The 115,343-nt window shown below is 51.2% G+C and carries 109 protein-coding genes (1 of these 109 only partly in view); 39 read left to right on the top strand and 70 right to left on the bottom strand.

What is annotated here, in order from left to right:
• Positions 1-123: 123 nt before the first annotated feature.
• The 8 genes from patD to HVZ52_RS10910 form a co-directional block, all read right to left on the bottom strand.
• On the bottom strand, positions 124-1,551 hold the full coding sequence (gene patD, locus HVZ52_RS10945; protein ID WP_181599229.1) for an aminobutyraldehyde dehydrogenase: 1,428 nt from the start codon (positions 1,549-1,551) through the stop codon (positions 124-126).
• A 21-nt stretch (positions 1,552-1,572) separates the two neighbouring features.
• Positions 1,573-2,379, bottom strand: a complete 807-nt coding sequence (locus HVZ52_RS10940) for an ABC transporter permease (protein WP_003020204.1) — start codon at positions 2,377-2,379, stop codon at positions 1,573-1,575.
• On the bottom strand, positions 2,369-3,313 hold the full coding sequence (locus tag HVZ52_RS10935; protein WP_016153152.1) for an ABC transporter permease: 945 nt from the start codon (positions 3,311-3,313) through the stop codon (positions 2,369-2,371). The genes HVZ52_RS10940 and HVZ52_RS10935 overlap by 11 nt, the downstream gene beginning before the upstream one ends.
• Positions 3,314-4,330, bottom strand: coding sequence for an ABC transporter ATP-binding protein (locus HVZ52_RS10930; RefSeq protein WP_053389782.1), 1,017 nt, complete (start codon positions 4,328-4,330; stop codon positions 3,314-3,316).
• Between the two features lie 16 nt (positions 4,331-4,346).
• On the bottom strand, positions 4,347-5,492 hold the full coding sequence (gene ydcS, locus HVZ52_RS10925; protein WP_016153154.1) for a putative ABC transporter substrate-binding protein YdcS: 1,146 nt from the start codon (positions 5,490-5,492) through the stop codon (positions 4,347-4,349).
• A 329-nt stretch (positions 5,493-5,821) separates the two neighbouring features.
• Entirely contained in the window at positions 5,822-7,231 is a 1,410-nt protein-coding gene (locus HVZ52_RS10920; RefSeq protein WP_181599228.1) for a PLP-dependent aminotransferase family protein, read from the bottom strand.
• Positions 7,232-7,323: 92 nt separating this feature from the next.
• Entirely contained in the window at positions 7,324-7,740 is a 417-nt protein-coding gene (locus HVZ52_RS10915) for a type II toxin-antitoxin system HicB family antitoxin (RefSeq protein WP_131382557.1), read from the bottom strand.
• Between the two features lie 31 nt (positions 7,741-7,771).
• Positions 7,772-7,960: a type II toxin-antitoxin system HicA family toxin gene (locus HVZ52_RS10910; protein WP_049259794.1), complete on the bottom strand. Its 189-nt coding sequence runs from the start codon at positions 7,958-7,960 to the stop codon at positions 7,772-7,774.
• Positions 7,961-8,223: 263 nt separating this feature from the next.
• Between HVZ52_RS10910 and HVZ52_RS10905 the strand changes: the two genes are divergently transcribed.
• From HVZ52_RS10905 to HVZ52_RS10890, 4 genes are all read left to right on the top strand, one after another.
• Positions 8,224-9,627, top strand: a complete 1,404-nt coding sequence (locus tag HVZ52_RS10905; protein WP_016153156.1) for a cytochrome ubiquinol oxidase subunit I — start codon at positions 8,224-8,226, stop codon at positions 9,625-9,627.
• Positions 9,627-10,637: a cytochrome d ubiquinol oxidase subunit II gene (gene cydB / locus HVZ52_RS10900; RefSeq protein WP_016153157.1), complete on the top strand. Its 1,011-nt coding sequence runs from the start codon at positions 9,627-9,629 to the stop codon at positions 10,635-10,637. Before HVZ52_RS10905 ends, cydB begins: the two co-directional genes overlap by 1 nt.
• Positions 10,637-10,762, top strand: coding sequence for a DUF2474 domain-containing protein (locus HVZ52_RS10895; protein WP_003020230.1), 126 nt, complete (start codon positions 10,637-10,639; stop codon positions 10,760-10,762). The genes cydB and HVZ52_RS10895 overlap by 1 nt, the downstream gene beginning before the upstream one ends.
• 189 nt (positions 10,763-10,951) lie before the next feature.
• On the top strand, positions 10,952-11,182 hold the full coding sequence (locus HVZ52_RS10890; protein WP_016153158.1) for a DUF2554 family protein: 231 nt from the start codon (positions 10,952-10,954) through the stop codon (positions 11,180-11,182).
• A 3-nt stretch (positions 11,183-11,185) separates the two neighbouring features.
• Here HVZ52_RS10890 and HVZ52_RS10885 read toward each other — a convergent pair whose 3' ends face one another.
• Together HVZ52_RS10885 and HVZ52_RS10880 are read right to left on the bottom strand one after the other, a co-directional pair.
• The gene (locus HVZ52_RS10885; RefSeq protein WP_046275600.1) at positions 11,186-13,147 is read right to left on the bottom strand and encodes a U32 family peptidase; all 1,962 of its coding nucleotides are present in this window, start codon (positions 13,145-13,147) and stop codon (positions 11,186-11,188) included.
• Between the two features lie 79 nt (positions 13,148-13,226).
• Positions 13,227-13,763 carry an XRE family transcriptional regulator gene (locus tag HVZ52_RS10880; protein WP_094761312.1) on the bottom strand — a complete coding sequence of 179 codons (537 nt, stop codon included), beginning with the start codon at positions 13,761-13,763 and terminating at the stop codon, positions 13,227-13,229.
• Positions 13,764-13,868: 105 nt separating this feature from the next.
• Here HVZ52_RS10880 and HVZ52_RS10875 point away from each other — a divergent pair, with 105 nt between their 5' ends.
• On the top strand, positions 13,869-15,035 hold the full coding sequence (locus HVZ52_RS10875) for a benzoate/H(+) symporter BenE family transporter (protein ID WP_181599227.1): 1,167 nt from the start codon (positions 13,869-13,871) through the stop codon (positions 15,033-15,035).
• Here the strand turns inward: HVZ52_RS10875 and HVZ52_RS10870 are convergent.
• On the bottom strand, positions 15,018-15,887 hold the full coding sequence (locus HVZ52_RS10870; protein WP_046275602.1) for a helix-turn-helix domain-containing protein: 870 nt from the start codon (positions 15,885-15,887) through the stop codon (positions 15,018-15,020). The genes HVZ52_RS10875 and HVZ52_RS10870 overlap by 18 nt on opposite strands.
• Before the next feature lie 184 nt (positions 15,888-16,071).
• Here HVZ52_RS10870 and HVZ52_RS10865 point away from each other — a divergent pair, with 184 nt between their 5' ends.
• On the top strand, positions 16,072-16,980 hold the full coding sequence (locus tag HVZ52_RS10865; protein WP_016153163.1) for a DMT family transporter: 909 nt from the start codon (positions 16,072-16,074) through the stop codon (positions 16,978-16,980).
• A 35-nt stretch (positions 16,981-17,015) separates the two neighbouring features.
• Here the strand turns inward: HVZ52_RS10865 and HVZ52_RS10860 are convergent, their stop codons facing one another.
• The 3 genes from HVZ52_RS10860 to tehA all read right to left on the bottom strand — a co-directional run bounded on the left by HVZ52_RS10860 (position 17,016) and on the right by tehA (position 19,443).
• Entirely contained in the window at positions 17,016-17,690 is a 675-nt protein-coding gene (locus HVZ52_RS10860) for a DUF3313 domain-containing protein (RefSeq protein WP_047417362.1), read from the bottom strand.
• 155 nt (positions 17,691-17,845) lie between these two features.
• Positions 17,846-18,442, bottom strand: a complete 597-nt coding sequence (tehB, locus tag HVZ52_RS10855) for a tellurite resistance methyltransferase TehB (RefSeq protein WP_016156592.1) — start codon at positions 18,440-18,442, stop codon at positions 17,846-17,848.
• Positions 18,442-19,443 carry a dicarboxylate transporter/tellurite-resistance protein TehA gene (tehA, locus tag HVZ52_RS10850; protein ID WP_016156593.1) on the bottom strand — a complete coding sequence of 334 codons (1,002 nt, stop codon included), beginning with the start codon at positions 19,441-19,443 and terminating at the stop codon, positions 18,442-18,444. The genes tehB and tehA overlap by 1 nt, the downstream gene beginning before the upstream one ends.
• 113 nt (positions 19,444-19,556) lie before the next feature.
• On the opposite strand from tehA, the gene ydcK reads away from it, so the two are divergent.
• A complete protein-coding gene (gene ydcK, locus HVZ52_RS10845; protein ID WP_181599226.1) occupies positions 19,557-20,537 on the top strand; it encodes a YdcK family protein in 981 nt (326 codons plus the stop codon).
• Here the strand turns inward: ydcK and rimL are convergent.
• The 5 genes from rimL to HVZ52_RS10820 form a co-directional block, all read right to left on the bottom strand.
• Entirely contained in the window at positions 20,529-21,074 is a 546-nt protein-coding gene (rimL, locus tag HVZ52_RS10840; protein ID WP_137351974.1) for a 50S ribosomal protein L7/L12-serine acetyltransferase, read from the bottom strand. The two genes, ydcK and rimL, sit on opposite strands and share 9 nt — an antisense overlap.
• Before the next feature lie 103 nt (positions 21,075-21,177).
• A complete protein-coding gene (locus HVZ52_RS10835) occupies positions 21,178-21,402 on the bottom strand; it encodes a YdcH family protein (RefSeq protein ID WP_003833168.1) in 225 nt (74 codons plus the stop codon).
• Positions 21,403-21,569: 167 nt separating this feature from the next.
• Positions 21,570-23,225 (bottom strand): glucan biosynthesis protein, encoded by a 1,656-nt coding sequence (locus HVZ52_RS10830; RefSeq protein ID WP_049282406.1) that lies wholly within the window; start codon positions 23,223-23,225, stop codon positions 21,570-21,572.
• A gap of 193 nt (positions 23,226-23,418) precedes the next feature.
• Complete coding sequence (locus HVZ52_RS10825; protein ID WP_016156596.1) at positions 23,419-24,762, bottom strand: VOC family protein; 1,344 nt, start codon at positions 24,760-24,762, stop codon at positions 23,419-23,421.
• A 120-nt stretch (positions 24,763-24,882) separates the two neighbouring features.
• Positions 24,883-25,785, bottom strand: a complete 903-nt coding sequence (locus HVZ52_RS10820; RefSeq protein WP_181599225.1) for a manganese-dependent inorganic pyrophosphatase — start codon at positions 25,783-25,785, stop codon at positions 24,883-24,885.
• 230 nt (positions 25,786-26,015) lie between these two features.
• Here HVZ52_RS10820 and pcaQ point away from each other — a divergent pair, with 230 nt between their 5' ends.
• Positions 26,016-26,939: a pca operon transcription factor PcaQ gene (gene pcaQ, locus HVZ52_RS10815; protein WP_003020288.1), complete on the top strand. Its 924-nt coding sequence runs from the start codon at positions 26,016-26,018 to the stop codon at positions 26,937-26,939.
• 45 nt (positions 26,940-26,984) lie between these two features.
• Here pcaQ and HVZ52_RS10810 read toward each other — a convergent pair whose 3' ends face one another.
• From HVZ52_RS10810 to hrpA, 10 genes are all read right to left on the bottom strand, one after another.
• Complete coding sequence (locus HVZ52_RS10810) at positions 26,985-28,673, bottom strand: methyl-accepting chemotaxis protein (RefSeq protein ID WP_181599224.1); 1,689 nt, start codon at positions 28,671-28,673, stop codon at positions 26,985-26,987.
• Positions 28,674-28,842: 169 nt separating this feature from the next.
• Positions 28,843-29,961 (bottom strand): S-(hydroxymethyl)glutathione dehydrogenase/class III alcohol dehydrogenase, encoded by a 1,119-nt coding sequence (locus tag HVZ52_RS10805; protein WP_016153173.1) that lies wholly within the window; start codon positions 29,959-29,961, stop codon positions 28,843-28,845.
• A 32-nt stretch (positions 29,962-29,993) separates the two neighbouring features.
• Positions 29,994-30,269: a metal/formaldehyde-sensitive transcriptional repressor gene (locus HVZ52_RS10800; protein ID WP_003833178.1), complete on the bottom strand. Its 276-nt coding sequence runs from the start codon at positions 30,267-30,269 to the stop codon at positions 29,994-29,996.
• 340 nt (positions 30,270-30,609) lie between these two features.
• Positions 30,610-31,911 (bottom strand): AppA family phytase/histidine-type acid phosphatase, encoded by a 1,302-nt coding sequence (locus HVZ52_RS10795; protein WP_181599223.1) that lies wholly within the window; start codon positions 31,909-31,911, stop codon positions 30,610-30,612.
• A gap of 278 nt (positions 31,912-32,189) precedes the next feature.
• Positions 32,190-33,458, bottom strand: a complete 1,269-nt coding sequence (locus HVZ52_RS10790) for a Y-family DNA polymerase (RefSeq protein WP_049042983.1) — start codon at positions 33,456-33,458, stop codon at positions 32,190-32,192.
• 2 nt (positions 33,459-33,460) lie between these two features.
• Positions 33,461-33,880 carry a translesion error-prone DNA polymerase V autoproteolytic subunit gene (locus tag HVZ52_RS10785; RefSeq protein WP_016153176.1) on the bottom strand — a complete coding sequence of 140 codons (420 nt, stop codon included), beginning with the start codon at positions 33,878-33,880 and terminating at the stop codon, positions 33,461-33,463.
• A 171-nt stretch (positions 33,881-34,051) separates the two neighbouring features.
• Positions 34,052-34,582 carry a cytochrome b561 gene (gene cybB, locus HVZ52_RS10780; protein WP_019076843.1) on the bottom strand — a complete coding sequence of 177 codons (531 nt, stop codon included), beginning with the start codon at positions 34,580-34,582 and terminating at the stop codon, positions 34,052-34,054.
• 149 nt (positions 34,583-34,731) lie between these two features.
• Positions 34,732-36,171, bottom strand: coding sequence for an aldehyde dehydrogenase (gene aldA / locus HVZ52_RS10775; RefSeq protein ID WP_016153178.1), 1,440 nt, complete (start codon positions 36,169-36,171; stop codon positions 34,732-34,734).
• Positions 36,172-36,370: 199 nt separating this feature from the next.
• Positions 36,371-37,162, bottom strand: a complete 792-nt coding sequence (locus HVZ52_RS10770) for a YdcF family protein (RefSeq protein WP_137380222.1) — start codon at positions 37,160-37,162, stop codon at positions 36,371-36,373.
• 85 nt (positions 37,163-37,247) lie between these two features.
• Positions 37,248-41,150: an ATP-dependent RNA helicase HrpA gene (gene hrpA, locus HVZ52_RS10765; RefSeq protein ID WP_047498566.1), complete on the bottom strand. Its 3,903-nt coding sequence runs from the start codon at positions 41,148-41,150 to the stop codon at positions 37,248-37,250.
• A gap of 201 nt (positions 41,151-41,351) precedes the next feature.
• On the opposite strand from hrpA, the gene azoR reads away from it, so the two are divergent.
• Complete coding sequence (gene azoR / locus HVZ52_RS10760; RefSeq protein WP_006684422.1) at positions 41,352-41,957, top strand: FMN-dependent NADH-azoreductase; 606 nt, start codon at positions 41,352-41,354, stop codon at positions 41,955-41,957.
• A gap of 43 nt (positions 41,958-42,000) precedes the next feature.
• On the opposite strand, the gene HVZ52_RS10755 is transcribed toward azoR, so the two are convergent.
• The 4 genes from HVZ52_RS10755 to HVZ52_RS10740 all read right to left on the bottom strand — a co-directional run bounded on the left by HVZ52_RS10755 (position 42,001) and on the right by HVZ52_RS10740 (position 45,472).
• Complete coding sequence (locus HVZ52_RS10755; RefSeq protein ID WP_181599222.1) at positions 42,001-42,186, bottom strand: hypothetical protein; 186 nt, start codon at positions 42,184-42,186, stop codon at positions 42,001-42,003.
• A 127-nt stretch (positions 42,187-42,313) separates the two neighbouring features.
• On the bottom strand, positions 42,314-42,637 hold the full coding sequence (locus tag HVZ52_RS10750) for a YdbL family protein (protein ID WP_049041608.1): 324 nt from the start codon (positions 42,635-42,637) through the stop codon (positions 42,314-42,316).
• A gap of 7 nt (positions 42,638-42,644) precedes the next feature.
• Entirely contained in the window at positions 42,645-42,836 is a 192-nt protein-coding gene (locus HVZ52_RS10745; protein WP_016156612.1) for a YnbE family lipoprotein, read from the bottom strand.
• Positions 42,833-45,472 (bottom strand): YdbH family protein, encoded by a 2,640-nt coding sequence (locus HVZ52_RS10740; protein WP_181599221.1) that lies wholly within the window; start codon positions 45,470-45,472, stop codon positions 42,833-42,835. Before HVZ52_RS10740 ends, HVZ52_RS10745 begins: the two co-directional genes overlap by 4 nt.
• 690 nt (positions 45,473-46,162) lie before the next feature.
• On the opposite strand from HVZ52_RS10740, the gene HVZ52_RS10735 reads away from it, so the two are divergent.
• Both HVZ52_RS10735 and hslJ read left to right on the top strand, forming a co-directional pair.
• The gene (locus HVZ52_RS10735) at positions 46,163-47,152 is read left to right on the top strand and encodes a 2-hydroxyacid dehydrogenase (RefSeq protein WP_003833196.1); all 990 of its coding nucleotides are present in this window, start codon (positions 46,163-46,165) and stop codon (positions 47,150-47,152) included.
• Between the two features lie 112 nt (positions 47,153-47,264).
• On the top strand, positions 47,265-47,684 hold the full coding sequence (gene hslJ / locus HVZ52_RS10730; protein ID WP_016153186.1) for a heat shock protein HslJ: 420 nt from the start codon (positions 47,265-47,267) through the stop codon (positions 47,682-47,684).
• A gap of 13 nt (positions 47,685-47,697) precedes the next feature.
• Here the strand turns inward: hslJ and HVZ52_RS10725 are convergent, their stop codons facing one another.
• A complete protein-coding gene (locus HVZ52_RS10725) occupies positions 47,698-47,964 on the bottom strand; it encodes a DUF333 domain-containing protein (protein WP_003020360.1) in 267 nt (88 codons plus the stop codon).
• A 274-nt stretch (positions 47,965-48,238) separates the two neighbouring features.
• Here HVZ52_RS10725 and nifJ point away from each other — a divergent pair, with 274 nt between their 5' ends.
• The 5 genes from nifJ to ttcA all read left to right on the top strand — a co-directional run bounded on the left by nifJ (position 48,239) and on the right by ttcA (position 55,273).
• Positions 48,239-51,763, top strand: coding sequence for a pyruvate:ferredoxin (flavodoxin) oxidoreductase (gene nifJ / locus HVZ52_RS10720; RefSeq protein WP_181599220.1), 3,525 nt, complete (start codon positions 48,239-48,241; stop codon positions 51,761-51,763).
• Between the two features lie 367 nt (positions 51,764-52,130).
• Positions 52,131-53,264: a porin OmpC gene (gene ompC / locus HVZ52_RS10715; protein ID WP_181599219.1), complete on the top strand. Its 1,134-nt coding sequence runs from the start codon at positions 52,131-52,133 to the stop codon at positions 53,262-53,264.
• 145 nt (positions 53,265-53,409) lie between these two features.
• The gene (locus tag HVZ52_RS10710) at positions 53,410-53,622 is read left to right on the top strand and encodes a KTSC domain-containing protein (RefSeq protein WP_043016208.1); all 213 of its coding nucleotides are present in this window, start codon (positions 53,410-53,412) and stop codon (positions 53,620-53,622) included.
• Positions 53,623-53,703: 81 nt separating this feature from the next.
• Entirely contained in the window at positions 53,704-54,138 is a 435-nt protein-coding gene (uspF, locus tag HVZ52_RS10705; protein ID WP_016153190.1) for a universal stress protein UspF, read from the top strand.
• A gap of 199 nt (positions 54,139-54,337) precedes the next feature.
• Positions 54,338-55,273 carry a tRNA 2-thiocytidine(32) synthetase TtcA gene (gene ttcA, locus HVZ52_RS10700; RefSeq protein ID WP_016156617.1) on the top strand — a complete coding sequence of 312 codons (936 nt, stop codon included), beginning with the start codon at positions 54,338-54,340 and terminating at the stop codon, positions 55,271-55,273.
• Between the two features lie 49 nt (positions 55,274-55,322).
• On the opposite strand, the gene dbpA is transcribed toward ttcA, so the two are convergent.
• The 4 genes from dbpA to HVZ52_RS10680 form a co-directional block, all read right to left on the bottom strand.
• Positions 55,323-56,696 carry an ATP-dependent RNA helicase DbpA gene (gene dbpA / locus HVZ52_RS10695; protein ID WP_181599218.1) on the bottom strand — a complete coding sequence of 458 codons (1,374 nt, stop codon included), beginning with the start codon at positions 56,694-56,696 and terminating at the stop codon, positions 55,323-55,325.
• Positions 56,697-56,724: 28 nt separating this feature from the next.
• Positions 56,725-56,892 (bottom strand): hypothetical protein, encoded by a 168-nt coding sequence (locus HVZ52_RS10690; protein WP_016153197.1) that lies wholly within the window; start codon positions 56,890-56,892, stop codon positions 56,725-56,727.
• A 275-nt stretch (positions 56,893-57,167) separates the two neighbouring features.
• Positions 57,168-58,151 carry a zinc transporter ZntB gene (gene zntB, locus HVZ52_RS10685; RefSeq protein ID WP_016153198.1) on the bottom strand — a complete coding sequence of 328 codons (984 nt, stop codon included), beginning with the start codon at positions 58,149-58,151 and terminating at the stop codon, positions 57,168-57,170.
• A gap of 156 nt (positions 58,152-58,307) precedes the next feature.
• Positions 58,308-59,417 carry a methyl-accepting chemotaxis protein gene (locus tag HVZ52_RS10680; protein ID WP_046274554.1) on the bottom strand — a complete coding sequence of 370 codons (1,110 nt, stop codon included), beginning with the start codon at positions 59,415-59,417 and terminating at the stop codon, positions 58,308-58,310.
• Positions 59,418-59,827: 410 nt separating this feature from the next.
• On the opposite strand from HVZ52_RS10680, the gene HVZ52_RS10675 reads away from it, so the two are divergent.
• Positions 59,828-61,942 (top strand): EAL domain-containing protein, encoded by a 2,115-nt coding sequence (locus HVZ52_RS10675; RefSeq protein WP_181599217.1) that lies wholly within the window; start codon positions 59,828-59,830, stop codon positions 61,940-61,942.
• A gap of 67 nt (positions 61,943-62,009) precedes the next feature.
• Positions 62,010-63,242, top strand: a complete 1,233-nt coding sequence (locus HVZ52_RS10670) for a sensor domain-containing diguanylate cyclase (RefSeq protein ID WP_181599216.1) — start codon at positions 62,010-62,012, stop codon at positions 63,240-63,242.
• Between the two features lie 12 nt (positions 63,243-63,254).
• On the opposite strand, the gene smrA is transcribed toward HVZ52_RS10670, so the two are convergent.
• Positions 63,255-63,818, bottom strand: a complete 564-nt coding sequence (smrA, locus tag HVZ52_RS10665) for a DNA endonuclease SmrA (RefSeq protein WP_181599215.1) — start codon at positions 63,816-63,818, stop codon at positions 63,255-63,257.
• Between the two features lie 213 nt (positions 63,819-64,031).
• On the opposite strand from smrA, the gene ogt reads away from it, so the two are divergent.
• The 3 genes from ogt to uspE all read left to right on the top strand — a co-directional run bounded on the left by ogt (position 64,032) and on the right by uspE (position 66,596).
• The gene (gene ogt / locus HVZ52_RS10660; RefSeq protein ID WP_181599214.1) at positions 64,032-64,547 is read left to right on the top strand and encodes a methylated-DNA--[protein]-cysteine S-methyltransferase; all 516 of its coding nucleotides are present in this window, start codon (positions 64,032-64,034) and stop codon (positions 64,545-64,547) included.
• A 194-nt stretch (positions 64,548-64,741) separates the two neighbouring features.
• Positions 64,742-65,494, top strand: a complete 753-nt coding sequence (gene fnr, locus HVZ52_RS10655; protein WP_003020397.1) for a fumarate/nitrate reduction transcriptional regulator Fnr — start codon at positions 64,742-64,744, stop codon at positions 65,492-65,494.
• Between the two features lie 151 nt (positions 65,495-65,645).
• Positions 65,646-66,596, top strand: a complete 951-nt coding sequence (uspE, locus tag HVZ52_RS10650; RefSeq protein ID WP_016153204.1) for a universal stress protein UspE — start codon at positions 65,646-65,648, stop codon at positions 66,594-66,596.
• A gap of 48 nt (positions 66,597-66,644) precedes the next feature.
• Here the strand turns inward: uspE and HVZ52_RS10645 are convergent, their stop codons facing one another.
• Complete coding sequence (locus HVZ52_RS10645) at positions 66,645-66,905, bottom strand: DUF2534 family protein (protein WP_003020403.1); 261 nt, start codon at positions 66,903-66,905, stop codon at positions 66,645-66,647.
• 243 nt (positions 66,906-67,148) lie between these two features.
• Here HVZ52_RS10645 and HVZ52_RS10640 point away from each other — a divergent pair, with 243 nt between their 5' ends.
• On the top strand, positions 67,149-68,180 hold the full coding sequence (locus HVZ52_RS10640) for a mechanosensitive ion channel family protein (RefSeq protein ID WP_049040724.1): 1,032 nt from the start codon (positions 67,149-67,151) through the stop codon (positions 68,178-68,180).
• 201 nt (positions 68,181-68,381) lie between these two features.
• Here HVZ52_RS10640 and HVZ52_RS10630 read toward each other — a convergent pair whose 3' ends face one another.
• Together HVZ52_RS10630 and HVZ52_RS10625 are read right to left on the bottom strand one after the other, a co-directional pair.
• Positions 68,382-68,789, bottom strand: coding sequence for a cupin domain-containing protein (locus HVZ52_RS10630; RefSeq protein WP_175299812.1), 408 nt, complete (start codon positions 68,787-68,789; stop codon positions 68,382-68,384).
• Positions 68,790-69,005: 216 nt separating this feature from the next.
• On the bottom strand, positions 69,006-69,389 hold the full coding sequence (locus HVZ52_RS10625; protein ID WP_047417311.1) for a VOC family protein: 384 nt from the start codon (positions 69,387-69,389) through the stop codon (positions 69,006-69,008).
• Positions 69,390-69,506: 117 nt separating this feature from the next.
• Here HVZ52_RS10625 and HVZ52_RS10620 point away from each other — a divergent pair, with 117 nt between their 5' ends.
• On the top strand, positions 69,507-70,277 hold the full coding sequence (locus HVZ52_RS10620) for a DeoR/GlpR family DNA-binding transcription regulator (protein ID WP_065554831.1): 771 nt from the start codon (positions 69,507-69,509) through the stop codon (positions 70,275-70,277).
• 107 nt (positions 70,278-70,384) lie between these two features.
• Here the strand turns inward: HVZ52_RS10620 and mppA are convergent, their stop codons facing one another.
• A complete protein-coding gene (gene mppA / locus HVZ52_RS10615) occupies positions 70,385-71,998 on the bottom strand; it encodes a murein tripeptide ABC transporter substrate-binding protein MppA (RefSeq protein WP_181599213.1) in 1,614 nt (537 codons plus the stop codon).
• Between the two features lie 184 nt (positions 71,999-72,182).
• On the opposite strand from mppA, the gene mpaA reads away from it, so the two are divergent.
• Positions 72,183-72,911 (top strand): murein tripeptide amidase MpaA, encoded by a 729-nt coding sequence (mpaA, locus tag HVZ52_RS10610; RefSeq protein WP_016153210.1) that lies wholly within the window; start codon positions 72,183-72,185, stop codon positions 72,909-72,911.
• Here mpaA and ycjG read toward each other — a convergent pair.
• The gene (gene ycjG, locus HVZ52_RS10605; protein WP_016153211.1) at positions 72,886-73,851 is read right to left on the bottom strand and encodes an L-Ala-D/L-Glu epimerase; all 966 of its coding nucleotides are present in this window, start codon (positions 73,849-73,851) and stop codon (positions 72,886-72,888) included. The two genes, mpaA and ycjG, sit on opposite strands and share 26 nt — an antisense overlap.
• A 115-nt stretch (positions 73,852-73,966) precedes the next feature.
• Between ycjG and tpx the strand changes: the two genes are divergently transcribed.
• Positions 73,967-74,473 carry a thiol peroxidase gene (gene tpx, locus HVZ52_RS10600; RefSeq protein WP_016153212.1) on the top strand — a complete coding sequence of 169 codons (507 nt, stop codon included), beginning with the start codon at positions 73,967-73,969 and terminating at the stop codon, positions 74,471-74,473.
• Positions 74,474-74,526: 53 nt separating this feature from the next.
• Here the strand turns inward: tpx and tyrR are convergent, their stop codons facing one another.
• The 4 genes from tyrR to pspE all read right to left on the bottom strand — a co-directional run bounded on the left by tyrR (position 74,527) and on the right by pspE (position 79,134).
• Positions 74,527-76,071, bottom strand: coding sequence for a transcriptional regulator TyrR (gene tyrR / locus HVZ52_RS10595; RefSeq protein WP_016153213.1), 1,545 nt, complete (start codon positions 76,069-76,071; stop codon positions 74,527-74,529).
• 147 nt (positions 76,072-76,218) lie between these two features.
• Entirely contained in the window at positions 76,219-77,280 is a 1,062-nt protein-coding gene (locus tag HVZ52_RS10590; RefSeq protein ID WP_181599212.1) for a YcjF family protein, read from the bottom strand.
• On the bottom strand, positions 77,277-78,674 hold the full coding sequence (locus HVZ52_RS10585; RefSeq protein ID WP_016153215.1) for a YcjX family protein: 1,398 nt from the start codon (positions 78,672-78,674) through the stop codon (positions 77,277-77,279). Before HVZ52_RS10585 ends, HVZ52_RS10590 begins: the two co-directional genes overlap by 4 nt.
• A gap of 142 nt (positions 78,675-78,816) precedes the next feature.
• The gene (gene pspE, locus HVZ52_RS10580) at positions 78,817-79,134 is read right to left on the bottom strand and encodes a thiosulfate sulfurtransferase PspE (RefSeq protein WP_019076861.1); all 318 of its coding nucleotides are present in this window, start codon (positions 79,132-79,134) and stop codon (positions 78,817-78,819) included.
• 228 nt (positions 79,135-79,362) lie between these two features.
• Here pspE and HVZ52_RS10575 point away from each other — a divergent pair, with 228 nt between their 5' ends.
• A complete protein-coding gene (locus tag HVZ52_RS10575; protein WP_181599289.1) occupies positions 79,363-80,373 on the top strand; it encodes a LacI family DNA-binding transcriptional regulator in 1,011 nt (336 codons plus the stop codon).
• Between the two features lie 29 nt (positions 80,374-80,402).
• On the opposite strand, the gene HVZ52_RS10570 is transcribed toward HVZ52_RS10575, so the two are convergent.
• The 15 genes from HVZ52_RS10570 to pspA all read right to left on the bottom strand — a co-directional run bounded on the left by HVZ52_RS10570 (position 80,403) and on the right by pspA (position 94,815).
• Positions 80,403-81,308 (bottom strand): OmpG family monomeric porin, encoded by a 906-nt coding sequence (locus HVZ52_RS10570; RefSeq protein WP_016156630.1) that lies wholly within the window; start codon positions 81,306-81,308, stop codon positions 80,403-80,405.
• Between the two features lie 68 nt (positions 81,309-81,376).
• Positions 81,377-82,459 carry an ABC transporter ATP-binding protein gene (locus HVZ52_RS10565; RefSeq protein ID WP_016153219.1) on the bottom strand — a complete coding sequence of 361 codons (1,083 nt, stop codon included), beginning with the start codon at positions 82,457-82,459 and terminating at the stop codon, positions 81,377-81,379.
• Positions 82,460-82,469: 10 nt separating this feature from the next.
• On the bottom strand, positions 82,470-83,138 hold the full coding sequence (gene pgmB / locus HVZ52_RS10560) for a beta-phosphoglucomutase (protein ID WP_046274543.1): 669 nt from the start codon (positions 83,136-83,138) through the stop codon (positions 82,470-82,472).
• The gene (locus tag HVZ52_RS10555; RefSeq protein WP_181599211.1) at positions 83,135-85,411 is read right to left on the bottom strand and encodes a glycoside hydrolase family 65 protein; all 2,277 of its coding nucleotides are present in this window, start codon (positions 85,409-85,411) and stop codon (positions 83,135-83,137) included. Before HVZ52_RS10555 ends, pgmB begins: the two co-directional genes overlap by 4 nt.
• On the bottom strand, positions 85,408-86,463 hold the full coding sequence (locus HVZ52_RS10550; protein WP_016156633.1) for a Gfo/Idh/MocA family oxidoreductase: 1,056 nt from the start codon (positions 86,461-86,463) through the stop codon (positions 85,408-85,410). Before HVZ52_RS10550 ends, HVZ52_RS10555 begins: the two co-directional genes overlap by 4 nt.
• A 10-nt stretch (positions 86,464-86,473) precedes the next feature.
• Positions 86,474-87,262: a TIM barrel protein gene (locus HVZ52_RS10545; protein WP_016156634.1), complete on the bottom strand. Its 789-nt coding sequence runs from the start codon at positions 87,260-87,262 to the stop codon at positions 86,474-86,476.
• Between the two features lie 16 nt (positions 87,263-87,278).
• On the bottom strand, positions 87,279-88,331 hold the full coding sequence (locus HVZ52_RS10540) for a zinc-binding alcohol dehydrogenase (RefSeq protein ID WP_103928249.1): 1,053 nt from the start codon (positions 88,329-88,331) through the stop codon (positions 87,279-87,281).
• A 27-nt stretch (positions 88,332-88,358) separates the two neighbouring features.
• The gene (locus tag HVZ52_RS10535) at positions 88,359-89,201 is read right to left on the bottom strand and encodes a carbohydrate ABC transporter permease (protein ID WP_003020474.1); all 843 of its coding nucleotides are present in this window, start codon (positions 89,199-89,201) and stop codon (positions 88,359-88,361) included.
• Entirely contained in the window at positions 89,188-90,069 is an 882-nt protein-coding gene (locus HVZ52_RS10530) for a sugar ABC transporter permease (protein ID WP_003840754.1), read from the bottom strand. The genes HVZ52_RS10535 and HVZ52_RS10530 overlap by 14 nt, the downstream gene beginning before the upstream one ends.
• Before the next feature lie 20 nt (positions 90,070-90,089).
• Complete coding sequence (locus tag HVZ52_RS10525) at positions 90,090-91,382, bottom strand: ABC transporter substrate-binding protein (RefSeq protein WP_019076863.1); 1,293 nt, start codon at positions 91,380-91,382, stop codon at positions 90,090-90,092.
• A 16-nt stretch (positions 91,383-91,398) separates the two neighbouring features.
• A complete protein-coding gene (locus HVZ52_RS10520; RefSeq protein WP_016156637.1) occupies positions 91,399-93,105 on the bottom strand; it encodes a sugar phosphorylase in 1,707 nt (568 codons plus the stop codon).
• 164 nt (positions 93,106-93,269) lie between these two features.
• Positions 93,270-93,500, bottom strand: a complete 231-nt coding sequence (gene pspD / locus HVZ52_RS10515; RefSeq protein ID WP_003833267.1) for a phage shock protein PspD — start codon at positions 93,498-93,500, stop codon at positions 93,270-93,272.
• A gap of 8 nt (positions 93,501-93,508) precedes the next feature.
• Positions 93,509-93,868: an envelope stress response membrane protein PspC gene (gene pspC / locus HVZ52_RS10510; RefSeq protein ID WP_003020497.1), complete on the bottom strand. Its 360-nt coding sequence runs from the start codon at positions 93,866-93,868 to the stop codon at positions 93,509-93,511.
• On the bottom strand, positions 93,868-94,092 hold the full coding sequence (gene pspB, locus HVZ52_RS10505) for an envelope stress response membrane protein PspB (RefSeq protein ID WP_016153227.1): 225 nt from the start codon (positions 94,090-94,092) through the stop codon (positions 93,868-93,870). The genes pspC and pspB overlap by 1 nt, the downstream gene beginning before the upstream one ends.
• 54 nt (positions 94,093-94,146) lie before the next feature.
• Positions 94,147-94,815 (bottom strand): phage shock protein PspA, encoded by a 669-nt coding sequence (pspA, locus tag HVZ52_RS10500; RefSeq protein ID WP_016153228.1) that lies wholly within the window; start codon positions 94,813-94,815, stop codon positions 94,147-94,149.
• A 155-nt stretch (positions 94,816-94,970) separates the two neighbouring features.
• Between pspA and pspF the strand changes: the two genes are divergently transcribed.
• The gene (pspF, locus tag HVZ52_RS10495) at positions 94,971-95,960 is read left to right on the top strand and encodes a phage shock protein operon transcriptional activator (RefSeq protein WP_029139556.1); all 990 of its coding nucleotides are present in this window, start codon (positions 94,971-94,973) and stop codon (positions 95,958-95,960) included.
• A gap of 105 nt (positions 95,961-96,065) precedes the next feature.
• Here the strand turns inward: pspF and HVZ52_RS10490 are convergent, their stop codons facing one another.
• A complete protein-coding gene (locus HVZ52_RS10490) occupies positions 96,066-96,974 on the bottom strand; it encodes an SDR family oxidoreductase (RefSeq protein WP_049041200.1) in 909 nt (302 codons plus the stop codon).
• Positions 96,975-97,761: 787 nt separating this feature from the next.
• Between HVZ52_RS10490 and sapA the strand changes: the two genes are divergently transcribed.
• The 5 genes from sapA to sapF are packed head-to-tail and all read left to right on the top strand — an operon-like array spanning position 97,762 to position 103,044.
• Positions 97,762-99,405: an ABC transporter substrate-binding protein SapA gene (gene sapA, locus HVZ52_RS10485; protein ID WP_016153232.1), complete on the top strand. Its 1,644-nt coding sequence runs from the start codon at positions 97,762-97,764 to the stop codon at positions 99,403-99,405.
• Positions 99,402-100,367, top strand: a complete 966-nt coding sequence (gene sapB, locus HVZ52_RS10480) for a peptide ABC transporter permease SapB (RefSeq protein ID WP_003020545.1) — start codon at positions 99,402-99,404, stop codon at positions 100,365-100,367. The genes sapA and sapB overlap by 4 nt, the downstream gene beginning before the upstream one ends.
• Entirely contained in the window at positions 100,354-101,244 is an 891-nt protein-coding gene (gene sapC, locus HVZ52_RS10475) for a peptide ABC transporter permease SapC (RefSeq protein ID WP_181599210.1), read from the top strand. Before sapB ends, sapC begins: the two co-directional genes overlap by 14 nt.
• The gene (gene sapD / locus HVZ52_RS10470; protein WP_181599209.1) at positions 101,244-102,236 is read left to right on the top strand and encodes a peptide ABC transporter ATP-binding protein SapD; all 993 of its coding nucleotides are present in this window, start codon (positions 101,244-101,246) and stop codon (positions 102,234-102,236) included. Before sapC ends, sapD begins: the two co-directional genes overlap by 1 nt.
• 1 nt (position 102,237) lies before the next feature.
• A complete protein-coding gene (gene sapF, locus HVZ52_RS10465; protein ID WP_016153235.1) occupies positions 102,238-103,044 on the top strand; it encodes a peptide ABC transporter ATP-binding protein SapF in 807 nt (268 codons plus the stop codon).
• Between the two features lie 38 nt (positions 103,045-103,082).
• Here sapF and HVZ52_RS10460 read toward each other — a convergent pair whose 3' ends face one another.
• Positions 103,083-103,772, bottom strand: coding sequence for an EAL domain-containing protein (locus HVZ52_RS10460; RefSeq protein WP_053388557.1), 690 nt, complete (start codon positions 103,770-103,772; stop codon positions 103,083-103,085).
• 441 nt (positions 103,773-104,213) lie between these two features.
• Here HVZ52_RS10460 and fabI point away from each other — a divergent pair, with 441 nt between their 5' ends.
• The 7 genes from fabI to osmB all read left to right on the top strand — a co-directional run bounded on the left by fabI (position 104,214) and on the right by osmB (position 112,328).
• Positions 104,214-105,002, top strand: a complete 789-nt coding sequence (gene fabI / locus HVZ52_RS10455) for an enoyl-ACP reductase FabI (protein ID WP_047417281.1) — start codon at positions 104,214-104,216, stop codon at positions 105,000-105,002.
• 199 nt (positions 105,003-105,201) lie between these two features.
• Positions 105,202-106,347, top strand: a complete 1,146-nt coding sequence (locus tag HVZ52_RS10450; RefSeq protein WP_181599208.1) for a carboxymuconolactone decarboxylase family protein — start codon at positions 105,202-105,204, stop codon at positions 106,345-106,347.
• Positions 106,348-106,436: 89 nt separating this feature from the next.
• Positions 106,437-108,371 carry an exoribonuclease II gene (locus HVZ52_RS10445; protein WP_047417275.1) on the top strand — a complete coding sequence of 645 codons (1,935 nt, stop codon included), beginning with the start codon at positions 106,437-106,439 and terminating at the stop codon, positions 108,369-108,371.
• Between the two features lie 265 nt (positions 108,372-108,636).
• On the top strand, positions 108,637-110,628 hold the full coding sequence (gene pdeR / locus HVZ52_RS10440; RefSeq protein WP_049282554.1) for a cyclic di-GMP phosphodiesterase: 1,992 nt from the start codon (positions 108,637-108,639) through the stop codon (positions 110,626-110,628).
• Positions 110,629-110,801: 173 nt separating this feature from the next.
• Positions 110,802-110,993, top strand: coding sequence for a hypothetical protein (locus HVZ52_RS10435; protein ID WP_181599207.1), 192 nt, complete (start codon positions 110,802-110,804; stop codon positions 110,991-110,993).
• A 95-nt stretch (positions 110,994-111,088) separates the two neighbouring features.
• Complete coding sequence (locus HVZ52_RS10430; RefSeq protein WP_016153242.1) at positions 111,089-111,841, top strand: DNA-binding transcriptional regulator YciT; 753 nt, start codon at positions 111,089-111,091, stop codon at positions 111,839-111,841.
• A 268-nt stretch (positions 111,842-112,109) separates the two neighbouring features.
• A complete protein-coding gene (osmB, locus tag HVZ52_RS10425; protein WP_003020583.1) occupies positions 112,110-112,328 on the top strand; it encodes an osmotically-inducible lipoprotein OsmB in 219 nt (72 codons plus the stop codon).
• A gap of 90 nt (positions 112,329-112,418) precedes the next feature.
• Here the strand turns inward: osmB and yciH are convergent, their stop codons facing one another.
• The 5 genes from yciH to pgpB form a co-directional block, all read right to left on the bottom strand.
• Positions 112,419-112,745: a stress response translation initiation inhibitor YciH gene (yciH, locus tag HVZ52_RS10420; RefSeq protein WP_016153243.1), complete on the bottom strand. Its 327-nt coding sequence runs from the start codon at positions 112,743-112,745 to the stop codon at positions 112,419-112,421.
• Complete coding sequence (pyrF, locus tag HVZ52_RS10415; RefSeq protein ID WP_181599288.1) at positions 112,746-113,483, bottom strand: orotidine-5'-phosphate decarboxylase; 738 nt, start codon at positions 113,481-113,483, stop codon at positions 112,746-112,748.
• 190 nt (positions 113,484-113,673) lie between these two features.
• A complete protein-coding gene (lapB, locus tag HVZ52_RS10410) occupies positions 113,674-114,843 on the bottom strand; it encodes a lipopolysaccharide assembly protein LapB (protein ID WP_047417273.1) in 1,170 nt (389 codons plus the stop codon).
• A gap of 6 nt (positions 114,844-114,849) precedes the next feature.
• The gene (locus HVZ52_RS10405) at positions 114,850-115,158 is read right to left on the bottom strand and encodes a LapA family protein (protein ID WP_006684318.1); all 309 of its coding nucleotides are present in this window, start codon (positions 115,156-115,158) and stop codon (positions 114,850-114,852) included.
• A gap of 149 nt (positions 115,159-115,307) precedes the next feature.
• A protein-coding gene (gene pgpB, locus HVZ52_RS10400; RefSeq protein ID WP_181599206.1) for a phosphatidylglycerophosphatase B crosses the window boundary here: on the bottom strand, positions 115,308-115,343 show its 3' portion. 729 nt of this gene lie beyond the right edge of the window; 36 of the gene's 765 nt are visible here — the last part of the coding sequence; the start codon falls outside the window, past its right edge; its stop codon occupies positions 115,308-115,310.

Raw genomic sequence — 115,343 nt, 5'->3', positions numbered from 1 at the left:
CCTCGCGGATATTTCCAACTTACCGCCGTCCGATGGCGACGAGGCCAGTGGCGCGAATAATATAGACACACGTTTGCCAGTATTTAGCTATCCGTGCCGCATTTATCGCTCGCGCTTAAGATATTACTCATGCTTGATCATGACATGGCGAACAATCGTGTAATCTTCCAGCCCGTAAACCGACATATCCTTGCCATAACCAGACTGTTTTTGTCCGCCGTGCGGCATCTCGCTGACCAGCGTGAAGTGGGTATTGACCCAGGTGCAACCATACTGCAGGCGAGCGCTAAATCGATGCGCGCGCCCCACATCCCGAGTCCAGACGGAGGATGCCAGGCCGTATTTCGAATCGTTAGCCCACGCCAGCACCTGACCTTCATCCTCAAATACGGTGACGCTGACCACCGGACCGAAAACTTCCCGCTGCACGATAGCATCTTCCTGTTTCGCCCCGGCCAGCAGCGTCGGAGCAAAGTAGTAGCCTGCGCCGTCCACTTTTTTACCACCGGTGATGACTTTGATATGCCCCAGTGCTTTGGCTTCATCGACCGCTTTAGTCACGCGATCGAGGTGCGCCTGCGAGCTTACCGGCCCCAGCTCCGTCGATTCGTCATTCGGTGCACCGATTTTCAGACTGGCAACCGCGGCACCGAGTTTCTCAACCAACGCGTCATAAATGCCTTTCTGGGCATAGATTCGACAAGCGGCAGTACAGTCTTGTCCGGCGTTGTAATACCCAAAGGTTCGCACGCCGCTCACCACAGCATCCAGATCAGCATCATCAAAAATGATGACCGGGGCTTTGCCGCCCAGCTCCATATGTGTGCGCTTAATCGAAGGCGCGGTGTGCTGGATAATGTGTTCACCGGTCGCAATGGAGCCGGTCAGGGAAACCATCCGGACTTTTTCATGACCGGTCAGCGGGTCACCCACCGTTTTGCCACGGCCAAAAAGCACGTTGATAACGCCAGGCGGATAAATATCTTTGGCAAATTCTGCCAGTTTAAGTGCCGTTAGCGGGGTAATTTCTGACGGTTTAATCACCACACAGTTACCCGCCGCCAGCGCCGGTGCCAGCTTCCACGCCGCCATCATCAGCGGGTAGTTCCACGGCGCGATAGAGGCCACCACGCCCAGCGGATCCCGACGAATCATCGACGTATGCCCTTCCAGATACTCTCCGGCCGCCTGCCCTTGTAGAGTACGAGCTGCCCCGGCGAAGAAGCGGAAAACGTCGACGATTGCCGGAATTTCATCGTTAAGGACACAGTGCAGCGGCTTACCACAGTTAAGCGATTCCAGCTCAGCGAAGGTTTGCGCGTTATCGGCGATAGCATCCGCCAGTTTCAGCAGCAGTTCGGAACGGACTTTCGGTGTGGTTTGTCCCCAGGAGGCAAATGCGCTGTCTGCTGCACGTACCGCCGCATCAACCTGCCCGGCTGACGCCTCGGCAATCTCCAGAATGCGTTCTCCAGTGGCAGGGTTATAGACTGGCTGCTTTTCACCTTCACCGTTGACCAGCTCGCCATTAATCAGTAATTGATGTTGCATAGCAATTTCCCATATCGTCGTTTATTTACCGTTTCCGGCGAGAGTGTCGCCTTCACGCGTTAGCCACCAGGCCCCTAAAATTGGCAGTGTTGTCACCAGCATTACCAGCAATGCCACAACGTTGGTGACAGGCACATCTCGTGGTCGACCCAGTTGATTGAGCAGCCACAAAGGAAGTGTTCTTTCATGTCCGGCGGTGAACGTTGTCACGATGATTTCATCAAACGACAAAGCAAACGCCAGCATCCCTCCCGCCAGCAGTGCCGATGCCAGGTTTGGCAGCACGACATAACGAAAGGTTTGCCAGCCGTTGGCGCCAAGATCCATAGACGCTTCAACCAGACTCCATGAGGTACGGCGAAAACGCGCCACGACGTTGTTAAACACCACCACCACGCAAAACGTCGCATGGCCGACCACGATGGTGAGAAAACCGGGTTCCAGATTGATAGTTTTAAACGCCGTCAGTAGCGCCAGACCGGTAATAATCCCCGGCAGCGCGATCGGCAACAGCAGCAACAGCGATATTGCGCTTTTACCAAAAAAGTCCCTGCGCCACAGTGCGGCAGCGGCCAGCGTCCCCAGAACGAGAGCAATGGCCGTCGACAATGCAGCAATTTTAAGTGACAACGTCACCGATTCCAGAATATCGCTACGTTGCGCCGCAACGCTAAACCACTTCAGCGTTAACCCCTGTGGTGGAAAACTAAAAGCAGCCTCCTCAGTATTAAAAGCATAGGTGGCGATGATGAGGATGGGAAAGTGCAGGAAAATAACCCCGCCCCATGCCGCCAGTTTGAGTAACCAGGGCGCGCGTTCAGAGTGCATCGAAAGCTCCCAGACGCTTCACGAACGCCAGATACAGTGCGATTAACACAATCGGCACCAGAGTAAATGCCGCCGCCATCGGCATGTTGCCGATAGCCCCTTGTTGCGAATACACCATATTACCGATGAAATAGCCTGGCGGCCCCACCAGTTGCGGCACGATAAAATCGCCCAACGTCAGAGAAAAAGTAAAGATCGACCCCGCCGCGATACCGGGTATCGCCAGTGGCAGGACCACATAGCGGAAAGTCTGATGCGGACGAGCGCCCAAATCAGCGGAGGCCTGTAAGAGCGAAGGCGGAAGTCTCTCCAGCGCGGCCTGTACCGGCAGGATCATAAACGGCAGCCAGATGTAGACGAACACCAGAAAACGCCCTAACCCTGAAGTCGACAACGTATTGCCGCCGACCGCAGGCAGCGTCAGGAACGAAAGCAGCAGCGGCTCCAGCCCCAGATGGGTTAAAAACCACTGCGCCACACCGTCTTTAGCCAACAGTAACGTCCATGCGTAGGCTTTAACAATGTAGCTGGCCCACATCGGCAACATCACAGCAATGTAAAAAAAGGCTTTCATTTTGCCACTGGTATATCGCGCCATATACCACGCCATCGGAAACGCCAGAATCGCGCTGGCAATGGTGACCGCCACCGCCATCGTCAGGGTACGCAAAATGATGTCGTAGTTGGCGGGATTAAACAGCGCCTGCAAATTCGCCAGCGTCAGGTCGGGCGTGACCGACATGGTGAAATCATCGAAGGTATAAAAACCTTGCCACAACAGCGTCAGTAATGAGCCGAAGTAGACGATCCCAAACCACATCAGCGGTCCGAGGAGCAGCAAAAACAGCCCCAGACCCGGATTACGCCAGAAGAACCCTGAGATCCGGTTCAGACTTGTCGACTGTGGAGGCGAATGTAAGACATTCATAGCCATTCACCTCTCCTCAACCAGCGGTACCATCACGTCGCGTGACCACGATGCCATCACCTGTTGACCCGGCGACAGCGTTGTCGGCAGCATTTCTCCCGTCAGGTTCGCCTGGCTAACCAGCAATTTTTCACCGCCGACAAGTTTCAGCTCAAAACGTGTCGCGGCACCCTGGTACTGCACAGCCTGGATAACCCCCCGGGCCTGGACTTCGCCACTGCAATCATTCAAGCGAATGTGTTCCGGACGCAGGGAAAACATCCCCTGTAGCCCGCAAACATTCGCTGACATCGTTTCATCAAAAACATTTGACGTCCCGACGAAACTTGCCACAAACGGTGTGCGCGGACGCATGTACAGTTCACGCGGAGAATCCACCTGTTCAATGCGACCATTATTAAACACCGCCACACGATCGGACATCGACAGGGCTTCACCCTGATCGTGGGTGACAAAAATGAAGGTGATACCCAGGGATTGCTGTAGCTTTTTCAGTTCCAGCTGCATCTGCTCACGCAGCTTAAGATCCAATGCCCCGAGCGGTTCATCCAACAGCAGGACGCGCGGTTCATTGACCAGCGCGCGGGCAATCGCCACGCGTTGCCGCTGACCACCGGAAAGTTGCGATGGTTTGCGTTCATAAACAAAACCGAGCGCAACCTTATCCAGCGCTTCACGTGCTTTTGCGTGACGCTGTTTTTTATCAATACCTTTGACCATCAGCCCATAGGCGACATTGTCGAGAATCGACATATGCGGGAATAGCGCATAGTCCTGAAATACCGTATTGACGTCCCGTTCCCAGGGCGGCAATTCGCTGGCCTGCTTACCAAAAATGGTGATTGCGCCGCCTGACAGTTGCTCAAACCCTGCAATAAGGCGCAGACAAGTGGTCTTGCCGGAGCCGGATGGCCCCAGCATAGAGAAAAACTCACCGTCGTTAATCGCAATACTCACCCCATCAACTGCACGAACATCCCCGTACAGACGCGAGACGTTATGAAACTCCACTGCGTACGTCATAAAACCCCCAGCGGAATTAACGACCGCCCATAATGGCGATGTAATCCTGCGTCCAGCGACTGTAAGGAACGAATTTGCCACCTTCTGCGATCGGCGTTTTCCAGAAGGCAATTTTGTCAAAGTAGCTATAGCCGTTGGTTTCACAGCCCTTTTCACCCAGCAGCGGGCTGGCTTTACAACCTTCAGGCACGACTGGCAGAGAACCAAACCAGGCTGCGACGTCGCCCTGAACTTTCGGGGTTAATGACCAGTTCATCCATTTGTAAGCGCACACCGGGTGTTTGGCTTCGCTGTGCAGCATGGTGGTATCAGCCCATCCGGTAACCCCTTCTTTTGGGAAGACCGTGGCAATAGGCTGACCTTCTCCTTTCAGGGCGTTCGCCTGATAAGGCCAGGCGCTGGACGCCACCACACCTTCGTTTTTGAAGTCGCTCATTTGTACGGTGGTATCGTGCCAATAGCGATGGATGAGTGCGTGTTGATCGCTCAGGACTTTGATCACCGCCTGATACTGTTGTTCGGTGAGTTGATAGGGGTCGGTAATGCCCAGTTGCGGCTGAGTCGCCTTAACGAATAATGCAGCATCGGCAATATAGATCGGGCCATCGTAGGCTTGAACGCGCCCTTTATTGCTTTTTCCGTCCCCAAGTTTTTGCTCAACAAATACCACGTTCCAGCTATCCGGCGGCGTTGGGAAAATTTTGGTGTTGTACATCAGCAGGTTTGGCCCCCACTGGTATGGTGTGCCGTAAACTTTTCCGCCAACGTTAAACCACTCGCCTTTTACCACGCGCGGATCGATGCTTTTCCAGTTAGGGATCAGCGCGGTATTAATCGGCTGAACGCGTTTTCCCATAATCAGACGCAATGAGGCATCGCCGGAAGCGGTAACCAGGTCGTAGCCGCCTTTTGCCATCAGGCTGACCATTTCATCAGAAGTGGCCGCTGTTTTAACATTGACCGCGCAGCCGGTCTCTTTCTCAAACTGCGAGACCCAATCATATTGTTTATCGGTCTGTCCACGTTCGATGTAGCCCGGCCAGGCAATAATATCCAGACGACCTTCCGGTTTATCTAAGGATGTCGGGGGTTCGGCTGCCTGTGCAGTCATCAGCGTCATACTGAGTGCGCACAGGCTACTGAGGGCAAACTGCTTGCTCATAACGTCTTACTCCTGTCTAAAAAATATTGAGCGGCAGCCTTGCCGTAAATATATGTCCTTTCCTAAAAATAGTCGGGGTGTTGTAAGCGTTCCTGCTGGCGCAAGGAAATTTAATCAGGTTGTGAGCTAACGCTCATTACGCTACTGACGCTGATCGGGAGCTTTAATCTTCTGGAGTATAGACAAGGAGTTAGGTGCAACAGTGGCAATAGTAAGAACTATTGATTTTTTGTATGGTAGCACCCGATATAAATAACATCGGGGTTAGGTATTCTCTATTTCGAAAATAAGAACGCGCTATTCTTTTATATTGAATAGCGCGTTACGTTTTATTTCATCATCTCGCGAATTAATTTTCCCAGCTGTTTCACAGCCTGTTCCTCACGCTCTCCCCAGTGCCATGCGGTATTAAAGCGAAAGAAACGAGTCCAGCTCCCCGAGGTCGAAAACATTTTTCCCGGTGCAATGCTGATATGGTGCGCCAGTGCCTGGGTGCTGAGCACGCCTGCATCAAGCGGTTCAGGCAGTTCCAGCCACAGAAAATAGCCGCTGTCGTTATGGTGAATTTTGACTTCCGCCGGAAGATGACGCAGCAACGTTTGCCAGGCCTGCTGTTTGCGTTCCGCCAGTTGACGGCGTAAGCGGCGCAGATGCGCGTCATAGCGCCGGGTTGACAGATAATCCACGAGCGCAAGCTGCATGGGGGAACTGGTGGATAACGTGCTCATGAGCTGGAGTCGCTGAATACGTCGAGCATGCTTCCCGGCCGCCACCCAGCCCACGCGAAATCCGGGCACCAGGCACTTCGAGAAAGATGCACAATGTAAAACGCTGTCGGCGCGATCCCAGGCTTTGGCAGGCAGTGGTTTTTCGCGACCAAAGTACAGTTCGCTGTAGACATCATCTTCTATCAGCATTACATGATATTTTTCCAGCAATGCGACCAGGTGCGCCTTTTTCTCTGGGCTGAGCGTAAAACCCAGCGGATTTTGGCTGTTGGTCATCAGCCAGCAGGCTTTTACCGGATACTCCTGCAACGCTTGCTCCAGCGCGGTAAGATCGATCCCCTCTTTCACGTCGGTGGCAATCGAAAGCGCCTTCAGCCGTAATCGCTCCAGGGCCTGCAACGCCCCATAGAAACAGGGATTTTCGACAATCACCCAGTCTCCCGGTTCGGTAACCGCCTGCAGGCTCAGGTTGAGGGCATCCAGCGCACCGGTTGTGATGACAATTTCATCAGGTGAAATGGTCATCCCCTGTTGAGCATAGCGGCGGGCAATGGCATGGCGCAGCTCATCATTTCCCGGCGGCAGGTTTTCTATCACGCTCATGGCGGTCGCGGTTTTACTGACCTGCGCCAGCGAGCGGTTCAACTGCTGGAGGGGAAACAGACGCGGATCGGGGAATGCAGAGGCAAATGGCATCACTGACGCATCCCGGCTGGCCTGCAGCATATCAAAAATATAGGTGTTGATATCCACCGCTTCATCGCGCATCACCTGCGCCTGCGGCGCTGCCAGCTCACGTTCAGGGCGCGCGGCAACATAGTAACCCGACTGCGGCCGGGCGATAATCCGGCCCTGACTTTCCAGCAACTGATATGCATGTCCGACGGTCATAAAACTCATGCCGCTGCTGACCACCTGCTCGCGCAAGGATGGCAAGCGATCGCCGGGCTGCCATACGCCAGACGCGATTTGATCGCGAATTTGCTCAGCCAGTCGCTGGTATTTTTTCATTTTTCGTCCTGATAATCGGTGTCGGTGACACGCACTGTATATATCAGTTTACATAATCAGGGCATTTTTTATAACTGTTATAGTTAACAGTTTTACAACATTGTTACTGACAGCTCCTTGCCTAAGGCGCGTGCAGCTATTTGCACAGCATCAATTTTTGTCGCGTGCTTTAAATCGAACAAACGGGTAATTTCCTGCTTAGGCCTGCCGATCCTGTTTGCCAGCTCCTGCTGGGTGATTTTTGATTCAAGAAAGGCATTTAACAAAAGAACCTTCGACGCAATGCTCAGGGGGATTTCCACATAGTCACCTTCAGTGCCAACCGCCGAAGGTAAAGGAATCGGTTCGTTATCGTCGAAATAGAATTCAAAAGCGGTCACCAATGCAGACTGCGCAGCCTGCAAAGCCCCATGACGGGTTTCGCCCTGAGTTAATGCTTCAGGAATATCCGGGAAAGAAACCACGAATCCACCTTCCACGGCGGGGATTAGATTAACGGGATAACGCATGATTTTTTCAAAATCTCTCATATAATTAACCTCATATTGATGATGACTGTAAGCCAAGCTGCTTCAGGATCGATTTTCGCAAGGCTTCTTTTATTTCATCACCAGGATGCCTGGGCATAACGCTACGCCTTCCCTGATACCTCAACTTCAGATGATTTGAGCCGTTTGTAACAGCCACTCCCTGAGATTCAAGCCAGCGTCTGAACTCACTTTGCTTCACTGCGCCTCCCTGTCGTCTATTATACGCACAAAGTAAACATTTATGATTACCTTTTCATTACCTCGCTAGTGATAGCGTAAAATCACTCGCATGGGGAGGACGCGATTCAATAACAGGAATCCAGGTTCCAGATTTCATATCAGCCAGGCCAACCTATAACAGCACGACAACTGTTATGGTTAAAAAGAACTGTTCTGTTTCTGCCTTCCATTGCTTCGCAGCCTTAGAATTGCGCTAAATCAATTTTGCCTGCGGAGCTAAGCATGTTCGGTCTTGACGCGTTTCACCTGGCGAGGATCCAGTTCGCGTTTACGGTATCCTTTCACATCATCTTTCCGGCGATTACCATTGGCCTCGCCAGTTATCTGGCGGTGCTCGAAGGGTTATGGTTAAAAACGAAAAATCCGACCTGGCGCTCGCTATACCATTTCTGGTCGAAAATATTCGCCGTAAACTTTGGTATGGGCGTGGTTTCCGGGCTGGTGATGGCTTATCAGTTCGGCACGAACTGGAGTGGTTTTTCTGAGTTCGCCGGTAGCATCACCGGGCCGCTGCTGACCTATGAAGTATTAACCGCCTTCTTCCTCGAAGCGGGCTTCCTTGGGGTAATGCTGTTTGGCTGGAATCGGGTTGGCCCAGGACTTCACTTCTTCGCGACCTGTATGGTTGCGCTGGGTACTATTATTTCTACCTTCTGGATCCTCGCCTCCAACAGCTGGATGCAAACGCCACAGGGCTATGAAATTGTTAACGGGCAAGTTGTTCCCGTCGACTGGTTCGCCGTGATTTTCAATCCGTCATTCCCTTATCGTTTGCTGCATATGTCCGTTGCCGCCTTCCTGAGCAGCGCGCTGTTTGTCGCGGCATCAGCCGCATGGCATTTATTGCGCGGTAATAGCACGCCAGCAATTCGCGCGATGTTTTCAATGGCGCTGTGGATGACGTTAATCGTCGCTCCGCTGCAGGCCTTAATTGGCGATATGCACGGGTTGAATACGCTGAAGCACCAGCCTGCAAAAATTGCGGCGATTGAAGGACACTGGGAAAATCCGCCCGGTGAACCGACCCCGCTGCTGTTGTTCGGCTGGCCGGATATGGAGCAGGAGCGCACCCGCTATGGGCTGGAAATCCCGGCGCTGGGCAGCCTGATCCTGACTCATAGTCTGGATAAACAGGTCCCGGCGTTAAAAGAATTTCCGAAGGAAGACAGGCCCAATTCCACCATCGTGTTCTGGTCGTTTCGCATTATGGCAGGGTTAGGCATGCTGATGATCCTGCTGGGCGCGTTTGCCCTGTGGCTGCGTTATAAGGAGCGGCTATACACCTCACGTCCTTTCCTGCGTTTTGCATTGTGGATGGGGCCCTCCGGTCTGATTGCCATCCTTGCTGGCTGGGTGACCACCGAAGTTGGCCGTCAGCCGTGGGTGGTTTACGGTTTGCAACGTACGGCGGATGCGGTTTCCGCACATGGTGATTTACATATGAGCATCAGCCTACTGTCTTTCTTTGTGGTGTATAGCTCGGTGTTTGGCGTGGGTTACAGCTACATGATCCGCCTGATCCGTAAAGGACCACAGGAAGATGAGCCGACCATTCCACCAACAGGCACGCCGGCGCGGCCGCTTTCTGCTGTCGTTCTCGATTCTCAACCGGAGGCACACCGCTAATGGGTATCGATTTATCAGTTATCTGGTTTGTAATTATCGTGTTCGCCACGCTGATGTATATCGTGATGGACGGTTTTGATCTCGGGATCGGTATTTTATTCCCTGCGATTTCGGATGCGGATGACCGCGATGTGATGGTCAACAGCGTCGCCCCGGTATGGGACGGTAATGAAACCTGGCTGGTGTTGGGTGGCGCCGGATTATTCGGCGCTTTTCCCCTGGCCTATGCGGTGATTGTCGATGCGCTGACGATCCCATTGACCCTGATGCTCATCGGCCTGATATTTCGCGGCGTCGCGTTTGAGTTTCGCTTCAAAGCCACGCCGGCGCATCGACCATTCTGGGACAAAGCTTTTCTCGGCGGTTCAATCCTCGCGACATTCACTCAGGGTATTGTGGTCGGTGCCGTACTCAACGGGTTTTCCGTCACCGGACGCAGCTACAGCGGCGGTCCTTTCGACTGGCTGACCCCCTTTACCCTGTTCTGCGGCGTGGGCCTGGTTGTAGCCTACGCCCTGTTGGGGGCAACATGGCTGGTGATGAAAAGCGAAAATCCGTTGCAGGATAAAATGCGCTGCGTGGCAAGAAAACTGCTGCTGGCGATGCTGGTTGTCATTGCCATTATCAGCCTGTGGACGCCGCTGGCGCACAGCGCCATTGCCGAGCGTTGGTTTAGCCTGCCCAATCTGTGGTTCCTGATGCCGGTTCCGCTCCTGGTTGCGCTGATTAGCCTCTGGCTGTGGCGCTCGCTGGGTCAGCAAAACAGCCATACGCTGCCTTTTGTATTGACGCTGGGGCTAATTTTTCTCGGGTTCAGCGGGCTGGGGATCAGTATCTGGCCCCACATCATTCCACCTTCCATTACGCTGTGGCAGGCGGCAGCTCCGGCGCAGAGTCAGGGCTTTATGTTGGTTGGCGCGCTGCTGATTATCCCGATAATCCTGGTGTACACCTTCTGGAGCTACTACGTTTTCCGCGGCAAAGTTCAACATGGTGAGGGGTATCATTGATGCAACAAACAATCTGGAAACGCCTGATGTGGCTGGTGATCCTCTGGGGCGGCAGCGTGCTGGCCCTGGCCGCCGTTGGTATGTTCTTTCGTCTCTTGATGACGGCCGCCGGATTTAAATCCTGATTCTCTCTCTGATAACAACCGGGCAGCGCTGCACTGCCCGGTTGTGACAAATCCCAACGTTATCTAAACAAAAATGTAAAAAACATCGAAATGACAAAACAGAGATTGTCATTAACCCGATTAAAATATTGAATAGTCACCTGGCGAAATTATCGTCAATTCCGCAGCTAACGTACCAGAGGGTGCATGATGTTTAAGAAAGGGTTAACGGTGTTATTGCTGGCCAGCGCGCTTTTTTCCGGTCAGCTTCTCGCTACTAATCAGGGACATGAATATCTTCAGGTGCAGGATGCCGATCACTTATTACGACACACGGCCGACAGCGATGAACTACGAATGACGGCGGAAGAATCCGCCGCCGATCTTCGCGAACACCATTACTGGCAAAAATCACGCAAACCCGATACACATCAGAGCTAACCGTTAGCTTTTACGCTTTGGCAACGTTTTCAGCAGTTCTTCAGGGCTGACGGAAGCCACCACGCTGCCCGGCAACGGCATCTTCAGAATGTGATGTTTCATCTTGCCGATCACGTGCATTTCGCACGGTCGGCAATCAAATTTCAGCGTCAAGACCTCATCGCCGTTAACCAGTTGCATCGGCGTGGCTTTCCAGCTTTTGATATTTCCTTTCGCCTGTTTCGGACACAGGTTAAACGCAAAACGCAGGCAATGTTTGGTGATCATCACCGGCACATCGCCCTTCTCTTCATGCGCCTCATAGGCGGCATCAATCAACTGCACGCCATAACGGTGATAAAACTCTCGCGCTTTATGGTTGTAGACGTTAGCCAGAAAGCTCAGATGCGTTTGCGGGTAAACCGGCGCCGGCTGGGCAACCGGTTTACGGCGACCGCGCTGATAGTTTTGCAAACGAGCTGCATCCAGCATGTCGACCGCTTCACGTCGCAACTGATTCAGTTGACCGTTCGGCACGAACAATGCTCCCGGCAGATTCACCTGAATATTACGGGCGTAATACAGCGTTTGTCCCAGTTTTGCCAGGCCATCCTGCAGGTTGCTCAACGCTTTTTCTGCATTGTTCGCTTCCTCAAACTGGCCGTCCAGCGTATGGGTGATACTCACCCCCTCCTCACTGGTGAGCGTCAGGATCAACTGTTCCTGCCAGCCGCCCAGCTCAATATCGACCGCGACGCGGCGTTCGCTGGAGGTTTTGGTCAACGCTTGCTGCCAGTTATGATCGAGATTGCGGTTCAGCGGATGGTTGGCGCGCACTTTGTGCAGGTCGGCGGGCATTTCATTCGGCCACACCCGATAACGATTGTGCCCCGTTTTTTCAACGGTGTTGGCGCGAAATCCGACGACCTCACGCTTGATTAACACGTTCAGACCATCCCCGTTGGCCAGCGGTTCTGTTACCTCAACATCGAGATGATCTTTTGCCACCTTCAGGACTTCGCCAACCGGCAGACCGATGAACTTTGGTGAGTCGAATGCGCCGATATCCCCTTTACGGGCATTCACAAAATAATCGGTGCTGCCGCGATGGAAGGTCTTTTCCGTGGATGGAGTAAAGAAATGTTCGGTACGCCCGGCTGAAGAACGGGCAAGATCGCCGCGCTCTTCAATAATGGCGTCCAGCATCTGACGATAATGCGCGGTAATATTCTTCACATAGCTCATGTCTTTATAGCGCCCTTCAATTTTGAAGGAGCGCACGCCTGCGTCAATCAACGCACCGAGGTTGGCGGTCTGATCGTTATCTTTCATCGACAGCAGATGTTTTTCATAGGACACCACGCGCCCCTGATCGTCTTTCAGGGTATACGGCAGGCGACAAGCCTGAGAACAGTCACCGCGGTTAGCGCTACGTCCGGTTTGCGCATGTGAAATATAACACTGGCCTGAATAGGCGACGCACAGCGCACCGTGAATGAAAAATTCAATAGTTGCATCCGTAGCCTGATGAATGGCGTGTATCTGCTCAAGGCTCAGTTCACGCGCGAGGACAATTTGGGTGAATCCGACGTCAGAAAGAAACTTCGCCTTCTCGACGCTGCGAATATCACATTGGGTGCTGGCGTGCAGCTCAATGGGAGGGATATCCAGCTCCAGAATCCCCATATCCTGCACAATCAGGGCGTCAACGCCGGTCTGATACAGATCGGTAATTAATCGCTGTGCGGGCTCCAGCTCATCATCATGCAAGATTGTATTCAGCGTCACAAAGATTTTCGCCCCGTAACGATGCGCAAACGGCACCAGTTCGGCGATATCTTTCAGGCTGTTACTGGCGTTATGACGCGCACCAAAACCCGGTCCGCCAATGTAAACGGCGTCAGCGCCGTGCAAAATGGCTTCACGTGCAATGGCGGTATCCCGGGCCGGGCTTAACAATTCAAGGTGATGAGGCTGCTGACGCATACAGTTGTTACCATCCACAAGTGGTAAAAATGGCGGCTATTGTAGTCACAAGCGCGGATTTTCGGAATAGTTTTCCCGATTAACCGCGCGGGTAATGGATCAGGGAATGAAAGTGAACCGTTTGTTCGCTACTGTTACGGTAGCTATGCGCCCTGTCTCCCGCAAAACGCACCCCCTCGCCGGATTTCATGGTGCGCCACTGCCCCTCAATACACATATCCAGCAGCCCATTTATCACCACCACGTGCTCTATAACGCCGGTTTCATGCGGAGCCGATTCACTGAGCGCGCCGGGTGCCAGCTGTATCGAAAAATGATCGAAGCACAGCTGTGGGTCCCACGGAAACAGTGGCGTGACGACCATCGCCTGCTGCTGGGGATCGAATGTTGGCGCACCGTCTGACTCTGGCGGTGAAATAAACGTCGAGAATGGCACGTTCAGTCCGGTAGCAATTTTCCACAATGTCGCCACCGTTGGGCTGGATTCGTTGCGCTCAATCTGCCCCAACATGGCTTTTGACACGCCGGTTTCCTCCGCCAAACGTGACAGGCTCCATTCCCGCTGGTGACGTAGCGTGCGGAGCGTTGTGGCCAGATAGTGGGTTAAGTTTTCCATTTTTCGCCTTCCTGACTCTCCTTTCTCAAGGCTACAGCTTAGCACTTGTACGCTATAACGCACAGTGCTACATTGATTGACCGTTATAACGCACACGGAGTGACTATGCGCGCATTCTCCATCCCACTACCCACCGTATTATCGGGTTTTGTGGCTGTCCTGGTCGGTTACGCCAGCTCGGCTGCCATTATCTGGCAAGCGGCCCTGGCCGCAGGTGCGACCACAGATCAAATCGCAGGCTGGATGACCGCGCTGGGGATTGCAATGGGCGTCAGTACGCTGGCGCTGACGTTATGGTATCGCGCTCCTGTGCTCACGGCCTGGTCAACACCTGGCGCCGCGCTGCTGGTTACGGGTCTGCACGGGGTATCGATTCAGGATGCTATCGGCGTTTTTATCGTAGCTAACGCGTTGATTGTGCTGTGCGGCATAACCGGATTGTTTGCCCGTCTGATGAAAATAATCCCCCACTCACTGGCATCAGCCATGCTGGCCGGGATCCTGCTGCGCTTTGGTCTGCAGGCCTTTAATAGCCTCAACAGTGAGCTTATTTTGTGCGGTAGTATGCTGGTGGCATGGCTGGTATTTAAAGTCACAGCCCCACGGTACGCGACGATCGCCGCGATGCTGGCGGGTATCGCTATCGCGCTAATAAAAGGTGACATTGTCACAAGCGGAGTGAATTTATCGCCGGTCATGCCTGCGTTTATTGCCCCACACTTTTCATTTGCCCACAGTATCAGCATTGCGCTACCGCTGTTTCTGGTTACCATGGCTTCACAAAATGCCCCTGGTATTGCCACTATGAATGCCTCGGGCTATTCATTACCCGTTTCACCGCTCATTATCTTTACCGGCCTGCTGGCGCTGATGTTTTCGCCGTTTGGCGTCTACTCCATCTGCATTGCCGCCATAACCGCCGCAATTTGCCAAAGTCCCGAAGCGCATCCTGATGCCAAACGACGCTGGCTCGCCGCCGCCGCGGCTGGCGTCTTCTATCTTCTGGCTGGGGTGTTTGGCGGTTCAGTCACAGGACTAATGGCGGCACTGCCCGTAAGCTGGATCCAGATGCTGGCCGGTCTGGCCTTGCTCGGGACGATTAGCGGTAGTTTGTATCAGGCGTTGCATAATGAAGCGGAACGCGACGCAGCCATCGTTACGTTTTTGGTCACGGCCAGTGGCCTGACGTTATTGGGGATTGGATCTGCATTCTGGGGGCTGGTCGTAGGCGGTATCTGCTACGCCGTGTTGACGTTATTTCGCCGCACGTAGCTGTGTTGGCGTTTTACCGGTTACCTGTTTAAATCGGTTACTAAAATGGCTTGCCGAACTGAATCCGCAGGTCATCGCAATATCTGACAAACTGCGTGAAGTGTAACAGACCAGATGCTGCGCCAGCGCCATACGACGTTGCATCACGTACTGATGCGGTGCCATATTCATCGACTGGCGAAACATTCTGGCAAAATGGAATTCGCTGAGCGCCGCCTCACTAGCCAGATCGTTCAGGGTGATTGGGTACGCCAGATGCGCGTCAATATAGGCCAGCACGTTACGCAAGGTGACTGGCGCGAGTCCCCCGGTGACGGTGGGCAGCCGCCATTGAACGTTGCTGTAATGCTGGATCAGATGCGTTAACAGTAGCGAAGATGCCGCGCTGAGCGTGAGGTGATTGGCCGGTTGCTGCCAGTCGTTATCAAGCAGAAACTGACGGTAAACCGCCGTGATCCCCGGGTCACTGCCAAACGTGTGCTCGTCCAGCGTGAAGCTATAGGGGCTTTTATCCCAGACTTTTTCACCCACTTCGCGCAGATGTTCGTCGGTACAATAGAGATGAACAAAGGAGAGATCGTCGCGGATATCCCAACTTGATTCGCTCTCTTTCGGCATCAGGCAAAAACGGTCCGGTCCGCCGCCATTCTTCCAGCCCCCCGCCGTTTTGTGGTAACTCTCGTAGCCATCCGCGATATATAAACTGAGCGTATGGTGATCGCAATACTGGGTGATGGTATCGCGCTTGTTTGACCAGGCCGCCAGTTGGATCCCTGAATGTAACGCAACCGATTCATGCAGCACGGCATTATGTTTGCGTAAGTTTTCAAAGGCATCGTAGGGCTGAGGCATACCATCACATTCAAAATAAGTTAGCAGGCTTTCAGTCTATAACAGCCACATATTGTTAACAGCTTCCTTTTCGCTTTTACGCTAAAAAAGCGCAAGATTTTGCAAGTCCGCCGCAAACCGATGAAAGCCTCCTGCCGCCAGACATGACACAGTGTGAACCTGAATCCAAAAAAGAGAGAGTTGTATGAACGCACTGTTGTACTGCCTGGTGGTGGTAATTTGGGGAACGACATGGATTGCGATTTATTTGCAGCAGGGCCCGGTTTCTGCGCCGGTTTCTATCTTTTGGCGCTTCGCCGTTGCCAGTTCGCTGATGATAGTGATCCTGCTGGTTAGCGGTAAATTACGCAAACTGTCTGGTCGCGATCACCTGTTTTGTCTGTTACAGGGTGGATGCGTTTTTTGCTTCAACTTCTGGTGTTTTTATACGGCTGCAGCCTGGATTAATACCGGCCTGGAGTCGGTGATTTTCTCAATGGCCGTCCTGTTCAATGCGGTCAATAGCTTCATCTTTTTTGGGCAAAAACCACCGCTGCGTTTCTATATAGCAGCCGGTCTTGGACTGACGGGCATTGTGACTCTGTTCTGGCAGGATTTGCTCAACAGCGGATTCAATCATTCCTTGCTGCTGGGTATCGGCTTAAGCGCCCTTGGAACCTTCGGTTTCTCATTGGGTAATATGATCAGCATGCGTCACCAGAAAAAAGGGCTGGAAGTGTTAACGACCAACAGTTGGGCCATGCTGTACGGCACGCTGTTGATCGCTGCCATTGCGCTGATGCGCGGGGACAATTTTACGCCACAGTGGACATTCAGCTATCTCAGCGCGCTGTTATATCTGGCTATTTTTGGCTCAGTGATTGCTTTCGGCGCTTATTTCACACTGGTAGGTCGCATTGGTCCCAGTAGGGCGGCATACAGTACCCTGCTTTTCCCGCTGGTTGCGCTAACGCTGTCAACATTGTATGAAGGATACGTCTGGCAGGTTAACGCTATTGCCGGATTGGTGTTGATTTTACTGGGGAATATGGTGATGTTTGCCCGACCAGAAGTGCTGATGGGTAAACTATTCTATCGACGCCGGGTGGCATAAAAAAAACGCACCATCCTGAGATGGTGCGTTGATTATTATTGTGGTTTTTTGTTCACGTCAAACATGGTGGCATCCGTCGCCATGTCATCAACAACTTTCTTCAACGTTTCGAATGTCATCGGCGTATTTTCGTTGCTCAGATCTTTACCTTCACCCTTACGTACAACTTTAATTACCGGTTTATTGGTCGCAGCATCAATCAACTCACCCTCGAAATAGAGGTTGGTATCCATGGTACGGTGACCCGTTGCCATTTGTGTTCCCGCAACGAGTAGCGCAACCGGGATCACTTCATAGAACTGCAGTCCTTCTTTGCTTGTTGCAACACCGGTAATCGCTCCGCGGAAAATCAGGCTACGTGGCCCAGGGGTAGTAACCAGGGGCTTACGCTTGCTGATGGCGGATTTCAACTGGGTATTAGTGTAGGTCAGCAGTTGATCAAGAACCTGCTGCCCTACCTGCGTGGTAGGTTTAGGAACCGGATAATACGTTACCGGGTTATATACAATGTTGTCATATTTGGATTCGTTGTAGCTCGGATCAACCCAACGGAGTACGGTTTGTCCCGATGCTGATTGTGTTTCCTTCAAATCAGAGTAATTTTTTAAAAACCCAGAATATTTATCCGGCGCAGTCACTTTTGACGCACAGCCGGATAATGCCAACAAGCCAGTAAGCACTGCAACTTTAAATAAAGTTTGAGTACGCATGAAACGATCCCTTTAGTTTTCGCAATGATGCTTAAAAAGAATAGCAAAACCGTTTCATTTTGGATGTACTAAAAATGGTAAACACCGCACAATTTTCTCTCTACGCCCGGCACAAAAAATGCTGAGCGCAGAAAGAGTTAACCCAGGCGGGAGGTTCAGGCAGTTTTGCGTGCCAGCATTGTGGCAAAGCGCAGTTTAATTCGATTACCGTTTTCATCCGTACGATGAAGTTCACCCACGTCTTCGTTATATTTCAGCAGATCCCATCCGCTGTAATAGTTGCGCAATTCTCCGGTTTTAAACGCGAACGGGAACCCCACGGTACACGGAAAATCATCAGTATCCATCGCCGCGACAATTAAGTTATATCCGCCCGGTTTAGTGCAACGCTGCATATTTTCAATAAGGCCAGGGATAGTTTTGGCTTCAAGGAACATCAGCACAACGGTAGAAAGAATAAAATCATATTCGCCGTCAAAGCGTAATGCGTTGAGATCCGCGACATTCGCGTGCAGATTGGTCAGCCCTTCCGCCGCTTTGATACGCTCAAGGTTAGCGATGCTCATGGGGTTTTTATCCCATGCTGTCACGTCATAACCGTTTGCCGCAAGGTACAGGCTGTTACGACCGTTACCGCAGCCCAGGTCTAACGTTTTACCTGGCTTAACAATTTTTGCCGCTTCAACAACATCGGAATGCGTACGAGTTAAATCGTATTTCTCAGTAAAGTAGTTTTCGTCGCAAAGGGTCATTATTTATCCTCAGATTTCAGTAATGCAGCACGCTCCGTGCGGATGAGCAGTTTCCCCTGCATCAGCAATGCAAACGTACGTACCAGTAATAATGCAATGATAAAATTGGTAAAAATAAACAGTGGGATCGACAGCGTATGAAAAAATCCTGACTCGCTACCGTGGCCCAGATGCAGCCCTGTTGTTGCCAGAGCCGACACGCCAAACGAGAAGCTCCAGAAAGACGCATTAAATGGCTGTGACAAATACCACGGCATGAGCCGTAGCATGAACAGCAGTTGCAGCAGACCATAGCCGAACAACATTTTGGCTAACGTATCGCCCTCGCCGCCGTTAACGCTAAGCCAGGCGCTGCAGGCGACCAGCGCAGGCGCCAGTTGAATGCCAAGTGAAGTACGTAACACCGCAGGCAACTCACCGCAGCTACGTAAACGTTGCAGAATCACCGGCTCCAGACTGAGCCAGGAAAAAACCCCGGCGCCTAAAAACACCAATCCTGCGTCGTTGAAACCCAGTGCGCCACAGGCCATTGCACTGATAAAGTTATTGGCGACGGTCGGCAGATACAGACCCGGCGTGGTGGCTTCCTCTGGATGCGATCCACGCCACAACCCTGCCGTTTGCCAGGCGGCGTAGGCCAGCTGTATCACCACGCCAATGCTGAACAACCCAATCGCCAGCGGTCGATACCACGGGACAAAACCAATCGCGACCAGCATCGTTGTGGCCGGAAACAGACTGACAAAGCTGCTCATCACCGGGTGACGAATTTCCGCCAATACGCTATGCGGAAAACGCAGTAAACGGCTCAGAAAAGCCAGCGTCAGCAGCCCCCAAATGACCATTGCGAGGATCACTAAACCGTCGCCAATCAAGTGACTCACTGGCCACACCTGACTGGCATAACGCCACGCAAACCCCATCCCAATGATGCCCAGTACCATGCCAAAATAACCGGCCGGAAGATTGAGGACCCGCTCACTCTGTTTGTTCTTACTCATTTTGTTTATTTTTTAAAGTATATTTGAAATGCATTTTATGGAATTTCCGCTGATTTAGCCAGTGCGGAAAACTTTGCTACGTTTAACTAAGGTGCGCAACATGGAAATGAGCTATGACCAAATATCGTCTCAGCGATGAATCTCGATCCTTTAGTTACCAGGATAATGGCAATAAAAAAAGCGTATTACTACGCCAAATCATTGCGCTCACTGATTTTAATGATGTCCAGGCCGGCACGCCCGGTGGCTGGATCGACAATGAAAGCGTGCTGTCACAAAGCGGTGATTGCTGGATTTACGATGAAAACGCGCTCGCATTTTCCGGCGCGACGATTACAGGAAACGCCCGCATTACTCAGGCAAGCGTGGTCAGAGATGGCGCGCAAATTAGCGATGACGTGTGGATTGACCGGGCTGAAATCAGTCATAACGCGCAAATACGTGACAACGTCACCATTCAGGATTCTGTGGTTCGCGGCGAGTGCCTTCTCTTTGGTGATGCGCTCGTGATGTGTGACTCTGAAATCATCGCCGCCAGGGGGCTAACCCGTGAAAGCGACCAGCTCCTGCAAATTTATGATCGGGCTTTTGTCAGCCACTCACGAGTGGTGCATCAGGCGCAGATCTATGGCGATGCGAAAATCAACTATGCCTTTATTGAACATCGGGCGGAAGTTTTTGATTTCGCACAGGTGGAAGGTAATGAAGAGAACAATGTCTGGATTTGCGATTGCGCCAAAGTCTATGGATATGCGCGCGTCATCGCCGGGAGCGAAGAAGATGCCATACCTACCCTACGCTACAGCTCGCAGGTGGCGGAGCACGCGGTAGTTGAAGGTAACTGCGTGCTGAAACACCACGTGCTGGTCGGCGGTCATGCGCAATTACGCGGTGGACCGCTCCAGTTAGACGACCACATCCTGATTGAAGGCCACGTCTGCGTGCTGGGCGAAGTGCTGATCGAGCATCACATTGAGATAACCGGTCAGGCGCATATCCAGGCGTTTGATGGCGATGCCATTCACCTACGCGGACCGAAAGTGATTAACGGTGAACAGCGCATTACTCGCACGCCTATCGCAGGTTTATTCTGAAGAGCCATCAATGATGCGGGCGTAGAGATTCACATCATAGTAATCACCATTAAGGAATTCCGCCTGTTGCATACATCCTTCCAGTTGGAAGCCATTACGTAGCGCCACCTGGTTGCTCTCAACGTTTTCTACGCGACATTTAATCACGAAGCGGCGAATCTCCTGACGCTGCGCATAATGATGGATTAAGGCCTGTAGCGCCTGGGACATGATGCCTTGACCCTGATGCTCCTCATCCAGCCAGTAGCCGATATAAGCCGCTTTGTTCAGCGGTTCTATCTGGTTAAACGAGATAACCCCGACCACATTTTCTTGCGCAAAAATCAGGAACATTTTGGCGTAACCGCGCTGGTGCAACATCATATTACCCTGCACATTCTTGCGGGTGTCCTCCTCACAGGCAACAAACTGCGGCCAGTTCAGCGACTGCTGGAGCCAGCTTTTATTTTTAAGCACCAACTGATGCAGAGGCGTGACGTGTTGCTCTTCTACGGCACGCAGTTCCAGCGTGTCATTGATGGTAATCACTTCTGACATTTTCATTCCATTATGATGGTTAAGCAGGCCACCCTGCTCAATCAAATAAAAACAGGAAGGGCTCCCTTTTGGAAGCCCTTTTACACAGCAAGTGCCGTTTTACTTAGCTCTCACTGACACTCTCTTTTTGCAATATTTTGAGCAGATCTTCCTTCAGGTGGAGTTTCTGTTTCTTAAGGCGAACAATGTCCAAACTATACCCCCGACCATCCGAACCTTCCAGTCTGGAGATCTCATGATCAAGGCTGTTGTGTTTTTCGAATAAGGACAGAAAGCGAGGGTTCTCGGATTTCAGTCGGGAAATAAGGTCTCTGTATTCTGGAAACATACTTTCTCCCTGTTAGTGGAAAAGAACGTGTATAAGAAATACACACCTCCAGAGTACCCACTTGACTTACAGAAAAATGCGAACGGGATCGAGTAAATAGTGTACAGAATGGTTGTGAAGAGGATTACAGATACGGCTCCCCATTCGGAGAGCCGTAAAGGGAGTGATTAACGCATCTCGCGGTCGTCAACGTACTGACGTTTATCCGGCGCTGGCGGGAAGTACTGATACAGCCAGGTTTCACTGATGGCGTCGCCCTGACAACGCAGGAACATACGCATATCTACCGGATCGGTTGAGTCAGAGGTCGGATACCAGTCAAACTGAATGCGATAACCGTCGATAGGTTCCACGTAAAGGATCTCAATCTGTTTCGCTTCACCGCTGGAGAGCGTAATCACCGGTTCAATACCCTTCGGCGCTGCGGCTTTTAGATCGCCACCGACGAAATCAACAGCAAAACGTCGCGCCCATTTTTCCGGGTAGTGCTCGCCCGGCGCCCATCCTTCCGGGAAGCCGCCCATGCCTGTTCGGGTCGCCATCACGCGAGCCAGCGGTGAACGCACCGGCGGCTGAGCACTCCAGTACAGGCGATATTTGAATTCCAGATCATCGCCCGCTTTGATCGACCTTTCAGGCTGCCAGAAGCAGACGACGTTATCCAGCGTTTCGCCGGTCGTCGGGATCTCCATCAGGCCGATAGTCCCCTTGCCCCACTGGTTACGCGGTTCGACCCACAGGCTCGGACGCTTGTTGTACCAGCCCATGATATCCTGGTAATGGGAGAAGTCGCGATCGAGCTGCAGCAAGCCAAACCCTTTCGGGTTGTTATCGGTATAGGCGTTGAACTGCAGTTTTTGCGGGTTATTCAGCGGGCGGCAGATCCACTCGCCATTGCCCCGCCACATCGCCAGACGGTCGGAATCATGAATTTGCGGGTGAATGGTGTCACACATCCGACGTTCGTTGTTGCCGCAGCTAAACATGCTGGTCATCGGTGCAATACCGAGCTGCTTGATGTCTTTGCGCGCATAGATGTGGTTTTGTACATCCATGATCACCTGCGTTTTCTCGCAGTGGATCACGAACTTAAATGCGCCGGTTACGCTGGGGCTGTCGAGAAGCGCATACACGGTAAAGGAGGTTGCGCCCGGTTTGACCGTTTCAAACCAGAAAGAGGTGAAATCAGGAAATTCTTCTTTGCTGTCGGTGTAGGTATCTACCGCCAGACCGCGGGCCGATAAACCGTACTGATAGGTGTCATCCACGGCGCGGAAATAGCTGGCGCCCAGGAAAGAAACGATATCGCGACGGGCTAATTCTGGCGCTTTAAACACGCGGAACCCGGCGAACCCGAGGTCAGTCTGCCCTTCCAGCTGTTTGGTATCCACACCCGCATCATTGTATTTAAACAGTTCCGGACGGAAGTGGATTTCGCGCGCCATATGCGTGCTGCCATCAACCGAGAACATGCGTACGCGGCGACGGAAGCCCATTCCCACATGAAAGAACTGCGCATCAAGCTGACGATTTTCAACATTGTTCCACAGAGACTGCTCTGGGTCATATTGAATGCTGTTGTAGGCCTGCGGTGTCAGTTTGGCCAGCGTGTCAGGTAACGCGCGCGGTGCGCCGCCCCAGGGCTTCTGTGCTAAGTCATGGGCCATCGATTGCAGAACGGAAAAATCAAAACGTACGGTTTTTCCGTCTGCAATGTCAGACTCTGCCGCAAAGGCGGCGCTGGAAAAGAGTGATGCAATACCACTGGTTCCGCACACGGCGGCCATTGCCATTGAACCTTTAATAAATCGTCTGCGATTCATGCCTGAAAGTAAGTCCTTCTGGTCGTGTAAATGGTCCCGCGCCGGCCATAATCAGCGGCAAGAGAGTGCACATTTCTGACCGCTCACTCTAGACAAAATTCATTAATAATCCAATTGTTGGTCGCCGATTATCTGTACAAAATCGAAAATATTTTATGTCGATGGGAACAGACCGAATCCCATGTAAATTCAATTAAAGTAAACCACACCGACGTTTACTGCGATCTTGCGCCTCCTGATACAACGCAAACTCATCATAAACCGCACAACCCAGCGCCTGTTCAAACGCGTCGCGGCTGGAATTACCGTGGCTACGAGCCTGAGTTTCATTCCCCAGATTAGACTGGAAAATCCCCGCGGCGCTCACCGGTAAAAAATCTTCGTAGGTAATGGGCTGAGCAACCAGCCAGCCCCGCTCAATGAGCGGCTGCGGGTCGTCATCCGGGCGAATCGCCTGTCGATGCGCCTCGCCCGACGGCGTCAGCCGGTAGCGGAACCAGGCAAGCCCCTGCTGGCGCAGCAGAAATTCGCTGTCCGGGAATGCTTTGAACACTTCCTGCAAATGCAGCTGATGTGTCAGGTTGTCTTTTCCCGTTCCCGCTTTATTCAGCAATTCGTCGTACAATGCTCTGCCTTTCGGCGTCAGGGCCACGCCGCGCTGTTCGATTTCACCAAAACGCGCCGTGTGAGTGCCACGCATTTCACCGGCAAATAACACCGGCTCTTCCAGCGCTTTAAAACTGGTCTGACGCAATAAAATGGGCACCTCGCGGCGCGGCGGCCCTTCAATCAGTATTTTGGGTTCAATGCCGCACTCCGGCATCATCGACTGAACCCGGTCGATATCCAGCGTACGCGGCGTCAGATGGTTGATATGACACCCAGGGAAACACACCACATCAGCAATCAGCCGGTGCTCATTGTGCAATGCGTGATAGGTCGCCTCATCGACCGTGGCATGCTGATGCCAGCGGAAAGTTTCCAGCGCTTCTTGCACAAACTCCTGCGCCTGCTCAGGCGTAAAACTGCCCTGCACATCAAACTCATCCAGCAGTTCGTGACAACGACGGGTGAAAATATCGCGTTTCGCGAGGATCTCCGCGGCTTTTTGCCGTAGCGCGGCGTTTTCGATTAATTCGAGCCGCAATAACGAGGTGAATACCCGAAACGGGTTGCGCGAAAGCGACGCATCGTCAATGGGACGAAACGCGGTGGAATGCACGGGAACACCGGCCTGGGAGAGATCGTAATAACTCACCGGATACATGCCCATAATGGCAAACATCCGGCGTAGCGTAGAAAGCTCCTGCGCAGTGCCCACCCGAATGGCGCCGTGGCGCTCAACGTTTAGCCGGGCCAGCTCATCTGCATTCGCCAGTTTTTCATGCAGCGTAGGATTATTTTCCAGTACCGCCAGATTCACATCAGCGACAAGTTCCAGCAACGTGCCATATTGCGGGACTTCCTGCTGGTACATTGCTGACATTGCCTGCGAAAATTGTTCCCGAATCTCATCTGCCGTGATGGTGTTCGCCATAATGTCATGCCTCCAGTGAATATTACCTGGAGTGTAGAAAACGCCGCTGACTCCGGTGGGAAGAATTTACAAAGTGTGACCCCGCGTAAATTTCCCACCCCTACAGACGGTGAACAGAACCTACTGGCGTGGTTTTAAATGACTTTCCAGCCAGGGCAACATCTGTTTTTTACGGCTGAGCATCCCCTCCACCTTACAGGGCTGCGGGATGTCTGACAGCGCTGTACCGGCAAACCACAGGCTGGTGTCGCCCAGATTAATATCGGTGAGCATCAGTACAACCAGCGCGGCATTCTTTTCCTCTGCATAGCGCGCCATTTCCAGACGGAGATCGTCCAGCACCGCATCCACCTGTTGCAGCGCATACAGTTCAAGCTGCGCCACACAAACAGAATGTCCATGAATGGTGAAGGTTTTAATGTCTTTCTGCAGAAGCTCGCGAGCGCTCATGCCTTCCACGCTTGTTTTAGCAGACAGCAGGTCGCGACTAAACGCCTCGAGATCCACACCGGTTTTTTGGGCCAGGGCCTCCACCGCCAGGCGATCGTCAGAGGTGGTCGTTGGCGAACGAAGCGTGACAGTGTCACTCAATGCGGCACCCAGCAATAAAACAGCCTCAGCGGCAGACAACTGGCTGCGCTCCTCTTCCGTCATCAGTTGCCATAACAGCGTCGCGCTACTGCCGACTGGCTTCACCCACACCTCTGGTGGCAGACGAGTGACTAATCCACCGAGTCGGTGATGATCGATAATTCCCACGACGTTACTTTCTGCCAGCGATGCCGGCCCCTGGGCAGGCTCGGTGAAATCGACCAGCCACACATCACGATCGGTCAGTTCAAACGTCAGCCGTTCGGGCATCGTCAGTCCTGCATGCTCAAAGATAAATTGCGTTTCGCGGTTAGGTTCGCCCAGACGCCATGCCGTCGCCTGCTGGCCACGTAAAGTAAGCCAACGCGCCGTCATGGCGGCGGTACAAATGGCATCGCTATCGGGGTTAAGGTGCCCTATTACATCTATCATTAATCAGTGCCTTGTGAAGAGAATGGTTCAAAAGCAAACAATAACGAAAGTATATCGACTGGACGGATTCTCTTCCATGATCCCACCACCCGGTGGCGCTGTACAAAACATAAGCAAAATAAATCAGTTGTAAGTAAAATAGGATAAATGTTAATAATATTTTGCTATCAGGTTATCAAAATCGAACAACTTCACTTGTCACCGATACGACTCTGTTTTTAACATCGCTTATGGAAAAAAATGTTCTGTTCAATCAGCGCATTCGCTTGCGCCACCTTCATACTTTTGTCGCCGTTGCACAGCAGGGAACGTTGGGCCGCGCGGCTGAGACCCTTAACCTGAGCCAACCAGCCCTCTCCAAAACGCTGAATGAACTGGAGCAACTGACCGGTACCCGGCTCTTTGAGCGTGGCCGCCTTGGCGCACAATTAACGCTGCCCGGAGAACAGTTTCTTACCCACGCAGTCAGAGTGCTGGATGCGCTCAACACCGCCGGACAAGCCTTAAACCAGCGCGAAGAGTCACAGACGGATGTCGTACGGATTGGCGCCTTACCCACCGCGGCCCTGGGCATTCTGCCGGCGGTCATTGGCCCGTTCCATAAGCAGCAAATGGAGACCACGCTGCAGGTTGCCACCATGAGTAATCCCATGATCCTGGCGGGTTTAAAGTCAGGGGAAATTGATCTCGGCATTGGCCGTATGGCCGATCCGGAATTGATGGTTGGTCTGAACTACGAGCTGTTATTTCTGGAATCGCTCAAACTGGTCGTGCGCCCTAACCACCCGTTGTTGCAGGAAACCATTACGCTGAGTCGGGTGATGGAGTGGCCGGTGGTGGTTTCACCAAAAGGAACCGCCCCTCGCCAGCACGCAGAGGCGTTGTTGCAAAGTCAGGGCTGCAAAATGCCGCCGGGCTGTATTGAAACGCTGTCAGCATCGCTCTCCCGCCAACTGACGGTCGATTACGACTATGTGTGGTTTGTCCCTTCAGGCGCAGTTAGAGAAGATTTACGCCAGGCGACGCTGGTGTCGTTGCCGATACCCACCCACGGTGCGGGTGAACCCATCGGCATTCTTACCCGTGTCGATGTGCAGCTCTCTCAGGCCGCGCAGATCCTGATCGCCGCAATACGCAAAACCGTACCGTTTTGATGCCAAAAATTAAGGGACCATCAGGTCCCTTAATTGATTTTATTGTTAAAACGTTTCCCAGTTATCGCCACTGGCAGTTGCCGCCTGCGGGCGTGAATGGTCAGGCTTTGTCGTCACAGGCGCGCGTTTAATAGCACTTGTCCCTGTTAAACGGAATGTGCCAACAGCTTCCGTTAAGCGCGCCGCCTGCTCTTCCAGCGATTCCGCAGCGGCAGAGGCTTCTTCAACCAGCGAGGCATTTTGCTGCGTTACCTTATCCATTTCTGAAATTGCCTGACTCACCTGGACGATACCCCGGCTCTGCTCATCAGAGGCCGCTGCAATTTCCAGCATAATGTCGGTGACGCGTTTTACCGCATCGACAATATCCGTCATCGTATTGCCCGCAGCGACCACTTCTCCGGAGCCCTGGTCAATCAGTCGGACTGATTCGCTGATCAATCCCTCAATCTCTTTTGCCGCCTGAGCGCTGCGGCTTGCCAGCGTGCGTACCTCACTGGCAACCACGGCAAACCCACGGCCCTGCTCTCCTGCCCGCGCCGCTTCAACCGCTGCGTTCAGCGCCAGAATATTGGTCTGGAAAGCAATGCTGTTAATAACGGCTGTGATTTCGGAGATTTTCTTTGAACTCGTTGAGATATTGCCCATAGTTTTGACCACGCCAGAAACCATCTGACCGCCCCGACTGGCCTTACCGGAGGCATCTTCTGCCAGCTTGCTCGCATGATGCGCGTTGTCGGCGTTTTGCTTCACCGTCGCCGTCAACTCTTCCATGCTGGCCGCCGTTTGTTCAATCGCCGCAGCCTGTTGTTCGGTACGTGAAGACAGATCGGTGTTCCCCGCCGAAATCTCACTGGTACCGCGATAAATCTCTTCCGCGCCCTGACGCACCGTGCCTACCGTTGTCCCCAGCGAACGTTGCATTGTTTGCAGATGGCGGCTCAGGCGACCAATTTCGCTGCGCCCGGTCGGTTCCTCCGGCATGGTGAGATCCCCCGCTGAAATTAGCTCAATACGCTGGGCGGCACGCAACAGAGGATGAATGACGGTACGGCGCAGAACAATGAACGTCATCACGGTCAGCGCCAGCGCAAGAACAAATGCGCCCAGCATAAAAGCCATACCAAGCTGTGTACGCTGATGCGCCTGCTCGCTTAACTGATTCGCCCTGGTGGTACGAATGTCGATCGCCTTTAACAGCACCTTGTTGTACGCAGAGTCCAGCGGTCTGGCCTGTTCATTTTCATGGTTGATGATCGCCTCAAACATGCCGTTTTTAGCGTACTTCAGCATCGGCTGTAAGCCGTCGGTATAGGCTTTGAAGCTGGCGCTCAGTTCAGCGTCTAACGCTTCATCGGCAGACGTTTTTACCGCGCGTGACATATAAGCATTGAAACCGTCCTGCGACTGCTTAATCCGTTTTTCTGCCTCGGCGATATTGGCCTTCATGTCATCCATTTCGGCAATACGGCTCGCCGCGCCGGCGTGGATCATGTTGATACGCGCGGTACGCAAGTGGTTAGAGCTGTTAGATAACCCCATCCTGACCTGAATCTCATCGGTCACGTCACGCTGATCGCGATCGGCCTGCATAAGAAAATAGCTTGCCAGCCCGGAACTTAAGGCGAACAGCAGAAGGATGCCACCGAGAATGGAGGAAAACAGCGGAACCAGCCGGATTTGATGCAGAAAGCCCAGTTTATGCTGGGCTTGCATCGATGTAGTGTTGTCCATGACCGTCGACTCTCTTGTAGGGTTTATGCGTGAAAACACGCCCGTTAGATAGTCATCGGCAATCCGGGAAGTTTACTTACCGTGAAAAGCGCCGGATTCGTCACACTTTCACAACATAATTCTTAAAAATTCAGGAAAGTGCCAGCGGAGAAATCCGCTGGCCAATGAATCAGTTATCGCCAAAGTGGATAACGGTACGGATGGATTTACCCTGATGCATTAAATCGAACGCGTCGTTAATCTGCTCCAGCGGTAAACGGTGGGTAATAAACGGATCCAACTGAATTTTCCCGCTCATCGCATCTTCAACCATACCAGGAAGCTGAGTACGCCCCTTCACGCCGCCAAACGCGGAACCGCGCCAGACACGCCCGGTAACTAACTGGAACGGGCGCGTTTTGATCTCTTGTCCGGCTCCTGCCACGCCAATAATGATGCTTTCGCCCCATCCTTTATGGCAGCATTCCAGCGCCGCGCGCATCACGTTAACGTTACCGATACATTCGAAACTAAAGTCCACGCCGCCATCGGTAAGCTCGACAATCACATCCTGAATCGGTTTGTCGTAATCCTTCGGATTGATGAAATCGGTCGCGCCCATTTCACCTGCCAGCGTAAATTTTTCCGGATTGGTATCAACGGCCAGAATACGCCCGGCTTTCGCCTGCGCCGCGCCCTGAATCACCGCCAGGCCAATACCACCCAGACCAAATACGGCGACGGTATCGCCTTCTTTCACTTTTGCGGTGTTATGGACCGCTCCGATACCGGTGGTCACGCCACACCCCAGCAGACACACTTTGTCCAGCGGAGCCTGCGGGTTAACCTTCGCCAGAGAGATCTCCGCACATACGGTGTATTCGCTGAAGGTGCTGGTGCCCATATAGTGATAAATCGGCTCGCCGTTATACGAGAAACGGGTTGTGCCATCCGGCATCAGACCTTTGCCCTGGGTCGCACGTACGGCCTGACACAGGTTAGTTTTACCCGATTTACAGAACTTACACTCGCCACATTCTGCGGTGTATAGCGGGATCACATGATCGCCCGGTTTCAGGCTGGTAACGCCTTCACCCACTTCAACCACAATGCCGCCACCTTCATGGCCGAGCACCGCCGGGAAAACCCCTTCCGGATCGTCGCCTGAGAGCGTAAAAGCATCAGTATGGCACACGCCGGTGTGGGTAATTTTAACCAGCACTTCACCTTTCTTTGGCGGTGCGACATCGATTTCGACAATTTTTAACGGTTGGCCGGGGCCGAATGCAACTGCTGCACGTGATTTCATTTGTCTCTTCCCATTATTGCGAGGTGATGGTGTTATTTTAGATAAGCACGCAGAAGATGGCCGATTTCAGCCATGCGCACGGCACGCTGGTCTGGGGTTGTTTCCCCGCTGACCAGTTCGTCTTTCAGGTGGATCTCAACCATTTCGCCCATCAGGCCATTGGATGCGCCGCGCACGGCGGCAATTTGTTGCAGGATAGCCAAACACGGCTCGCCGGACTCCAGCGCGCGCTCAAGCGCATCAACCTGACCGCGAATACGGCGTACACGGGTGAGAATGCGTTTTTTATCTTCGGGTGAATGCGGCATACGCCCTCCAAATACTATAGGGGGGTATACTATCAGTATTTTTAACTAATTGTAAAATAAATAACTTGTTATTCTTTAATGAGTTGCACAAACAGCACATTTAGATATATGTGGACATATCACCGTGTAAAGCGGTTTTAGAGCCGCAACACCGAGCGCTTTGTCGATGTATTCTGCATCGCTGAACAGTCCGGATTTTTTCTGGAGCAGCGTAACTGGTTTGTCACTCGCAAAGAACAGTCAGTTGAAGACTCATGTAATTATGAACAATACGAATACCCCCGACTACAAACCGGGGGTTTCTATTTTTTAATACGCTATATATATAATAATTAATTGCTTATTCCGTAACTGCACACTCTGGCACGCGAATTTCCTTAATGAGCCTGGAAAAACTTTTTAACGAACACATTCCCTGACTATTTTTCTCTTCACATGCAATTAATTTTAAATCAACTTTGCCGGCAGGTTTTTCTAACGACAACGGTTGTATATCCCTCATATCTCTCAGCGTCTGATAAACAAATGAAACCTGAACCCAATCCGTATTATCACTGGTTCTTTTCCACTTTTCGAATACAAGCTCCCCACCAGGAGGGGTATTATCGGGTTGACCGGGTAGCGACCAGTTAAGATCTAAAGCCCCGCTTAAATTTGCAAGATTGGTATCATGACCAGCAATAAACAACAGAGATACGGGTAATTTTATGCCATACCTGTTTTCTGTTGTACCATTTGTCAATAATACAGTGTCTATCATATCGAGTAATGGTGTGGCTCTACTACGGGCAACTTCTGGAGTTCTTTGCAAAAGATCAAACTGAGCGTTATGCAGACTTAACAAATCTCTCCATTCTTTTTCTCCCGTAATACGCCCCCAGGCTACCTGTGGCATTCCCTGGGCCTCTTGCAACAGAAATATCTCAGTCAGCGTGGAAGAAAGGCTCCAGGCACCAGGTAATGATACATTGTCAGGAGTAACCTTAAGTTCAGACGGTAAAGCCTCTGGTAATGTGCATTTCGTAGACTTCTCTGTAGTCTTACATGTCTCCGATTGTGAGAAATTTAAAACATTTTCCAGGGTCAGAAATGAAGATTGATAGCGTTGGGTATACAGTTCAATATTTCCTCCGGCCCGTTCCAGAATAGCGTTTTTAACCTTCAATGTGTTAAACGAACATGTCCCCATTTTTACCGGATTAAAAAGAGGATCAGTTTTTTCTTCATCCTTCTGATAATGCACTTGAATTTGACATTTTGGTGCTAACCCAGCCAGAAACGCCTCACCCGTTTTACGGGTGCGTTGATCCGTGTCTGCAATAACAGCAACCTGCCCTGGAGATGGGCACGTTTGATTATTCAACAGACCTTTGCTTGTGAACCATAAACGTTGATACTGACCTAATTCAGAAACAAGTTCTCCCCCACGAGGCGTTAGCCATCCTAACGGCACATCCCATTGTGGCCATTGGTCGGGTGTGACATCTTTCATTATTGGAGTGAACTTCGTAGGTGCTCTTACTCCATGACGGCTCACTATCACAACCCGCTCAAGTTTCATACCGTTCTGCTCTTCAGCATGTATTGAGAAAGAACCGCATAAGAGAGAGAAAAATAATAAACGAATGATGAATGTACTCATTACCAGCACCACCTTTTCGTAAGTGAAAAACAAACAACTCGTATAAGCCAGCTCGATAACTGGTTCTATCAGATAGAAATAATCCTACTCCTGAGTTCACAACAATCCAACTTTTTGAATATCAACTTTGTCTCTTATCGAAGTATTAAAGGAGCGCTAATTTAGCCGCGCTGGAAAGGTATCCAAGGTTATGGAATCGTTGGCAATTTACAACGTCCTGTCATTGAAAGGATAATTGATCCGGTATAAATAAGGTGGGCGGAAGCCTTGTTTGGCTATCAATTTACCCGCAGCAAATCACTGTATCTCGTTGTATAACGTGGTGAAAGCATGTCTCGCTTCATCGCCCACGGCTGCTGTATCCCTTGCCCGGCAAAGTAGAGCGTTCCTTTCCCCTTTTCAGCATTAAGAGTATCCAGTAGGTCCATCAATTTATCGCTGTTACGCCGCGGGGCGTTATTATCAAAAAGATTCAGCTGTGCAACGCCAGAGCTAAAAAAATCCCCCAGCATAACGCCCGCTTTTTGATAACGTAGCCCCTCTCGCCAAACGGCGTCCAGGCTGCGCGTGGCTGCTGTAATAATGTCCCGGCTATCCTGAGTTGGCGTCAGCAGTTTTATCGATGCGCTGTTACCGTAATAAGGTTGATTCAGGACAAACGGACTGGTTTTGATAAACGTAGAGATAAACCGGCAGTACTGGTGTTCTCTGCGCAGCTTTTCCGCAGCACGTGAAGCATAGGTGCAAATGGCCTCTCTCATGGCGTTGTAATCCGTGAGTTTTTCACCAAACGATCTTGAGCAGATAATTTCCTGCTTATCCGGCGCAAACTCTTCCAGCGCCAGACAAGGCTCACCGCGCAATTCCCGGACGGTTCGCTCAAGCACGACGCTGAAATGTTTACGAATGAAGCGAATATCGGTATCCGCCAGGTCGAGAACCGTTTTAATACCCATAACGTCCAGTTTTTTGCCGATGCGGCGTCCGATGCCCCAGACTTCATCAACCGGGAGTGCTGCCATCAGCTTACGCTGGCGTTCAATATTTGAGAGATCCACGACTCCGCCCGTCTGTTCCTGCCACTTTTTGGCCGCATGGTTTGCCAGTTTGGCCAGGGTTTTGGTCTGAGCGATACCGACCCCAACCGTGAGACGTGTTTTCTGCAAAATGGTTGCTCTGATTTCCTGACCAAAATCCGTAAGATCCCTGCAGTTTCGCACGCCCGTTAAATCACAAAAGGCTTCATCAATACTGTATATCTCCACGCGTGGCGATAACTCCTCCAGAATCGACATCACCCTGCTGCTCATATCCGCATACAGCTCGTAGTTCGAACTAAAACAGAACACGCCATAGCGCCTGAACAGATCTTTCTGTTTGAAGTACGGAGCGCCCATATTAACGCCAAGCGCCTTTGCCTCTACGCTGCTGGCAATAACGCAGCCATCGTTGTTTGAAAGAACGACAACGGGCTTCCCTTTCAGATCAGGCCGGAATGCCGACTCACAGCTGGCATAAAACGCGTTAACATCCACCAGTGCAAACATCATCAGCCCGCTGCTTTAATGATAAATGTCACCACGCCAAATATATCCAGCGTGTCCTCGCTGCTAATCATGATCGGCGCGTAGGCGCTGTTCTCTGGCTTCAGCATCACAACCGGATGTAATTGCAGGCGTTTAACGGTGAATTCGCCCTCAACGGCGGCAATAACGATGTCTCCATGGGCAGGTTTTCTGGCGCTGTCGACAATCAGTAAATCGCCCTCGCCGATCCCTGCCCCCCTCATAGAGTCGCCAGATGATTTAACAAAATAGGTTGCGCTGGGATGCCGTACCAGCAGGTCATTGAGGTCGATACGTTTCTCAACGTAGTCCTGCGCAGGAGATGGAAAACCGCAGGGCACAAGATCGCTAAATAACGGAAAGTGTTTAATTTCGCGGCGTTCCGCAGGCTGGAAAAACAACATAATAATCTGCCTCTCATTTACTGTATTTATATACAGTAGTTTTAATAAGAGCAGCAATCAAGTAGCGAGTGTGATGAACTGGACGTTGTTTAACCATCTTGCCGGTAAGTTTTTATGATGTCTGGAAAAATAATCGGCTAAAAAAATACCCCGCATTTGCGGGGCATTACATCAGGAGCGTTTTCGCGGCATCATGCGCAGCAGCGTATTGTCCTTCCAGAAATAGTGGTGCATCAGGGCGGCAGCGGCATGCAGAGCAATAACAAAATAGCCCAGATTTGCCAGCGTCACGTGCCAGGACTTCAGCATATCCACTACATCAAAATTGGCCTCTGCCGCATGCGGCATAACAATGCCGAATGCAATCCACGGGTTACCCCGGTTATACATCATCACCAGTCCAATAATCGGCAGAACAATAAACAGCAGATAGATAACCAGATGCCCCAGATGCGCCATTCCGGTCATCATCGGCTTCGGTTTTGGCACAATCGGCGGTGCCGGATATTTTAGCCTGACCAGCAGACGCGCCACCATCAGCGTTAAAATAGTGATGCCACAGGATACGTGCACCATGTTAAATAAGGGACGATAGCTGCGCGGGAAAAATCCGCGAAACTCCATAGCGCTGTAGGCCACAATGACCAACAAAAAGACCAGCCAGTGAATGCCAATTTGCAGGCCAGAATACTTATTCCCCATAACACTTCCTGAATAAAAACAATAATGCGTCACCATAACGGGCTTTTGTTAAAAATTCATTAATTTTTGCTCACTCGGCTTATTCTTATGGATCGCCAGCAAAGTGTGAGAATTGCGCCGGGTGGCGTACAGGCTCACCCGGCGAAAACTTAGGACTGCAGATACACCACCTGCGTTTGCAGATATTCGTTCAGACCGTGTTTACCGTCAGCCCCGCCAATCCCGGACTTGCGCCAGCCAGCATGAAAGCCCTGCATCGCCTCGAAGTTTTCACGATTAATATAGGTTTCGCCAAACTTCAGCCCTTTGATCGCCTTCATCGCCGTATTCAGATTCTGCGTATAGATCGATGAGGTCAGACCGTAATCGCTGTCATTGGCCATCGTCAGCGCCTGTTCCAGCGTATCAAACGCTACCACCGGCAGCACCGGACCAAACGTCTCCTCGTGCATAATCGCCATCTCCTGGCGCACGTCTAACAGTAATGTCGGTGGATAGTAATACCCTTTGCCGGAAACGGCCTTACCGCCCAGCACCACTCTGGCGCCTTCCTGCACCGCTCGTGCAACTTTCTGTTCTACACGCTCCAGCGCAGCGGCGTTAATCAGCGGCCCCATTGCAATATCATTGCGCTCAGCCGGATTGCCAAACTGCACGGCTTTCATCGCCTCACCCAGACGATTGACGAATTGGTCATAAATACCTTTCTGAACGTACACGCGCTCGGCACAGTTGCATACCTGTCCGGTGTTGATCACCCGCGAGTCAACAATTGCCTTTACGGCCAGTTCAAGATCGGCATCATCCATCACGATAGCCGGGGCCTTGCCGCCCAACTCCAGACAAACTTTGGTGATATTTTTAGCCGCCGCAGCCATAATTTTCTCACCCGCCCCGACGCTACCGGTCATGCTCACCATGGCCACCTTCGGGTTTGCGGCCAGCGCCTGACCGACCGTTTCACCACGTCCCAGCACCAGATTAAATACGCCGCGCGGCAAGCCAATATCATCAACAATTTTGGCAAAGGCGATGGCGTTATTCGGTGTAAATTCACTCGGCTTAATGACAATGGTATTACCCGTCAACAGTGCGGGAGCCAGTTTGCGGGCAATCAGGAAAAACGGAAAGTTCCACGGCAGAATGCCCGTAGTCACGCCCAAAGCGCGCTTAAACAGCAGAATATTCTCGCCCGGACGATCGCTTTGCAGGATCTCACCTTCATAGCGACGCGCCCACTCCGCCATATAATCGATATAGTCGGCGGTAAACGAGACTTCGACCTCAGCCAGTTGCTGTATTTTTCCACCCTCCGCCACAATCAGCGCGCTGATTTCACTGGCTCGCTGACGGATACCCGCAGAAATTTTGCGTAACCAGTTCGCCCGTTCAATGGCGGGCAGCGCTTCCCATTGCGGCTGAGCGCGCTGTGCAGCATCGATCGCTTTACACGCATCCTCGGCACGTCCATCGGGAATACGCGAGATCACCTCTTCCGTGGCAGGATTGACGACATCAATCCAGGCATCATCGTGCCAGGTCACAAACTGCCCATCGATATACATAGGATGTTGTACGGGTACTGACATGCGGCTCTCCTGTGATTGATTTGTTTTTAACAAGTAAAACTATTGTTAATTAATATCAATCATGCAGGTCGTATTATGGCTGGAGTGGCTGTTCTGTGAGCGGCTTCATAAAAGCGTCTGGCAAAGTGATGATGAAGGGAAAAAACAGGTGTGATTTTTGCCCGTTTGCCGCAAAACGCCGACAAACGGGCAACAGGAATTACAGAGAGCGGCTCTCCAGTAAGTCAGTCAGCACGATGTCATTTTGCAACTGCTGCCAGGCTTGCTCAACGTTCTGAGGAATATCAACATGGGCAATAAAATCGCGGCCACAAGGCCCATAACCGGTGGCATCATCACGCAGGCGAGGAAGTTCACCGGTTATGAGAGACAGATAGCGATCCACTGACCACAAACCTTCTGCTGCTGGCACAAAATCCACGCCGTCTTGCTGTTGGGCCAGCTCAGGGATGAATCCAGGGAAACTCAACCAGCGCGGCGCATGCGGCTCATCACGGGTTACGCGCTGAAAGGTTGCCATCGTGCGACGTTGCATAGTGGGATCCTGTACCACAATGACGGTATGAATACTTTCCGTCGCCTGATTCAATAATGCACAGCTAAAACGGGCATTCTCACCGCAGTTTGTTGACTGGTCTTCCACCCAAATCTTCTCCCCCGGGATTTGCCAGAACTGATGTGCGATATCGGCAAGGATCGCCGCTTCCGCGCGTCCGGTGGTACGAATGATGTTGTAACGAGGATGCTCTGCAATCGCGTCATACAAAAATCGTGTGGAGTGACCGATGCCACCGCTAATCAACAAGGGAACCTGTTGCTCTTTCGCGATCCGGCAGGCGGCATCGATGGTCGGAATAACCGCGTTCCCTGCCAGAATCACGCAATCTGACTGAACGGTGATATTCCCCGTAAAATCATTCTGCGCCAACCATCGCCCTACGATATTGATCGCCGCAAGCGTGGTTGCGGAAAGTGTCGGAAACTGGCTCATACTCATGACTCCTGATCTTAATACTTTATCGGGTTGCATACCGGGCGGTGACGTCACCTTACCCGGTATGCTGTCTGGTACCGATTTATCCCGAAATTTGCTCCATCGCCTGCAAAATACGTTTATCGGAAATCGGATACGGCGTACCAAGCTGCTGGGCAAAATAGCTGACGCGCAGCTCTTCTATCATCCAGCGGATCTCTTTGACATCGTCATCTTCACGGCGCGCGGGAGGCAGTTTATTGAACCACTGCTGCCAGGCCTGCTGCACGCTATCTACTTTCAGCATCTGCGCACGGTCACGATGCGGATCGATAGCCAGTTTTTCCAGACGCTTTTCGATAGCCTGCAAATAACGCAGCGTATCGCCCAGACGCTTGAAACCATTGCCGGTAACAAATCCACGGTACACCAGCCCGCCCATCTGCGATTTGATATCCGCAAGCCCCAGCGCCATGGTCATATCCACGCGCCCTTTCAGACGTTTGTTGATATTAAACACCGCGGTCAGAATTTGTTCGACCTGCTTAGCAATATCCACCACCGTATCGTTCAGTTCAGCCCGCACTTTTTCATGCAGCGCCGCAAAGCCTTCTTCGGTCCACACCGGACCACCGTTGGCGTCGATCAGTTGATCCACACCACAGGATATACAGTCGTCAATCAAATCCAGCACTTTACCGTACGGGTTAAAATACAGCCCCAGCTTGGCTTTGTTGGGCAGTTTCTCATGCAAATATTTGATTGGTGAAGGAATATTCAGCAACAACAGGCGGCGTAAACCGCACCACATCGCCTGCTGTTGCTCCAGCGGGTTATCAAACAGTTTGATGGCAACGCTGTCACGCTCATCCACCAGCGCTGGCCAGGCTTTTACCTTATAGTTACCGCGTTTTTGCTCGTAACTCTCCGGAAGCTGACCGAAGCTCCAGATGTGCAACCCGCTCTGTTCGATACCGTCATCCGCCACCGCAGACAATGTTTCCTGCACTTTACCCTTCAGTGCGTCTTTCAGATCCTGCAGCGAACGTCCTTCCTGCAGCTTTTTGTTCTTATCATCCACTACCCGGAAGGTGATTTTTAGGTGATCGGGCACCTGATCCCAATGCCAGTCTTCACGGTCAACGGTCACGCCGGTCATGCGGCGCAGTTCACGCTCCAGCGAGTCCAGCAGCGGCAGTTCCAGCGGCGTGACGCGACCTAAAAACGCTTCCGCATAGTTTGGCGCGGGCACAAAGTTGCGTCGTACCGGTTTCGGCAAAGACTTAATCAGGGCGATAACCAGTTCACGGCGCAGCCCCGGAATTTGCCATTCAAAACCGCTCTCTTCGATCTGATTGAGCAGCGGGAGCGGAATATGTACGGTCACACCGTCCGCATCGGCTCCGGGTTCGAACTGGTAACTTAACCGTAGTTTGAGATTGCCCTGATGCCAGAAGTTCGGGTAATCCAGCTTACTGATTTTTTCCGCGCCCTCTTTGATGAGCATGCTCTTTTCAAAGTTGAGCAGATCCGGCGTTTCACGGCTGATCTTTTTCCACCAGCTGTCAAAGTGACGCGCGGAGACCACATCATGGCTGATGCGTTGGTCGTAAAACTCAAATAGCGTCTCATCATCAACCAAAATGTCGCGACGGCGCGATTTGTGCTCTAACTCTTCCACCTCAGCGCGTAACTTCAAATTGTCACGGAAAAACGCATGGCGCGTTTGCCAGTCGCCTTCCACCAGCGCATGGCGGATGAACAGTTCACGCGACAACGCGGGATCGATCTGGCTGTAGTTCACCTTACGGGCTGCAACAATCGGTAAACCGTAAACGGTAACCTTTTCTGTTGCCATCACCGCGCCCTGCGCACGTTCCCAGTGCGGTTCACTGTATGAACGTTTGATCAGATGCTGGGCAACCGGTTCGACCCACTCAGGATCGATGCGTGCAGCAATACGTCCCCACAGGCGGCTGGTTTCCACCAGCTCCGCTACCATCGTCCACTTCGGCGGTTTTTTAAATAGACCAGAGCCTGGGAAGATCGAGAAGCGAGCGTTACGCGCACCGGTAAATTCCTGTTTATCGGCATCTTTCATCCCGATATGTGACAGTAAACCGGTCAGCAACGCGACGTGGATCTCTCTGTATTCAGCGGGTTCGCTGTTAACAGGAATCCCCAACTCTTTCACCACCTGGCGCAGTTGCGTGTAGATATCCTGCCATTCACGCACGCGCAGGTAGTTCAGAAAATCAAGTTTGCACTGACGACGGAACTGGTTTGACGACAGCGCTTTCTGCTGCTCGCCGAGATAGTTCCACAGATTCACAAATGCGAGGAAATCAGACTCTTTGTCGTGGAAACGGCGATGCTTCTCGTCGGAGGCCTGCTGCTTATCCATCGGGCGCTCGCGCGGATCCTGAATAGACAGCGCCGAGGTGATAATCATCGCCTCACGTACGCAGCCATGTTTTTGCGCTTCCAGCACCATGCGCGCCAGGCGTGGATCCACCGGCAGTTGCGAGAGCTGACGGCCCAATGGCGTCAGTTTGTAAGCGGTTGCCTGTTCGTCGGTGGTTATTGCCCCCAGTTCTTCGAGCAGGCGTACACCGTCCTGAATGTTACGTTTATCCGGCGCTTCAACAAACGGAAACGCCGCGATATCGCCCAGCCCCAAGGCGGTCATCTGCAAAATAACGGACGCCAGGTTGGTACGCAGGATCTCCGGGTCGGTAAACTCCGGGCGCGACAGGAAATCGTCTTCAGAATACAGACGAATACAGATCCCCTCCGAAACACGACCGCAACGGCCTTTACGCTGGTTGGCAGAGGCCTGCGACACCGGTTCAATCGGCAAGCGCTGAACTTTGGTGCGGTAACTGTAACGGCTGATACGCGCAGTACCCGGATCAATCACATACTTGATCCCCGGAACGGTCAGCGAGGTTTCCGCCACGTTGGTCGCCAGCACGATACGGCGACCGCTGTGCGACTGGAACACACGGTTCTGCTCGCTGTTGGAAAGACGCGCATAAAGCGGTAGCACTTCGGTATGGCGCAAATCCAGCTTATTCAGCGCATCGGCGGTATCGCGGATTTCGCGCTCGCCGCTCATGAAGATCAAAATGTCGCCCTGACTTTCACGGCCTAACTCATCTACGGCATCAAAAATTGCCTGCAATTGGTCACGCTCGGTGTCATCTGCGTCTTCAACAATTGGACGATAGCGAACTTCCACCGGATAGGTTCGACCAGAGACTTCGATAATCGGTGCATTATTGAAATGCTTTGAAAAACGCTCCGGATCGATGGTCGCCGAAGTGATGATAATTTTTAGATCCGGACGGCGCGGCAGGAGCTCTTTCAGATAACCGAGCAGAAAATCGATATTCAGGCTGCGCTCATGCGCTTCATCGATGATGATGGTGTCGTACTGCATCAGCAGCCGATCCTGCTGGATTTCCGCCAGCAAGATACCGTCCGTCATCAGCTTAACCATGGTGTTGTCGCTGACATGATCGCTAAAACGGACTTTATAACCGATACAACCGCCCGGCTCGGTTTGCAGCTCTTCTGCAATACGGTTCGCCACGGTACGCGCCGCCAGACGACGCGGCTGGGTATGGCCGATCAGCCCTTTTACCCCGCGCCCGAGCTCCATACAGATTTTGGGTAACTGGGTGGTTTTCCCTGATCCCGTTTCCCCGGCGACAATCACCACCTGGTTATCGCGGATCGCTTCCAGAATATCCTGTTTTTTCTGACTGACGGGCAGGTTTTCCGGGTAGCTGATGACCGGACGCGCGGCTTCACGCAGCACAACTTTACCTGCAGCGTGATCAATCTCTTTTGCCATCTCCTGGTAAATGGCCTGTTGTGCATCAGGATTTTTAACCTTCTTCACGCCCTGCAGGCGGCGGGCAAAACGCTGTCTGTCACGCAGCATCAGTGAATCCAGCTGTTGCTGCAACATGTTGAAGGTTAATTTTTGTTGTTCTGTCATAGCGTTAAAAGGCAGTGCTCTGCCGGGTTAAATCTCTTTTAGATGATAGGTATAGAGTACCACATCAGCGCTTTTCATGTGTTGTTCAATAATTTCGAACATAGGATTCGATATATTGCGCTATCACTGCGACAGGATTGTGAATAAAGTGTCAACAAGCAACGGGGCACTCCCCCTTCAAACACATAAAAGGAAACACCCATGAGCAAGGTATTAGTTCTTAAATCCAGTATTCTGGCAGGGTACTCTCAGTCTGGTCAGTTGTCTGATTATTTTGTTGAACAGTGGCGTGAAAAGCACTCCGCTGATGAAATCACCGTCCGTGACCTGGCTGCAAATCCTGTTCCGGTACTGGATGGCGAACTGGTGGGTGCGCTGCGCCCGAGCGATGCACCGCTGACACCGCGTCAGCAGGAAGCGCTGGCGTTGTCCGATGAGCTGATTGCTGAGCTGAAAGCGCATGATGTGATTGTTATCGCCGCGCCGATGTATAACTTCAACATCCCAACCCAGCTGAAAAACTATTTCGATCTGATTGCCCGTGCAGGTGTGACTTTCCGTTATACCGAGAAAGGTCCGGAAGGTCTGGTGACGGGTAAACGCGCAGTCGTGTTGACCAGCCGTGGTGGTATCCATAAAGATACGCCGACCGACCTGATCACGCCGTATCTGAACGTATTCCTGGGCTTTATCGGCATCACCGACGTGAACGTCGTCTTTGCTGAAGGTATTGCGTACGGCCCGGAAGTGGCGTCCAAAGCGCAGTCCGATGCGAAAGCCGCTATCGACAGCGTCGTCGCTGCCTGATAATTCACCCTCTCACCATCCGGTGGGAGGGTTTCTCCAGCATTTACTTCTTTACCTGCACCTGTTTGCCGTGAATGCGGTTAATATCCCGCCAGATGGTTGCATAATCTCTGCACTTCGCCAGATTCTCTTCCCAGCAATGCAGCAAAAATTGTTCTGGCTCGGCAACATCCCGGCTTAACAGCTTGAATATCCAACGATTCCAGACATACCACTTGAGAAGCCACATGATTTCACTCCGCAACGCGACCGGTGTTGAACTATATCAGCCTCAGTTTGATGCCGTGTGGCAACTATTGCGATGTCGATGAATAAGTCAGCGTCGTGCCTCTCTGGTTGTGTGCAGAGAAGATTTATTATTTTCTCAACCACTTACCATTGATGCCCTGGACGTACTCCCCTGGTTTAGCCCGGGCGACCAGCTTTTGTCCGGCCATTTTCGCCACTTCATCTGGAGGAATGTTATTGCTCTCAGCCAGTTGCTGATAGCTGGCGCTGCGTGCTTTATTAATCTCACTCACCAGCGCCTGCGTTTCGGCGTCGGTTTGCAATGCCACCAGATAACCATTAAGCGTTTCGCCCACCCGCCCCTGGGATCTGGCTTCATTCAAGGTCAATGCCCACACATTGCCACTGAATAAACTCAATGCCACCAGGATCACTGCAAGCTGTTTTTTCATCGTGACCTCAGAACAAATCGCTGCGCGATTTTAATAAGCTCTCAACGTCTTTATCGACTTTGATATGGATCTCATGCTCGATTTTGACGTTCATATTAATAGTGATCGGCTCTTTAGGCGCAGCCACTTCGATTCTGGGTGTGCAGCCGATCAGCAGAGATGAAGCCAGCAGACCCAGCATGGCAGCTATCGTTTTCATTGTTGTTCCTCACATTCCTTGCCTTCCGGGCAATGGGATTCCGGCAGCGCTGCATTTTGTTCAAGCCATGCCTGTAAATTGTCGCCAAAACGCAAACTACGCCATAGCGTAAAGACGTTTTCCTCATGGGTGTAATTCAAATTAACCGTCCCCACTTTGCCATCCACCCGGCTATTGCCAGTTACGGTTGCCTGCATGGTTAAGACACCGAGATTATCCAAATTTATTTTCGTCCAGGAATGGCTTATTTCCATATAACGCAGCCAGTTAATGGCTGCACCGGCTGCCATATTATCTTTGACGACGGCATCCGCCGTGTCTTTATCAATACGCAGCGTCATAGGTCCCGGGTTGGTCAGCCAGCCGTCTTTAATGATCCACTTTTCGTTATCCAGCCATAACGGCAACGCACCGCTGACCGGGCCAGACATGGCGAATTGCTTGGGATTAACCGCGCTGATAAGCTCGCTGGAAGAGATATTTTGCACCCGTAATAATGCCGGATCGTGCTGCGGCATCCGCAGTTGTTGCATGATGACTTTGCCCCCCAGCAGTTCGGCGCTGACATCGCTTAACAGTAACGGATTGTCTTCACTCCAGGGATACGCCCCCTGTAGATCGGCGGCGATATTTTTCACCGTCACCTGATTCACCACTTCCGCAATACGCAGTGAAATAGGTCCACGCGTACCCAGTTGCCATGCGCCTTCACTAAACCGGAAAGGCAACACAAAATCGACGCCATTAATTTGGTTATCGGGCATCCAGGCGCTACCGCCTTTTAATACCCCATGGCCGCCCGCTTCAAAGCCCTGTTCCGGGGCAGCCGAAAACGCAACCTGCGCATACAGTTCACCTTCACGTAGCTTCATTTTCCAGTCTGGTGGGATGAGCGGTTGGAATACGGTGAGCGATTGTTTTGGCCACCAGGCCTGTCCGCGCAGGCGGATCCCGTCCCAACGGCCATTTACCTGTACTGGACCTATCGCGCCCGCGTGAAGCTGTCCTTTAAACTGGAAAATCGTCGGGTCGGTGCCTTCCACGCTAAACTTCAGGGTTGACGGCGGTAACACGCTCCCCCCGGTAAAAGTGGTGTTCCCTGCGTCCAGCGACAGCGCGCCGCTAAAAGTCGGTTTGTTGGCATCCCGTACCCAGACGATCGGCTCGTCCATCACCAGGCGTGGGGTTTCTACCTTCATGGTGCCGTATTGCAGGTGGTCAAATCCGGTGGAGAGATCAAAAAGCTTCAGAGTGTTGTCATGCCATTCGCCCTTACCTGCCACGTCCCAACGCGCATGCATTGGCGTAAAGCTGCCTTTGCCCCAGTACCGCCACTGCCAGCGACCCGCGTCAGGGAGAAAATCATTTGCCAGACCATCCAGATGCAATTCAAAACCGCCCATCTGGTTTTCATGCGCGCGCAATATAGCCTGCAGACGGCCATCTACGCCGCGCTGTGTTACTTTTACGCCCGCCAGCGGCCAGCGAATTTCGTCAATATCCAGCGAGTCAATCACCCGTCCACGCGAACGCAGCAGCGCTCCTGGCTCGAAAGCCAGCTGCGGGTCGCTCAGGCTTCCGGTGAGTCTGGCGGGTAATTTGGCGTAGAAGATCAGGTCACCCTGTTTCGCCTCGCCTATCAACTGTAACGGCATGTCGCTACTATCCACACCCAGCTTACCCGGCCCCAGCGTTAATACGGCGTTTCCTTTACCTGCATCGCCTTGGGTCAGTATGTTCAGACGCCCGCTCACCACCGCATTTTCCAGCCCGGCCTGCCAGTTTTCAACTTTCATGCCCAACCGCCCGCTGAGCGGGAATCCCTGATAAGGCCAGTTCCAGCGACCGTCGCTGATGGTTAATTGCTGGCGGGTTATTTCCCACGGAAGATCGAGCAACGGATCGGCATTGTCCCGCGCCATAACGATCAGTTGTCCGCTGTTTTCTTGCCACTCCAGTTCGGCGTCCACCAGTGAGGGCTCCTGCGGCAAGCTCAGAGTAGCAACCGCATGACCGCTCACCGGTAGTCCATCAGGAACCAGCGGCATGGTAAATTCACCAACCAGTTTTACCGGCGGTTGCCCTTCAAACGCGGCTATATCCAGCTCATTTACCGTGAGATTTTGCCCGTGCAGACGCCCCTGGAATTTCACTTTTTCACCCTGGTAGCGCAGTTGCTGGGTCGATGGCGTTAGCGAAAGAGACAGTTTTCCCTGCCACTCCTGCCAGGGGGAGAGAATAACTTTGTCGATGTTAATCCAGGTATTGGGCAGCATCGATTGCCATTCAGCCAGCGTTTTGGGCGCTGCCGGAGACGCTTCTGTCTGCGGTAATTTAGCCAGGCAAGCGGAATCCAGCTCAATAGTCCCGACATTGAGCAACCAGCGGCTGGGATGGGAAAGATCGGCCTGAGTAATGCGCGCTAGCGGGCAATCATCGACCAGATAGCGGAGTTCCGGGATATGCAGCCCATGCCGTGTCAACCGTGGGCTCTCATCCAGCGCGATGCGCGTGCCAACAGGTAACCAGACGCCCACCAGCGTAGGAACCCACAGGCCAAGCGTCATGACCAACGTCAGCGGCACGAGAATCAATAATAAGAGAAGTGCCAGAGCGGCTTTATATTTACCCTTCATGGGTAGTTAATATCCTGATTTAGCGAAAATTTAAGCCGGTTTAGGCCAGTATTGTGGCATGTTTAACAGGATATGCCCACATTAAGAATAAATTCCCATGAAGTATATGCACTATTTATCAATCAACGAGAATTAATAAAATAATAATAAATTCAATAAGATAGTGCGTTATTTTATATGGCACGCTGTTACACGTGCCGTCGGGAATATAAAGAACTCAGACTCAATGAGGCCTCAGTTCTCCATCGCTATGTTTAGGTCCTAAACGACCAGCTTCTATCAGAATTTCCTCAATGAGCTCTTCGAGGCACTCCCTACCATGATGATCGCAGACCAGATGTACCTGCCGGGAAATCTCCTCAGGTTTCATACCATCACATAATGCCGCCTTAAGCATTAAGGTGGCCCATCGCTTTGCTTCAGAGTGAGTTAACATGACCCCTCCCGATATTTGCTACCTGTATAAGCGTAGCTGTCTGGATGTGATTCGGCTGGCTTTTTACCTGCATCGGTTACGGGTATTAAGTTGGACGGAAAAATATCCAGTTGTTGAAATTGAGTAACCTGCCCACACTAACAACAGATGCGCTGAAATTATTCATTACGCCTATGACTATCAATAACTTTTTAGATTTTGTAAAATAATTTGAATTGGATTAATGTGACGTCAAAATCACTGGAGAAAGTCTTATGAAACTCGCCATCTATAGTACAAAACAGTACGACAAGAAGTATCTGCAGCAGGTTAACGAGGCTTTTGGTTTTGAACTTGAATTCTTTGACTTTCTGCTGACGGAGAAAACAGCCAAAACAGCCCATGGCTGTGAAGCCGTCTGTATCTTCGTCAACGACGATGGCAGCCGCCCGGTTCTGGAAGAGCTGAAAAAGCATGGCGTGAAATATATTGCGCTGCGTTGCGCCGGCTTCAATAACGTCGATCTCGACGCGGCAAAAGAGCTCGGCCTGCAGGTCGTCCGTGTGCCAGCCTATTCACCGGAAGCCGTCGCTGAACATGCGATTGGCATGATGATGACGTTGAATCGCCGTATTCACCGCGCCTATCAGCGTACTCGTGATGCCAACTTCTCTCTTGAGGGGCTGACCGGCTTTACCATGTATGGCAAAACAGCTGGGGTGATCGGTACCGGTAAGATTGGGATTGCGGCACTGCGGATCCTGAAAGGTTTTGGGATGCGCCTGCTGGCGTTTGATCCCTACCCAAGCGCTGCCGCACTGGAGTTAGGCGTTGAATATGTCGATCTTAAAACGCTGTTCGCGGAGTCCGATGTCATCTCCCTGCACTGTCCGTTAACGCCGGAGAATTATCACCTGCTCAATCACGAAGCCTTTGAGCAAATGAAAAATGGCGTGATGGTTATTAACACCAGCCGCGGGGCATTGATCGATTCGCAAGCCGCTATCGATGCGCTGAAAAACCAGAAAATTGGTTCTCTGGGTATGGACGTGTATGAAAACGAACGCGACCTGTTCTTTGAAGATAAATCCAATGACGTGATTCAGGATGATGTGTTCCGCCGCCTGTCGGCCTGTCATAACGTGCTGTTCACCGGTCACCAGGCGTTCCTGACGGCCGAAGCATTGACCAGCATTTCTGAGACCACGCTGCAAAATCTGGCACAGATCTCTAAAGGCGAAACCTGTCCAAACGCCCTCTTCTAATCCCTGTGCTCCCCTGGATTCAGGGGGGCATTTTCAGATAATCACCGATGCTAAAATCTTCAGTATCATTATTATATTGAATGTATTCCCGTCACAAACGTAGAGAAATTGAATGAAAAAAGTTGTCACGTTGATTGCGCTCAGCATGCTGATGGCTGGCTGTGTGAGCAATGGAAAAGTTTCCGTCAATCGCGAACAGTTGCAGCATCACCGCTTCGTTTTGCAGAGCGTGAATGGTAAAGCCGTCACCGTCGCTAATAACCCACCCGAATTGAGTTTTGGCGAAAACATGACGGTATCGGGAAAGATGTGTAATCAATTCCACGGTCAGGGCAAACTGTCCGACGGCGAGTTGAAGGTTAAAGATATGGCGATGACCCGCATGATGTGCGCCGATCCGCAGCTTAACGCGCTCGACGGGATCGTCAGCGACATGTTTAAGCAAGGCGCACAGGTCGATCTGACTGCTGACCAGTTAACACTGGCGACAGCAGAACAAACGCTGACGTATAAACTCGCGGATTTAATGTAGGAAACGCGGTGGCTTAATAGTTGCCACAGCTTCCGGCGGCAAGCGACTGCTCACTACAGCGTTTGCCGTTGGGTAACGCACACATTCCGATAGCTGAACCATCCAGCTGACGGGCAACGGAGAGCGAACCACCAATCATGGCGCAATTAGCTTCTCCAGAACTGGACATTGCGGCCTTCATCCCCGGTGCGACATGCGCGGCGGTTGCCTGCTGAACAGGTTCACTACTACAAGCCGATAATAATAACGCGGCACACCCTACCCAAAACGCTGCGCGCATCTTACTCCCCTCTGAATATTAACCAAACGACACAGCCATAAATAATAGGCAGCGGAAACACCGCCGTCGAGAGGCAATATGCGCATTTATGCGCACTGTTTACATTTTCTGGCAATTTTTTGGCTGCTCCTTTGATCAAACCATTCATTCTGTTGATTCGAGGGACACAAAAGCGAAAATCTGTCTTTAGCGCTTTTGCTAAACTAAAAGGATAACTACAGGATTCGCCGCTGTTACGCGTGTCCCTTTTTTTGCGCAATGTAAGGGTGTCAGTATGATCACAATTGACGGTAATGGTGCGGTTGCTTCGGTCGCATTTCGTACCAGCGAGGTTATCGCCATCTACCCGATTACGCCCAGTTCGACGATGGCTGAACAGGCGGATGCCTGGGCCGGGAACGGGCTTAAAAACGTGTGGGGGGATACCCCTCGTGTCGTAGAAATGCAGTCGGAAGGCGGTGCGATAGCGACCGTTCACGGCGCGTTGCAGACCGGTGCGCTCTCTACGTCGTTTACTTCATCGCAGGGCCTGTTGCTGATGATCCCGACGCTGTACAAACTGGCCGGTCAGTTGACTCCGTTTGTGCTGCACGTTGCGGCGCGTACGATTGCCACTCACGCATTATCCATCTTTGGCGATCATTCCGACGTGATGGCGGTGCGCCAGACGGGATGCGCAATGCTGTGCGCCAGCAGCGTTCAGGAAGCACAAGACTTTGCGCTAATTTCGCAAATGGCCACCCTGAAAAGCCGGGTCCCGTTTATTCATTTCTTTGATGGTTTTCGCACATCGCATGAAATCAATAAAATAGTGCCGCTGGCCGATGACACAATCCTCGGGCTGATGCCGCAGGCGGAAATTGATGCTCACCGCGCGCGCGCGCTCAACCCAGAGCATCCGGTTATTCGCGGTACGTCTGCGAACCCGGACACCTACTTCCAGTCACGCGAAGCAACAAACCCGTGGTACAACGCGGTTTACGATCACGTAGAACAGGCGATGAACGATTTCGCTGCTGCGACGGGCCGTCAGTACCAGCCATTTGAATACTACGGTCACCCGCAGGCAGAACGCATCATTATTTTGATGGGCTCGGCGATTGGAACCAGTGAAGAAGTCGTCGAAGAGCTGCTGGCACGCGGCGAGAAAGTTGGCGTTCTGAAAGTGCGTCTGTTCCGCCCATTCTCTGCCAGACATTTACTGCGCGCCCTGCCGGAAACGGTACGGAGCATCGCCGTCCTGGATCGCACCAAAGAGCCCGGCGCGCAAGCTGAACCGTTGTATCTGGATGTAATGACCGCGCTGGCGGAAGCCTTTAACTGCGGCGAACGAGAAACGCTACCGCGCGTGATTGGCGGGCGTTATGGCCTTTCTTCCAAAGAGTTTGGCCCGGACTGCGTCATGGCGGTCTTTAATGAGCTGAGTAGCGCGAAGCCGAAATCTCGCTTTACGGTCGGTATCTATGATGATGTCACCAACCTGTCGCTACCGTTACCGGATAACACCCTGCCCGGTACCGCGAAGCTCGAGGCACTGTTTTACGGGCTGGGCAGTGACGGTAGCGTGTCGGCCACCAAAAACAACATCAAGATTATCGGTAACTCTACGCCGTGGTATGCGCAGGGTTATTTCGTCTATGACTCGAAAAAAGCAGGCGGTCTGACGGTTTCTCACCTGCGCGTTAGTGAACAACCTATTCGCTCAGCGTATCTGGTGTCGCAAGCCGATTTTGTTGGTTGTCACCAGTTGCAATTTATCGATAAGTATCAGATGGCTGAGCGCCTGAAACCTGGCGGTATATTCCTGCTTAATACCCCGTACAGTGTGGATGAAGTCTGGACACGTCTGCCGCAGGAAGTTCAGGCTGTTCTGAATCAGAAGAAAGCGCGTTTCTACGTGATTAATGCGGCCAAAATCGCCCGCGAGTGCGGTCTGGCTGCACGTATTAACACCGTTATGCAGATGGCGTTCTTCCATCTGACGCAAATCTTACCAGGCGACAGCGCTCTGGCTGAATTGCAGGGTGCGATTGCGAAAAGCTATAGCAGTAAAGGGCAGGATCTGGTTGAACGTAACTGGCAGGCGCTGGCCCTGGCGCGTGAATCCGTCGCCGAAGTGGCGCTTCAGCCAGTTGACTCACATAGCGCTAATCGCCCACCGGTGGTTTCTGATGCCGCACCTGATTTCGTGAAAACCGTCACCGCGGCGATGCTCGCCGGTCTGGGCGATGCCCTCCCCGTTTCAGCGCTGCCGCCAGACGGCACCTGGCCGATGGGCACCACGCGTTGGGAAAAACGCAATATCGCTGAAGAGATCCCCATCTGGAAAGAAGAGCTGTGTACCCAGTGCAACCACTGCGTAGCCGCCTGCCCGCACTCGGCTATCCGCGCCAAAGTGGTTTCACCAGAAGCGATGGAAAATGCCCCTGCCAGCCTGCATTCTCTGGACGTGAAATCACGCGATATGCGCGGTCAGAAATATGTCCTGCAGGTTGCGCCAGAGGATTGCACCGGGTGTAATCTGTGCGTCGAAGTATGCCCGGCGAAAGATCGCCAGAACCCGGAGATCAAGGCCATCAATATGATGTCGCGCCTTGAGCACGTGGAAGAAGAAAAAGTTAACTATGACTACTTCCTCAATCTGCCGGAAATCGATCGCACTAAACTGGAACGCATTGATATTCGTACCTCGCAGTTGATAACACCGCTGTTTGAGTACTCTGGGGCCTGCTCTGGCTGTGGTGAAACGCCGTATATCAAATTGCTTACGCAGTTGTACGGCGACCGCATGCTGATCGCCAATGCGACCGGCTGTTCATCAATTTATGGCGGTAACCTGCCCTCAACGCCTTATACCACCGACGCCAATGGTCGCGGGCCTGCGTGGGCAAACTCCCTGTTTGAGGATAACGCCGAGTTTGGGCTGGGCTTCCGCCTGACGGTGGATCAGCACCGTGTACGCGTCATGCGTTTAGTGGAACAGTTTGCCGATAACATTCCGGCTGAACTGAATGACGCCCTGCACGCTGAAGCTACGCCAGAGGTGCGCCGTGAGCAAGTTGCAGCACTGCGCCAGCACCTGAAAGATGTCGAAGGCGCACAGCAGTTGTTAACCGATGCCGATGCGCTGGTCGAGAAATCTATCTGGCTGATTGGCGGTGATGGCTGGGCTTACGATATTGGTTTTGGGGGACTGGATCATGTCCTGAGCCTGACCGAGAACGTCAATATTCTGGTACTGGATACCCAGTGTTACTCCAATACAGGCGGACAAGCATCGAAAGCTACGCCGCTCGGGGCCGTCACTAAATTTGGTGAGCATGGCAAGCGCAAAGCTCGCAAAGATCTTGGCGTCAGTATGATGATGTACGGGCACGTGTATGTTGCACAAATCTCTCTGGGCGCGCAGTTGAACCAGACGGTGAAAGCTATCCAGGAAGCGGAAGCCTATCCAGGTCCGTCGCTGATTATCGCCTATAGCCCATGTGAAGAGCATGGTTACGATCTCGCACTAAGCCATGATCAGATGCGTCAGCTCACGGCAACCGGGTTCTGGCCGCTGTACCGCTTTGATCCACGTCGAGCAGATGAAGGTAAGCTGCCGCTGGCGCTGGACTCTCGCCCACCGTCAGACGCCCTGGCCGAAACATTGCTTAACGAGCAGCGCTTCCGTCGCCTGAATGCCCAACAGCCAGAAGTCGCAGAACAGCTCTGGAAAGACGCCGCAGCCGATCTGCAAAAACGCTACGACTTCCTTGCGCAGTTGGCTGGAAAAGCGGAAAAGAGCGGTACCGAGTAATGCGTTTATCTCAGTATTAACCTGGAACCCAAAAAAAAAGCCCGAACAGTTGTTCGGGCTTGTCAATTTATTCGCTGGCTAATTAATAATAGCTATCAATACGTCAACGAAAAATAAAACGTGACAATAAAGGCATATAACACGCGCAGAATAGCCCAACACACTTCACTTGTATAATTTTTATTTTATATATTTACAATCCATACATTCACCACAATTATCATCATTTCCGTAGAATTATTTCTTTAAGGTTTTACTTAAGGCGTAACAATTCATATTTATCCCTTTACGGAACTTCTCCTTTAGCATGCTTTTACTCCCTACATGGGTAGTCACAGGTTAATAAAAAAACTAAAGGATTATTTCAATGAACAGAAAAGTACTGGCTCTCGTAATTCCTGCCCTGCTGGCTGCAGGCGCTGCTCACGCGGCTGAAGTTTATAATAAAGACGGCAACAAATTAGATCTCTATGGCAAAGTAGACGGCCTGCATTATTTCTCTGATGACGCTAACAGTAATGGCGATCAGACTTATATGCGTATGGGCTTCAAAGGCGAAACTCAGGTTAACGATATGATCACCGGTTACGGCCAGTGGGAATATCAGGTTCAGGCTAACGGCACCGAAGGTGATAAAGGCGACTCCTGGACTCGTCTGGCATTCGCAGGTATTAAAGTCGGCGACTACGGCTCATTCGACTACGGCCGTAACTACGGCGTAATGTACGACGTTGAAGGCTGGACCGATATGCTGCCGGAATTCGGTGGCGACTCTTACACCAAAGCAGACAACTTCATGACTGGTCGTGCGAACGGCGTGGCGACCTACCGTAATACCGACTTCTTTGGTCTGGTTGACGGTCTGAACGTGGCGTTGCAGTACCAGGGCGCGAACGAAAATCAGTCACCAGAGCAGGAAGGCACCAATAACGGTGGCGACGATCGTAACATGAAGAACTCCAACGGTGACGGCTTCGGTATCTCCTCGACCTACGATTTGGGTATGGGTGTAAGCTTCGGTGCAGCATACACCTCTTCTGACCGTACTAACGAGCAGGTTAACGATTCTACCGCGGGCGGTGATAAAGCTGACGCGTGGACAGTCGGTCTGAAATACGACGCGAACAACATCTACCTGGCAACCATGTACTCCGAAACCCGCAACATGACCCCTTATGGTGGCTCAAACGGTAGTGATAATACGATTGCCAACAAAACTCAGAACTTTGAAGTGACTGCGCAATACCAGTTCGACTTCGGTCTGCGTCCGGAAGTGTCTTTCCTGATGTCTAAAGGTAAGGATCTGGGTGTAAACGGATCTGATGGCGACCAGGATCTGGTGAAATATGCATCCGTTGGCGCTACTTACTACTTCAACAAAAACTTCTCCACCTATGTTGACTACAAAATCAACCTGCTGGATGAAGATAAAAACTTCTACAGCCAAAACGACATCTCTACCGATGACGTAGTAGCACTGGGTATGGTTTACCAGTTCTAATCCGTCAGCCCGCTGGCAACAGCGGGCTCTCTTTATGTTCTAACAATTCTGTTTTATCCAGATCAAAACATTATATCTGTTGCGCTAAAACACATCTCTGATAGATGATATCTTGCATTAAGACCTGTAGTAGAGGATACCTGCAATGAATCATCATCCTGTAAAATCATCCCGTATTGCATCCGTCGGCTATGACGAATCCTCCCGCACGCTAGAAATTCGCTTTCACCAGTTGGCTACTCTGCAATATCAGCATGTCCCTGCACGTATTTTTCGTGATTTCCTGAGCGTCGTTTCTAAAGGTCGATTTTACGATGGAGTAATAAAAGGAAAGTTTCCTGAAATAAAAATAAAGTGATGCCAAAATGTGATCTTTGTCATTGTACATAAAGTGCCATTACGCGGTAAGCTTTGGGTGGATACTTAAACAGGAGGTTTTATGAACAGAACGATTCTTGTACCCATCGATATTTCAGACTCAGAATTAACTCAACGTGTTATTGCCCATGTTGAAGCAGAGGCAAAAATTGACGATGCACAGGTTCATTTTTTGACCGTAATTCCGTCACTGCCCTATTATGCTTCCCTGGGATTGGCCTACTCGGCAGAGTTACCGGCCATGGAAGATCTGAAAGCCGAAGCAAAATCTCAACTGGAAGAGATTATCAAGAAGTTCAATATCCCAACGGACAGAGTGCACGTTCATGTCACAGAAGGTGCGCCAAAAGATAAGATTCTGGAGATGGCCAAAAAATTACCGGCTGATATGGTCATTATTGCCTCACATCGACCTGACATCACCACCTACCTGCTGGGGTCTAACGCCGCAGCCGTGGTGCGTCATGCGGAGTGTTCGGTACTGGTAGTCCGCTAAACTGTCTGGCCCGCACATCGCTGCGGGCTTTTTTGTTTCTACCTCTTATACCCCACGATTCCTGTCCTAAATGTGCTGACATTTTTCCCGCTTATCCGTACCATACACGCCACAGTTTTTATATCAGACTTCTTTTGCCGGACTATCCGGCGTGATGCATACTCTTCTGATGCCACACTATGAATTGAGCCTCTATTAAATGTCGCAAAATCAAGATATTAGCAAGAAAGAACAATACAACCTGAACAAATTGCAAAAACGTCTGCGCCGTAACGTGGGCGAAGCGATTGCCGACTTCAATATGATCGAAGACGGCGATCGCATTATGGTGTGCCTTTCCGGGGGGAAAGACAGCTATACCATGCTGGAGATCCTGCGTAATTTGCAGCAAAGCGCCCCGATCAGTTTTTCCTTAGTTGCGGTTAACCTCGATCAGAAACAACCTGGCTTCCCGGAGCATATTCTGCCGGAATATCTGGAACAACTGGGCGTGGAGTATAAGATTGTCGAAGAAAACACCTACGGGATCGTCAAAGATAAAATCCCTGAAGGCAAAACGACCTGCTCGCTCTGTTCTCGCCTGCGTCGCGGCATTCTGTACCGCACGGCAACTGAGTTAGGCGCCACCAAGATTGCGCTCGGTCACCATCGCGACGACATCCTGCAAACACTGTTTTTAAACATGTTCTACGGCGGGAAGATGAAAGGTATGCCGCCGAAACTGATGAGCGATGACGGTAAACATATCGTTATCCGTCCGCTGGCTTACTGCCGTGAGAAAGATATCGAGCGTTTCTCCGAAGCGAAAGGTTTCCCGATTATTCCATGTAATCTGTGCGGCTCACAGCCTAACCTGCAGCGTCAGGTCATTGCCGATATGCTGCGCGACTGGGACAAACGCTATCCAGGGCGTATTGAAACCATGTTCAGCGCAATGCAGAACGTTGTACCTTCACATCTGAGCGATATCAATCTGTTCGATTTTAAAGGCATCAGGCACGGTTCAGAGGTTGTGGACGGCGGTGATTTAGCGTTCGATCGTGAAGAGATCCCGTTGCAGCCTGCGGGGTGGCAGCCAGAAGAAGATGATGCTCAACTGGATGAGCTGCGCCTGAACGTCGTGGAAGTGAAGTAAGTCGATAGTGCCGGATAAGCGGAGCGCCATCAGGCGCTCCGACTAGTGGTTATTTCAATAACCGAACCCGGCAAGTCTTGCCTTTTATCTTACCGTTTTGCAATTGCTTCCATGCCTTATGCGCTACAGTCTGGCGAACAGCGACATAGACATGCGCCGGATGAACGGCAATTTTGCCGATATCGGCGCCTTCCAGACCAATATCACCGGTCAGCGCGCCGAGAACATCGCCGGGACGCATTTTAGCCTTTTTACCGCCATCAATGCATAACGTCGCCATCTCAGCTTCCAGCGGCAGGATTGGGCCGTTAGCTGGGGCTGGCAGCCAGTTCAGCTTCAGTTGCAGCATTTCAGAAAGAATATTGGCCCGCTGCGCTTCTTCCGGTGCACAGAAGCTAATCGCCAGACCACTGTTGCCAGCACGCGCGGTACGTCCGATACGATGGACGTGGACTTCCGGATCCCAAGCCAGTTCGAAGTTAACCACCAGCTCAAGTGATTTAATATCCAGACCACGCGCGGCCACATCGGTAGCAACCAGAACGCGCGTGCTGCCGTTGGCAAAACGGACCAGCGTCTGATCGCGATCGCGCTGCTCAAGATCGCCATGCAGTGAGAGCGCGCTTTGCCCCGCCGCATTCAGTGCGTCACACACGGCCTGACAATCTTTTTTGGTATTACAAAAAACTACGCATGATGCAGGTTGATGCTGACTGAGCAATTTTTGCAGCAGCGGAATTTTGCCATGGCTGGAAGTTTCGAAAAACTGCTGCTCAATCGCCGGCAGCGCGTCAACGGTATCAATTTCGATCGTTAATGGATTTTGTTGCACCCGGCCACTAATGGCGGCAATGGCTTCAGGCCAGGTCGCAGAAAACAGTAAGGTCTGACGCGAAGCTGGCGCAAAGCGAATGACATCATCAATCGCATCGCTAAAGCCCATATCCAGCATGCGATCGGCTTCATCCATCACCAGCGTATTCAGGGCATCCAGAGAAACAGTGCCTTTTTCCAGATGGTCGAGTAAACGACCCGGCGTGGCGACAATAATATGTGGCGCATGCTGCAGGGAGTCACGTTGTGCGCCAAAGGGCTGCCCACCGCACAACGTTAAGATCTTGGTGTTTGGCAGAAAGCGCGCTAAGCGACGCAGCTCACCCGCCACCTGGTCAGCAAGCTCGCGCGTTGGGCACAGCACCAGGGACTGCGTCTGAAACAGCGCGACATCAACATGCTGTAATAATCCAAGACCAAAAGCCGCCGTTTTGCCACTGCCGGTTTTAGCCTGCACGCGAACATCTTTCCCCGCCAGAATTGCCGGTAACGCAGCAGCCTGAACAGGCGTCATTTCAAGATAACCCAGCTCGTTAAGATTCTCGAGTTGGGCAGCAGGTAAAACATTCAGGGTTGAAAAAGCGGTCACAATTTAATCTCGCGGTAAAAACTCACAATCAGCAGGCGCGTATCCTCGCAGATCTGCGCCCGCGATGCGACAATTTAATCGGCTCTTCATCCGGTGGGGGATCCGGCATTGGCTGCGGACGAGGTATGGGATCGGGAATGGGAACCGGGTCGGTCGGTAGCGAATCAGTGTGCGGCGTTGCAATCAGACAGTTCATATACCCCTCCAGTTATTCAGGTTGGCTCTTTTAGGGTAGACGCTGATTTCCTGCAGGCAAAAAAAAGCCGACTAATCTAAGTCGGCGTCGTACGAATCAATTGTGCTATGCAGTAATTCAAAAAAGGAAGTAAGACAATATGGAGCGCAACGCCCATCGCTTGACGTTGCATTCACCTGCGAGAGAGATATTGCCCCGAATAGGTAGATGGTTTATTGACTTCGCTCAAAAACCAGGACGTTTTCATGCGCAAAAGTCACTAAAAAACGTTGTTGTTACAACCATTTACTACGATGCAACCATAAAGTAACACCACCAATCAGGACCACTAACAGAATACAAAAAAGTGAGAAGCCAAACTGCCAGCCACCGCCAGGGATACCGCCGAGGTTAACGCCAAACAGCCCGGTTAAAAATGTGCTGGGAAGAAAAACCATTGCCATCAATGACATTGTATACGTTCGGCGAGCCAGAGACTCCTGCATAACCTGCGCAATTTCATCCGCCATAATACCAGTCCTGGCAATGCAGGCATCTATTTCATCCAGCCCTCTCCCTAGCCTGTCAGCGATATCCTGCATCCGCCGCCGATGGTCGTCGGTCATCCAGGAAAAACGTTCGCTCGCCAGTCGGGAATAGACATCGCGTTGAGGCGCCATATAGCGGCGCATCACAATTAACTGCTTACGCAGCAATGCCAGGAAACCACGCGGCGGAATCTGCTGATCAAGCAGGTTATCTTCCAGATCGATAATTTTATCGTGCAGTTGTTCGATAAACTCACTGGCATGATCGGTTAGTGCATCGCAAACATCCACCAGCCAACTACCACAATCAGCCGCTCCCGTGCCTTCCTGGAGATCGCTGACCACATCATCCAGCGCCAAGACTTTACGCTGACGCGTTGAGACAATCAGACGTTCATCCATATATAAGCGCATCGCAACCAGTTGGTCAGGTCGCTCGTCGGTGCTGCCGTTAATACAGCGCAGCGTAATCAACGTACCTTCCCCTACCCGGCTTACGCGTGGGCGCGTGCTTTCACCCGCCAGCGCATCACGCACGTTATTGGGAAGTAAAGGCGTTGTCGCCAGCCATTGCGCGCTTTCAGGATGGGTATAATTAAGATGCAGCCAGCAGGGATGTTGACTGTCGATAACATCGTTATCTTCCAGTGGTTTCACCCCACCACGGCCATCCAACAGCCAGGCAAACACGGCATCCGGCACATTAACATCCGTTCCCTTAATGGCTTCCACAGCGCCTCCACAAACATTCAGCTTTTTTCGTTAGTCTAGCTGTCAGAATATGTTAAGCAATATCTCATTGTCCCATTGTGCTGAAATGATTCATAAAAAGTATCTGATAATAAGAAAAGCGCCGACGAATGCGGCGCTGGTTAAGAGATGCCCCTCTCAGGCCCGCTGGCGTCTCTCTGATTCAAGTGCATGACTTAAGCGAAATTTATGCGTTCGCGATTGAAGGTCAATCACCTGGTTTTTCAGGATACCTGAGGAGTCAGAAAGCTCATCAACCATAATGGCATTACTTTGGGTGACGTTCTCCAGTTCGGCCAGAGCATGGGTAATTCTGATTATTCCTTTCTCCTGCTCCTGCGTAGTGGTTAATATCTCGCCCATCAGTTGGTTTAATTGCCCGGCCCCCCCGACAATATCATGCATGTTTTTCTCAGCTTCACGCACAATAGCAGCGCCTTGCTGAACATTTTGATGGGTTTGGGCAATCAGTTGCTTAATATTCTTAGCTGCATCTGCACTGCGGTGTGCAAGCATTCTTACCTCACCGGCCACCACAGAAAAACCTTTGCCATGTTCACCGGCCCTTGCAGCTTCCACAGCAGCATTCAATGCCAGAATATTGGTCTGGAATGCAATACCATCTATCAGCGTAATAATTTCTGTCATTTGCTGTGCGCATTCGGTGATTGAACGCATATTTGTCGCAACCTGCACCATTAATTCGCCACCCTGACGGGCGCATTGCGTGGCAATTGTTGCCTGGGCGCTGGCTATTTGCGTGTTATCAGCATTATTTCGCGTATTAACCGCTATTTCATCCATGTTGGCAGCCGTCTGCATTAATGCTCCGGATTGCTGTTCTGTTTTCACTGAAAGCTCGGCGCTGCGTTCCGCCAGCTGTTCAGAAAGCGTCATCGCCGTTTGCGAGGATGTTCTGATCTCATTAACGAGTGCTGAAATATTACTTGATAAGCTATTGATGCCAGGAATTAGTCTACCCGCACAGTTATTACCAAATTCGGGAATACTGATTGCCAGATTCCCGGATGTTACTTCTTCAATGCTTCTTTTAACCGTATTAATCGGCATGACCAGATATTTCGTCATGTACCACCACAAACATAATATAGAAATAATGCTTACCGCATTAGTGCCAATAATAATTTCTGGGGTAGCCGAAAAAATCATTTCAACAACATTGAGCGCAACCGCTGTAATGAGCAGAAATAAAACAATAAAGGTTCTGACGCTAATATCATTTAACATTTTAACCCTGTGCACCAAGAAATAACGTGGATGTTATTTTTATAGCATCTGCAATACAGATTTCCATTGCTCTGTGACGAAAGCTGAACTTTCAATGAGAGCCAGCAGCCCTTTTACTTAAGTCAATAAATTACACTAGCCATTCATAATAGGTCAGCACTTTATCCCGCCAATGGCTGTAATGTTTCCCACCATCAGATTATTGTGATGGCGAGCACGTGACGAGCATAAAACACACAGAAACATAATTTTTATGAATGTTTATATAAGTAATGGCTTGTCATTTTCAATATCTTGCTCTTCGCTCTAATACTCATTGTAAAAACACAAGAACATTCCTGGTTTTATCAGGTTAACTGGACAAAACCTGCTAGATTTATCATCACGGCTTTTTTTCGATAGGTAGTAAGATGTTGCACGTGTCGTGGGACCCTGTATTGATTGGGATTTCCTTTGTTGTCGCGTTTATTGCCTCCTTTATTGCCCTCGACAGTGCGGGTAAGGTAGCAATCTCCAGCAAACGTGAATCTACCTTCTGGCGGCTATCTGGCGGCGCTACGCTGGGTATGGGGATCTGGTCGATGCATTTTATCGGTATGCTGGCCATGAAAATGACTATGCCGATCAATTATCACCTATCACTCACCGCGTTTTCGTTCTTTATTGCGCTCATTTCTGCAACCCTCGCCATCAATATCGCTATTTCCGGTAATACGCTATCAACAAAACGACTGGTCATTGCCACCAGCATATTGAGTGCCGGCGTTGTCACGATGCACTACGTTGGCATGTATGCCATTATCGAACATGTGGCCATCTCATGGGATCGCTCGCTGATTTTGCTCTCTGTAATTATTGCCGTCGTTGCATCCGGCGTAGGTTTATGGCTCGCCTTCCATTTACGCCAAAACACCCGTCGCGTGCTGATTAACCGACTTATTGCTGCCCTCATTATGGCGCTGGCAATTGCTTCTATGCATTACACCGGTATGGGAGCGGCAACGTTCACCCATTTTGGACACACTGCACACGATGGGCTCAGTACGCTGGAACTCTCTGTCTGGGTCTGCGCCGTCACGCTGATTATTTTGGGTATCATGCTGGTCGTCTCGATGGTGGATTCACAACTGCGCACTTCCCGACTGGCTGACAACCTGCATCAGTTGAACTGCCAGCTTGAACATCAGGTCCACTTCGACGCGCTGACGGGACTTGCTAATCGAACGCAAATAGATACCCGCTTACAGGCCTGCCTGCGGCATTCCAAATTGCATCAACAGCATTTCGCGTTGGTATTTATCGACCTCGATCGTTTTAAAGTCGTTAACGATACCTGGGGGCATCACATCGGTGATCAACTGCTGATTGCCAGTACACAGCGTATCTACAGTTGCCTTGATGACTCAATGACGCTGGCAAGACTGGGGGGAGATGAATTTATCCTGCTGGTTCCAGACTGCAACCCGCAGGCTATCTCCGCCTTGCTTGCGCAAATTTCAGATGCGATCGGTGACCCCTTTACCTTATTCGGTCATACCATTCGGGTTTCGTTAAGTGCGGGGAGCAGTATTTATCCCGAACATGGCTCGACACTGCATGAGCTAAAAGTGAAGGCCGATATGGCGATGTATCATGTCAAACAGGCGGGCAGAAACGGCTGGGCTATTTATAGTCCCCAGATGGAAGCTATCGCTGATACGCCGCCGACATTTCTACAGGAACTTTCACAAGCGCTTGAACGCAACCAGTTTGAGCTATGGTATCAGCCTAAATATACCGCCGGAGATCATTCCCTGACTGGTTTTGAAGCATTATTACGCTGGCATCATCCGGAGCGCGGCATGCTGCTACCGGCTGAATTTCTGCCTGCGCTGGAAGAAACGGGCCTGATTATTCCCGTCGGCAAATGGGTTATCCAACAGGCATGTTTGCAGTTGCATCAGTGGACATTACAAGGGAATACAGAATGGACGCTCGCCGTTAACCTCTCCCCCGCCCAGTTTGAACAGCATGATATTATTGATGTTGTTTGCAACGCCCTGGCGCAATACCAACTTTCACCTGCCTGTCTCACGCTGGAGCTCACGGAGAGCACTGCACTTAAAAATTTAAAACGCAGTATTGAAATCCTGAATGCTTTCTCTGCTTTGGGGATCACCGTTTCTATTGATGATTTCGGCACTGGTTATTCAAATATACTGATGTTGAAGTCACTTCCGGCACGGGAATTAAAAATCGACAGGATATTTGTCAAAGATATTAGCGAGAACAGTAAAAATACAAAAATTGTGTCTACCATTATTGACATAGCTCACTCCATGAATATGCGCGTGGTGGCTGAAGGAATAGAAACCCAGGAGCAGGAAATACTTCTTACCCAGATGGGGTGTAGCATGCTGCAAGGTTTCCTGTTTGCAAAACCGCTGCCAGCGCATAAGATTCATGAACTGATCCAACCAGAAAACAGCATCAAACAAAAGCCAGTCGTACAACCCTTGTCTCACCGACAATCAATAACTTTGTGAGACTGTAATATCTAAAATATTCGCCATTAAACGGGCAACACAGCAGATAAAGATAACGGGATTATCGATGAGCACAACCGAGCTGCATTCACTGGATTTGTTAACCTTTCCGGTGTGGATTGTTTCGCCACAAACTGAAGAACTGGTGTTCGCTAATATCGTTGCACGTGAGCTAATGCAGGATCTCTGTTTTTCCCCACTGCGCAAGGGCATATTCTCAACGCATTCTCAACATGATTTAACCATGTATCTCAGTGACTTGAGCAATCATCATCACGTTGTTGAGATCCTCACGGTTTACCGCGATGGTGAGGAAATCGCGTTGGCTAGCCGCCTGTCCATTAAATCTCTGCCGGGCGTGGGGGATGTTATCCTTTTCGAAGGCATTGAAACGCCATCTGCGCAAGGTCTGAAAGCCAGCCGTTCAGCAACTTATCAACGAAAAAAACAGGGCTTTTATGCGCGTTTTTTCCAGACCAACTCCGCGCCAATGTTACTGATTGATCCGTCCCGCGATGGCCTGATCGTTGATGCAAACCTCAGTGCCCTGAATTTTTATGGTTACAACCTTGATGTGATGTGCCAGAAACATACCTGGGAGATCAACATGCTGGGCCGCCATATATTGCCGGTGATGCATGAAATCGCCCATCTGCCCGGCGGCCATAAGCCTTTGCACTTTGTCCATAAACTGGCAGACGGCACCTCACGTCATGTGCAAACCTACGCCGGACCGATTGAAATTTACGGTAATAAACTCATGTTGTGCATTATTCATGACATTACCGAACAAAAACGGCTGGAACAGGAGCTTGAGCATGCCGCTCTGCGTGACCCTTTAACGGGATTACTTAATCGCCGACATTTTTATCAGGTAACCGAGCCGGAGCAGACGCATGCGGTATCATTGACGCAGGACTACAGTCTGTTGTTGATCGACATCGATCGTTTTAAAAGCATTAACGATCTCTTCGGTCATTTAAAAGGCGATGAAGTGCTTTGCGCTCTGGCCCGCACACTGGAATCCTGTGCACGAAAAGACGATCTTATTTTTCGCTGGGGTGGTGAAGAATTTGTGCTGCTGCTGCCGCGAACCTCGCTGGATGTCGCCCTCAATCTTGCAGAAGTGATCCGCGCAACGGTAGCCAAGGTTACTCTCCCTGGTCTTCCCCGCTTTACCGTCAGCATTGGCGTTGCGCGGCACGAAACGAACGAAAGTATTGATGAATTATTCAAACGCGTGGACGACGCGTTGTACAAAGCCAAGCACGAAGGCAGGAACAGAGTACTGGCCGCCTGATGAATACGTTGATCAGCGGCTGCGCTTAGCGTGACGCTCCCAGTTTTCCTGTTTTGCCTGCGCGGTTTTACGTAATGCCACATAGCATGCCCCGCTGCCGCCGTGATGCGGCAAAGCGGCGCAGTAAGCTTGGACGTCATCAAATTCTGTCAGCCAGCGCGCCACATAGCTGCGAACAATATTGGCATGAGCGTTATCGTCACGCCCCTTACCGTGTATCACCAACACGTTACGTAATCCATCTTTCTGTGCCTGTAGAATAAAACTGAATAGCATCTGGCGGCATGTTTCTACGGGCTGGCGGATGAGATTAAGGCTCGCCTGCTGCGGATATTTTCCGGTTCGCAGTTTGTCAGTCACGCCGTGCTGTAAACCTTCGCGACGAAACTCAAGCTGCTCGTTCAACGGGATAATATCGAGAAACCCCGTCGTGAGAAAGTTATCCAGTTGAAGCGTATCGATACGCGCCGGAGTGCGGATATTACGCGTTGGCTGCCAGTGTACATCGGCGCAGCCCTTCAGCGGTTGGACATCCCCCATAGCATCCAGAAACAGCGAAGCATCATCAAGGTTCATGTTTCTTCCTCCAGCGAATTACGACGAGCATTATCATAACCGCGCACTATTATACCGACAACGGTTTACGATTATTTCCAATAATTCACCCGGCTCGCTCCGCTGAAAAGATCTACTCACGACATACAGATATCCGTTTTTAGGGGTATAGCTGCAACTGTTGCTGGCGTGATAATGTGTAACCTCGCCTGAACGCTGTAATGAGAGAAACGGATGCTGAACTTACTGGAAGACACCATCGACACGCCGCTAGGCCCGCTGTGGGTTATTTGTGATGAGCAATTTCGCCTGCGCGCGGTGGAATGGGATCAGCACCGCGATCGCATGGAACAATTGCTGGATATTCATTACCGCACAGAAGGTTATCAGCGTATTACAGCCAAAAACCCTGGCGGATTAAGCGATAAACTGTCGGAGTATTTTACCGGGAATCTCAGCATTATTGACACGCTGGAAACGGCAACAGCTGGCACGCCTTTCCAGCGTGAAGTCTGGCAAGCATTACGCACTATCCCGTGTGGGCAGGTCATGCACTATGGTCAACTGGCCGAACAGTTAGGGCGCGCCGGTGCTGCAAGAGCCGTCGGTGCGGCCAATGGTGCCAACCCGGTAAGCATTGTGGTCCCCTGCCATCGCGTCATTGGGCGTAACGGCACCATGACTGGATATGCTGGCGGCGTGCAGCGAAAAGAGTGGTTATTGCGTCACGAAGGTTATTTGCTACTCTAGATTCCAGGCAATTAATGCCTTATTCGTCACACTTTCGCATAATGTGACCACAAATTAAATGCGGTTAATCAAGGAGATACAAACATTCATTCCGGTTATACCTGAATTATTCTCTATTGGGAGTAGCTCAGGCTTACGTGCTCACCAAAAAGATGTTAAAATTGACAAATATCAATTACGGCTTGAGCAGACCTATGATCCCGGAAAAGCGAATTATACGGCGCATTCAGTCTGGCGGTTGTGCTATCCATTGCCAGGATTGCAGCATCAGCCAGCTTTGCATCCCGTTCACACTTAACGAGCATGAGCTTGACCAGCTCGATAACATCATCGAGCGCAAAAAGCCTATCCAAAAGGGGCAAACGCTCTTTAAAGCAGGTGATGAACTTAAATCACTCTACGCTATCCGCTCCGGAACGATTAAAAGCTATACCATTACCGAACAAGGCGATGAGCAAATTACCGGCTTCCATCTGGCGGGTGATCTGGTCGGTTTTGACGCGATTGGCAGCGGACATCACCCGAGCTTTGCCCAGGCGCTGGAAACCTCAATGGTTTGCGAAATTCCTTTCGAAACCCTTGATGACCTGTCCGGAAAAATGCCGAATCTGCGTCAGCAGATGATGCGTCTGATGAGTGGCGAAATCAAAGGCGACCAGGATATGATCCTGCTGTTGTCGAAGAAAAATGCAGAAGAGCGCCTGGCGGCCTTTATCTACAACTTGTCTCGCCGCTTTGCCCAGCGCGGATTCTCGCCTCGTGAGTTCCGTCTGACCATGACCCGCGGCGACATCGGTAACTACCTGGGTCTGACGGTTGAAACCATCAGCCGCCTGTTGGGTCGTTTCCAGAAAAGCGGCATGCTGGCAGTGAAAGGCAAATACATAACTATTGAGAATAGCGACGCGCTGGCAGTTCTTGCTGGCCACACGCGTAACGTTGCGTAATCTTTCCGCAAGCATTTCTGTTATCCTTCTGTCAAATCGCTAAATTTTCCCGATTTATTGATCTGGCAGGAGGTTCTCCCCTGTTTCAATCCACATTATTGGGTTACTCTTTTAATTACAAACTGCGATGACAGTTGTAAGGAGACCCTGTATGGCTATGTATAAAAATATGCTGGTCGTCATCGATCCAAACCAGGACGATCAACCAGCATTACGGCGAGCTGTTTATTTGCATCAACGGATTGGTGGCAAAATTAAAGCCTTTTTGCCAATCTATGACTTTTCCTACGAGATGACTACCCTGCTGTCGCCCGATGAGCGTACGGCAATGCGTCAGGGGGTCATCAGCCAGCGAACAGCATGGATCCGTGAACAAGCAAAATACTACATCGAAGCAGGGATCCCTCTTGAAATTAAAGTGGTATGGCACAACCGTCCCTTTGAAGCCATCATCCAGGAAGTCATTAGCGCTCAGCATGACCTGGTCCTCAAAATGGCACACCAACACGACCGCCTCGAAGCCGTAATTTTCACGCCTACCGACTGGCATTTATTGCGCAAATGTCCAAGCCCGGTATGGATGGTTAAAGATCAGCCATGGCCTGAAGAGGGTAAAGCGCTGGTTGCGGTGAACCTCGCCAGTGAAGAGCCTTATCACAACGCGCTCAATGAAAAACTGGTCAAAGAGACGCTGCAACTAGCAGAACAGGTTAACCATACTGAAGTGCATCTGGTTGGCGCCTACCCTGTTACGCCAATCAATATCGCAATTGAACTACCTGAGTTTGACCCCAGCGTTTATAACGACGCGATCCGTGGACAGCATCTGCTGGCCATGAAGGCGTTGCGCCAGAAATTCAGTATCGATGAGAAAGTGACGCACGTTGAAAAAGGATTGCCTGAAGAGGTCATTCCTGATTTAGCCGAGCACTTGCAGGCGGGTATTGTAGTACTGGGTACCGTCGGTCGTACCGGTATTTCTGCCGCGTTCCTTGGTAACACCGCTGAACAGGTTATCGATCACCTACGCTGCGACCTGCTGGTCATCAAGCCGGATGAATATCAGACGCCAGTTGAACTGGATGATGAAGAAGACGATTAACCACACAACTCAATGCCGGATGGCGATCTCATCCGGCATAACAAACGCTTAGTGTTGCTCTTCGCCGCCGAGGAAATAGATTCCCAGCGGGATAGCCAACAGAATCGTAAACACCATGCTGTAGACACAAATCATTGCCGATTGAATAGCGTACATTGAAGCGGTCCAGTCGGATAGCGGAATGTCATACTGTTCAATCACACCACCGATCGTCGCTCGCGTCACGACCGACGCTGCGATAATAAACACCCCAAGCAGGCACAACAGAAACTTCCGTCCCTTCGCTGTCTTCAGCTTAGCCATGATCATAGTACTGTCCTTTTGCAGATGAAAACCTTGTTACTTTGCGCTAACAATACCATGACATCAACTGACTGTCTGCTACATAAACCGCTTTCAGGGTGGATACCAGCGCTATTTCGCCGAAAATAGCGCTAATTGCATTATATATCTCCCCTATGGATTAATGATCTGACCGCCAGAACTGAGTAAAATATTCGAGGATTAGGATATCAGAAGATATTTCACTACCACGGAGCTGTTGGAAGAATCATGATCGCTGAACTGTTTATAAATAATGCGTTTAATTTGACGGTAATTCTCAGCTGCTGTGCCGCGCTGGTTCTGATGAGCGTCTGGTATCATCGTGGAGAGCGTCGCTGCAAAGGATTCATATTTCATGCCGCGCAATTTCTTGTCTATGCCATTATCATCGGGACGTTAGGCAGTATTGCTAATAACGTTATCGAAAATTACAGCCTGAAATTTATCTCCTCCAGCGTGGTCGACTTTATCTGCACCTCGTTGATTGCGCTGATCCTTACCATCAAACTTTTTCTGGTAATTAATCAGTTTGAAAAGACGCAGATTAATAAAGGCAGAGATATCACCAGCGCGAGGATCCTGTCGCGAATCATCAAGATTACCATCGTGGTTGCCATCATTTTGCTGTATGGCGAACATTTCGGTATGAGCTTATCCGGCCTGTTAACCTTCGGCGGCATCGGCGGTATCGCTGTAGGTATGGCAGGCAAAGACATTCTGAGCAACTTTTTCTCAGGGATTATGCTCTACTTCGACAGACCCTTTAGCATCGGCGACTGGATCCGCTCCCCGGACCGCAATATTGAAGGTACAGTTACGGAAATCGGCTGGCGAATGACCAAAATAAACACCTTCGATCATCGTCCGTTATATGTCCCGAACTCGATTTTCTCCTCTATCAGCGTAGAAAACCCAGGAAGGATGACGAATCGCCGCATCAAAACGGTGATCGGGTTACGATATGAAGATGCTGATAAAGTCAGTGCCGTTGTCGAGTCGGTCAGAGAAATGCTGCAAAACCATCCGGGAATAGACCAGAAACAAACCCTGCTGGTTTATTTTAATGAATTCGCCGATTCATCGCTGAATATCATGGTGTATTGCTTCACGAAAACCACCGTGTGGGAGAAATGGCTTGCGATACAGCAGGACGTTTATTTAAAGATTATTTCGATAGTCAAGGCACACGACGCCGACTTTGCGTTCCCCAGCCAGACGCTGTATATGGATAATCCTGAAGCAGCGCCATCGACACACTAACAAAAGAAAAGGCGCGGAAATCCGCGTCTTTTTTCTGCACTTATTTCAATGAGGCAATATCAATGACAAAGCAGTACCAGCGCCAGCGTTGGAATATACGGATTCAGGTCATGTAGATACAGGACTGTATCAATAATCAGCTCAAACTGATTCACTTCGGGCATCGGATTCTTTACCTGCAGAACGCGTGCCCCGCACAGCTCAGGGAAGCAGGTTGTACTCAGCGTCGCTTACCGGTTCAAACCACTCGTTCGATGCGCCAGCTGCCGGGATTTCCACAGCGATATGGGCAAACCAGCTATCACGCGCGGCGCCGTGCCAGTGTTTCATTCCCGCCGGGATGTGTACGACATCACCAGTTTTCAGTTCACGCGCCGGTTGATTCCACGCCTGATACCAGCCTCTGCCGCCGGTCACCAGCAAGATTTGTCCCCCTTGATGATGGATATGCCAGAAGTTACGACAGCCCGGCTCAAATGCTACGTTACCAATGACCACGCCTTCTATGGAGAGCATGGTCAGATAGCTGTCGCCAGTGAAATATTTCGCATACGCTTCATTTTTCTCTCCGCGAGGAAAGACGCTGTTACCATCAAATTGTTGATTCATAATCTCCGCGCCGGCGCTGGAGACGGTATTCCGTTGATTTTGCATTTAGACTCTCCAAAACGGTGGCAGCACGCGCCACCGGATGCTGAAAACTATAAAAATTATAGAGACTCGACAGGCGGGTGATTAGAGGTGAAAAGAAGGACAACCTTATGAATCATGCTCATCAATAGTCGGTAACAGGTACAACATTTCTACTGGAGATGGCGTGAAGCCTTAGGCCACAATTTCAATCAAATTGCCGTCAGGATCGCGTATCACCGCTTCGTAATAGCCATCACCGGTGGTGCGCGGGTCAGAAACTAATATCCCCTGTTCTTTTGCACGCATCGCCATGGCATCAACGTTTTCACTGCCGCCAACTGAAATGGCGAGATGCACCCAGCCTGAGGTGTTATTGTTGGGAGCATGTTTTGTCAGTCCAGGCTTAGTCATTAACTCAATCGCGATATCCTCACCAATTTTGACAAAATAGGATTCAAATCCAGGATTGGTTTTACTGCAGTATTTTTCGTTGATCTTTGCGTCAAAAAACGTGACCCAGAATTGAGCTTGTTGCTCAAGATCCCGTGTCCATAACGCCATATGCGCAACCTTCATAGCTAACCTCTTCTTGTTGTATCCAAACAATAGGTTCCCTAAAGGGATGTTGACATCGTGAACCATAATGCACAATTATGCTTGTTATTGCTCGATGTTTATTTCACTGGAGTATTGATGCTCGATTACGCAGCATTCCCTGAACAGCGCCAGGCGCTTATCTATCAGATCCTGCAGGAAAACGGCAGAGTCATCTGTTCCGAACTCGCCAGTAGGTTAGGCGTTTCGGAACATACAATCCGCCGCGATCTGCATGAACTGAGTAAAGATGGCGTGTGTAAAAAAGTCTATGGCGGCGCGGTCATTGCACTCCCTGAATCCGAAGACATCACCGTGCGCAAGAGTATTAATGTGGCGAAAAAGAGCAATATCGCGCAGAGATGCGCCCGGATGGTCAAATCCGGAAGCTGCATTTTTATCGACACAGGCAGTACTAATCTGGCGATGGCTGAAGCCCTACCCGCCGAGCTGGCGTTAACCGTGGTAACAAATTCCCCGGAGATTGCCGCCGTTTTACTAAAAAAACCACTGTTTGATGTCATTATGCTGGGCGGCGCGGTGCAACGATCTTCTGGAGGGTGTGTGGGTGCCACCGCTATCTCGCAGGTGCAGGGCATTTTATTCGATCAGGGATTTATTGGCGGCTGCGCGATGTCGCCAGAATCCGGCTTAACCGGATTTGATTACGCGGATTGTGAGTTCAAAAAAGCGGTGATCAAACAGTGTAATGAAACTATTGTCGCGCTGACGGCTGAAAAGATCCCGGCCGTCGCCCGTTATGTTGTTACCGAAAGCAGCAATATCGATGTAATTGTCGTCGAGGAAAATATCAGCAAAGAGTATGCCACGGCGTTTCAGGCGCACGACATTCGTATTTATACAGTGTAACCCATTCTATTGGGTGATACTTTTCCATTGCTTTCATGACCCACCTTCCCTACAGCCTTGTCTGTTCGGGAAATCGCCAATGCAATGTCCCGAACAGGCCAGCTATATCAGTGCTTCACAATATACATTGTGCGGCTATAAGCCACATCTTCAGGGTTAGTAATCGGATACCCTTTCAGCCACGGTTTAATTAAACGCCCGTTGGTGTACTGATAAATCGGCGCAATGGGAGCCTGTTCCATCAGAATGTTCTCCGCGGCGTTATAATCAGCATTGCGCGCTTTCTGCGTATTCTCCAGGGTTGCCTGGGTCAACACTTTATCGTACGCCGGATTATTAAAGCGGGAGATATTGCCCGTATGGGTTGATGTTAATAGCGACAGGAACGTAGATGGCTCATTGTAATCGCCCACCCACGAGGCGCGGATCACATCAAAATTACCGGTATTGCGGCTATCGATATAGGTTTTCCACTCCTGGTTTTGTAGTTTCACGTCAACGCCGAGATTTTTCTTCCACATAGACGCGACAGCAATAGCAATCTTCTGATGATTTTCAGAGGTGTTATACAGAAGCGTCAGTTTAAGTGGTTTCTGTGGACCATAGCCCGCCGCACGCAGCAGCGTTTTCGCCTGAGCGTTCAGCTCTTCCTGACTCATTTGCTCAAACGGTGAAGGTTCCGGCACAAACCCTGCCGTTACATCCGGCGTAAAATGCCATGCGGGCTTTTCGCCGGTACCCAGAACTTTCTCCGCCATCAGGCGACGATCGATAGTCATGCTGAGCGCCAGGCGCACGCGTGAGTCGGCAGTCGGTCCCTTCTGGGTATTAAAGGCATAGTAGTAAGTGCCAAGCTGCGGCGGGGTATAAACCTGGCCCGGGATGTCCTTCAACAGTTTCTGATACATGTTTTTCGGGAACGACTCGGTAATATCGATATCACCAGCAAGATAGCGCTTGGTCGCTGCCGATTCCTGGTTAATAGGCAGGAAGGTGACTTTTTGCAGCACCGTTTTGGCGTTGTCCCAATAATGCGTGTTCGGCACAACGTCCAGTTTTTCGTTCACCACGCGATCTTTGAGCACATAAGCGCCGTTACCAATTAGATTGCCTGGTTTGGTCCAATCTTTACCGCTCTCAACGTTAGCTTTTTGTACCGGATAGAAAGCAAAACTCGCCGTCAGATTAGCAAACCAGGGCAGCGGTTTATCCAGTTGGACCTTCAATGTACGCGCATCGATCGCGCTAACGCCGAGCTTATCTGGCGAGGCTTTTCCATCGATGATCGCCTGTGCGTTGTTAATACCCGCCAGCGCAGCAAACCAGGCAAACGGCGACAGCGTTTTCGGGTCAACCAGACGCTGCCAGCTATAGACAAAATCCTGCGCCGTTACCGGCGTACCATCTGCCCATTGCGCATTATCGCGCAGCGTAAACGTCCAGATACGGTTATCGTTGCTTTTCCACTGAGTGGCAACACCGGGCACAATCTCGCCCTTCTCATTCTGGTTGACCAGCCCTTCAAATAAATCACGAATAACCTGAATTTCAGGAAGCCCGACGGCCTTTGCCGGATCCAATGACGCCGGTTCGTCTTTGATATGACGCACCAGTTCTTGTTTTTCTGCCAGTACCGTTCCGCTGGGAACATCAGCAGCCCAGGATAATGAAATGCTGCTTACCAATAGCGCACCACAGGTTACTGAAACAGAATGCTGCATAAAATACCCTCAATTCCGGCTACTAAGTGAATGTGTAATTATTTGTATCGCCAGCAGGAAATGCAATTAACTTTCGACAAGGAAATAATATTACATCTGAAAAGATAAGTGTGTGAAAACGATTTGATTATCCATACATTTTGCACAACACTGCGAGTAACAATCCACGCATTCAGAGATGACTATGACCGTTACCCGACCCCGTGCCGAGCGCGGCGCATTCCCACCTGGAACCGAACATTACGGACGTTCATTATTAGGCGCGCCGCTAATCTGGTTTCCCGCAATGGCGGCCGATCGCGAAAGCGGTCTGATACTGGCAGGAACGCACGGCGACGAAAACGCATCGGTCGTCACCCTTTCCTGCGCATTGCGTACGCTTAACCCTTCCTTACGTCGTCACCATGTGGTGCTGGCGGTTAACCCTGACGGTTGCCAGCTCGGGCTGCGCGCAAATGCGAACGGAGTGGATCTAAACCGTAACTTTCCCGCTGCCAACTGGAAAGCGGGTGAAACGGTGTATCGCTGGAACAGCAGCGCAGAAGAACGCGATGTGGTGTTGTTGACCGGCGAAAATCCGGGCTCAGAACCAGAAACCCAGGCGCTGTGCCAGCTTATTCACCGAATTCATCCTGCGTGGGTGGTCTCTTTTCACGATCCGCTGGCCTGTATTGAAGATCCCAGGCGCAGCGAATTAGGCGCGTGGCTGGCGCAGTCGTTTGAATTACCTCTCGTCACCAGCGTAGGTTATGAAACGCCCGGCTCATTTGGAAGCTGGTGCGCAGACCTGAACTTACACTGTATAACCGCCGAATTTCCGCCCATCTCTTCAGATGAAGCGAGCGAGAAATACCTGCTGGCCATGTCCAATCTCCTGCGCTGGCACCCTAGAGATGAAGTTGTCCGGTCGTAAAATGCAGGGCCGGCTCCGCGTCGCTGGCAAGCCAGGTAGGGCCATCAAGATCGGCAAAGTTAACCTGCGGCGTAAGGGGTAACGCCGCGCCAATCGCCCGGGAAGTACACAACATGCAGCCCAGCATTAGCGCAAATCCCTGCTCGCGGGCTTCGGTTGCCAGCGCCAGCGCCTCCGTCAGGCCGCCTGTTTTATCCAGTTTGATATTGACCATTTCATAGCGCCCGTGCAGCGCTTTCAGGCTGCTGCGGGTGTGGCAGCTTTCATCTGCGCAGATCGGCAGCGGATGCACAAAATTTTCCAACGCGGCATCGTCCTGCGCTGGCAGCGGCTGCTCCAGCATCGCCACCCCTAAATCAGCCAGAAGCTGGCAGCGTGCCGCCAGACCTTCTGCCCGCCAGGATTCATTGGCGTCGACAATAATCGTGGCATCAGGGACTGCTGCACGAATAGCAACCATCCGCTCGCTAATCAAGCGCGCATCCAGTTTAACTTTTAGCAGTTTCGCGCCATTTTCCCACAGTGCAGCCGCACTCACCGCCATTTGTTCCGGCGTGCCAATTACCACTGTTTGCGCCGTCGTCACCACTTCCGCCAGTTCACTTCCCACCAACTCTGCCAGTGACAGTTGCTGTTGACGCGCACTCAGATCCCACAACGCGCAGTCCACAGCATTACGCGCGGCTCCCGCTGGCAGCAGCTTTTGCAGCTCTTCACGCGTCAGTCCATTTTCCAGTTGTGGGGCAATGCTCATAATTTGCGCCAGCACTGAGGCATCGCTTTCACCATAGCGCGGATACGGTGTGCACTCGCCGATACCCGTGACGCCGTTTTCTGCCACTTCAACCACCACCACATGCGCTTCGGTTCTGCTCCCACGGGCAATAACAAAGGGAGTGTGCAGCGGCCAGGCTTCCTCATATACCTTAACTGTTCTCATTTGCTTTCCTTAATGCAGTCCCTGAAGCGGATATCCGCAAATAGCGTTTGCCGTGTTAACTGCTGATGGCATAAACTAGCCTCGACGTTAACTATATGTAAACAGGAAGATAACCATGTCACAAACCGTTCATTTCCAGGGCAACCCGGTTACAGTTGCCGGCTCAATTCCTCAGGCCGGAAGCAAAGCTCAGGCTTTTACCCTTGTGGCTAAAGACCTGTCTGACGTTACGCTGGGCCAGTTCGCAGGCAAGCGCAAAGTGCTGAATATTTTCCCAAGCATCGATACCGGCGTTTGTGCGGCATCGGTACGTAAGTTTAACCAACTGGCGACAGAAATCGACAATACCGTCGTACTGTGCATTTCGGCCGACCTGCCATTCGCCCATTCACGTTTTTGCGGCGCGGAAGGTCTGAGCAACGTTATCACGCTGTCCACCCTGCGCAACGCAGAATTTCTGAAAAACTACGGCGTAGAAATCGCTGAAGGCCCACTGAAAGGTCTGGCCGCACGTGCCGTGGTCGTTATTGATGAAAATGACAACGTCGTTTTCAGCCAACTGGTCAATGAAATCACCAACGAGCCAGACTACACTGCTGCGCTGGACGTACTGAAAGCTTAAGCCACGTCTGCATACAAAAATGCCTCCGCAGGGAGGCATTTTCATTTACCGTGTTACTCTTCGCTTTTTTTCTGCTGGCTCAGGCCGTATTCACGCAATTTGTTGGCAATCGCGGTGTGCGAAACGCCGAGGCGCTTGGCCAGTTTGCGCGTGCTGGGATAATTCATATAAAGCTGCGTCAGCACAGAGCGTTCAAAGCGGCTGGTAATTTCATCCAGCGATCCTTCCATCACCTCTTCTCCGACCGCAACCGTTGCCGCATCGTAATCCGGCAGTAAAATATCCTGCGGCCGCAGCTCATAGCCTTCAAGCTGGGTCAGCGCCCGGTAGATGGCATTTTTAAGCTGACGCACGTTGCCCGGCCAACCGTAGCGGGTTAACACCGTGCTGAGATCGGCAGACAGCTTCGGACGCGGCACGCCCTGCTCGTCGGCGAAGCGCGCCACAAACAGTTCGGTAAGCGGCATAATATCCTGCGGGCAATCGCGTAGCGGCGGCAGATTTAGCGTCAGTACATTCAGTCGATAATAGAGATCTTCACGGAAAAGCCCTTTCTGCACCATTTCCACAAGGTTCTTTTGCGTCGCGCAAATCACGCGGACATCAACATGAACTTCGTGATCTTCTCCCACGCGGCGGAACGTGCCGTCATTGAGAAAACGCAGCAATTTGGTCTGCATACGCGGCGACATTTCACCAATTTCATCTAACAGAACCGAGCCGCCATTCGCCTGCTCAAAGAAGCCTTTTTTACCTTCCGGGGCATGGCCAAACAGCTCACTTTCGACCGCATCTTCAGGAATTGACGCGCAGTTCAGCGCCAGATACGGCTTCGACGCACGCGGGCTTGCCAGGTGGCAGGCATGGGCAAAGAGATCTTTGCCGGTGCCGGTATTACCAGTAATCAGCAGCGGCGCACTCAGAGTCGCCAGCTTACGCGCCTGTTCCACTACGTGTTTCATTTTGGCGCTGACGGCAATAATCTGGCTAAACGCGCTCAGATCCTGCGTAGTCATATTTTGCAGCTGACGCCCCATCCGGATGGTGGAGCGCAGCATGACAACAGCACCGGTCAGCATCTGCTCCTGATTTTCACCCTGCAAATGGACAGGCGTAATCTCCATCAGGAAGTTCTGTCCGTTAATTACGACATGCTCGCTATGAGAATCCTGCGGATTGCTTTCGAGCCAGCGCTGGAAGTTAAACCCATTGATTAACTGGGCGGCGGTATGATTGCGCATCCGATCCTGAGTGTGCGCGAAAAGCTGGCAGCTCGCAGGGTTCGCCATCTCGATTTTGCTTTTCATATCCAGAGAAAGGACCGGTTCTGGTAACGCCTCAAGCAGCGCGCTCAGCGCAAGATGTTCTCGTTCGGAAGGCATCCAGGGCACGGTACGCACATCCGTAACCCCTGAAATACGGCGGATTTCAGCCATCAGGCTACTGAAGTTGGTGAACTCCAGTTCCGCAAAATTGAGGTAAATCCGCCCGATGGGGTCAATCTCGATACCGCGTAAATCAATGCTTCTCAGCACCAGTAAATCGAGTAATTCGCGGGTCAGACCAAGTCGGTCTTCACAAAAGACTTCCAAACGCATAGGAACCTTCACCTGGACAAGGGATTATGTATTAAATGATAAGACAGTATTGGGTTTGCAGGAAGAACTCTGTCAACAAATATTGACAGCTCGCTGGAAAATCAGGCGCCGGGACGTAAAGTTAAACGACTGTCGCCCAATTTTTAGCTAACTTTCGCGCGGTGATTTGTTCTTTTGTAAGGTTTCTTTCACCTGACCAATCAGTTGACGGCGAAAATCGCCCAGTCGTGGCTTATCGTCATCGATCCACGGCAGCGGTCGGCAAAGTTCCATGGCTTTAATACCCAGACGCGCCGTTAATAATCCCGCGCCAATACCCTGCGCGGCACGCGTCGATAAGCGAGCGGCTAAATCCTGCGACATCCAGTCCATTCCCACTTCCCGCACCAGCTCACTGGCCCCGGCAAAAGCGATATTTAGTAGCACCAGGCGGAACAAACGCAGGCGGCTGTAATAACCGAGTTCAATGCCATACAGCGATGCGATGCGATTAATCAGCCGCAGGTTTCGCCAGGCAATAAACGCCATATCCACCAATGCCAGCGGACTGACGGCAATCATCAGCGTGGACTCCGCCGCTGAACGGCTAATCTCACGTCGGGCCTGCGCGTCCAGCACCGGCTGCACAAGATGGGCATACAGGCTGACGACTTCGCGATCGTTCTGCGTTTCATGAATTGAGGCATACCAGCGCTGTAGCGCCGGATGGGACTGATCGATACCCGCCTGCTGCGCCAGCTTTTCACAAAATGCACGACCTTTTCCGGTTCCATGGCTGTGGAGCAGATCTCGCGCTTCATCGCGCTCGTGCGCACGCTGGCGCAAACGCCATAGCCGACGCCACTCGGTCGCAACCGATCCGATACCTGCGCCGATAATCAATGCGCCAGCGGCACATCCTCCCAGCGCGACCCAGTCCTGAGTCTGCCAGGCGTTCATAGTCCATTGTACGCCCTGAGCGACAACGCTCGCGCCAAACAGCGCCAACCCGCCCATTACCATTTTGCGCCACAAACTGCGTTTGGGGCGTAGGGCCGCATCAATGACGGCCTCAGCCTGACCTTCGTCTTGCAGAGGTTCATCCACTGTCGCCGGAGAAAAAGTCTGCGCCTCTGTTTCATTGAACATCTGCTGCGCTTTAAACGCCGCGTTTTGTTCCACGTCCAGCGGAACTGAGAAATCGATACGCGGTTTTAACGGCTCGCTCATCGCAATTTATCTCCTATTAAAAACTCCATCGCGGCATCAAGACGAATATGCGGTAAGGGTTTATCGACATCCATAACCTGCGGGCGAAACGCCTCAAACTGAAAGCCCTGGCTGTCCCAGAATGCTTGTCCAGGTAAACGCGCGGGCACTTCCCCCGGATAAACGGTTAATGGTTCACCATCGCTCAGACGATGACCACGCAGCGCCGGGATCTTTTCGCCTTTCACATCGATCAGGCCGCTGGTGGTTGCCTGTACTGATGCCAGTCCCAGACAATCCATGCTGATACCTTCGAACGCAGCGTTTTGCCAGGCGTCCTGGATCAACTGCTGCAATAACGACACCATATTGGCGTGCTGATCGACCGTGACGTGGTCGGCTTTGGTGGCGGCAAACAGCAGTTTGTCGATCACCGGGGAAAACAGCCGACGAAACAGCGTGCGCTGTCCATAATGGAAACTTTGCATCAGTTGGGTGAGTGCCAGACGCATGTCGTTAAACGCCTGTGGCCCGCTGTTGAGCGGTTGCAAACAATCGACCAGCACAATCTGACGGTCAAAGCGCAGGAAGTGATTCTTATAAAATCCCTTCACGACTTTTTCACAGTAATAATTAAACCTGTCGCGCAGCATGCCCGCATTGGTGTGTTTGTCTGCCTGCGCCAGCTTCGATTCCCCCCAGGCATCAACGTCCGGCCACGGGAAGAACTGCAGCGCAGGCGCGCCCGCCATATCTCCGGGCAGAACAAAACGGCCCGGCTGAATAAAATGCAGTCCCTGCTGCTTGCACTGGTGCAGATACTCCGTCCAGGCGGCAGCGATTTCCGCCAGACGGTTTTCATCAGCAGGCGCCAGCGGATCCAACCCCTGGCATAACTGCCGCCATCTTGCCGACCATTCGCCCCGCTGTCCCTGTAATAATCCGGTCATTTGCCGCGACCAGCTGAGATAATCCTGGGCCAGCATCGGTAAATCGAGCAGCCACTCCCCCGGATAATCGACGATTTCCAGGTACAGCGTGGAGGTGTCTTTAAAGTGGCGCAGTAAAGAATCATTGGATTTGTAGCGCAGCGCGAGGCGTATTTCACTCACACCGCGCGTAGGTGTCGGCCAGGTCGGCGGAGAGCCATACAGCTGCGCCAGTCCCTCATCATAGGTAAAGCGCGGAATACCAAAATCGCGTTGTGGAACCCGTTTAACGCCGAGCAGACGCTCTTCGCGCACGCAACTGAGCAACGGCAGACGCGCACCGGCATGAATATTGAGTAACTGGTTTACCATCGCGGTGATAAACGCCGTCTTACCGCTACGGCTAAGTCCGGTGACAGCCAGGCGCAAATGCCGGTCTACGCCGCGATTAACCAGCGAATTGAGTTCATTTTTAAGTCGCTTCATCGCCATCCCGTTTTGCTGAAGGAACCGAATAAATTATAACAAACAGGAAGTAAAGATAGGGGTCAATTCTTACTTATCAACTACCTGAGCTGTAACAGGCGGCATTATTCTTACCGCCTGGAGCAGAAGGAATGCGGGCGGTTTATTGATTCTCTACTTTAGGAAGCGCTATCTGATTGATGCCACCTTCGTTGGTCACCTGCGTGTAGCCCATTTCCGTCAACATATCCTTCGCCTGCCCCGATTGACGCCCGGAGTTGCAGTACAGCTTCACGGTGTCGGTCTTATCAGGAACTTCAGCAGCGATACGCACCTTCATCTCTTTTAATGGAATGTTGACCGCCCCCTGAATATGCTGCTGTTGGTACTGTTCAGGAACGCGAACATCAATCCAGTGCTCGGCTGCAAAAACCGGCATGCCGATGACCAGTGCCAACGCTAATACGCCTTTTTTCAACATAATATCTTCCTGACTGATAGTTGGATTTAACCAACACACTATACGCCAGTTCTTAAGAAAATATTGCGATCGCATTATCACCCTCTGCACCCGTGGACGACTCTTCCTCTGGTTGCGCATACTGCGGTTAGTTTTTTGATTTTTCTGCCCGCATTTCGATATTGTTGTCATTCGCCAATTAACTCCATAATATGTTCGCCATTGACTCTCGGACGGAGCTTGGGATCTATGTCTCCTACCATTTATGATATTGCACGAGCCGCTGGCGTATCAAAATCCACGGTGTCGCGCGTGCTTAATAAGCAAACCAATATCTCGCCGGAAGCGCTTGAAAAAGTGCTGCGTGCTATTGATGAGTTACAGTACCAGCCCAATAAACTTGCTCGCGCACTCACCTCTTCCGGGTTTGATGCAATAATGGTGATATCTACCCGTTCAGCAAAAACAACCGCCGGTAATCCGTTTTTCTCTGAAGTGCTGCATGCTATTACTGCCAAGGCTGAAGAGGTCGGTTTTGATGTCATATTACAGACTTCGCGAAGCACTGAAGATGATTTACAAAAATGTGAGAGCAAAATTAAGCAGAAATTGATCAAAGGTATCATTATGCTGAGTTCTCCCGCCGATGAATCTTTTTTTGCAAGGCTGGATAAATACAACGTACCGGTCGTGGTTATTGGAAAGGTTGAAGGCGACTACGCCAATGTCTATTCTGTAGACACAGATAATTATCGCGACAGCATTACGCTAACTGATGCGCTGATTGAGAGTGGGCACCGTAATATAGCCTGTTTGCACGCGCCGCTTGATGTTCATGTTTCTATCGATCGCGTTAACGGATATAAAGCCAGCCTTCAGGAGCATAATATTAAAATGCGCGATGAATGGATTGTTGACGGGGGCTATACCCATGAAACAGCCCTGCTTGCTTCACGAAAATTACTGAGTCAGCAGCCGTTACCCGATGCCGTATTTGCCACCGACAGCTTGAAATTAATGAGCTTATATCGCGTGGCGGCTGAGAAAAATATAACCATCCCGCAACAACTTGCCGTTGTGGGCTACAGTAATGAGCTGTTGTCTTTTATGCTCACGCCCGTTCCTGGGGGAATTGATGTGCCTACCCAGCAGTTGGGTGAACAAAGCTGTAATTTATTATTTAACCTGATTGCGGGCGAGAAAGGATTACAAAATATCACGGTGAGCACACAAATATCGCTGTCCGACTCACTGGTGTAAAAACTGGGGCATAAATGCCCCAGTATATTTTAGAAGGCGTAGTTCACGCCTATACCAGCATAATGGAATCTGTCGCTTTCGCCTTCGTCGTGATCTTCCCACTCATAGGCATACTCCAGTGACATTGATAAACCATTCTGGAAATCATATGCATACAGTAAACCGAGACGATTGAAATTATGGCCTTCACGTTCCGGATCATCTCGCCAGTCCCAGTTTGACCAGCGATCAAGCCCCAGACGGGTATACGGCGTCAGGGTGGTATTGCCTAAAGACAACGGTAAATATGCACGAATTTCCTGGGTTGAGAACTCACCATTATTGCGCGAATCAGCCAGATTAAAGCCGCGTTCAAGGTAATAGTTGACCGTTAAGCCTACCGTTTCGTTAAACCTGTAATTCAGACCGGTCTCGCTTTCGACACGACTATCGGAGTAGCCAGTAGTATTCAAATCATTAACGAATTGATACATCGACAGCCAACCGCTAAAGCGCAGGTCGTCGGTCAGTTTAACATCCCAATCCGGCTGAACTTTCCAGCGCTGCATATTGGCGGTGTCGTTTCCTGGTTCATTGACATAGTGATAACCGTAATTACGGAAGCCACCGGTCAAACCGAAATTAACATCCTCACTTTCCAGAAATTGATAGCGAATTTCCAGTTCCGGACGATCAAACCAGGTACCACGCTTACCTTCGCTGTAATCAACCGGTCCTTCCTGATAATAGGCCAGCGATATTTTCCACGGCCCATTAGAGGCGTTGAAATAGACGGACGGCTCAGCCAGTCCATCCATATCCTCGCCCTGACCTTCAACGTTTTCTATTTCGTACATAGCACCAATATTAAAGTGCCAGTCATTATTTTCAGCAGCCTGCGCGCAGGCCATTCCTGCGCTCATAATCAGCGCAGTAGCGGACAGTAGGGTTTTCATTATTATTCCTTGTTAAAATACTCGCAAAAATGCCCCAAGGCTTGGGGGGGATTTATCCCCCCGGAATTTTATTGAATAGCCACTTCAGTTTCAGCATCAAAGAAATGGCATTTCGCCATATCAAAATGAATAGTGATATTTTCTCCTGCATGATAATCATTCACTGCCCCAGCACGGACCACCAACTCATGCCCCCCAACAATGGTATAAAGCATAAATTCAGCGCCGGTTAATTCTGCAACGCTAATTTTTGCCGATATACTATTTTCATTATTAAGCTGCGGGTGTATATCTTCAGGACGAATTCCCAGAGTGACCGCCTGATGTTCATAACCCTGCGCTTTTAATTGTGCTAATTTATTTTGTGGAATCGTTAATTTCAGTGTTTCAGTAACAAACTTATCACCATCAATCGCGCCACGAATAAAGTTCATGGCCGGTGAACCAATAAATCCGGCGACAAACATATTAGCCGGGTGGTTATAAACCGTTTTCGGCGCACCAACCTGCTGAACGATGCCATCTTTCATAATCACAATACGCGTCGCCATAGTCATGGCTTCGGTTTGATCGTGGGTAACATAGATCATGGTGGTATTGAGTTTCTGATGCAGTTTGCTAATTTCAGCCCGCATCTGAACGCGAAGTTTGGCATCGAGATTCGATAAGGGTTCATCCATCAGGAAGACCCCCGCTTCACGTACAATCGCACGCCCCAGCGCCACACGCTGACGCTGACCACCGGATAACGCGCCGGGTTTACGCTGCAGATAATCGCGCAGACCAAGGATCTGCGCCGCCCAGTTTACGCGCTCCTCAATCACAGCAGGCGCTATTTTCTGCATTTTCAGACCAAACGCCATGTTGTCATAGACGGTCATGTGTGGGTATAACGCGTAGTTCTGAAAAACCATCGCAATGTTGCGTGATTTCGCCGGCACATCGTTCATCCGTTTACCGTCAATCAGCAGATCGCCGCCGCTGATCTCCTCCAGACCGGCGATCATGCGCAACGTAGTTGACTTCCCGCAGCCGGAAGGTCCAACAAAAACAATAAACTCTTTATCTTCAATTTCCAGATTGAAGTCTTTAACGACGTGTACCTGGTTGTCGTAAATTTTTTGAATGTGTTGCAACGAAAGCTGTGCCATGTTGAATCCTTTACTTGTCGTGTTGCCAGAAAGCCGATAAGCACGGCCACGTCAGAAATTCGGTTGCCGGAAGCAGCAAGTCTGCCCCATTCAGCCCTTTACCGATGCCGACAGAAAGCATGCCGCAGGCGTTGATTGCATCAATTCCCGCTTGTGCGTCTTCTATGCCAATACATTGTTGCGGGTCAACGCCAAGACCCGCGCAGGCTGCCAGGAAAATTTCCGGATCCGGTTTCGAGCGGGTGAGCAATGCCGCATCCGCACAAAAATCAAAGCAAGAGCTAAGATTAAGCGCTTGTAAAATAGCCGGGGCATTGCGCGACACAGAGGCCAACCCCACCGGAATCCGTTCTTCCCGCAACGTCATCAACAGCTCACGTATTCCCGGTAATACCGAGTTAACCGTCAGCTGGCGCAAAGAATGGACATACAGTCTGTTTTTTCTCTCTGCCAATTGTGCGCAGGCCTCGGGAGAAAACGCCCCCGCCTTCCCACCATGGTGCAAAATACGCTGTAGTGATTCGCCGCGACTAATCCCTTTCAGGCTGTCATTAAATGCTTCGTCGATCACAATCCCTATTTCATCGGCTACCTGCCGCCAGGCCAGAAAATGCAGATGCGCGGTATCGGTAATCACGCCATCCAAATCAAAAATGATGGCCTGTGGTTTGAGTATCATTCATCGCCCCTTTCTGTGGTAGCGGTCCCATAAGTGGGCGAAATAATGGCGTCATTGCGGATTACGGTATCCCCCTGCACGGAGACCTTTTCACCATTGACCCAAAGGACAATCTGTTCAGTGCTGTTAATACGGATTTCAGCCGCATTAATGATTACCTGCATATCGATGCCCTGCCAGCGCAGCGGGAAAGACAGCGTTTGCCAATGAGTTGGTAAGGCAGGAGCAAGGTGTAACTCCCCGTGGCGAATATTCACGCCGGCAAAACCCTGGATTGCACCCAGCCAGATGGCGCCCGTTGCCGCTGCATGAATGCCGTCATCGCAGCTATGTGGGTCCTCCCCGAGATCGATAAGCGATCCTTCACGCCAAAACCGATAGCCCTGTGCCGGATCACCGCAACGCGCTGCCACAATCCCGTGGATCGCTTTACTCAACGAGGAGTCATGAATTGTGCGTGGCTCGTAAAAGCGCAGGTTTGCCAGACAGGTTTGCGGGCAAAATTGCTCCGGTAACATGTAGGTCAGCATCACCACATCGGCCTGTTTGAGAATTTGCATCTCATTGACTTCTGCACGGGAGTAATCGAGCAAAATCGTCTGCTTGCCCGCTTTGGCTTTGTACTGTGACAGATCGATAGTCGGTTTGCTCAGGAAGGTATCGTCCTGAGGTAGCACGCCATCGGGCTGAACTTGCGGTCGCCAGAGATGCTGTAAAAAATACTCTGCGCGGTGAATAAACGTCTCATCACCGCAGCCCAACCGACGGGCAAAACCCAGCGCCTGTTCCACGTTGTACCAGGCCATGTAGTTGGTGAACGCGTTGTTGTTCACATGCTCAGTGTATTCATCCGGGCCAATCACATCGTGGATCTCTAAACGATCATTAACCATGACCGCCCTGCTGATCCAGAACTTCGCCGTTTCCAGCAGCAACGTCATTCCCTCACGGGACATGAAGTTTAGATCCCCTGAGGCATGCCAGTAATTGATTACCGCCCAGGCAATATCCGCCACGAGGTGATGTTCAGCCTGCGCGGAGGCCACTTTCTGACGCAGTCCGGTACGGATGTTGATCGCCGCAAATTCAGGCGTTTCCTCATCACCGCTGCGAGCGCTTTCCCACGGGAAAAGCGCTCCCTGCCAACCGTTACGGCGGGCTTTCTCACGCGCCCCCGACAGATTATGCCAGCGGTAACGCAACAAACTTCTCGCGGTTTTCGGCTCGGTAAAGAGATGAAACGGTAACAGAAAGACCTCGGTATCCCAGAATATGTGGCCTTTATACCCTTCCCCCGTCAAACCTTTGGCCGCAATACTGCTGCGCTCATCGTGGTCAGGAGTCATCACACGCAGATGATAGAGCGCATAGTCCAGCGCTCGCTGATCGCTGGCATCAGTGCTGGTGACCTGAACGCGACGATTTTGCCACCAGGCATGCCAGTTAGCAGCCGACTCAGCAAGCAGAACGTCATAGCCTTGCTGCGCGCATACTTCCAGGTTGCGCAGCGACTGGCGTCCCCAGGTCTCAAGCGACAGGCTGCGTTCGCTCGCCCAGTCTACCCAGCTAATTTTTGTCAGCGTGACGCGCTGTCCGGCTTTCGCCTGCACGCTGTTGTGTTGTAACAGCCGACGTTCTTTCGCGGTGAAGCAGCGCTGCGCTGCACCGTCTACATCGCAATACGTGGTGATAGCGATATCATTGCGGTTGTCCTGGGTGGTGTAAATCCCTTGCATAAGATGCTGGCCAAAGACCCGGACCTGCGTTTCATCCAAATGCTGACGACCATGATTGGTCATCGTGGCGTCAATTCCGGTCGAGATACCAATGCTGGCATCGCCATCCAGTGGCGTGACGACAACTTCCATAGCAAACAGCGGCAGTTTTTGTGCCGAGACAAATCGCCGGCTCTCAATGGCAAAACGCGCCCCGCCAGACGCACGCCAGGTAAGCGCACGGCGTAATTCCCCACTGGCAAAATCCAGTTCACGTTGCCAGCTTTCGATAACGCCGCTGGTGAGCGAGAAAATCTCACCATTGAGTGAAATCTCCACCCCCACCACATCAGGCAGATTAACCAGTTCATTAATCTCGCCTTTCCCTGCCCGGTGATACAGTCCAGCAAGGTACATGCCGCGAGTTTGTAAGGTGTAGGCTTCCTCGTGGCTGGCGCGAATCCCCATATAACCGTTACCGGTCGTCATGAGTGACGCATATTTATTCAGGTTGTGTGGGCAAAAAGCCGGTTCAGTTAGCATTACTGGCCTCGTCATAAGTCTACGTAGGTCCCTGTTTCAGCCGATTGATACAGTGCGGCAACCAGTTGTTGAATAACGACGCCTTGCTCTGCGTCAGCAATAGTGACAGGCTCGCCCTGGACATGATTCACAAAAGCTTCCATGCTGCGATAATGACGATTGTCATCGGCCATTTCGCGCTGAAGCAGTACGTCAAGCGTACCCTCACGATCGGTATAAACCTGGGCTGGGAATAACGTCGCCCCTGCCAGATCGCCGCAGAAATTTACGTTCATAATCGATTGTTCCGGGATATTCAGCGCGAAAGAGGTTTCCAGTCGCAGGATACCGCCGTTATGAAATTCAATCGTCCCGAACAGAGAATCCTCCACGGTATACGTCTCGGGATCCCATTTCCCAAACTGGCCGCTGTTTTTACGCGTGCCAATGCGTTGATAACTGTGTGCGTTAACACGCTTTACTGCCGGAAACCCCAGCACATACATGGCGGCATCAAGCATATGGATGCCGAGATCAATCAGCGGCCCGCCGCCCTGCAGTTCTTTGTTGGTAAATACCCCCCAGCCGGGCACGCCGCAGCGGCGCAAAGCGCGGACATTAGTGACATAGATTTCACCCAGCACGCCGGCCATCACCTGCTCACGAAGCAGCTGCGTATCCAGTGCGAAACGATGATGAAAATCATAAGCCAGAACTTTCCCCATTCGACGCGCCGTGTTACACATTTCCAGCGCCTCGGCTGGCGTCATCGCCGGAGGTTTCTCACACATCACATGGCATCCGGCGTTCAGCGCCAACATGGTGTGTTCATAATGAAAACGATTGGGTGAACAGATGCTGACGATATCTGGCTTAGCCTCGCGTAGCATCGTCTGAGGATCGTCCCAAACCTGCGGATTGCCGTATTTCTCTGCCAACGCCTGCGCCTGTGACAGGCGGCTGTCACAGACAGCCACCAGTTCCAGATCGTTGCGGGTGCAGTAGTACGAAGCATGAACTTTATCCGCCACCTGCCCGGCGCCGATAATGGCGATGCGTAGCGGAGAGCTTGTCAGTGCACTTTTCACAGAAATCCTCTTAGCAGGTACGCAGCCAGGCCAGTGACTGACGGTACGCTTCCGGCAGGTTCTCTGCCCGTACACGCCCTTCGTACACGACGTAACCCTGATAATTATCTTCACGCAACTGATCAAACAGCGCAGTGAAATCCAGCGTACCGCTCCCCGGCTGATAACGATGGTTATCCGCAATATGGACGTGTCCCAGCAGATCGCGATTGTCATGCAGCGCCTGAGCCATATCGTCTTCTTCGATATTCATATGGTAAAAATCACCAATGATTTGCACATGCTTCAGGTTGTTTTCCACGATATAGCGACGGGCATCCGCCAGGGTGTTGATCATATGATCCTGATAGCGATTGAGCGGTTCCAGATACACCACCGTCCCCGTACGCTCGGCAACTTTATCGAGATAAATCAATGAATCACTTACTGCTTTACGATCACCCGCCAGGCTGCGCGGAGAGGTCATCGGCGGTAAGCGGAAGGTAAACATGCCCCATGCAGCGGGTACAATAATGCCCTGCCCACCGACTTCGGCCAGCGCTTCGAGAATGCGGGTAATCTGCTGTAAGCCATTCAAACGACGCTCTTCGATAAAATCACCGATCCAACCGTCATATCCTCCACAGGCGGTGGTGACGGGCAGGCCTGTTTCTTTGATTGCCGCTTTCACTTCTGCCAGGTTGTTAACCAGCAGCTTGCCGTCAATTTCAAAACCGTCAAACCCCATCTCTTTGATGTAACGGAATTTCTCGAGAATATTTTCCGGAAAAAAAGCCTGGTTCTGTGTTCCAATTTTCATCTTCTGCATTCCTTAATTAAAACGTCACGCCCATTTTGATGCTCTTTTCCGGATGGCGATCGACATACTGCATATAGCTTTCCGGGCTGCTGGCAAATGTCACTACCGGGTCAATAAGTTCTTCACAGTTCAGGTAACCGTTCATCAACAGTTCCCAACAGGTCTCCTCAATACGCTTGCGGCTCCAGCGCGGATAATCTGGATTTGGCTCACTGCAGGCACGGGAGAAGACAATTTTGGCGTTGTTGAAGTGCGCTTCACGCCCCAGGTTGAAGCCTTCAGCAAAAGGTTTCGCGAAAGCGACATAGGAGATGGTTCCACCATAGGCCAGACCGCGTAACGCCGATTGCAACGCATCCGCATAGCCGCTGGTTTCGATAATCACATCCGCGCCCTGCTTGCCGGTCAGCTTCTTAATTTCCATGCCGACATCGGTGCCAATAGGATTCAGACAGAAATCCGCGCCATGACGACGCGCGATATCGCAACGATGGGTAATCGGATCCACGCCAATGACCACCGAGGCTCCCGCTTTCTTAGCCAGTTGGACGGCAATCTGGCCAATCGCCCCTAAGCCGACGATGACAACAAAATCGCCGACACGCACATTGGCGTCGCGCACGCCACTCATGGCGAACTGTGCCGGGTCATAGCACACGGCATTTTTCCACGAACTACCTTCCGGCATTTTGCGCAGTTTGTAGTTGTTTACCGCATTAAAAAAAACCGTTTCTGCCAGTGGGCCGTAGCCGCAAACTGAATCGCCAACGGCGTATTCGGTCACATCGCTGCCACACTCAATAACATCGCCCACCACCATGTTGCCAAGCTGGAACTTGCCGAATTCAATCCCGCGCGGCGCCCCTTCCGGACGCGGCATGAACATTTGCCATTCGCCGTTAAAATCTTCGTCAATAAACGGACTGGCAGCGCGAAAATCGACCACTTCCGTGCCATGTTTTGGCGCACCAAAGCGAACGCGAACTTTCACTTCATTGGCGGATACAGCTCTGTCTTCATATTCCACCAGCGCCGCAACACGCGGTTCTGTGGCAACTAACTTCTTCATTTACAACTCCTTAATTAAACTGGCCGCTTAGCCTTTCACGCCGCCTGCGGTCAAACCACTTTTAATAAAACGTTCGGAAAGCGCATACATAATGACGACCGGCAATGCGGTGACTAACGATGCCGCCATCATGCGTCCCCAGATATAGTCAGGCGTACTGAACAGCGCGTTCAGACCGACCGGTAAGGTAAAATTGCTGGCGCTGGAGAGGAAAATCGAGGCAAACAGATAGTCATTCCACGCCACCATAAAGCAGTACACAAAGACCGAAACCAGACCGGACATCGCCAACGGCACGGTAATGCGAAAGATGATCTGCAGACGGTTCAATCCATCCATCATCGCGGCTTCTTCTATTTCATCCGGAATGGTGTCGAAGTAGCTTTTCAGCATGAACACCGCGGTCGGCAGCGTCTGGGTGACCATGGTGATAATCAACGCCATTTCGGTGTCATAGATGCCAAGTGCCGTAATGATTTTGAATAGCGGCACCACCAGCAGGATCCCCGAAAACATGTACACCGTGTAAAAGCTGGCATTGATAGTCATTCGCCCCTTAAAACGCAGGCGGGAAAGCGCATACGCTCCGAGTACGCCGAGAAATACCGCCACCACCGAAGAAGTGACCGATACCACCAGGCTATTACGGAAGTAGTCAACAAACGGGAAAATCATCGGGTTGAAGATGTCGATGTAATGTTCCAGCGTCCATTGCTGCGGTAACAGCGTCGGATGCAGCGAGATCGCCTCTTTGGCGCTTTTAAATGAGGTCATCAGCATCACAAAAAATGGGAATAGCGTGATGCCCAGGAAGACAATTAATCCACAGTAAAAGCCGATGCGGCCAAGTGTGCGCTTATTTGTTGCCATTGAGGTTCACCCGTTTTCTGGTCAGCAGGATAACAGCGAAAATAATGACGAAGAGGACGACAGAAATAGCGGCCGCTTTGCCTAAGTCGTTAAATGCAAATGCTGTTTTATAGAGATAGACCCCGAGAATATCGACTTTAGTGGTCAGCAGATAAACATCGGCGAACATGTAAAACATCCAGATCGTGCGCAGCGTGACCACGGTTGCCAGCACCGGCATAATCGCTGGCAGCGTGACGATACGAAACCGTTGCCAGGCGTTCGCGCCGTCCATTTCTGCCGCCTCATACAACGATTTATCAATCGTCTGTAAAATCGCCAGAAACGAGATAAAGGCATACGGGAAGTAGCGCCAGATGGCGAACAGCACGACCAGCGCGAAGCTACTGCCGGGATTGTCGAACCACAGCGGCGCCTGATCGTAGAGATGCAACAGATCCACGCCGAGGTAGTTCACAATGCCGTAGCCGTTGTTGAACATGTATTTCCAGGCAAACACCAGCGAAATTGATGGCGTCACGTAAGAGAGGATGACCAGTGAGCGCGCCGTTTTCCGCAGACGAAACTCACGGTTAAAAAACATCGCTACGCCCAGCCCCAGTACCGTGCTTCCTGCCACAACCAGCGCGGTATACCAGACCGTCATCCACAGCGAATGCCAGAATCCGGGATCGGATAAGATACGGATATAGTTGCTCAGCCCGACAAACGTAGACTCAATTTGCGGATTCAGCGGCAGTCGCATAAAGCTGATTTCGATGTTTGATATCATCGGCCACGCCACTAAACCGCCCAGCAACAGCAAGCTGGGCGCCAGCAGCAGCATGGCGAATGGCATATCAGATCGACCTGAAAAGAACTTATTCATCACGGCTTTCCATTTCCCCATTAGCGCTGTTCAACGAGGTCATCCAGTTTTTTCTGGCTCGCTTCAATCGTGGTGACGAGGTCGGCTTTGCCTACCGTCACGTTGTGCACCATTGAGCTCACAACACCGGAGCCTGTGACGTCGCCCATGCGGGTGAAGTTCTTATCGCCGACGGCACCAAACACCTGGATATTCGGCAGTTCGGCAATCAGCTGATCGGGTAATTCACCCAGCGCTTTGATGACAGTGTTATCTTTCCACGTCGGGGTATTCACCACCGCTTTGTTGACCGGCAGCGCCGCCCCTGGCGACATCATGACCCAGTCCGCGATGTTGTCAGCCTGCTCCATAAAGGTGACAAATTTCTCTGCCGCTTCTGTCTCTTCAGACTTTTGACCCGCGGTAATGGTTAACGACGTCAGCATGCCGTAAACAGCAGAGTTTTTTTCCGTCGGCACCATAAAGCCCACATTTTTAGGATCGCCCTCTTTAATCACCGCCGGGAGGATATAGGTGGAATAAATCGCCATCGGCGCCGTGCCGTTCATGAACGCGTCTTTGACTTCCATGATGTCGTTTGAGCCCGGCATGGTGTTCATTGCCAATTGGCGGTAATACTGCAGCGCCTGCGCCATTTCAGGTGTGTTGAGCGTTATCTTTCCTTGCGCATCAAAAACGTTGGCCTGGTTTGAGAGCGCGAACTGGGAAAATGACTGTTCGGTCAAAACGCTTTCCGCCGTGGGCAGCGCAATACCATATTTCTTACTACCAGGATTGTTTAGCTTCTGCGCCACGCTCAGCAGTTGTTGCCAGTCTTTTGGCTCTTCCAGCCCAGCTTTTGCCAGCACATCTTTGCGATACCAGATCCCGCCAATCCAGGCGCTAACCGGAACCCCGGTCCAGGCAGTACCGTCTTCAGTACGCACAATACGCAGCACGCCATCATAAAAAGTACCTTCACCTACGGCGTTGATGACCTGCGCTACGGCTTTACGATCGATAAGTGATTCTTTATCCATAACTTTCGCGTAGTCATGGCTGGTTTCAATGACTTCAGGCAGTGAACCACTCCGCGCCAGGGTAATGACCTTGGTGTTGTACGCATCTTCTTCTACAGGAACCTGTTTAACACTGATGCCTGGATTCTCTTTTTCAAAACGCTCAATCAGTTTTGCAATAACCGCCTGCCGCTCCTGTTCAACAGAAGAGTGCATAAATTCAATCGCAACAGAGGACGTTTTATCATCCTTACACCCGGAAACCAGGGCGCAGGAAACCAGTGCTGAAATCAGCACAATTTTAGTTTTAAGCATGAAATGTTCCTTTTTATTACTTAACCCACATGACCTGCCAGGCGTTCAACGTTAATTCTTTACCTGAAATAGTTTTACCGCTAATCAAATCAAATCCATTTTCAACATCAATACTAATGGTTTGCGTATGACCGCTGACATTAAATAATCCGGTAATTTTTTCGCCTGTTTCCGCCGTACGTTTAATTTGCATTACAGCTGGTGTAACACTGCTAATCTGAAAATCACTATCAGGGTGAAATGCTTTATTACTACGACGTATTACAATTAATCGGGATAATTCATGATAAATAGCGTGGCGCAAACTGGTTTCATCTGCTAGCTCCGTTTCGATTTGGCTTATTTGATATTTTTTGCGGTTGATCGCACGGTTATAACCTAGCGCCTCGACACCTTTATAATCATTGCGTGACCCAAGAATGCTTTGAATGTAAACCGCAGGTACACCCGGAAAACTCAGCAAAATGGCATGTGCGAGAATAAAGCGGGAAAAACGTTCGGCATCACTACAATTGCCTGGCGTTAGTGCGTCCATATATGTGACGTTAATTTCATACGGACTGCGACTACCATCAGGGTTATTTTTCCAGTTAACCAGCGCGCCTTCCTGTTGTAATTCCGTCACCAGGCGCACGATCTCGTCTTCAGGTAACAAACCACGTAATGGGTTGAGACCAATGCCGTCATGCGATGCGAGGAAATTAAACCAGGTGGTCTCACTGGACGGCAGTTCCAGTGATTGCGCCCACTGGCACAAGGTTGAGGTATCCTGGCGTTGTACCGCATGCAGCACCAGCGGCGGTAACGAGAACTGGTACACCATATGCGCTTCATCACGGCCATTTCCGTAGTAGGACACATTATCCTTATGCGGAACGTTTGTTTCAGTAATAATCGCCGTACCAGGCGCCGCACAGTCAGCAATAGCGCGAAATAGTTTGATCAGCTGATGCGTTTTTTCCAGGTGAATACAGGTCGTTCCTGGCTCTTTCCACATAAAGCCAACCGCATCCAGACGGACATAATCAGCGCCCTGCTCAAGATAACTCAATAGCACATCGACCATCGCCAGTAACACTATCGGGTTGGCATAGTTGAGATCGATCTGGTCGTCGCTGAACGTCGTCCATAAATAGCGTACGGTGTTATCTTTCAGCGTAAAAGGCGTCAGTAACGGTAATGCGCGTGGACGCGTTACGTTGCTCAGGTCCGTATCAGGATCCATCGCAATAAAGAAATCTTCATAACCGTCAAGCTGTTGCAAATAGTTATTAAACCATTCGCTTTTCGCTGACATATGGTTACAAACAAAATCAAACATCAGTCGACTGGATTTACCCAATTGCTTAATATCATTCCAGTCACCGGTTTCTTCGGCAACCTGATGGTAATTAATTACGGAAAAACCATCATCCGATGACCACGGATAAAACGGCAACAGATGCACATGAGAAAATGTCGACTTAAGCCATTCATTATAAAATTGATTAAACATCGGCAGTGGTTTTTTGCCTGCCCCGTGGAATTGATCGGCGTAGGTAATAAGAACTACATCGCCCTCGTCCCAATGCGCTTTACGGATTTTTTTAATTAATCCCTGTGATTTCTCTAAACGTGCAATCAGCGCTTCATAGTGGCATGAAGTAAACGTATCACCATAAACTTCTGCCAGGCATTTTTGGATTTTTTGGTTCACCTTCAATTCTCGTGGTAGCGGTCCCATGAGTCAAGAGACTACTCTGCGGGAAATAAGCTGTCAATCGGCTGAGGTGGCCAGGAGGGGGATAATAAAAGAATTTTGGCAGCCAAAAAATCGTATTTGTGAGCTGCCGCAAATTAACAGAGGGAATGTTGATTAATTGTTGCTTGCTTTTGCTGATTCGGATATCAGGGTTGATTACCTGAATAGCGTTTCGATAATTTTGCCGCTGCCCGACTCAAAACCGGCTCCAGGACCAACGCCAGCAGCATTTTAAGCGGGCGTCGAGCGACGGACTTCACCGCCCACCCTGCTACCCCCGCCGGGCCGTAACGAAGCGCAGTTAAAAGCACCAGCTTACCTGCTATTTTAAAGCCCGGCTTAACCCTTTGCCCGGCACGTTGCCAGCGATTGTTCATTTCTATCCTCACAATTGGCGGAAACGGCTGCGCAATGAAAAGGTATCAGACGTGACATAACGCTCCATTTCACGCAAACGCTTTTCACTTGCCGCCAGCTCGCGATCGACGGCATCCAACAGCTCGCCGCTTGATGGCTGCTGCTCACCGGAAACCACATTGTCCGGCATCGGGTCCAACACAAACGTCAGCACGATGTAAGCGACGAAGGTGAAAAAGGCCAGACCAAAAAAGACGGACAACACCACCAGGATCCGTACCAGCTTCACAGGCACATCGAGGTAATGCGCAATACCTGCGCAAACCCCCTTCACCATGCCCTGTTGCGGAATACGCCACAGTTTTTTGTTCAGATTAACGCCTCCCATTAGCGGTCCCTCCAGTTTGGATGTTCAGCATCAAGGATGTCTTCCAGCGCCTGAATGCGCTCGCGCATCCGCTGTGCGTCATCGTTGAGTTCTACCAGACGTTGTTGTTCACTTTGCGCCAGTTCGCCACGACTGGAACGGTTGCTGTAATGCAGCCAGAGCCAAATCGGTAAAACGAACAACACAAAGATGGTTAATGGGATAGCCAGAAATAGCGCGCTCATGAGTACTCCTTACAGGTGATGAGCGGCGGCGCGTTCGGGCGCCGCCAGATGTTATTATTGCTTATCTTGCTGCATTTTGGCTTTAAGTTGCGCCAGCTGCTCGCTGATTTCATCATCTGCTTTCAGGTCAGCAAATTGCTGATCCAGAGACTGCTGTTTACCGAAGTTATGGCTTTCGGCCTCAGCTTCCATCTGATCGATACGACGCTCGAAAGATTCAAAGCGTGCCATCGCTTCATCCAGCTTACCGCTGTCCAGTTGACGACGAACATCACGCGAAGAGCTCGCAGCCTGATGGCGCAGCATCAATGCCTGCTGACGAGCACGGGTTTCACTGAGTTTATTTTCCAGCTCACCGATCTCTTTTTTCATTCGCGCCAGCGTATCGTCAACCAGCGTCACCTCATGCTCCAGAGAAGCAATCAGATCAGTCAGTTTCTGTTTTTCGATTAAGGCAGAACGCGCCAAATCTTCTTTCTCTTTACGCAGCGCCAGCTCGGCTTTTTCTTGCCACTCTGCCTGTTGTGCGCTGGCCAGTTCGATACGGCGAGATAATTGTTTCTTTTCTGCCAGAGCGCGTGCGGAGTTTGAGCGCACCTCAACCAGCGTGTCTTCCATTTCCTGGATCATTAACCGCACCAGTTTCTGCGGATCTTCAGCTTTTTCCAGCAACGCATTAATGTTGGCGTTCACGATGTCGGCAAAACGAGAAAAAATACCCATAATGTAATCCTCACTTACTGTTCTGATATCGGGCTATGCCCTGCTGTTTTCGTAATGCACTTGGCGTGCCAACTTTTTAACTAATTGATTTTAATGTAAATATCCAATTTTACCTGACGGGAGAATTAGGGTAAATTGGTGAATAACACTAACAAGTGGTGAATTTCATCATGGCAGGATACAAAGACAATATTCTGGGCGAAGCGAACAGCTTTATTGAAGTGCTGGAACAGGTTTCTCATCTGGCGCCGCTGGATAAACCTGTACTGGTTATCGGTGAGCGAGGTACGGGGAAAGAGCTTATTGCCAACCGCCTGCACTACCTCTCCAGCCGTTGGCAGGGCCCATTTATTTCGCTTAACTGCGCGGCCCTCAACGAGAACTTACTTGATTCCGAACTGTTTGGTCACGAAGCCGGTGCGTTTACCGGTGCACAAAAACGCCATCCTGGACGTTTCGAACGCGCCGACGGCGGCACGCTGTTTCTTGATGAACTGGCGACCGCGCCAATGTTGGTACAGGAAAAACTGCTGCGCGTAATTGAGTATGGCGAGCTGGAACGCGTCGGCGGCAGCCAGCCCTTGCAGGTTAACGTGCGTCTGGTCTGCGCGACCAATGCCGACCTGCCACGTATGGTCAGCGAAGGCACTTTCCGCGCGGACCTGCTGGATCGTCTGGCCTTTGACGTGGTGCAACTTCCCCCACTACGCGAGCGTCAAAGCGACATCATGTTAATGGCCGAACACTTTGCCATTCAGATGTGCCGCGAGATCGGGTTACCGCTTTTTCCGGGATTCAGCGCCGAGGCCAGAGAAACCCTCCTCCATTACCGTTGGCCGGGTAATATTCGTGAACTGAAAAACGTCGTGGAGCGCTCCGTTTACCGGCACGGTACCAGCGATTACCCGCTGGATGAGATCATCATTGACCCCTTCCGCCGCCACGTTGCGCAGCCACAGGCAGCACCACCAAAGCAGACATCTGTAGCATTACCGCTGGATCTGCGTGAATTCCAGCAGCAACAAGAGAAAGACTTTCTACAAACCAGCTTGCAGCAGGCGAAATTTAATCAGAAAAAAGCCGCTGAGTTACTGGGTCTGACTTACCATCAGCTACGCGCGTTGCTTAAGAAACACCAGATTTAGCGCGCCTCTGCCAACGTTATATTGGAGGGTTTGACGCTTTATTGTCAGCACTCGTCCATTAAAGTCACTTTCCCCTCTGACTTTTCGACTCACGGAGCATAAACGTCAGAGGGTCCCTGTCCCCCCATCAGAGCACCAAACCTGGCCGGATGTATAACTGTTCTCTTCAGCGGCCAAAGTGACATAAAGCGGCGCAATTTCCACTGGTTGACCCGGACGACCCAGCGGTGCATTTGCCCCAAACTTCTCCACTTTTTCCTGTGGCTGACCGCCACAGCATTGCAGTACAGTCCAGTATGGGCCTGGCGCTACGGCATTAACCCGTATCCCTTTCGGTGCCAGCTGTTTCGCCAGCGATTTAGTAAATGCCACGATCGCCGCTTTGGTCTGAGCATAGTCAAGCAGGATTTCACTAGGCTCATAAGCCTGTACCGAGGAGGTATTAATTATCACGCTGTCTCGTGAAAGATGGGGGATAGCCGCTTTGGTGATCCAAAACATAGCGTAGACATTAGTCTTGAATGTGGCATCGAAATCTTCTGTGGTGAGCGCCTCAATAGACTCGCAAAATTGCTGACGACCCGCATTATTGACGAGGATATCCAACCCACCCAGCCCTATTACCGCCTGTTTAACCAGTTGGCCGCAAAAAGTTTCATCTCGAATATCTCCGGGGATAGCCACGACATTTCTGCCTGCTTTTTTTATCAAGTCGACCACTTCACGCGCATCGTCTTCTTCATCAGGTAAATAGTTGATCGCAACATCAGCGCCTTCACGGGCATAAGCGATGGCAACAGCACGGCCAATCCCTGAATCCCCCCCGGTAATTAATACCTTGCGCCCATTCAATCGACCGCTTCCCTGATAGCTCTCCTCTCCATGATCGGGACGCGGTTGCATTTTTCCGGCCAGCCCTGGGAAGGGTTGCTTCTGCTGTGGAAAAGGCGGTGCCGGAAAACGCGCAGAATGAGTTTTATTGATGGTCTTTTTTTCATTGTTTAAGTCAGCCATTTAAATACCTCTCATTTTTTATCACAAAGATTATTAAGCGTAGACCAAAATGAGTGGCATGACCTTTGTAATTCACCGCAATTTAATATTTCGCGTAATATCACCTCTACCGATACACTAATCACCGTATCGCGCTTTCGAGTATTTTATGAGATTAACCCCTGCTTAACCCATAGCACTTAAATCCATATATATCAATGAGATATATAAATAAAACCTTAACAGGCCAGACAATTTTATTGAGTAACGAGATACCACTCAGAAGCGAGAGGTTAATAGAGTCCTATGCAATTGTTTTTCCTGTATTCATCTACCTACGTCGCCTCGCTTATATTTTACCAACGTTATGATTCAATACTCGTTATCATTTAAGAATTATCCAACAATCAGCATAAATAAATAGCAACCAAATTTAACATCTCAGCCCTATCGAAATGGAGAACGAATGAAATTATCCATAGCGCCATTATGAGATTATTTTTTATATTTCACTTTCCCCGCGATATTGCTGATGCTCTCTCCTGGCGGTCATGGTCACTTTCCCCCACGTCCCCCTCACATTTTTCTGTCAGCCAGCGAATCCCGCGTTTTAACGAGTCAGATGGGTCATGAAAATGCTAAGATAGTTAACAGAGTAAATTCAAAGTGGATAGCGGGTATGAAGGGTGACCCTGTCGCGATGTTGAATTCGCGGTTATCACCTGTGCGGTCCCCAAACACAAACGGTAATGGCAAATGTCATTAAATATTAGTAAGATAGCCTCTTTATTTATAATCCTTTAAAATTATGCGCCTGGTTTTATCATCTCTGATCGTGATGGCTGGATTTCTGAGTGGTCAGGCTGCCGCCGCGCCTGAACAGGCTTCGCATGCTGATATTCGTGACAGCGGCTTTGTCTATTGCGTTAGCGGGCAGGTCAATACGTTCAACCCGCAAAAAGCGAGCAGCGGTCTTATCGTCGACACCCTGGCAGCCCAGCTGTATGACCGACTACTCGATGTCGATCCGTACACCTATCGACTGGTGCCTGAGCTGGCTGAAAGCTGGGAGGTGCTGGATAACGGCGCAACCTACCGCTTCCATCTGCGTCGTGACGTCCAGTTTCAGAAGACGGCCTGGTTCACCCCCACCCGCAAACTGAACGCGGACGATGTGGTGTTTACCTTCGAGCGCATCTTTGATCGCCAGCATCCGTGGCACAATGTAAACGGTAGCAGTTTCCCCTACTTCGACAGCCTACAGTTCGCCGATAACGTCCAAAGCGTACGCAAGCTGGACAACAACACCGTTGAGTTCCGCTTAACTCAGCCCGACGCCTCCTTCATGTGGCACCTCGCCACGCATTATGCCTCCGTGATGTCAGCAGAATATGCGGCTAAATTGGCAAAACAGGATCGTCAGGAACTGCTCGACAGACAACCCGTCGGCACCGGACCGTACCAGCTTTCGGAGAATCGCGCAGGGCAATATGTTCGACTGCAGCGCCATGAAAAATTCTGGCGTGGTACTCCTCTGATGCCGCAGGTGGTTGTGGACCTCGGCTCTGGCGGCACCGGACGTCTATCGAAACTCCTGACCGGTGAGTGTGATGTTCTGGCCTGGCCTGCCGCCAGTCAGCTCAGCATTTTGCGTGATGACCCGCGCCTGCGTCTGACCCTGCGCCCGGGGATGAACATCGCCTATCTGGCATTTAACACCAATAAACCACCGATGGATAATCCCGCCGTGCGGCATGCGCTGGCGCTGGCCATCAATAACCAACGGCTGATGCAGTCCATCTACTACGGGACGGCGGAAACCGCAGCATCTATTTTGCCTCGCGCCTCGTGGGCTTATGACAACGAAGCTAAAATTACAGAGTACAATCCGGCAAAATCGCGCGAGCAGTTAAAAGCACTGGGGCTGGAGAACCTGACATTACAGCTTTGGGTACCCACCAGTTCTCAGGCCTGGAACCCCAGTCCACTGAAAACCGCCGAGCTGATTCAGGCTGACATGGCTCAGGTGGGAGTGAAAGTTAAAATCATTCCGGTAGAAGGTCGTTTTCAGGAGGCGCGATTAATGGATATGAACCATGATCTAACGTTATCCGGTTGGGCGACGGACAGTAACGATCCTGACAGTTTTTTCCGACCGTTGCTAAGCTGCGCCGCCATCAACTCGCAGACTAACTTCGCCCACTGGTGTAATCCGGAATTTGACAGCGTTCTGCGCAAGGCCCTCTCTTCGCAGCAACTCTCATCGCGAATTGATGCCTATGACGAAGCGCAAAATATTCTCGCGAAAGAGTTACCGATCCTGCCGCTGGCCTCTTCACTGCGTCTACAGGCTTATCGTTACGATATCAAAGGACTGGTGCTGAGTCCGTTCGGCAATGCATCTTTTGCCGGGGTTTCCAGGGAAAAGAAAGATGAGGTGAAAAAGCCATGATTATCTTCACCCTGCGTCGTTTTTTATTGCTGCTGGTCACCCTCTTCTTCCTGACCTTTATTGGATTCAGCCTGAGCTACTTCACACCTCATGCGCCGTTACAGGGCGCATCGCTGTGGAACGCCTGGGTATTCTGGTTCAATGGCCTCATTCACTGGGATTTTGGTGTATCCAGTATTAACGGTCAGTTGATTTCAGAACAGTTGAAGGAGGTGTTCCCGGCGACGATGGAACTGTGCATTCTGGCCTTTGGTTTTGCGCTGATGGTTGGGATCCCCGTTGGTATGCTGGCAGGCATCACGCGGAACAAGTGGCAGGACCGCTGCATCAGCGCCTTAGCGTTGATGGGCTTTTCCATTCCGGTTTTTTGGCTGGCGCTGTTGCTGACGTTGCTCTTCTCACTGACTCTCGGCTGGCTTCCCGTTTCGGGACGCTTTGATCTTCTCTATGAAGTGAAGCCCGTTACCGGATTTGCCATTATTGATGCGTGGATCTCCGACTCGCCCTGGCGCGATGAAATGCTGGTCAGCGCAATCCGTCACATGGTGCTTCCGGTGTTGACGCTTTCCGTCGCCCCTACCACGGAAGTTATTCGCCTGATGCGAATCAGCACCATCGAGGTCTTTGATCAAAACTATGTTAAAGCGGCCGCCACGCGCGGTCTGTCACGCTTAACCATTCTGCGCCGTCACGTTCTGCACAACGCTCTTCCGCCGGTGATCCCGCGTCTGGGCTTACAGTTTTCCACCATGCTGACGCTGGCGATGATCACCGAGATGGTCTTTAGCTGGCCAGGTCTTGGCCGTTGGCTGATTAACGCAATTCGCCAGCAGGATTACGCGGCAATTTCGGCGGGCGTCATGGTGATTGGCTCACTGGTTATCATCGTTAACGTCATCTCTGATATTTTGGGTGCTATGGCTAACCCTCTGAAACATAAGGAATGGTATGCCTTACGATAGCGTATACAGCGAAAAGCGCCCGCCGGGTACGCTGAGCACCGCATGGCGCAATTTTTACGGCGATGCGACTGCGATGATCGGTCTGTATGGCTGCGCAGGATTGGCGATTCTGTGTATTTTTGGTGGTTGGTTTGCCCCTTATGGCATCGACCAGCAATTTCTCGGCTATCAGCTTTTACCGCCGTCATGGTCGCGCTATGGCGAAGTCTCATTTTTCCTCGGAACTGACGATCTCGGGCGTGACGTGCTAAGTCGCCTGCTCAGCGGCGCGGCCCCAACCGTTGGCGGCGCGTTTGTCGTCACCCTCGCCGCCACACTATGTGGCCTGTTACTGGGCGTGGTTGCCGGCGCAACGCACGGTTTGCGCTCCGCGGTGCTGAACCACATTCTGGACACCCTGCTCTCGATCCCTTCGCTGCTGCTGGCGATTATTGTGGTGGCCTTTGCCGGACCGCATCTGACACACGCGATGTTTGCCGTCTGGCTGGCGCTGCTGCCGCGCATGGTACGCTCCGTCTACAGCATGGTGCATGACGAGCTGGAAAAAGAGTACGTTATCGCCGCTCGCCTGGACGGCGCAACCACGCTCAATATCCTGTGGTTTGCCGTTCTGCCCAATATTACCGCCGGACTTATCACTGAAATCACCCGTGCGCTGTCGATGGCGATTCTGGACATCGCCGCGCTGGGTTTTCTCGACCTTGGCGCACAGTTGCCGTCACCAGAATGGGGAGCCATGCTTGGCGACGCGCTGGAGCTGATTTATGTCGCACCGTGGACGGTTATGCTGCCAGGTGCGGCGATTATGATAAGCGTGCTGCTGGTTAACCTGCTGGGTGATGGCGTGCGCCGGGCAATTATTGCGGGGGTGGAATAATGCCATTACTGGATATCCGCAACCTGACCATTGAATTCAGAACCGGCGACGACTGGGTGAAGGCGGTTGACCGCATCAGTATGACCCTCAATGAAGGTGAAATCCGCGGACTGGTTGGCGAGTCTGGATCCGGCAAGAGCCTGATCGCCAAGGCCATTTGCGGCGTTGCTAAAGATAACTGGCGCGTAACAGCAGACCGCATGCGCTTTGATGATATCGATCTGTTGCGCCTTTCTGCGCGTGAACGACGCAAGCTGGTCGGCCATAACGTTTCCATGATCTTTCAGGAACCGCAATCGTGTCTCGATCCGTCTGAGCGCATTGGACGACAACTGATGCAAAATATTCCGGCATGGACTTATAAAGGCCGCTGGTGGCAGCGTATCGGCTGGCGTAAACGCCGCGCGATTGAACTCCTGCACCGCGTCGGGATAAAAGATCATAAAGATGCGATGCGCAGCTTCCCGTATGAACTGACCGACGGCGAATGCCAGAAGGTGATGATCGCAATCGCCCTGGCTAATCAGCCGCGTTTACTGATTGCCGACGAACCAACGAACGCGATGGAGCCAACCACTCAGGCGCAAATTTTCCGCCTGCTGACCCGGCTGAACCAAAACAGCAATACCACCATTTTGCTGATCAGCCATGACCTGCAAATGCTCAGCCAGTGGGCTGACAAAATTAACGTGATGTACTGTGGGCAAACGGTGGAAACTGCGCCCAGTAAAGAGCTGGTGACTATTCCGCATCATCCTTATACCCAAGCGTTGATTCGCGCCATTCCTGATTTTGGTAGCGCAATGCCGCACAAAAGCCGCCTGAATACCATGCCAGGAGCCATTCCATTGCTGGAACAATTACCTATCGGCTGTCGTCTGGGGCCGCGCTGCCCTTATGCTCAGCGCGAATGTATCGAAACCCCAAGACTGACCGGAGCAAAGAATCATCTCTACGCCTGTCATTTCCCGCTGAACATGGAGAGAGAGTGAGATGGTAGAAACCCTGCTCGAAGTTCGTAATCTGAGCAAAACCTTTCGCTACCGGACGGGCTTATTCCGCCGTCAGACCGTTGAGGCCGTTAAGCCCCTGAGCTTTACCCTGCGCGAGCGTCAGACGCTCGCCGTCATAGGTGAAAATGGTTCCGGTAAATCTACGCTGGCGAAGATGCTGGCCGGTATGATTGAGCCTACCAGCGGTGAGCTGCTGATTGACGATCACCCGTTAAAATATGGTGATTATTCATTCCGTAGTCAGCGTATCCGTATGATTTTCCAGGATCCATCAACGTCGCTTAACCCACGGCAACGTATTTCGCAGATCCTCGATTTTCCGCTACGTCTGAACACCGACCTCGAGCCTGAACAGCGTCGCAAACAGATCATCGAGACCATGCGCATGGTCGGTCTGTTGCCTGACCATGTGAGTTATTACCCGCATATGCTGGCTCCGGGACAAAAACAGCGTCTGGGCCTTGCCCGAGCGCTCATTTTGCGACCCAAAGTCATTATCGCCGACGAAGCCCTGGCCTCTCTGGACATGTCGATGCGTTCGCAGCTCATCAATCTGATGCTGGAACTACAGGAAAAACAGGGGATTTCATATATCTATGTGACTCAGCACATCGGCATGATGAAGCACATCAGCGATCAGGTATTAGTCATGCACCAGGGTGAAGTGGTTGAACGCGGCAGTACAGCAGATGTTCTGGCCTCGCCGTTGCATGAGCTGACCCGTCGCCTGATCGCCGGTCATTTCGGCGAAGCGCTTACCGCTGACGCATGGCGTAAAGATCGCTAGCAGATGCAGCCCTCCTCAACCGGAGGGCAATTTTGCAATCAGTGACAAACATTTGGTAAGAGCAGTGTATCAACCTCGCTAAACGCGACCGAAGGGAAAAGAGATCCCTGCATCACCCAAACACCAGCCGCGCCTACTTCGTCGATAAGCTGTTTGGTTTCCACGCCCTCCACCGCAATGCGGTCGCAATATTCGCGGATGTTTTTAATTAGCACCGGGAACATCGGTTTTTCAGCCTGATCCAGGAAAAAACCACGATCCAACTTTACAACATCAAAACGACCGCAAACCAGCGGACTGGCCCCAATGTTGCCGGAGCCCAGATCGCCCAGCCATAATGCGTTTGGACCGTCGCAAAGTGAATTAATCAGCAGATTATTCAGACATACGGTATTCGTCAGAAAACGCTCTGAAAGTTCCAGGGCGACAAAAGGCATGGCATGTAGCGCCGATTTGACGCTCGGGTCGCCAATTGCCAGCAGCGCCATTTCATCAATGAGGTTCAGAGTACAGAAAAGGTTGTGGCTCTCAAACCAATTACGCTTTTCGGCAATTAATCGAATTTGCTCGAGCATGAAATTACGTTTTTGTTCGCTATTCCACGCTGAAATGATGAACTCTGGATGTATCGGCGAAACCGTATCTGAAGCAAACCGGACGCTCATCTCAACACCCAGTAACGTATCAGTTGTGTCTCTCATCGGTTCCGCGATGAAATGATAGTGCATAAGACCACTCCAATTGATCATAACTTCCTGATAATGCACTTTTAATCACAATCAATCAATAATAACGATCAATGTATCAATATCGATCGATAAAAACAATATATCATAACGAACTGAATACGGTCATATTTTTTGTTTTAAGAAAGTTCCTACATTGCTATGTTTTAAAACATAAGCTAGCAGTTAATAATACCATTGAGATGCCTTTAAAGCCTTGTATTTTCTCCATCCCCCCGCGCTTCGCAGAATGAATGAGACTTAACCAGGGAAAGTGTTATAACCCTCATGTGTAATGAAAAGTGATTATCAGTAAGGGATGATAACTATTCTACAAGGCACAAAGAGTGGGATATAATTGCTGCCCCATTTCGAAACACCTTCAAATTGTGATCATAACTCATTGATTGCTAAAAATAAGCAATGACCATAAGGATTAAAGCTATGGGTTTTCTTTCCGGTAAGCGCATTCTGGTAACGGGTCTTGCCAGCAAACTGTCCATCGCCTGGGGTATCGCTCAGGCCATGCATCGCGAAGGGGCTGAACTGGCGTTCACCTACCAGAATGACAAACTAAAAGGCCGCGTCGAAGAATTTGCAGCTCAACTGGGTTCCAGCATCGTACTGCAGTGTGATGTGGCGGAAGACGCCAGCATTGATGCAATGTTTACCGAACTGGGCAAAGCCTGGCCGAAATTCGACGGTTTCGTGCACTCCATTGGTTTTGCGCCCGCAGACCAACTGGATGGCGACTATGTGAATGCAGTCACCCGCGAAGGCTTCAAAATTGCTCATGACATCAGTGCTTACAGCTTTGTGGCGATGGCAAAAGCCTGCCGTTCCATGCTGAACCCAGGCTCAGCGCTGCTGACGCTATCCTATCTGGGCGCAGAGCGCGCCATCCCTAACTACAACGTGATGGGCCTGGCAAAAGCCTCACTGGAAGCGAACGTCCGTTATATGGCTAATGCGATGGGTCCTGAAGGCGTGCGTGTGAACGCTATTTCCGCCGGTCCTATCCGTACACTCGCCGCTTCAGGCATTAAAGATTTCCGTAAAATGCTGGCGCATTGTGAAGCGGTTACGCCGATTCGCCGCACTGTAACCATTGAAGATGTGGGTAACTCCGCAGCATTTTTGTGCTCCGATCTTGCTGCCGGCATCTCGGGTGAAGTCGTTCACGTCGATGGTGGCTTCAGTATCGCGGCAATGAACGAGCTGGAACTGAAATAATCGTAAGTCTTCTATGGGCGGTCTTGCCCCGCCCATGACTCTCCTCTGCCCACCGCCATATATGCTTTTCTGATATTTATTATCACGGAACAATCTTTCATCCCCTCTTCTGCTTACGTCAGGATATTGCAGCGCAAACGATCCGGCGTAGTAGTAGACGACGTGTCCGGGTCGCCACTTTTTAGACCAAGGACCGCCCATGGAACAACGCCGAATTGAAGGCAAAAGCCACTGGTATCATGAGACGCAATCCAGCAAGCATCCGCAAGATATTCTGCCGCTGGTGCCGGAAGCCGCTCATGTCGACGACAGCTTTTTACTGGATCTGGCGATACCTGATGACGCCCTTTTGCCTTTTCAATCCTGGTTAACCCCTGCCCGTAAACTTGCCCAGGTTCTCTTCCCGGTTCACGTAAACCTTAATCAGATGCACACATTCAGCGCCTATGAACGGATGAGTACGGCGCTTACCGTCGCTCAGGTGTATGGCGTCCAGCGATTGTGCAATCACTATGCCGCGCGGTTAACACCGCTTCCTGGTCCTGACTCGTCACGGGAAAGTAACCATCGGCTGGCGCAAATCACCCAATATGCTCGCCAACTTGCCAGCTCTCCTGACGTGATAGGCGCACGCGATCGCCAGCATCTGGATGCGGTCGGGCTGACTACCAGCGATAGTATTTTGATGAATCAAATTATCGGCTTCGTCGGTTTTCAGGCCCGGACCGTGGCCCTGTTTCAGGCCTGGTTTGGACATCCGGTACGCCGAATACCGGGGCTGGATATACAGCAATTCGCTCACGCTTCGCCATTTAGTGCAACAAACGCTACCTGGCACGCTGCGCCATTCCCAATCGAAAAATATCATTCTCAGGACGAGACGACGGCCAGACATTTTCCCGATGAACTGCAAGCGTTGGTGCCATTACTGATCCATTCACCGGTCATTTTGGATTTATTCACGACACTGATTTCCAGTACCCGGCGTAGCGCTGTACCGGTGCGGGCATTTTCACTGGCGGCGCTAATGACGTCACGGATTAACGGCAGCGTGGCCTGCTTTAATGAACAGGCACATACAGCCAATGAATTAGCCAACGTTATCGCCCTGCTTCGCCAGGAGGAACGTGAATTACAGCGTTGGGAACAGCGACATCCGGTTGAGCGCGTCACCCTGCAGGCGGTACAATGGCTAACCCGAGCGCCCGACCGTTTTAGCGCCGCGCTGTTAACCCCTTTGTTCGATCAGGGCATCTCTTCTGAACAAGCGATTAACCTGCTGGCCTGGAGCGGATTGTGCGGATGGTTGAATCGCTTGAAAATCGCGCTGGGCGAGACTTATTAACCGATCCACTTACTGAAAGAGCGCTTGCCGCAACTGAGAGAATCGCGTAAAACTGTCAGCCGCTCTTTTAGCCACGAAAATAGACAATTATGCTTCAGGACAACCCGCTGCTAGCGCAGCTTAAACAGCAACTGCATTCCCAGACGCCACGTGCTGAAGGGGTGGTAAAAGCCACGGAAAAAGGCTTTGGCTTCCTGGAAGTCGATGCACAAAAAAGCTATTTCATTCCACCGCCGCAGATGAAAAAAGTGATGCATGGCGATCGCATTGTTGCGGTTATCCATACAGAAAAAGATCGTGAATCTGCCGAGCCGGAAGAACTGATCGAACCCTTCCTGACGCGCTTCGTGGGTAAAGTTCAGGGCAAAAATGATCGTCTGTCCATTGTGCCGGATCATCCGTTACTGAAAGAAGCGATCCCTTGTCGTGCCGCCCGCGGCGTTGAGCACGATTTTAAAGAAGGTGACTGGGCCGTCGCTGAAATGCGCCGCCACCCGCTGAAAGGCGATCGCACCTTCTATGCCGAGTTAACCCAATTTATCACTTTTGCTGATGACCACTTTGTCCCGTGGTGGGTCACGCTGGCACGCCATAATCTCGAAAAAGAAGCGCCGGACGGTGTGGCAACTGAGATGCTGGATGAAGGTCTGGTTCGTCAGGACTTAACCGCCCTCAACTTTGTCACCATCGACAGCGCCAGCACCGAAGATATGGACGATGCGCTTTATGCTGAAGAGCTGGCCGACGGCAAACTGCAATTAACTGTCGCCATTGCCGACCCTACGGCCTGGATTGCAGAAGGCAGCAAGCTGGATAAAACAGCAAAAATTCGCGCGTTTACTAACTATCTGCCGGGGTTCAACATCCCGATGCTACCACGCGAACTGTCTGACGATCTGTGCTCTTTACGCGCGAACGAAGTGCGTCCGGTTCTGGCTTGTCGTATGACCATCGCCGCGGATGGCGCGATTGAAGACAACATCACCTTCTTCGCAGCGACGATTGAGTCGAAAGCGAAGCTGGTCTACGACAACGTCTCCGACTGGCTGGAAGGCGCCGGCGACTGGCAGCCTGCAAATGACGCGATTGCTGAACAAATCCGTCTGCTACACCGTATTTGCCTGAGCCGCGGTGAATGGCGTCATAACCATGCTCTGGTATTTAAAGATCGCCCGGATTACCGTTTTGTTCTTGGTGAAAAAGGTGAAGTCCTGGACATCGTCGCTGAGCCACGCCGCATCGCAAACCGAATCGTGGAAGAATCCATGATTGCGGCAAACATTTGCGCCGCCCGCGTGCTTCGCGACAAGCTCGGCTTCGGTATTTATAACGTCCATATGGGATTCGACCCGGCCAACGCCGACGCTCTGGCCGCGCTGCTAAAAACCCATGGTATGCACGTTGATGCCGAGGAAGTCCTGACGCTGGAAGGTTTCTGCAAACTGCGCCGCGAGCTGGATGCGCAGCCTTCTGGTTTCCTCGACAGCCGAATTCGCCGTTTCCAGTCTTACGCTGAAATCAGTATCGAGCCAGGGCCGCACTTTGGGCTGGGTCTGGAGGCTTATGCCACCTGGACCTCTCCTATTCGAAAATATGGCGATATGATTAACCACCGCCTGCTTAAGGCCGTCATCAAAGGTGAAACCATCGCCCGCCCTGGGGATGATACCACGGTGCAAATGGCGGAACGTCGTCGCCTGAACCGGATGGCTGAGCGTGATGTGGGCGACTGGTTATACGCCCGTTTCCTGAGTGACAAAGCCGGGACCGATACCCGCTTTGCGGCCGAGATAATTGACGTCAGCCGCGGCGGTATGCGCGTACGTTTAGTTGATAATGGCGCAGTCGCATTTATTCCTGCCCCATTCCTGCACGCCGTTCGGGACGAGCTGGTATGCAGCCAGGAAAGCGGCACGGTGCAAATTAAAGGTGAAGTGGTTTACAAAGTCACGGATGTGATTGACGTAACCATCGCCGAAGTTCGCATGGAAACCCGCAGCGTTATCGCGCGTCCAGCCGCGTAACACGTATCAATCCAGCGACCTTTCTCATTTTGTGAAAGGTCGTTTCTTTTTTCCGCCCAAATTCCCACCACCGCACTACACTTCTTTCATTCGGTCAATTTTATTTTTTTACTTTTTTCAGTTCCGCTGGCTTTGCTTTTTACGGATTCTGGATTAAACATAAATATATAAAAAAAACAATACGTTCAGCCATAATCACCCCGAATGAATCATGGCTACCCATACTTTTGAGGCTCTATGCGCTTTAAACGGGATAGTACACATGATGAAAGACGTCCGGGAGCTGGTTACGTTGTATAGCTATGTGGGCACTCATAACCCCTACTGGCGTTTGTCAGAGGATTGCAACATCCTGCATTTCTCTATCGACGAAGCGTCAGAAGCTGATCAGACCATCGAATTATTACCTGAACAAGCCGATCGCATTCGCGAGATGACGGTGATCACGTCAAGTCTGTTAATGACGTTGCCCATTGAAGATGACGACATTCCCGTGCATCTGGTCGGTCGAAAAATCAATAAGCGCGAATGGGCTGGTAGCGCATCCGCCTGGGATGACACCCCTTCCGTCGCCCGCGATCTGGCCCACGGCCTCTCTTTTGCCGAACAAGTCGTTTCCGAAGCCAATTCCGTTATTGTCATTCTTGACCGCATGGGCAACATTCAGCGGTTTAATCGCCTGTGCGAAGAGTACACCGGCCTCAAAGAACGTGAAGTCATTGGTCAAAGTGTATTCACATTATTTATGAGCCGTCGTGAAGCAGCGGCTTCACGGCGCAATATTGAGGTCTTTTTTCGCGAAGGTAACTCGTATGAGGTTGAACGCTGGGTCAAGACCTGCAAAGGCCAGCGTCTGTTTCTGTTTCGCAATAAATTTGTGCATAACGGTAGCGGAAAGAACGAAATTTTTCTGATCTGTTCCGGGACCGATATCACTGAAGAACGCCGCGCGCAGGAACGACTGCGGGTGTTAGCGAATACCGACTCCATCACTGGATTACCAAACCGCAACGCAATTCATGAACTGATCAGCAATGCGATTGAGAACGCGGGCGATACGCAGGTCGGTATTGCGTACCTCGATCTGGATAACTTCAAAAAGGTAAACGATGCCTACGGGCATATGTTTGGCGATCAGCTACTACAAAGCGTGTCGCTGGCAATCCTCAGTTGCCTCGAAGACAACCAGATCCTGGCGCGATTTGGCGGCGATGAATTCATTGTTCTTGCCACCGAAACATCCCAGGGCACACTGGAAGCCACCGCATCACGCATTCTGACGCGCCTGCGCCAGCCCTTCCGCATCGGTCTGATTGAAGTCTATACCGGATGCTCTATTGGTATATCCCTCGCGCCTCAGCATGGTCAGGACTGCGAGAGCGTCATTCGTAACGCGGATACAGCCATGTACACCGCGAAAGAAGGCGGCCGTGGGCAGTTTTGTGTTTTTTCTCCGGAAATGAATCAGCGGGTATTTGAATATCTGTGGCTGGATACTAATCTGCGTAAGGCACTGGATAACGATCAACTGGTTATCCATTATCAGCCAAAGATAACCTGGCGCGGTGAAGTGCGCAGCCTGGAGGCGCTGGTTCGCTGGCAATCTCCGGAACGCGGCCTCATTCCACCGCTGGAGTTTATCTCCTACGCCGAAGAATCGGGGCTCATCGTCCCGCTGGGGCGTTGGGTTATTCTCGACGTTGTGCGCCAGGTCGCGAAATGGCGCGACAAGGGAATAAACCTGCGCGTGGCGGTAAACGTTTCTGCCCGCCAGCTCGCCGACCAGACGCTGTTTACCGCACTTAAGCAGGTACTTCACGAGCTCAACTTTGAGTATTGCCCCATCGATGTTGAATTAACGGAAAGCAGTTTGATAGAAAATGAGCAACTGGCGTTGTCAGTCATTCAGCAGTTTAGCCAGTTAGGAGCGCAAATCCATTTGGATGATTTTGGTACCGGTTATTCGTCGCTGTCTCAACTGGCCCGCTTCCCGCTAGATGCCATTAAACTGGATCAGACCTTTGTCAGAGAGATCCACAAACAACCTATTTCACAATCGCTGGTACGGGCCATAGTTGCGGTAGCACAGGCGCTCAACCTGCAGGTCATCGCCGAAGGCGTGGAAAGCGCGAAAGAGGATGCGTTTCTGACCAAAAATGGCGTCAATGAGCGTCAGGGGTTTTTATTCGCCAAACCAATGCCAGCAGCCGCATTTGAACGTTGGTATCGCCGCCACCTGAGTAAAAAACTGCGCTAATGCAGAGAGAATGAAGGCGATAAATAGCCATAAATGGACATTACATGACGACGCTATCCGCATGTAATCACAGAATATATAATATTCTTCAATCGTTCAGGTTAATACTATTTTTCCCTTCTCTTTTGCCATGAAATTCTGCATCATGAAATTCAAACTCTATTGCCATTAGGATGACGACCATGTCTGATATCGACGCTCAGCGTCTGGCCGAACGTATTGATACCGTGCTGGATATCCTCGTTGCAGGTGATTACCACTCAGCCATCCACAATCTTGAAATTTTAAAAGCTGAACTGTTAGATACGGTCAAAGAAGATGCCGAATCTTTGGCGAAAAAGCAGAAGGCGCCATGGGAGATCTGATGACAGTGATCTTTTGATGTCGCTGCTATCAGCAAACTGCAGATAATGCAGTTTCCGTTTAATTTCCGATACGATATCGCAATAAAATTAATACTATGAATTCCCGACAACAATCTATTTTGCAGATGGTGACCGATAAAGGTCAGATGAGCGTCGCCGATCTGGCAAAAGTCACCGGTGTCTCCGAAGTGACGATTCGACAGGATCTGAACACGCTGGAAAAACAGAGTTACTTACGCCGAGCCCACGGTTTTGCTGTTTCATTGAACAGCGATGATGTTGAAACGCGCATGATGACCAATTTCACTCTGAAACGTGAACTGGCTGAATTCGCTGCATCTCTGGTCAGTCCAGGCGAATCCGTATTCATTGAGAATGGCAGCAGCAATGCACTTCTGGCCAGAACGCTGGCAGAGCAAAAAGATGTCACCATCATCACCGTGAGCAGCTACATTGCTCATCTGCTCAAAGAAACGCCCTGTGAAGTGATTCTTCTCGGTGGAATTTACCAGAAAAAAAGTGAGAGCATGGTCGGCCCCTTAACTCGCCAGTTTATCCAGCAGGTACATTTCAGTAAGGCCTTTATCGGCATTGACGGCTGGCAGGCTGATACCGGTTTTACCGGACGCGATATGATGCGTTCTGACGTGGTTAACGCGGTGCTGGAAAAAGGCGCAGAAGTTATTGTGTTGACCGACAGCTCAAAATTCGACGCCATTCACCCTTACACGCTGGGTCCATTAGAGCGATTCAGCCGCGTAGTAACGGACTCCAGACTCAGCGCCAGCGTACAAATGCAGCTCGAACATTCAGGATTAATCGTCAATATCATTGATGCCCACGCATAAAATCTTCAGTAGATGGTTTGTCAGCAGACAAATCATCTGCTCTCTGAGAGTTATCTGACCATCCAATTAAGACTTTTTACCTGTCGTTAACAGGATAAAGTCGTAAAATTAATGTTAGCGATATAACAGGAACGAACCTCCAACTTCAGGATAGTGTTTGTAATGCCTTCGCTAAACGGTTTCACGGAAATATCTTCGATAGTCTTAATTTGACGCTATCCTTAAAGAACACTGGATTCCGTGAATCAATAATTCAGGAGAAAGTATTATGTTAGTAACGAGCAAAAAAATGACCGCTGCCATTCTGGCGATTACTCTGGCAATGTCGCTGAGTGCCTGCTCTAACTGGTCCAAACGAGATCGTAACACCGCAATCGGTGCTGGTGCAGGTGCAATAGGTGGTGCAGTCCTGACTGACGGCAGCACGCTGGGTACGCTGGGTGGTGCTGCAGTAGGTGGTATTATTGGCCACCAGGTGGGTAAATAATCTACGGTTAAACGGCTCGATATAATAATACGTTTACTTTTTCAGGTCTGTATTATTAAAAAGCCACGGAAATTTTCCGTGGCTTTTTTATTAACCGCCAGCCAGTTTAACTTTCATTCCTTTAGCTTCCAGCAGCGATTTAATCAGGTCGCGCTTATCCCCCTGAATTTCAATCACGCCATCTTTCACTGCTCCACCGCAACCACACTTTTTCTTCAGTTCTGCGGCTAATTTGGTCAGTTCGGCATCGTCTTGGTCAATACCGGTAATCAGGCACACGCCCTTCCCTTTGCGACCACTGGTCTGGCGCTGGATACGAACAATGCCATCGCCTTTTGGACGCTCAGGCGCTGTTTTCGGTTCATCAATACGCCCGGAGTCGGTAGAGTAGACCAGACGAGAGTTTGAGTCGTTCATTTACGCACCTCGTTTCAGGGAAGCATTGATCATCTTAAGCGTCTGCGCGGGATCGGCCGACTGGGTGACCGGGCGACCAATCACCATGTAATCCACACCTGCTAATTGCGCCTGTTCCGGTGTCATAATACGACGCTGATCGCCCGCCTCGCTGCCTTCAGGACGAATCCCCGGCGTCACCAGCTTAAATGCCAGGCCCAACGCCTGCTTGAATCGCACCGCTTCCTGAGCTGAGCATACGACACCGTCCAGACCACAATTCTGGGTTAAGCGCGCCAGTCTTTCAGCATAATCCGCAGGTGACAACGTCACGCCGAGATCGGCGAGGTCACTGGCTTCCATACTGGTCAGAACCGTCACGGCAATCAGCAGCGGCGCATCCTGGCCAAAAGGCACTAAGGCTTCACGGGCTGCAGTCATCATACGCGCCCCGCCAGAAGCGTGAACGTTAACCATCCAGACGCCAAGTTCGGCAGCAGCGGCAACTGCATGCGCGGTGGTATTGGGAATATCATGAAATTTCAAATCAAGAAAGATGTCAAAACCGCGCTGTTGTAGATCGCGAACCAACTGAGGCCCAAAAAGCGTGAACATCTCTTTGCCCACTTTCAAACGGCAATCACGAGGATCAATTCTGTCAACAAAAGCTAATGCTTTATCACGATTAGAATAATCGAGAGCGACAACGACAGGAGAATCGGTAACAGCACGAGAAGAAGATGAAGCAGTAAACGTCATGACCAGACCTTCTTGAGGATGGGCGCCCACGGCGGCGCGAAATGGGTAAACGGCGTGCATTCTACCTGCGGTAATAGAAAATTAACAGGCGCGATTACATTTCTGTCAGGCGAACCGGCAGCGGAGGTTGAGGATGGATTGATTACATACCAATAGTATGTTGTAACTAAAGTGAGGTTTTTTTTAAAAATTACAGCCCATCAAGTCCGCGAATGGGCTTAATGGTTGACCATGAACGGCAGGATGGACAGTGCCAGTAAAGCGTATACGCCGTAAAACCGCACTTCTGGCAGCTGTAACGCGGTTTACTGCGTACCTGCTCTCCGACCATATCGCGCAGAACCATCAGGCTCTCTTTGGCACGCCCTTCTTCTGCTTCGTGGAGATGATAATCCATCAGCTTGTGGAACACGCGCATCGTAGGATGACGTTGCAGTTGACGAGTGATATAGACCTGAGCGGTATCAGCCCCCTCACGCGCCTCAAGAATATCAGCCAGCATCAGTTCGGCGGCGGCACCAGTATTTTCCTCGACAGCCCGACGTAAAAACTCCGCCCACTCATCGTTTTTCCCCAGATGCTGGTAGCAGCTTTGCAGCATTTCCAGCGTTTCGCTGACCAGCTCTTTGTCCTGGGAAATGACCCGTTGCAGGCTTTCAACCGCCTTCGCGTAATCACCTTTTTCCATGTACACGCGACCCATCATGATGGATACCCGTGCACTGTTTTTGTCTGCCGCGGCGCCTTTTTTCAACAGCGTCATAGCGCGATCCATATCATCGCTACCCATTTGCTGTAAGGCCAGTTCGCAGTAGAAGTGGGCTATCTCATTACGCTGCTTGTCTTTGCCGAGTTTTACCAGACGCTCTGCTACATCAATGGCTTTTTGCCATTCGCTGGTGGCCTGATAAATTTGCAACAGTTGCTGTAATGCGCCAACCCGAAAATCAGTTTCATCGGTAAGCTGATTGAACATGTCTTCCGCGCGGTCGTACAGTCCCGCGGCCATGTAGTCGCGCCCCAGCTGTTGCACGGCCAGCAAACGCTGCTCGTAGGTCAGCGAGGCACTTTCCATTAACGTTTGATGGATGCGGATTGCGCGATCGACTTCACCGCGAGAGCGGAACAGGTTTCCGAGGGTGAGATGAGCCTCAACGGTGCCTGTGTCCTCTTTTAGCATATCAAGGAACAGATCCACCGCTTTATCTTGTTGGTTGCTCAGGAGGAAGTTAACCCCGGCGACATAGTCACGAGAAAGACGGTTAGCTTCATCCTGCTTGGTTTGTTGCGCACTTCTGCGACCCATATACCACCCATAGGCAGCGGCTACAGGTAAAAGCAGAAACAACAACTCCAACATAAATAATTATTCCTTCACAACCGACGAATCGGCAGATACCGCAACGTCGGTCGCAGGCGCAAGCTGGTTTTCCAGTCGTTTGATTTTACGTTCGGCGCGCGCAAGAGACACACGAACCTTCAGCCAGAAAAGGCCGCAAATTAGCCAACCAATCGCAAACCCTGCGGCAAACAATACAGCAAGCAGCGTAGAGATACGATACTCACCCTGAGCCAGCAGGTAATTAAACGTAACCTGTTGATCGTTTTGCGCACCCAATGTCACCGAAATAACAAAAATCGCCAACACCAGTAAGAAAATGAGTAAATATTTCACATTACTTCCCGTTATGTGGTTTGAGCGAATAAATCGTGTCCAACTTACCGCGTTGAGCCCTTTAAATTACCATTTTCACAACGAGTGCGAAACGGAAAAGCGCTTTCCACTTTCTGATTTAAGGGCAAAATTTGAAAAATCAATCATCGCTAGCTTTCTTGTTCTCGCTGCGCGATTTCTTTTTC

Source organism: Citrobacter sp. RHB36-C18 (assembly GCF_013814485.1).
Lineage (GTDB): Bacteria > Pseudomonadota > Gammaproteobacteria > Enterobacterales > Enterobacteriaceae > Citrobacter > Citrobacter braakii.
The sequence above is the reverse complement of the archived record's forward strand: the minus strand, read 5'-3'. Positions and strand labels throughout refer to the sequence as shown.

Coding starts and splice junctions, on each gene's coding strand:
- patD (WP_181599229.1), bottom strand. CDS start 1,551: ATGCAACATCAATTACTGATTAATGGCGAGCTGGTCAACGGTGAAGGT.
- HVZ52_RS10940 (WP_003020204.1), bottom strand. CDS start 2,379: ATGCACTCTGAACGCGCGCCCTGGTTACTCAAACTGGCGGCATGGGGC.
- HVZ52_RS10935 (WP_016153152.1), bottom strand. CDS start 3,313: ATGGCTATGAATGTCTTACATTCGCCTCCACAGTCGACAAGTCTGAAC.
- HVZ52_RS10930 (WP_053389782.1), bottom strand. CDS start 4,330: ATGACGTACGCAGTGGAGTTTCATAACGTCTCGCGTCTGTACGGGGAT.
- ydcS (WP_016153154.1), bottom strand. CDS start 5,492: ATGAGCAAGCAGTTTGCCCTCAGTAGCCTGTGCGCACTCAGTATGACG.
- HVZ52_RS10920 (WP_181599228.1), bottom strand. CDS start 7,231: ATGAAAAAATACCAGCGACTGGCTGAGCAAATTCGCGATCAAATCGCG.
- HVZ52_RS10915 (WP_131382557.1), bottom strand. CDS start 7,740: ATGCGTTATCCCGTTAATCTAATCCCCGCCGTGGAAGGTGGATTCGTG.
- HVZ52_RS10905 (WP_016153156.1), top strand. CDS start 8,224: ATGTTCGGTCTTGACGCGTTTCACCTGGCGAGGATCCAGTTCGCGTTT.
- cydB (WP_016153157.1), top strand. CDS start 9,627: ATGGGTATCGATTTATCAGTTATCTGGTTTGTAATTATCGTGTTCGCC.
- HVZ52_RS10895 (WP_003020230.1), top strand. CDS start 10,637: ATGCAACAAACAATCTGGAAACGCCTGATGTGGCTGGTGATCCTCTGG.
- HVZ52_RS10890 (WP_016153158.1), top strand. CDS start 10,952: ATGTTTAAGAAAGGGTTAACGGTGTTATTGCTGGCCAGCGCGCTTTTT.
- HVZ52_RS10885 (WP_046275600.1), bottom strand. CDS start 13,147: ATGCGTCAGCAGCCTCATCACCTTGAATTGTTAAGCCCGGCCCGGGAT.
- HVZ52_RS10880 (WP_094761312.1), bottom strand. CDS start 13,763: ATGGAAAACTTAACCCACTATCTGGCCACAACGCTCCGCACGCTACGT.
- HVZ52_RS10875 (WP_181599227.1), top strand. CDS start 13,869: ATGCGCGCATTCTCCATCCCACTACCCACCGTATTATCGGGTTTTGTG.
- HVZ52_RS10870 (WP_046275602.1), bottom strand. CDS start 15,887: ATGCCTCAGCCCTACGATGCCTTTGAAAACTTACGCAAACATAATGCC.
- HVZ52_RS10865 (WP_016153163.1), top strand. CDS start 16,072: ATGAACGCACTGTTGTACTGCCTGGTGGTGGTAATTTGGGGAACGACA.
- HVZ52_RS10860 (WP_047417362.1), bottom strand. CDS start 17,690: ATGCGTACTCAAACTTTATTTAAAGTTGCAGTGCTTACTGGCTTGTTG.
- tehB (WP_016156592.1), bottom strand. CDS start 18,442: ATGACCCTTTGCGACGAAAACTACTTTACTGAGAAATACGATTTAACT.
- tehA (WP_016156593.1), bottom strand. CDS start 19,443: ATGAGTAAGAACAAACAGAGTGAGCGGGTCCTCAATCTTCCGGCCGGT.
- ydcK (WP_181599226.1), top strand. CDS start 19,557: ATGACCAAATATCGTCTCAGCGATGAATCTCGATCCTTTAGTTACCAG.
- rimL (WP_137351974.1), bottom strand. CDS start 21,074: ATGTCAGAAGTGATTACCATCAATGACACGCTGGAACTGCGTGCCGTA.
- HVZ52_RS10835 (WP_003833168.1), bottom strand. CDS start 21,402: ATGTTTCCAGAATACAGAGACCTTATTTCCCGACTGAAATCCGAGAAC.
- HVZ52_RS10830 (WP_049282406.1), bottom strand. CDS start 23,225: ATGAATCGCAGACGATTTATTAAAGGTTCAATGGCAATGGCCGCCGTG.
- HVZ52_RS10825 (WP_016156596.1), bottom strand. CDS start 24,762: ATGGCGAACACCATCACGGCAGATGAGATTCGGGAACAATTTTCGCAG.
- HVZ52_RS10820 (WP_181599225.1), bottom strand. CDS start 25,785: ATGATAGATGTAATAGGGCACCTTAACCCCGATAGCGATGCCATTTGT.
- pcaQ (WP_003020288.1), top strand. CDS start 26,016: ATGGAAAAAAATGTTCTGTTCAATCAGCGCATTCGCTTGCGCCACCTT.
- HVZ52_RS10810 (WP_181599224.1), bottom strand. CDS start 28,673: ATGGACAACACTACATCGATGCAAGCCCAGCATAAACTGGGCTTTCTG.
- HVZ52_RS10805 (WP_016153173.1), bottom strand. CDS start 29,961: ATGAAATCACGTGCAGCAGTTGCATTCGGCCCCGGCCAACCGTTAAAA.
- HVZ52_RS10800 (WP_003833178.1), bottom strand. CDS start 30,269: ATGCCGCATTCACCCGAAGATAAAAAACGCATTCTCACCCGTGTACGC.
- HVZ52_RS10795 (WP_181599223.1), bottom strand. CDS start 31,911: ATGAGTACATTCATCATTCGTTTATTATTTTTCTCTCTCTTATGCGGT.
- HVZ52_RS10790 (WP_049042983.1), bottom strand. CDS start 33,458: ATGTTTGCACTGGTGGATGTTAACGCGTTTTATGCCAGCTGTGAGTCG.
- HVZ52_RS10785 (WP_016153176.1), bottom strand. CDS start 33,880: ATGTTGTTTTTCCAGCCTGCGGAACGCCGCGAAATTAAACACTTTCCG.
- cybB (WP_019076843.1), bottom strand. CDS start 34,582: ATGGGGAATAAGTATTCTGGCCTGCAAATTGGCATTCACTGGCTGGTC.
- aldA (WP_016153178.1), bottom strand. CDS start 36,171: ATGTCAGTACCCGTACAACATCCTATGTATATCGATGGGCAGTTTGTG.
- HVZ52_RS10770 (WP_137380222.1), bottom strand. CDS start 37,162: ATGAGCCAGTTTCCGACACTTTCCGCAACCACGCTTGCGGCGATCAAT.
- hrpA (WP_047498566.1), bottom strand. CDS start 41,150: ATGACAGAACAACAAAAATTAACCTTCAACATGTTGCAGCAACAGCTG.
- azoR (WP_006684422.1), top strand. CDS start 41,352: ATGAGCAAGGTATTAGTTCTTAAATCCAGTATTCTGGCAGGGTACTCT.
- HVZ52_RS10755 (WP_181599222.1), bottom strand. CDS start 42,186: ATGTGGCTTCTCAAGTGGTATGTCTGGAATCGTTGGATATTCAAGCTG.
- HVZ52_RS10750 (WP_049041608.1), bottom strand. CDS start 42,637: ATGAAAAAACAGCTTGCAGTGATCCTGGTGGCATTGAGTTTATTCAGT.
- HVZ52_RS10745 (WP_016156612.1), bottom strand. CDS start 42,836: ATGAAAACGATAGCTGCCATGCTGGGTCTGCTGGCTTCATCTCTGCTG.
- HVZ52_RS10740 (WP_181599221.1), bottom strand. CDS start 45,472: ATGAAGGGTAAATATAAAGCCGCTCTGGCACTTCTCTTATTATTGATT.
- HVZ52_RS10735 (WP_003833196.1), top strand. CDS start 46,163: ATGAAACTCGCCATCTATAGTACAAAACAGTACGACAAGAAGTATCTG.
- hslJ (WP_016153186.1), top strand. CDS start 47,265: ATGAAAAAAGTTGTCACGTTGATTGCGCTCAGCATGCTGATGGCTGGC.
- HVZ52_RS10725 (WP_003020360.1), bottom strand. CDS start 47,964: ATGCGCGCAGCGTTTTGGGTAGGGTGTGCCGCGTTATTATTATCGGCT.
- nifJ (WP_181599220.1), top strand. CDS start 48,239: ATGATCACAATTGACGGTAATGGTGCGGTTGCTTCGGTCGCATTTCGT.
- ompC (WP_181599219.1), top strand. CDS start 52,131: ATGAACAGAAAAGTACTGGCTCTCGTAATTCCTGCCCTGCTGGCTGCA.
- HVZ52_RS10710 (WP_043016208.1), top strand. CDS start 53,410: ATGAATCATCATCCTGTAAAATCATCCCGTATTGCATCCGTCGGCTAT.
- uspF (WP_016153190.1), top strand. CDS start 53,704: ATGAACAGAACGATTCTTGTACCCATCGATATTTCAGACTCAGAATTA.
- ttcA (WP_016156617.1), top strand. CDS start 54,338: ATGTCGCAAAATCAAGATATTAGCAAGAAAGAACAATACAACCTGAAC.
- HVZ52_RS10690 (WP_016153197.1), bottom strand. CDS start 56,892: ATGAACTGTCTGATTGCAACGCCGCACACTGATTCGCTACCGACCGAC.
- HVZ52_RS10680 (WP_046274554.1), bottom strand. CDS start 59,417: ATGTTAAATGATATTAGCGTCAGAACCTTTATTGTTTTATTTCTGCTC.
- HVZ52_RS10675 (WP_181599217.1), top strand. CDS start 59,828: ATGTTGCACGTGTCGTGGGACCCTGTATTGATTGGGATTTCCTTTGTT.
- HVZ52_RS10670 (WP_181599216.1), top strand. CDS start 62,010: ATGAGCACAACCGAGCTGCATTCACTGGATTTGTTAACCTTTCCGGTG.
- smrA (WP_181599215.1), bottom strand. CDS start 63,818: ATGAACCTTGATGATGCTTCGCTGTTTCTGGATGCTATGGGGGATGTC.
- ogt (WP_181599214.1), top strand. CDS start 64,032: ATGCTGAACTTACTGGAAGACACCATCGACACGCCGCTAGGCCCGCTG.
- fnr (WP_003020397.1), top strand. CDS start 64,742: ATGATCCCGGAAAAGCGAATTATACGGCGCATTCAGTCTGGCGGTTGT.
- uspE (WP_016153204.1), top strand. CDS start 65,646: ATGGCTATGTATAAAAATATGCTGGTCGTCATCGATCCAAACCAGGAC.
- HVZ52_RS10645 (WP_003020403.1), bottom strand. CDS start 66,905: ATGATCATGGCTAAGCTGAAGACAGCGAAGGGACGGAAGTTTCTGTTG.
- HVZ52_RS10640 (WP_049040724.1), top strand. CDS start 67,149: ATGATCGCTGAACTGTTTATAAATAATGCGTTTAATTTGACGGTAATT.
- HVZ52_RS10630 (WP_175299812.1), bottom strand. CDS start 68,789: ATGAATCAACAATTTGATGGTAACAGCGTCTTTCCTCGCGGAGAGAAA.
- HVZ52_RS10625 (WP_047417311.1), bottom strand. CDS start 69,389: ATGAAGGTTGCGCATATGGCGTTATGGACACGGGATCTTGAGCAACAA.
- HVZ52_RS10620 (WP_065554831.1), top strand. CDS start 69,507: ATGCTCGATTACGCAGCATTCCCTGAACAGCGCCAGGCGCTTATCTAT.
- mppA (WP_181599213.1), bottom strand. CDS start 71,998: ATGCAGCATTCTGTTTCAGTAACCTGTGGTGCGCTATTGGTAAGCAGC.
- mpaA (WP_016153210.1), top strand. CDS start 72,183: ATGACCGTTACCCGACCCCGTGCCGAGCGCGGCGCATTCCCACCTGGA.
- ycjG (WP_016153211.1), bottom strand. CDS start 73,851: ATGAGAACAGTTAAGGTATATGAGGAAGCCTGGCCGCTGCACACTCCC.
- tpx (WP_016153212.1), top strand. CDS start 73,967: ATGTCACAAACCGTTCATTTCCAGGGCAACCCGGTTACAGTTGCCGGC.
- tyrR (WP_016153213.1), bottom strand. CDS start 76,071: ATGCGTTTGGAAGTCTTTTGTGAAGACCGACTTGGTCTGACCCGCGAA.
- HVZ52_RS10590 (WP_181599212.1), bottom strand. CDS start 77,280: ATGAGCGAGCCGTTAAAACCGCGTATCGATTTCTCAGTTCCGCTGGAC.
- HVZ52_RS10585 (WP_016153215.1), bottom strand. CDS start 78,674: ATGAAGCGACTTAAAAATGAACTCAATTCGCTGGTTAATCGCGGCGTA.
- pspE (WP_019076861.1), bottom strand. CDS start 79,134: ATGTTGAAAAAAGGCGTATTAGCGTTGGCACTGGTCATCGGCATGCCG.
- HVZ52_RS10575 (WP_181599289.1), top strand. CDS start 79,363: ATGTCTCCTACCATTTATGATATTGCACGAGCCGCTGGCGTATCAAAA.
- HVZ52_RS10570 (WP_016156630.1), bottom strand. CDS start 81,308: ATGAAAACCCTACTGTCCGCTACTGCGCTGATTATGAGCGCAGGAATG.
- HVZ52_RS10565 (WP_016153219.1), bottom strand. CDS start 82,459: ATGGCACAGCTTTCGTTGCAACACATTCAAAAAATTTACGACAACCAG.
- pgmB (WP_046274543.1), bottom strand. CDS start 83,138: ATGATACTCAAACCACAGGCCATCATTTTTGATTTGGATGGCGTGATT.
- HVZ52_RS10555 (WP_181599211.1), bottom strand. CDS start 85,411: ATGACGAGGCCAGTAATGCTAACTGAACCGGCTTTTTGCCCACACAAC.
- HVZ52_RS10545 (WP_016156634.1), bottom strand. CDS start 87,262: ATGAAAATTGGAACACAGAACCAGGCTTTTTTTCCGGAAAATATTCTC.
- HVZ52_RS10540 (WP_103928249.1), bottom strand. CDS start 88,331: ATGAAGAAGTTAGTTGCCACAGAACCGCGTGTTGCGGCGCTGGTGGAA.
- HVZ52_RS10535 (WP_003020474.1), bottom strand. CDS start 89,201: ATGGCAACAAATAAGCGCACACTTGGCCGCATCGGCTTTTACTGTGGA.
- HVZ52_RS10530 (WP_003840754.1), bottom strand. CDS start 90,069: ATGAATAAGTTCTTTTCAGGTCGATCTGATATGCCATTCGCCATGCTG.
- HVZ52_RS10525 (WP_019076863.1), bottom strand. CDS start 91,382: ATGCTTAAAACTAAAATTGTGCTGATTTCAGCACTGGTTTCCTGCGCC.
- HVZ52_RS10520 (WP_016156637.1), bottom strand. CDS start 93,105: ATGGGACCGCTACCACGAGAATTGAAGGTGAACCAAAAAATCCAAAAA.
- pspD (WP_003833267.1), bottom strand. CDS start 93,500: ATGAACAATCGCTGGCAACGTGCCGGGCAAAGGGTTAAGCCGGGCTTT.
- pspC (WP_003020497.1), bottom strand. CDS start 93,868: ATGGGAGGCGTTAATCTGAACAAAAAACTGTGGCGTATTCCGCAACAG.
- pspB (WP_016153227.1), bottom strand. CDS start 94,092: ATGAGCGCGCTATTTCTGGCTATCCCATTAACCATCTTTGTGTTGTTC.
- pspA (WP_016153228.1), bottom strand. CDS start 94,815: ATGGGTATTTTTTCTCGTTTTGCCGACATCGTGAACGCCAACATTAAT.
- HVZ52_RS10490 (WP_049041200.1), bottom strand. CDS start 96,974: ATGGCTGACTTAAACAATGAAAAAAAGACCATCAATAAAACTCATTCT.
- sapA (WP_016153232.1), top strand. CDS start 97,762: ATGCGCCTGGTTTTATCATCTCTGATCGTGATGGCTGGATTTCTGAGT.
- sapB (WP_003020545.1), top strand. CDS start 99,402: ATGATTATCTTCACCCTGCGTCGTTTTTTATTGCTGCTGGTCACCCTC.
- sapC (WP_181599210.1), top strand. CDS start 100,354: ATGCCTTACGATAGCGTATACAGCGAAAAGCGCCCGCCGGGTACGCTG.
- sapD (WP_181599209.1), top strand. CDS start 101,244: ATGCCATTACTGGATATCCGCAACCTGACCATTGAATTCAGAACCGGC.
- sapF (WP_016153235.1), top strand. CDS start 102,238: ATGGTAGAAACCCTGCTCGAAGTTCGTAATCTGAGCAAAACCTTTCGC.
- HVZ52_RS10460 (WP_053388557.1), bottom strand. CDS start 103,772: ATGCACTATCATTTCATCGCGGAACCGATGAGAGACACAACTGATACG.
- fabI (WP_047417281.1), top strand. CDS start 104,214: ATGGGTTTTCTTTCCGGTAAGCGCATTCTGGTAACGGGTCTTGCCAGC.
- HVZ52_RS10450 (WP_181599208.1), top strand. CDS start 105,202: ATGGAACAACGCCGAATTGAAGGCAAAAGCCACTGGTATCATGAGACG.
- HVZ52_RS10445 (WP_047417275.1), top strand. CDS start 106,437: ATGCTTCAGGACAACCCGCTGCTAGCGCAGCTTAAACAGCAACTGCAT.
- pdeR (WP_049282554.1), top strand. CDS start 108,637: ATGAAAGACGTCCGGGAGCTGGTTACGTTGTATAGCTATGTGGGCACT.
- HVZ52_RS10435 (WP_181599207.1), top strand. CDS start 110,802: ATGACGACCATGTCTGATATCGACGCTCAGCGTCTGGCCGAACGTATT.
- HVZ52_RS10430 (WP_016153242.1), top strand. CDS start 111,089: ATGAATTCCCGACAACAATCTATTTTGCAGATGGTGACCGATAAAGGT.
- osmB (WP_003020583.1), top strand. CDS start 112,110: ATGTTAGTAACGAGCAAAAAAATGACCGCTGCCATTCTGGCGATTACT.
- yciH (WP_016153243.1), bottom strand. CDS start 112,745: ATGAACGACTCAAACTCTCGTCTGGTCTACTCTACCGACTCCGGGCGT.
- pyrF (WP_181599288.1), bottom strand. CDS start 113,483: ATGACGTTTACTGCTTCATCTTCTTCTCGTGCTGTTACCGATTCTCCT.
- lapB (WP_047417273.1), bottom strand. CDS start 114,843: ATGTTGGAGTTGTTGTTTCTGCTTTTACCTGTAGCCGCTGCCTATGGG.